Origin of the sequence: Streptomyces sp. AM8-1-1 (genome assembly GCF_032229325.1) — a bacterium.
GTDB classification, from domain to species: domain Bacteria; phylum Actinomycetota; class Actinomycetes; order Streptomycetales; family Streptomycetaceae; genus Streptomyces; species Streptomyces achmelvichensis.
Genome location: NZ_CP135086.1, coordinates 2568456 through 2683246, shown reverse-complemented (window position 1 = coordinate 2683246; position 114791 = coordinate 2568456). Strand labels below are relative to the sequence as shown.

108 protein-coding genes and 1 tRNA gene (2 of these 109 cut by a window edge) are annotated in these 114791 nt (G+C 69.8%); 67 read left to right on the top strand and 42 right to left on the bottom strand.

Annotated features, from left to right (window positions below; translation table 11 throughout):
• From RPQ07_RS11975 to RPQ07_RS11965, 3 genes are all read right to left on the bottom strand, one after another.
• On the bottom strand, positions 1-550 hold the 5' portion of the coding sequence (locus RPQ07_RS11975) for an ATP-binding protein (RefSeq protein WP_313944102.1). The gene continues 926 nt to the left of window position 1, outside the view; the window shows 550 of its 1476 coding nt (coding positions 1-550); it begins with the start codon at positions 548-550; its stop codon lies beyond the left edge, outside the window.
• Positions 551-1115: 565 nt separating this feature from the next.
• On the bottom strand, positions 1116-3395 hold the full coding sequence (locus RPQ07_RS11970; RefSeq protein WP_313944101.1) for a tetratricopeptide repeat protein: 2280 nt from the start codon (positions 3393-3395) through the stop codon (positions 1116-1118).
• 1272 nt (positions 3396-4667) lie between these two features.
• Positions 4668-5768 carry a DUF1152 domain-containing protein gene (locus RPQ07_RS11965; protein WP_313944100.1) on the bottom strand — a complete coding sequence of 367 codons (1101 nt, stop codon included), beginning with the start codon at positions 5766-5768 and terminating at the stop codon, positions 4668-4670.
• 99 nt (positions 5769-5867) lie between these two features.
• On the opposite strand from RPQ07_RS11965, the gene RPQ07_RS11960 reads away from it, so the two are divergent.
• The 13 genes from RPQ07_RS11960 (at position 5868) to RPQ07_RS11900 (ending at position 14633) form a co-directional block, all read left to right on the top strand.
• Positions 5868-6608: a GntR family transcriptional regulator gene (locus tag RPQ07_RS11960; protein ID WP_313944099.1), complete on the top strand. Its 741-nt coding sequence runs from the start codon at positions 5868-5870 to the stop codon at positions 6606-6608.
• Between the two features lie 280 nt (positions 6609-6888).
• Positions 6889-7329 carry an ATP-binding protein gene (locus RPQ07_RS11955; protein WP_313944098.1) on the top strand — a complete coding sequence of 147 codons (441 nt, stop codon included), beginning with the start codon at positions 6889-6891 and terminating at the stop codon, positions 7327-7329.
• Between the two features lie 92 nt (positions 7330-7421).
• Complete coding sequence (locus RPQ07_RS11950) at positions 7422-8150, top strand: GntR family transcriptional regulator (protein ID WP_313944097.1); 729 nt, start codon at positions 7422-7424, stop codon at positions 8148-8150.
• A gap of 132 nt (positions 8151-8282) precedes the next feature.
• Entirely contained in the window at positions 8283-8633 is a 351-nt protein-coding gene (locus tag RPQ07_RS11945; protein ID WP_313944096.1) for a hypothetical protein, read from the top strand.
• Between the two features lie 5 nt (positions 8634-8638).
• Positions 8639-10012: an FtsK/SpoIIIE domain-containing protein gene (locus tag RPQ07_RS11940; RefSeq protein ID WP_313944095.1), complete on the top strand. Its 1374-nt coding sequence runs from the start codon at positions 8639-8641 to the stop codon at positions 10010-10012.
• An 81-nt stretch (positions 10013-10093) separates the two neighbouring features.
• Complete coding sequence (locus tag RPQ07_RS11935; RefSeq protein ID WP_313944094.1) at positions 10094-10750, top strand: DUF2637 domain-containing protein; 657 nt, start codon at positions 10094-10096, stop codon at positions 10748-10750.
• 18 nt (positions 10751-10768) lie between these two features.
• Positions 10769-10960, top strand: coding sequence for a hypothetical protein (locus tag RPQ07_RS11930; RefSeq protein WP_313944093.1), 192 nt, complete (start codon positions 10769-10771; stop codon positions 10958-10960).
• On the top strand, positions 10960-11151 hold the full coding sequence (locus RPQ07_RS11925; RefSeq protein WP_313944092.1) for a mobile element transfer protein: 192 nt from the start codon (positions 10960-10962) through the stop codon (positions 11149-11151). The genes RPQ07_RS11930 and RPQ07_RS11925 overlap by 1 nt, the downstream gene beginning before the upstream one ends.
• Positions 11152-11160: 9 nt before the next feature.
• Positions 11161-11355: a hypothetical protein gene (locus RPQ07_RS11920; RefSeq protein WP_313944091.1), complete on the top strand. Its 195-nt coding sequence runs from the start codon at positions 11161-11163 to the stop codon at positions 11353-11355.
• A gap of 26 nt (positions 11356-11381) precedes the next feature.
• Positions 11382-11639 (top strand): SpdD protein, encoded by a 258-nt coding sequence (locus RPQ07_RS11915; protein WP_313944090.1) that lies wholly within the window; start codon positions 11382-11384, stop codon positions 11637-11639.
• Between the two features lie 131 nt (positions 11640-11770).
• Positions 11771-13093: a replication initiator gene (locus RPQ07_RS11910; protein WP_313944089.1), complete on the top strand. Its 1323-nt coding sequence runs from the start codon at positions 11771-11773 to the stop codon at positions 13091-13093.
• Positions 13069-13263 (top strand): helix-turn-helix transcriptional regulator, encoded by a 195-nt coding sequence (locus tag RPQ07_RS11905; protein WP_313944088.1) that lies wholly within the window; start codon positions 13069-13071, stop codon positions 13261-13263. Before RPQ07_RS11910 ends, RPQ07_RS11905 begins: the two co-directional genes overlap by 25 nt.
• Entirely contained in the window at positions 13260-14633 is a 1374-nt protein-coding gene (locus RPQ07_RS11900; RefSeq protein WP_313944087.1) for a tyrosine-type recombinase/integrase, read from the top strand. The genes RPQ07_RS11905 and RPQ07_RS11900 overlap by 4 nt, the downstream gene beginning before the upstream one ends.
• A gap of 966 nt (positions 14634-15599) precedes the next feature.
• Here the strand turns inward: RPQ07_RS11900 and RPQ07_RS11895 are convergent.
• Positions 15600-16349: a hypothetical protein gene (locus tag RPQ07_RS11895; RefSeq protein WP_313944086.1), complete on the bottom strand. Its 750-nt coding sequence runs from the start codon at positions 16347-16349 to the stop codon at positions 15600-15602.
• A gap of 227 nt (positions 16350-16576) precedes the next feature.
• Positions 16577-16648: transfer RNA gene (locus RPQ07_RS11890), tRNA-Arg, on the bottom strand.
• A gap of 355 nt (positions 16649-17003) precedes the next feature.
• On the opposite strand from RPQ07_RS11890, the gene RPQ07_RS11885 reads away from it, so the two are divergent.
• The 26 genes from RPQ07_RS11885 (at position 17004) to RPQ07_RS11760 (ending at position 44886) form a co-directional block, all read left to right on the top strand.
• Positions 17004-17438, top strand: a complete 435-nt coding sequence (locus tag RPQ07_RS11885) for a response regulator (RefSeq protein ID WP_313944085.1) — start codon at positions 17004-17006, stop codon at positions 17436-17438.
• A 55-nt stretch (positions 17439-17493) separates the two neighbouring features.
• The gene (gene nrtL, locus RPQ07_RS11880; RefSeq protein ID WP_313944084.1) at positions 17494-18468 is read left to right on the top strand and encodes an ArgS-related anticodon-binding protein NrtL; all 975 of its coding nucleotides are present in this window, start codon (positions 17494-17496) and stop codon (positions 18466-18468) included.
• Positions 18469-18475: 7 nt separating this feature from the next.
• Positions 18476-19867, top strand: a complete 1392-nt coding sequence (lysA, locus tag RPQ07_RS11875) for a diaminopimelate decarboxylase (protein ID WP_313944083.1) — start codon at positions 18476-18478, stop codon at positions 19865-19867.
• A 100-nt stretch (positions 19868-19967) separates the two neighbouring features.
• Positions 19968-21266 (top strand): homoserine dehydrogenase, encoded by a 1299-nt coding sequence (locus RPQ07_RS11870; RefSeq protein ID WP_313948866.1) that lies wholly within the window; start codon positions 19968-19970, stop codon positions 21264-21266.
• A gap of 7 nt (positions 21267-21273) precedes the next feature.
• Positions 21274-22392, top strand: a complete 1119-nt coding sequence (gene thrC, locus RPQ07_RS11865) for a threonine synthase (protein WP_313944082.1) — start codon at positions 21274-21276, stop codon at positions 22390-22392.
• 320 nt (positions 22393-22712) lie between these two features.
• Positions 22713-23630 (top strand): homoserine kinase, encoded by a 918-nt coding sequence (gene thrB, locus RPQ07_RS11860; protein ID WP_313944081.1) that lies wholly within the window; start codon positions 22713-22715, stop codon positions 23628-23630.
• A gap of 392 nt (positions 23631-24022) precedes the next feature.
• Positions 24023-26092 (top strand): transcription termination factor Rho, encoded by a 2070-nt coding sequence (gene rho / locus RPQ07_RS11855; RefSeq protein WP_313944080.1) that lies wholly within the window; start codon positions 24023-24025, stop codon positions 26090-26092.
• 312 nt (positions 26093-26404) lie between these two features.
• Positions 26405-28162 carry a trypsin-like serine protease gene (locus RPQ07_RS11850; RefSeq protein WP_313944079.1) on the top strand — a complete coding sequence of 586 codons (1758 nt, stop codon included), beginning with the start codon at positions 26405-26407 and terminating at the stop codon, positions 28160-28162.
• A 299-nt stretch (positions 28163-28461) separates the two neighbouring features.
• Positions 28462-29571 (top strand): LCP family protein, encoded by a 1110-nt coding sequence (locus RPQ07_RS11845; RefSeq protein ID WP_313944078.1) that lies wholly within the window; start codon positions 28462-28464, stop codon positions 29569-29571.
• Positions 29572-29741: 170 nt separating this feature from the next.
• A complete protein-coding gene (gene rpmE / locus RPQ07_RS11840; RefSeq protein ID WP_313944077.1) occupies positions 29742-29963 on the top strand; it encodes a 50S ribosomal protein L31 in 222 nt (73 codons plus the stop codon).
• Positions 29964-30072: 109 nt separating this feature from the next.
• Positions 30073-31152, top strand: coding sequence for a peptide chain release factor 1 (gene prfA / locus RPQ07_RS11835; RefSeq protein ID WP_313944076.1), 1080 nt, complete (start codon positions 30073-30075; stop codon positions 31150-31152).
• Positions 31153-31180: 28 nt separating this feature from the next.
• Complete coding sequence (prmC, locus tag RPQ07_RS11830; RefSeq protein ID WP_313944075.1) at positions 31181-32026, top strand: peptide chain release factor N(5)-glutamine methyltransferase; 846 nt, start codon at positions 31181-31183, stop codon at positions 32024-32026.
• Positions 32027-32093: 67 nt separating this feature from the next.
• Positions 32094-32741 (top strand): L-threonylcarbamoyladenylate synthase, encoded by a 648-nt coding sequence (locus tag RPQ07_RS11825; RefSeq protein WP_313944074.1) that lies wholly within the window; start codon positions 32094-32096, stop codon positions 32739-32741.
• Positions 32738-33385 (top strand): protein-tyrosine-phosphatase, encoded by a 648-nt coding sequence (locus RPQ07_RS11820; protein WP_313944073.1) that lies wholly within the window; start codon positions 32738-32740, stop codon positions 33383-33385. Before RPQ07_RS11825 ends, RPQ07_RS11820 begins: the two co-directional genes overlap by 4 nt.
• Before the next feature lie 104 nt (positions 33386-33489).
• Complete coding sequence (gene glyA, locus RPQ07_RS11815; RefSeq protein WP_313944072.1) at positions 33490-34761, top strand: serine hydroxymethyltransferase; 1272 nt, start codon at positions 33490-33492, stop codon at positions 34759-34761.
• A 106-nt stretch (positions 34762-34867) separates the two neighbouring features.
• Positions 34868-36232: an undecaprenyl/decaprenyl-phosphate alpha-N-acetylglucosaminyl 1-phosphate transferase gene (locus RPQ07_RS11810; protein WP_313944071.1), complete on the top strand. Its 1365-nt coding sequence runs from the start codon at positions 34868-34870 to the stop codon at positions 36230-36232.
• Positions 36233-36493: 261 nt separating this feature from the next.
• Positions 36494-36931 (top strand): hypothetical protein, encoded by a 438-nt coding sequence (locus RPQ07_RS11805; protein ID WP_313944070.1) that lies wholly within the window; start codon positions 36494-36496, stop codon positions 36929-36931.
• 273 nt (positions 36932-37204) lie between these two features.
• The gene (gene atpB / locus RPQ07_RS11800) at positions 37205-37975 is read left to right on the top strand and encodes a F0F1 ATP synthase subunit A (RefSeq protein WP_313948865.1); all 771 of its coding nucleotides are present in this window, start codon (positions 37205-37207) and stop codon (positions 37973-37975) included.
• A gap of 74 nt (positions 37976-38049) precedes the next feature.
• The gene (gene atpE, locus RPQ07_RS11795; protein ID WP_313944069.1) at positions 38050-38286 is read left to right on the top strand and encodes an ATP synthase F0 subunit C; all 237 of its coding nucleotides are present in this window, start codon (positions 38050-38052) and stop codon (positions 38284-38286) included.
• Positions 38287-38325: 39 nt separating this feature from the next.
• Positions 38326-38874 carry a F0F1 ATP synthase subunit B gene (locus RPQ07_RS11790; RefSeq protein ID WP_313944068.1) on the top strand — a complete coding sequence of 183 codons (549 nt, stop codon included), beginning with the start codon at positions 38326-38328 and terminating at the stop codon, positions 38872-38874.
• Positions 38871-39686, top strand: coding sequence for a F0F1 ATP synthase subunit delta (locus RPQ07_RS11785; protein ID WP_313944067.1), 816 nt, complete (start codon positions 38871-38873; stop codon positions 39684-39686). The genes RPQ07_RS11790 and RPQ07_RS11785 overlap by 4 nt, the downstream gene beginning before the upstream one ends.
• 143 nt (positions 39687-39829) lie before the next feature.
• Complete coding sequence (atpA, locus tag RPQ07_RS11780; protein ID WP_313944066.1) at positions 39830-41422, top strand: F0F1 ATP synthase subunit alpha; 1593 nt, start codon at positions 39830-39832, stop codon at positions 41420-41422.
• Positions 41423-41442: 20 nt separating this feature from the next.
• Complete coding sequence (locus tag RPQ07_RS11775) at positions 41443-42360, top strand: F0F1 ATP synthase subunit gamma (protein WP_313944065.1); 918 nt, start codon at positions 41443-41445, stop codon at positions 42358-42360.
• The gene (atpD, locus tag RPQ07_RS11770; protein WP_313944064.1) at positions 42360-43802 is read left to right on the top strand and encodes a F0F1 ATP synthase subunit beta; all 1443 of its coding nucleotides are present in this window, start codon (positions 42360-42362) and stop codon (positions 43800-43802) included. Before RPQ07_RS11775 ends, atpD begins: the two co-directional genes overlap by 1 nt.
• 111 nt (positions 43803-43913) lie before the next feature.
• Positions 43914-44297, top strand: coding sequence for a F0F1 ATP synthase subunit epsilon (locus RPQ07_RS11765; RefSeq protein ID WP_313944063.1), 384 nt, complete (start codon positions 43914-43916; stop codon positions 44295-44297).
• Between the two features lie 139 nt (positions 44298-44436).
• Complete coding sequence (locus tag RPQ07_RS11760) at positions 44437-44886, top strand: DUF2550 domain-containing protein (protein WP_313944062.1); 450 nt, start codon at positions 44437-44439, stop codon at positions 44884-44886.
• 76 nt (positions 44887-44962) lie between these two features.
• Here RPQ07_RS11760 and RPQ07_RS11755 read toward each other — a convergent pair whose 3' ends face one another.
• The 3 genes from RPQ07_RS11755 to RPQ07_RS11745 all read right to left on the bottom strand — a co-directional run bounded on the left by RPQ07_RS11755 (position 44963) and on the right by RPQ07_RS11745 (position 48863).
• A complete protein-coding gene (locus RPQ07_RS11755; protein WP_313944061.1) occupies positions 44963-46810 on the bottom strand; it encodes a glycoside hydrolase family 18 chitinase in 1848 nt (615 codons plus the stop codon).
• 158 nt (positions 46811-46968) lie between these two features.
• Positions 46969-47634 (bottom strand): response regulator transcription factor, encoded by a 666-nt coding sequence (locus tag RPQ07_RS11750; RefSeq protein WP_313944060.1) that lies wholly within the window; start codon positions 47632-47634, stop codon positions 46969-46971.
• A complete protein-coding gene (locus RPQ07_RS11745) occupies positions 47631-48863 on the bottom strand; it encodes a sensor histidine kinase (protein ID WP_313944059.1) in 1233 nt (410 codons plus the stop codon). The genes RPQ07_RS11750 and RPQ07_RS11745 overlap by 4 nt, the downstream gene beginning before the upstream one ends.
• A gap of 123 nt (positions 48864-48986) precedes the next feature.
• Between RPQ07_RS11745 and RPQ07_RS11740 the strand changes: the two genes are divergently transcribed.
• Positions 48987-49568, top strand: a complete 582-nt coding sequence (locus RPQ07_RS11740) for a hypothetical protein (RefSeq protein ID WP_313944058.1) — start codon at positions 48987-48989, stop codon at positions 49566-49568.
• 36 nt (positions 49569-49604) lie between these two features.
• Here RPQ07_RS11740 and RPQ07_RS11735 read toward each other — a convergent pair whose 3' ends face one another.
• The 3 genes from RPQ07_RS11735 to RPQ07_RS11725 are packed head-to-tail and all read right to left on the bottom strand — an operon-like array spanning position 49605 to position 51749.
• Positions 49605-50177: a cob(I)yrinic acid a,c-diamide adenosyltransferase gene (locus tag RPQ07_RS11735; RefSeq protein ID WP_313944057.1), complete on the bottom strand. Its 573-nt coding sequence runs from the start codon at positions 50175-50177 to the stop codon at positions 49605-49607.
• Between the two features lie 13 nt (positions 50178-50190).
• Positions 50191-50946 (bottom strand): ABC transporter permease, encoded by a 756-nt coding sequence (locus RPQ07_RS11730; RefSeq protein ID WP_313944056.1) that lies wholly within the window; start codon positions 50944-50946, stop codon positions 50191-50193.
• 20 nt (positions 50947-50966) lie between these two features.
• On the bottom strand, positions 50967-51749 hold the full coding sequence (locus RPQ07_RS11725; protein ID WP_313944055.1) for an ABC transporter ATP-binding protein: 783 nt from the start codon (positions 51747-51749) through the stop codon (positions 50967-50969).
• Between the two features lie 80 nt (positions 51750-51829).
• Between RPQ07_RS11725 and RPQ07_RS11720 the strand changes: the two genes are divergently transcribed.
• The 4 genes from RPQ07_RS11720 to RPQ07_RS11705 all read left to right on the top strand — a co-directional run bounded on the left by RPQ07_RS11720 (position 51830) and on the right by RPQ07_RS11705 (position 56760).
• Positions 51830-52471: a TetR/AcrR family transcriptional regulator gene (locus RPQ07_RS11720; RefSeq protein WP_313944054.1), complete on the top strand. Its 642-nt coding sequence runs from the start codon at positions 51830-51832 to the stop codon at positions 52469-52471.
• A gap of 125 nt (positions 52472-52596) precedes the next feature.
• Complete coding sequence (locus tag RPQ07_RS11715; protein ID WP_313944053.1) at positions 52597-53445, top strand: 3-hydroxyacyl-CoA dehydrogenase family protein; 849 nt, start codon at positions 52597-52599, stop codon at positions 53443-53445.
• A 166-nt stretch (positions 53446-53611) separates the two neighbouring features.
• Complete coding sequence (locus RPQ07_RS11710) at positions 53612-53935, top strand: STAS domain-containing protein (RefSeq protein ID WP_100109176.1); 324 nt, start codon at positions 53612-53614, stop codon at positions 53933-53935.
• 332 nt (positions 53936-54267) lie between these two features.
• Positions 54268-56760: an ATP-binding protein gene (locus tag RPQ07_RS11705; RefSeq protein ID WP_313944052.1), complete on the top strand. Its 2493-nt coding sequence runs from the start codon at positions 54268-54270 to the stop codon at positions 56758-56760.
• A 327-nt stretch (positions 56761-57087) separates the two neighbouring features.
• Here the strand turns inward: RPQ07_RS11705 and nucS are convergent, their stop codons facing one another.
• Positions 57088-57759 carry an endonuclease NucS gene (gene nucS / locus RPQ07_RS11700; protein WP_313944051.1) on the bottom strand — a complete coding sequence of 224 codons (672 nt, stop codon included), beginning with the start codon at positions 57757-57759 and terminating at the stop codon, positions 57088-57090.
• Positions 57760-57998: 239 nt separating this feature from the next.
• On the opposite strand from nucS, the gene RPQ07_RS11695 reads away from it, so the two are divergent.
• Positions 57999-58391, top strand: a complete 393-nt coding sequence (locus RPQ07_RS11695) for an SCO5389 family protein (RefSeq protein ID WP_266487491.1) — start codon at positions 57999-58001, stop codon at positions 58389-58391.
• Between the two features lie 84 nt (positions 58392-58475).
• On the opposite strand, the gene RPQ07_RS11690 is transcribed toward RPQ07_RS11695, so the two are convergent.
• On the bottom strand, positions 58476-59507 hold the full coding sequence (locus RPQ07_RS11690; protein ID WP_313944050.1) for an LLM class flavin-dependent oxidoreductase: 1032 nt from the start codon (positions 59505-59507) through the stop codon (positions 58476-58478).
• A 213-nt stretch (positions 59508-59720) separates the two neighbouring features.
• Here RPQ07_RS11690 and RPQ07_RS11685 point away from each other — a divergent pair, with 213 nt between their 5' ends.
• Positions 59721-60050, top strand: a complete 330-nt coding sequence (locus RPQ07_RS11685; RefSeq protein ID WP_313944049.1) for an ATP/GTP-binding protein — start codon at positions 59721-59723, stop codon at positions 60048-60050.
• Between the two features lie 37 nt (positions 60051-60087).
• On the opposite strand, the gene RPQ07_RS11680 is transcribed toward RPQ07_RS11685, so the two are convergent.
• From RPQ07_RS11680 to RPQ07_RS11670, 3 genes are all read right to left on the bottom strand, one after another.
• Positions 60088-60924 carry an ABC transporter permease gene (locus RPQ07_RS11680; protein ID WP_313944048.1) on the bottom strand — a complete coding sequence of 279 codons (837 nt, stop codon included), beginning with the start codon at positions 60922-60924 and terminating at the stop codon, positions 60088-60090.
• A complete protein-coding gene (locus tag RPQ07_RS11675) occupies positions 60921-62099 on the bottom strand; it encodes an ABC transporter ATP-binding protein (RefSeq protein ID WP_313944047.1) in 1179 nt (392 codons plus the stop codon). Before RPQ07_RS11675 ends, RPQ07_RS11680 begins: the two co-directional genes overlap by 4 nt.
• Before the next feature lie 115 nt (positions 62100-62214).
• Positions 62215-63090 (bottom strand): hypothetical protein, encoded by an 876-nt coding sequence (locus RPQ07_RS11670; RefSeq protein ID WP_313944046.1) that lies wholly within the window; start codon positions 63088-63090, stop codon positions 62215-62217.
• Positions 63091-63359: 269 nt separating this feature from the next.
• Between RPQ07_RS11670 and RPQ07_RS11665 the strand changes: the two genes are divergently transcribed.
• Entirely contained in the window at positions 63360-64286 is a 927-nt protein-coding gene (locus RPQ07_RS11665; protein WP_313944045.1) for a hypothetical protein, read from the top strand.
• Here the strand turns inward: RPQ07_RS11665 and RPQ07_RS11660 are convergent.
• The 5 genes from RPQ07_RS11660 to mce all read right to left on the bottom strand — a co-directional run bounded on the left by RPQ07_RS11660 (position 64219) and on the right by mce (position 71637).
• Positions 64219-64998 carry an ABC transporter permease gene (locus tag RPQ07_RS11660; RefSeq protein WP_313944044.1) on the bottom strand — a complete coding sequence of 260 codons (780 nt, stop codon included), beginning with the start codon at positions 64996-64998 and terminating at the stop codon, positions 64219-64221. The genes RPQ07_RS11665 and RPQ07_RS11660 overlap by 68 nt on opposite strands.
• 3 nt (positions 64999-65001) lie before the next feature.
• Complete coding sequence (locus RPQ07_RS11655) at positions 65002-65985, bottom strand: ABC transporter ATP-binding protein (RefSeq protein WP_313944043.1); 984 nt, start codon at positions 65983-65985, stop codon at positions 65002-65004.
• A 170-nt stretch (positions 65986-66155) separates the two neighbouring features.
• Positions 66156-67094, bottom strand: coding sequence for a cellulose-binding protein (locus RPQ07_RS11650; RefSeq protein WP_313944042.1), 939 nt, complete (start codon positions 67092-67094; stop codon positions 66156-66158).
• A 114-nt stretch (positions 67095-67208) separates the two neighbouring features.
• Positions 67209-71042: a polarized growth protein Scy gene (gene scy, locus RPQ07_RS11645; RefSeq protein WP_313944041.1), complete on the bottom strand. Its 3834-nt coding sequence runs from the start codon at positions 71040-71042 to the stop codon at positions 67209-67211.
• A gap of 166 nt (positions 71043-71208) precedes the next feature.
• A complete protein-coding gene (gene mce, locus RPQ07_RS11640) occupies positions 71209-71637 on the bottom strand; it encodes a methylmalonyl-CoA epimerase (RefSeq protein WP_313944040.1) in 429 nt (142 codons plus the stop codon).
• Between the two features lie 146 nt (positions 71638-71783).
• Between mce and RPQ07_RS11635 the strand changes: the two genes are divergently transcribed.
• Both RPQ07_RS11635 and meaB read left to right on the top strand, forming a co-directional pair.
• Positions 71784-72986: an acetyl-CoA C-acetyltransferase gene (locus RPQ07_RS11635; protein ID WP_313944039.1), complete on the top strand. Its 1203-nt coding sequence runs from the start codon at positions 71784-71786 to the stop codon at positions 72984-72986.
• Between the two features lie 30 nt (positions 72987-73016).
• The gene (gene meaB / locus RPQ07_RS11630) at positions 73017-73973 is read left to right on the top strand and encodes a methylmalonyl Co-A mutase-associated GTPase MeaB (RefSeq protein WP_313944038.1); all 957 of its coding nucleotides are present in this window, start codon (positions 73017-73019) and stop codon (positions 73971-73973) included.
• 105 nt (positions 73974-74078) lie between these two features.
• Here meaB and RPQ07_RS11625 read toward each other — a convergent pair whose 3' ends face one another.
• A complete protein-coding gene (locus RPQ07_RS11625; RefSeq protein ID WP_313944037.1) occupies positions 74079-74729 on the bottom strand; it encodes a PepSY domain-containing protein in 651 nt (216 codons plus the stop codon).
• 115 nt (positions 74730-74844) lie between these two features.
• Between RPQ07_RS11625 and RPQ07_RS11620 the strand changes: the two genes are divergently transcribed.
• Both RPQ07_RS11620 and RPQ07_RS11615 read left to right on the top strand, forming a co-directional pair.
• Positions 74845-75510 (top strand): response regulator transcription factor, encoded by a 666-nt coding sequence (locus RPQ07_RS11620; RefSeq protein WP_313944036.1) that lies wholly within the window; start codon positions 74845-74847, stop codon positions 75508-75510.
• Positions 75507-76925: a HAMP domain-containing sensor histidine kinase gene (locus tag RPQ07_RS11615; RefSeq protein ID WP_313944035.1), complete on the top strand. Its 1419-nt coding sequence runs from the start codon at positions 75507-75509 to the stop codon at positions 76923-76925. The genes RPQ07_RS11620 and RPQ07_RS11615 overlap by 4 nt, the downstream gene beginning before the upstream one ends.
• A gap of 8 nt (positions 76926-76933) precedes the next feature.
• On the opposite strand, the gene RPQ07_RS11610 is transcribed toward RPQ07_RS11615, so the two are convergent.
• From RPQ07_RS11610 to RPQ07_RS11595, 4 genes are all read right to left on the bottom strand, one after another.
• On the bottom strand, positions 76934-77410 hold the full coding sequence (locus RPQ07_RS11610) for a MarR family winged helix-turn-helix transcriptional regulator (RefSeq protein ID WP_313944034.1): 477 nt from the start codon (positions 77408-77410) through the stop codon (positions 76934-76936).
• A gap of 128 nt (positions 77411-77538) precedes the next feature.
• Positions 77539-78318, bottom strand: a complete 780-nt coding sequence (locus tag RPQ07_RS11605) for an AIM24 family protein (protein WP_313944033.1) — start codon at positions 78316-78318, stop codon at positions 77539-77541.
• Complete coding sequence (locus RPQ07_RS11600; RefSeq protein ID WP_313944032.1) at positions 78315-78965, bottom strand: AIM24 family protein; 651 nt, start codon at positions 78963-78965, stop codon at positions 78315-78317. Before RPQ07_RS11600 ends, RPQ07_RS11605 begins: the two co-directional genes overlap by 4 nt.
• Positions 78965-79597 carry an AIM24 family protein gene (locus RPQ07_RS11595; RefSeq protein WP_313948864.1) on the bottom strand — a complete coding sequence of 211 codons (633 nt, stop codon included), beginning with the start codon at positions 79595-79597 and terminating at the stop codon, positions 78965-78967. The genes RPQ07_RS11600 and RPQ07_RS11595 overlap by 1 nt, the downstream gene beginning before the upstream one ends.
• A 175-nt stretch (positions 79598-79772) precedes the next feature.
• Between RPQ07_RS11595 and RPQ07_RS11590 the strand changes: the two genes are divergently transcribed.
• The 5 genes from RPQ07_RS11590 (at position 79773) to RPQ07_RS11570 (ending at position 82612) form a co-directional block, all read left to right on the top strand.
• On the top strand, positions 79773-80117 hold the full coding sequence (locus RPQ07_RS11590; protein WP_313944031.1) for a DUF3817 domain-containing protein: 345 nt from the start codon (positions 79773-79775) through the stop codon (positions 80115-80117).
• Complete coding sequence (locus RPQ07_RS11585; protein ID WP_313944030.1) at positions 80114-80407, top strand: MTH1187 family thiamine-binding protein; 294 nt, start codon at positions 80114-80116, stop codon at positions 80405-80407. Before RPQ07_RS11590 ends, RPQ07_RS11585 begins: the two co-directional genes overlap by 4 nt.
• Positions 80408-80601: 194 nt before the next feature.
• On the top strand, positions 80602-81306 hold the full coding sequence (locus RPQ07_RS11580; RefSeq protein ID WP_313944029.1) for a hypothetical protein: 705 nt from the start codon (positions 80602-80604) through the stop codon (positions 81304-81306).
• Positions 81303-81983, top strand: coding sequence for a DUF4166 domain-containing protein (locus RPQ07_RS11575; RefSeq protein ID WP_313944028.1), 681 nt, complete (start codon positions 81303-81305; stop codon positions 81981-81983). The genes RPQ07_RS11580 and RPQ07_RS11575 overlap by 4 nt, the downstream gene beginning before the upstream one ends.
• Complete coding sequence (locus RPQ07_RS11570) at positions 81980-82612, top strand: TetR/AcrR family transcriptional regulator (RefSeq protein WP_313944027.1); 633 nt, start codon at positions 81980-81982, stop codon at positions 82610-82612. Before RPQ07_RS11575 ends, RPQ07_RS11570 begins: the two co-directional genes overlap by 4 nt.
• 13 nt (positions 82613-82625) lie before the next feature.
• Here the strand turns inward: RPQ07_RS11570 and RPQ07_RS11565 are convergent, their stop codons facing one another.
• Positions 82626-83615, bottom strand: a complete 990-nt coding sequence (locus RPQ07_RS11565) for an ArsR/SmtB family transcription factor (RefSeq protein WP_313944026.1) — start codon at positions 83613-83615, stop codon at positions 82626-82628.
• 34 nt (positions 83616-83649) lie between these two features.
• On the bottom strand, positions 83650-84216 hold the full coding sequence (locus RPQ07_RS11560; RefSeq protein WP_313944025.1) for a hypothetical protein: 567 nt from the start codon (positions 84214-84216) through the stop codon (positions 83650-83652).
• Here RPQ07_RS11560 and RPQ07_RS11555 point away from each other — a divergent pair.
• From RPQ07_RS11555 to RPQ07_RS11540, 4 genes are all read left to right on the top strand, one after another.
• On the top strand, positions 84181-85488 hold the full coding sequence (locus RPQ07_RS11555; protein WP_313944024.1) for an MFS transporter: 1308 nt from the start codon (positions 84181-84183) through the stop codon (positions 85486-85488). The two genes, RPQ07_RS11560 and RPQ07_RS11555, sit on opposite strands and share 36 nt — an antisense overlap.
• A gap of 10 nt (positions 85489-85498) precedes the next feature.
• Positions 85499-86008 (top strand): MarR family transcriptional regulator, encoded by a 510-nt coding sequence (locus RPQ07_RS11550; RefSeq protein ID WP_313944023.1) that lies wholly within the window; start codon positions 85499-85501, stop codon positions 86006-86008.
• 121 nt (positions 86009-86129) lie between these two features.
• Positions 86130-86456, top strand: a complete 327-nt coding sequence (locus tag RPQ07_RS11545; protein ID WP_313944022.1) for a DUF3817 domain-containing protein — start codon at positions 86130-86132, stop codon at positions 86454-86456.
• An 87-nt stretch (positions 86457-86543) separates the two neighbouring features.
• Positions 86544-88244 (top strand): methylmalonyl-CoA mutase family protein, encoded by a 1701-nt coding sequence (locus RPQ07_RS11540; RefSeq protein ID WP_313944021.1) that lies wholly within the window; start codon positions 86544-86546, stop codon positions 88242-88244.
• Positions 88245-88410: 166 nt separating this feature from the next.
• Here the strand turns inward: RPQ07_RS11540 and RPQ07_RS11535 are convergent, their stop codons facing one another.
• Positions 88411-89046, bottom strand: a complete 636-nt coding sequence (locus RPQ07_RS11535; RefSeq protein ID WP_313944020.1) for a TetR/AcrR family transcriptional regulator — start codon at positions 89044-89046, stop codon at positions 88411-88413.
• Between the two features lie 238 nt (positions 89047-89284).
• Here RPQ07_RS11535 and RPQ07_RS11530 point away from each other — a divergent pair, with 238 nt between their 5' ends.
• From RPQ07_RS11530 to RPQ07_RS11510, 5 genes are all read left to right on the top strand, one after another.
• Positions 89285-90256 (top strand): tetratricopeptide repeat protein, encoded by a 972-nt coding sequence (locus RPQ07_RS11530; RefSeq protein ID WP_313944019.1) that lies wholly within the window; start codon positions 89285-89287, stop codon positions 90254-90256.
• A gap of 654 nt (positions 90257-90910) precedes the next feature.
• Positions 90911-91567, top strand: coding sequence for a DUF6230 family protein (locus RPQ07_RS11525; RefSeq protein WP_313944018.1), 657 nt, complete (start codon positions 90911-90913; stop codon positions 91565-91567).
• A 97-nt stretch (positions 91568-91664) separates the two neighbouring features.
• The gene (locus RPQ07_RS11520; protein WP_313944017.1) at positions 91665-92219 is read left to right on the top strand and encodes a DUF6114 domain-containing protein; all 555 of its coding nucleotides are present in this window, start codon (positions 91665-91667) and stop codon (positions 92217-92219) included.
• Positions 92209-93546 (top strand): hypothetical protein, encoded by a 1338-nt coding sequence (locus tag RPQ07_RS11515; protein WP_313944016.1) that lies wholly within the window; start codon positions 92209-92211, stop codon positions 93544-93546. The genes RPQ07_RS11520 and RPQ07_RS11515 overlap by 11 nt, the downstream gene beginning before the upstream one ends.
• Positions 93547-93657: 111 nt before the next feature.
• Entirely contained in the window at positions 93658-94191 is a 534-nt protein-coding gene (locus RPQ07_RS11510; protein WP_313944015.1) for a hypothetical protein, read from the top strand.
• Between the two features lie 129 nt (positions 94192-94320).
• Here the strand turns inward: RPQ07_RS11510 and RPQ07_RS11505 are convergent, their stop codons facing one another.
• The 5 genes from RPQ07_RS11505 to pta all read right to left on the bottom strand — a co-directional run bounded on the left by RPQ07_RS11505 (position 94321) and on the right by pta (position 103585).
• Positions 94321-97644 (bottom strand): hypothetical protein, encoded by a 3324-nt coding sequence (locus RPQ07_RS11505; RefSeq protein WP_313944014.1) that lies wholly within the window; start codon positions 97642-97644, stop codon positions 94321-94323.
• On the bottom strand, positions 97563-98057 hold the full coding sequence (locus RPQ07_RS11500) for a hypothetical protein (protein ID WP_313948863.1): 495 nt from the start codon (positions 98055-98057) through the stop codon (positions 97563-97565). Before RPQ07_RS11500 ends, RPQ07_RS11505 begins: the two co-directional genes overlap by 82 nt.
• Before the next feature lie 591 nt (positions 98058-98648).
• Positions 98649-100079, bottom strand: a complete 1431-nt coding sequence (gene pyk / locus RPQ07_RS11495; protein ID WP_313944013.1) for a pyruvate kinase — start codon at positions 100077-100079, stop codon at positions 98649-98651.
• 96 nt (positions 100080-100175) lie between these two features.
• Positions 100176-101432: an acetate kinase gene (locus tag RPQ07_RS11490; RefSeq protein WP_313944012.1), complete on the bottom strand. Its 1257-nt coding sequence runs from the start codon at positions 101430-101432 to the stop codon at positions 100176-100178.
• Complete coding sequence (gene pta, locus RPQ07_RS11485; RefSeq protein ID WP_313944011.1) at positions 101429-103585, bottom strand: phosphate acetyltransferase; 2157 nt, start codon at positions 103583-103585, stop codon at positions 101429-101431. Before pta ends, RPQ07_RS11490 begins: the two co-directional genes overlap by 4 nt.
• A gap of 272 nt (positions 103586-103857) precedes the next feature.
• On the opposite strand from pta, the gene RPQ07_RS11480 reads away from it, so the two are divergent.
• Positions 103858-104883: an ATP-dependent 6-phosphofructokinase gene (locus RPQ07_RS11480; RefSeq protein ID WP_313944010.1), complete on the top strand. Its 1026-nt coding sequence runs from the start codon at positions 103858-103860 to the stop codon at positions 104881-104883.
• Between the two features lie 95 nt (positions 104884-104978).
• Here RPQ07_RS11480 and RPQ07_RS11475 read toward each other — a convergent pair whose 3' ends face one another.
• The 7 genes from RPQ07_RS11475 to RPQ07_RS11445 all read right to left on the bottom strand — a co-directional run bounded on the left by RPQ07_RS11475 (position 104979) and on the right by RPQ07_RS11445 (position 112816).
• The gene (locus tag RPQ07_RS11475) at positions 104979-105590 is read right to left on the bottom strand and encodes a helix-turn-helix domain-containing protein (RefSeq protein WP_413777833.1); all 612 of its coding nucleotides are present in this window, start codon (positions 105588-105590) and stop codon (positions 104979-104981) included.
• A 206-nt stretch (positions 105591-105796) separates the two neighbouring features.
• Entirely contained in the window at positions 105797-106621 is an 825-nt protein-coding gene (locus RPQ07_RS11470; protein WP_313944008.1) for a carbohydrate ABC transporter permease, read from the bottom strand.
• Positions 106621-107487: a sugar ABC transporter permease gene (locus RPQ07_RS11465; RefSeq protein WP_313944007.1), complete on the bottom strand. Its 867-nt coding sequence runs from the start codon at positions 107485-107487 to the stop codon at positions 106621-106623. The genes RPQ07_RS11470 and RPQ07_RS11465 overlap by 1 nt, the downstream gene beginning before the upstream one ends.
• The gene (locus RPQ07_RS11460; RefSeq protein WP_413777728.1) at positions 107484-108851 is read right to left on the bottom strand and encodes an extracellular solute-binding protein; all 1368 of its coding nucleotides are present in this window, start codon (positions 108849-108851) and stop codon (positions 107484-107486) included. Before RPQ07_RS11460 ends, RPQ07_RS11465 begins: the two co-directional genes overlap by 4 nt.
• A gap of 185 nt (positions 108852-109036) precedes the next feature.
• On the bottom strand, positions 109037-110224 hold the full coding sequence (locus RPQ07_RS11455) for an epoxide hydrolase (protein WP_313944005.1): 1188 nt from the start codon (positions 110222-110224) through the stop codon (positions 109037-109039).
• Between the two features lie 274 nt (positions 110225-110498).
• Positions 110499-111185: a response regulator gene (locus RPQ07_RS11450; RefSeq protein ID WP_313944004.1), complete on the bottom strand. Its 687-nt coding sequence runs from the start codon at positions 111183-111185 to the stop codon at positions 110499-110501.
• Positions 111182-112816 carry an ATP-binding protein gene (locus RPQ07_RS11445; RefSeq protein ID WP_313944003.1) on the bottom strand — a complete coding sequence of 545 codons (1635 nt, stop codon included), beginning with the start codon at positions 112814-112816 and terminating at the stop codon, positions 111182-111184. Before RPQ07_RS11445 ends, RPQ07_RS11450 begins: the two co-directional genes overlap by 4 nt.
• A gap of 122 nt (positions 112817-112938) precedes the next feature.
• On the opposite strand from RPQ07_RS11445, the gene RPQ07_RS11440 reads away from it, so the two are divergent.
• Positions 112939-114351, top strand: a complete 1413-nt coding sequence (locus RPQ07_RS11440) for a cation:dicarboxylate symporter family transporter (protein ID WP_313944002.1) — start codon at positions 112939-112941, stop codon at positions 114349-114351.
• A gap of 144 nt (positions 114352-114495) precedes the next feature.
• On the opposite strand, the gene RPQ07_RS11435 is transcribed toward RPQ07_RS11440, so the two are convergent.
• Positions 114496-114791, bottom strand: the final stretch of a protein-coding gene (locus RPQ07_RS11435; protein ID WP_313944001.1) for a DUF1996 domain-containing protein. 676 nt of this gene lie beyond the right edge of the window; 296 of the gene's 972 nt are visible here — the last part of the coding sequence; its start codon lies off the right edge, out of view; its stop codon occupies positions 114496-114498.

The following is a 114791-nucleotide window of genomic DNA, read 5'->3' as shown; positions in this document are numbered from 1 at the left end:
GCGCCTGCGTCTTTTCGTCGTCCCTGGTCACGGCTGTGTTGTGGTAGCCAGAGAGCTGCTCCCACAGGACGACGGTCCCGTGCTGCATGCTTCCCGCGATCTGACGCAGGAGGGTAGTGGTCCTGTCGCCGGGGTCGCGGAGGAGCCGCCACTCCTTGTAGTGCTCCACGACGCCGAGGTCCCACGTCCGGATGTGCCAAGTCCCGTCCTTGACTGTGGCGACGGTGAGTTTGCGGCACTGGGAGAAGGAAGCGGACTTCAACCCCACACCGAAACGTCCGAGATCGGTGGCACTCCGCTCTGCGGACGGGCCGCGGGCCGCCACCGTCATGGCGGTCACCAGCTCGGGCTCCGTCATCCCCTTGCCATCGTCCATCACTGCGATCCAGGAACTCTGCCCGTCCCACGTGAAATCGACGTCGATGTTCTTGGCCTCTGCGGAGACACTGTTGTCCACGAGGTCTGCGACGGCGGCGGGAAGCGAGTAGCCGAGCGAACTGAGCGACGCCACCATGCCAGCAGGGTCGGGAGCGGCGACCTCGAAGTCCATCTTCACGCTCCGTACCCGGTGAGTCCTGTGCGGTCGATTCGTCTGTGTGCTCCGCGGAGCGGCATGTGGCAGGACCTCTCGGGCCTTGTGTGGTGGGTGTGTTGCTGCTTGTCCCACACCAGCCGAAATCCCCCGTTCGGAGCATGCTACCGAAGGGACTTCTCTGGCGTAAGTGATCTCCGTGAGCGCTCAGGACTCGGACGCAACAAGACCTCCCGTGCTGACCACAGCCGGGCCGGACTGATGAGAGCGGCCGCTTCCATGAAGCCTCCAGGCGTGATGGCTGACGGCCGCAGGGTACTGGTCAACGCCGACAGGGCACCCCTGGCCTGCACAGATGTGTGGACATCAGCTTGGGAAGCTGCGGTCATATGCGCTTCGGTGGGCCGCTGAACTGCATGAACGGTCTTGGCGTCGCCTGTCAGGCTCGACGTCTTTCACCGCGATTCCCCAGGGTTCCCCATCTGATCTGGTGCGCTTGTGGTGCAGCCATGTTGCGCCGCCACGGCCGTCACACCTTCTGATGCGAGGCTCTACAGAGATCGGTCGGTGACGGTCATACCGGTTACTCGGGAGTGGCTGAGGGAGGTTGTTGGTCGGGGGCGGTTGATGGGGTTGCGGTATCTGATTGCTGTACAGCTGCCGCAGCATTGCGGACGGTGAGGGTGTCGGGGTGGTCCGGGCCCAAAACCCGCTCGTAGTCGGCCAAGACCCGCTCGCGCAGGTGGAGGGCGTCCTGGACCCGCCCGGCATCGCGGTAGGAGACGGCGAGGTTGTGGCGAGCGCCGAGGGCGTCGGGGTGATCCGGGCCCAAAACCCGTTCCCGGTCGGCCAAGACCCGCTCGCGCAGGTGGAGGGCTTCATGGAGCCGCCCGGAAGCGCGGTACGAGCTGGCGAGGGTGTGGCGAGCGCCGAGGGTGTCGGGGTGGTCCGGGCCCAAAACCCGCTCGTAGTCGGCCAAGACCCGCTTGCTGAGGTCAAGGGCGTCCTGGACCCGCCCGGCATAGCTGTACGAGACGGCAAGGTTGTTGCGGGCGGTGAGGGTGTCGGGGTGGTCCGGGCCCAGTACCCGTTCCCGGTCGGCCAAGACCCGCTCGCGCAGGTGGAGGGCTTCCTGGACCCGCCCGGCAGCGCGGTAGGAGACGGCGAGGTTGTGGCGAGCGCCGAGGGTGTCGGGGTGGTCCGGGCCCAGTACCCGTTCCCGGTCGGCCAGAACCCGCTCGCGCAGGTGGAGGGCTTCCTGGAGCCGCCCGGCAGCGCGGTACGAGCTGGCGAGGTTGTGGCGGGCGGTGAGGGTGTCGGGGTGGTCCGGGCCCAAAACCCGCTCCGAGTCGGCCAAGACTCGCTCGCTGAGGTCAAGGGCGTCCTGGACCCGCCCGGCATAGCTGTAAGAGACGGCGAGGTTGTGACGGGCGGTGAGGGTGTCGGCATGGTCTCGGCCGTGGATACTGCTGCTGAGGTGGACGGCCGTTTCGTCGTACTCGATCGCCTGGTGGTACAGGCCCGCTTCGGTGAGGCTGTTGCTGGCCGCGTAGAGGCATTGGTGGGTTGCGGGCTGCCACAGGGCTGGGCGGGTGAGCTTGTCGAGGTGAACCACGTTGGCGCGCAGCAGGGCGGCCAGTTCCCGTTCTTCGTGGTCGTGGCGGGGCCACAGGCTGGTGATGGCGTCTGCGGCGGCGCGGGCGGTGGCGGGCAGTGTGCCGGGCGGGATGGTCTCCCGCACGGCGCGGGCAGTCAGGGCGTGCATACGCAGGGGGGAGGCGGCGGTGTCCTGGGTGATCAAGGCGTAAGTGCGCAGGCATTCCAGTGCGTTGTGCACCTCTGTTTCGGTGACGGGATGGTGGTGCTTGCGCAGTCGGCGGCGTTGCGGCGGGCGTGCGGTACGCAGGTGGTTGAGCGATTCGGGTGTGATCCATGCGGTGACGGGGTGGCCGAAGGGGTCCATGAGGGAGGCGAGGTACAGCAGGGGTCGGGCCAGCCGGCTGGTGTCGGCTTCTTCGACCGCGTCGAGGGAGAGCAGCAGTGAGGCGGCGACGGGCCGTCCGTAGCCTTCGGTGTCCGCGCTCGCCGGTAGCAGGTCGCCCAGCCGGTTGCTGGTGTCGCGGAGCAGGGTGAGGTAGTTGGCCATCGTGGGCCGCTTGTTGATGAGATACGCGGCAGCGTGCCCGAGCGCGAGCGGGAGGTGCCCGAGCTCGAGGGCGATCCCGCCTGTCTGCGCGGGGTCGTGCAAGTGGGCGTGACCGGCATCGGTGAGCCGGCGCTTCAGGTAGGCGCGGGCCTCGGAATCCGTGTAGAGGCCGATCCGAATGAGGGTGCGACCCTGGCCGCTGAGTTGGGCGTCCTCACGTCGGCTGGTGGCCAGGACCCAGCCGCGGCCAACCCCGCTGTCGGGCCACCACTCCCGAACGGCGGCCGGGTCAGTGACATCGTCCAGCACCACCAGCCACCGCCGCTCGGTCGCTGCCAGCCACCGCAGAAACCGCCGCGCCGCACCGTCCTCGTCGTCCGGGGACACTCCGGGAAGCTGCAACTGCCCGGCCGCGTTCGCATACGCGCTGATGACCTGGTCGACGCCGGTGGCACGCACCCACACCAGCACATCCAGCGCTGCCCTACCGGAGCGCTTCTGATCCCGAAGCTCCCGCGCCAACAACGCTGCGAGTTGACTCTTGCCCACCCCGCCAGGACCGGACAGCACCACGTCGCTGCCCCCGCCACGCGCAGCCTTCACCTGCTTGCGCGCCGGTACGCGGGGTTGGAAAGCCGCAGCAGGACGCGGCACATCCCCGACCCATATCGGCCACTCGACCAACGAAACCTGCACCGACGCAGGGTGCACATGCATGTCCCCCGCCACTTGAGTCACATCCCCGCACGCACTTGCTTGCTGACGCGAACGGCGCTGTCCCGATCCCTCCATCACCATCCCGGCCACCTTGCCTTAGGCCCGATTCCCGCCGACCTGATCGATGTCGCCCGTGCCGTCGGAACGCGCCTTCTGCCACACGTCCTCACGTACCGCAGCTCTAGGCGCTCCGGCACCCGCGCCTGTACTACCGCCGGTCTGCGTAATTCGGCCCCCGCCGCGTGCTGACTGCCGCACCCGACCCGTCCCGGCCCCGCCAGCCTGCGACGCCCACCAGCCCAGCGCGGCCAGCACCCCGGCCGCCACCACACCAGCCACCGGGCCGATCACATCCCACGGATCGTCACCTCCTCTCGACAGAACCGCCCACGGCACCGCCACCCCAGCGAACGCCAGAGCTGAACCCGCCACCGCCACCAGCCACCGCAGAGCAGCCTGCACAACCCACCCCCGAGAACAGTCAGGCACCAGCCTTCGGACCGACCATGCTGGCACGCCGACACCCTCACCCACCGCACGAACTCACAATCCCCCACCAGCCGAATCGCCCCGTGCCACCGCGGACGGCGGGGCCTCTATGGGCGAGGCATGAGCTGTCTCCTTGCCCTGGGTCTTGTCGGGGATCTTGGTGAGCTGGGTTTTTGCTGTTCCGGAGCGGCGGGCCCGTGCGCCCGGTGGTGGTCGTCGGTCGTCCTTAGGTAGTACCTCGGACGAACCAGGGGATGTTGTCGAGCCACACAATGCCGTCGCCCTGGTCGACGTGTGCATCGCTACACCCCTACCGGCCTCAACCACGCTGCCGTCGTGTGTCGTCGACCAGAGGTGTCTCTCTGGCGCTAGATTTGATACGCCTATAGAGGGTTCCCTCTGTGGGGCAAGTGGATGCGCGAGTAGATCTTGAGCCCGACATCGCGGTCGGTGGAGCGGCTTTGGGGTGGCGCTGCTTTGGCGCGAGTGATCATGGCCCCGTAAGCTTCCGGCGCGTCGGGCGGTCTGTGGACCTGCCCGGTAAAGCACGACGTTGGGGCCATGATCTTCGAGGCTCGCGCCAAAGTGGCTCCGTAAAGCCGTGGAGCCGACCGCCCCAGCCACGACGTATCCCTTCTCTGGCGTCAGGCGGCTGATCGCCATGAGCGCGGCACGGGCGTCGGCCGGGCTGGAGCGGGGCGGAGACAGGAGCGCAGGCCCGGCCGGGGGCCGGGCCGCGCGCGGTGAGCGGAGCGAGCCGCCTTGAACCCGTGAAGAAGGTTGTTACTCAGGAGCCTCTGTAATGCGCCAGAGTGGGGCTGCGTACTGCTCCGGTCGGCTACTGATGAGCAGCTGGCGCAGGGCCTCGCGCTGGGTGCCGTCGAGGTTCAGTGCCTCTGTGAGTCGGCGGAACGTCGTGTGGGTGACTCCGCGGCTTCGTGCCTCTGCCTCGAACTGGTCGAGTTGGGGTAGCACCGCATCGGCGTCAAGCTGCACCTGCCGCTGTTCCTTGAGCCACAGCGCCTTGTTGCGCTCGTAGTCGATCTCTGAGAAACCGCATACCTCGCGGCTCAGGGCCTCGACCTCGTCCAACGTGGCCGTCGTCATGATCGCGCGGGCCAACTGGTTGCGGCTCAGCGCCTCGTCCAGGTCGACTTCGTGGATCGTCGGGCCCTCGTCGGTCAGGGGGATGGGAAGTCCCGCATCCCTGACCTCGCATGTGCCCCGTACTCCCCGGGCCGTCGCTGCGAGCATCCCGGTCGCCTCGGAAGGGTGCCACTCCAGAACCGGGTTGACCGGCTCCACGTCCCTGGCCGTGAATGTGTGGACTACCGGGCCGAGTAGGCGGCGCATGTCGTCGAGTGGGAGTTCCCCGTCCAGTCCCGGGCCTGCGATCAACAGTCGGATAGGTGCGTTCACCTGGCAGCACGCCGCAAGTGTCACGGCGTCCGCGAGCGGGCTCTTCAGCGTCGGCTCGTCGCCCTGTGCCAGGACGTCGCCGCCCACGTCCAGGAGGTCGATCGACTCGGGCTGGAAGTGCTCTACGAGCTCTTCGAGTTGGCGAGTGACGCCTTCAGCACCGTGGCTCGGGTCGATCAGTGCGAAAGTGTGCGGGAGCTCTGCTGCGAGCCGGGGGAGGGTGGAGCCTGCCGGGGCGACTGGGCGGGCGTCCGCCGGCACCTTCCAGACGGCTGGAGTGATGGGCTCGAGACCGGTGAAGTTCTCGGGGCCACGCGGGCCCGGGACCGGGTCGATCAGCAGGCGGTCCCACGCGTAGGTGAGGATCACCGCCCGGCCGTTGTCGTCGCCGTATAGGGCGGCGTCAAGCATTGCGGCGGCGACTGCGTCGCCCCCTCCTCCTGCTGCGACGATCAACCGCGTCATGGGGGCAAGAGTACGGGGTCCGATATTGACCACTCACCCTATAGTGGCTAGAGGCCATAGCCACTTGGCCGCCAGTGCGGCACAGAACGAGGAGGGCGCGTGCCCAAGATCGAGGAGGCTCAGCCGAAGTATCTCCAGATCGCGCACTACATCCGCGATCAGATCCTTCGGGGCGACTTGCGGCCGGGGGACGAGGTTCCCTCCGAGCGGCAACTGGCGGCGGTCTGGAAGGTGTCCAGGCCGACGGCGGCCCGTTCGCTGGAAGCGCTGAGCCATCAGGGGCTTGTCGAGAAGCGGCAGGGGTCGGGCACGTATGTGCGCAGCCTCGAAGTCAACCGCCGTGCACGTGAGTTGTACGGCCGTGCTCGGCAAACAGGGAAGATCTACACGCCTGGCGAGTACGCGGTCATCACGTCGGCCGGCTGGCTGGAGGCGCCGGACCACGTCGCAGAGGGGCTGGGCCTGGTGAAGGACCGGCGGGCTGTTCATCGGCGTCGGGTGACCAACAACCAGGACGGGCCCATCACCTTGTCCACCTCCTGGTTCGCACCGGATGTCGCGGAGCGCGCGCCCAAGCTGCTGGAGCCGGAGCGGATCCAAGAAGGCACCCTGATGTACGTCGAGAAAATGACTGGGCGGCAAGGCAGTTACGCCGAAGATCGCATGTGCGCCCGGGCAGCGACGGGCGAGGAAGCCGCTGACCTGCAACTCGACGCCGACTCGGCCGTCTTGGTCGTGCATCACGTCGTCTTCGATCTCCAGGACCGCCCGCTGGAGTTCGCCGAAGCCACCTACCCGCCGCACCGTTGGGCGTTCGAGCAGGGCTACCCGCTCTCCTGACAGATAGCCAGCCAGTTGACGCGAACCGCTTGCGTCGACGAAGTGGCCAATGCCACTATCCAGGAAGTGGCTAAGGCCACTTTATCGGAAGGGGCATGGTGTGACGAGTCAGCGGCCGGACCAGGGCACGCACTTACCTTGCCGGGGTTGCCGAGGACGCGGATGGAAGCGCGTTGGCTCGCGTACGACCCTGGCTCTTGCCGCCGTCGCCGACCGCACCCGTGCCACATCGAAGCGGCGCTGCCCCGACTGCGACGGCAGCGGCAAGGAGTGAGCACGGATGGCCAACTACGAGATCGACCGCTATCCCTCCGAGGACTCACCGCGACTCGGGGCGATGACCTTGCACCCTGTCGCGGAGTCCGTACCTCGGGCCCGGCGCTGGTTCCGGAAGTTCATCGCTCCCTACAACCCGGCCTGCTCGCTCGACGACTGCGCTCTCATGATCTCGGAGTTGGTCACCAACGCCATCTCCTACGGTCGCGCCGACGACCCCTGGGTCGTCCGGGTCGAGTGGTTCCGCGAGGGTGCTTCCCTCCGGGTAGAGGTGCACAACCCAGGATTCCCGGCGAGTGTCCGGCTGCGGCGTCCCGACGCCGATGACGCGCACGGCCGCGGGCTGCTCCTGGTCGACTCCATCGCCGACGCCTGGCATCACGGGCCCAGTCGCTTCGGTGGAACGGTGGTCTCCTTCGAGATGGCCGATGCCTGGCCGTCATAAGCGGAATACGCTCCGCTGGTACTGCGCTGGCGGAATCGTCGCTAGTCTGGTTGACCAGTTGACTTGGCCAATCTCGACAGGCGGCGGCATTCATGGCGTATGAAGTGGAGGCACCGAAGTACGTTCGCCTCGCTCAGACCCTTCAGCGTCGCATCGAGGACGGCACGTACCCGCCCGGAAGTCGCGTGCCCAGCGAGAATCAGCTGGTGCAGAGCTTCGGGATGTCGCGCCCGACTGTCGTCCGGGCGCTGGAACTGCTGAAGCGTGACGGCTGGCTGGAGTCACGGCAGGGGTACGGCACGATCGTGCGGGGCCGCCCGGCCGTCGTGGAGCAGAAGGATCGCCGGGGGGTTGAAGCGCTCGCGCGCGACGAGTCGCAAGCTCCAGGCCGATTGGTCGAGGTTGGCCACGTCCCTGTTCCGGCACGGGTCGCCTCTGTGCTCGGGCTGCCCAAGCGGACCAAAGTCCTCATGCGTCGCTTCCTGGTCGTGGATGACGGAGAACCGGTTGAGCTGGTCTCGTCGTACTTCCCCGCCGGCCTGGTCGAGGGAACCGCACTGGAGAGTGCCGAAGTGCTGGCTGGCAGTACGCGTGCGCATCTGGAGGGACGGAAAAAGGTCCGCTTCGACCATGTGACGGAACGGGTCTCGGCCCGACTGCCCGAGCGTGCAGAAGTCGAGCTGCTGGACCTCCCGGACGGGGTTCCGGTCCTCAGCGTCCTGGTCGTCGCGCGCGACGCTTCCGGCCAAGCGCTGCAAGTCTCTGACGTGCTGCTTCCGGCTGACCGGCAAGAACTGGAAGACACCTACCGCCTGAACTGAGGCCGTTGCCCACGAAGTTGACCTCGACTTGCTCTTCGTTCTCACTTGACAAGTCAACTTGGCATCCCTAACTTCGAACTTGCTAAGTCAACCTGTCAGGTGATGGGTTGATCGACTCAGAAGGAGAAATCTGTGCGTGTGATCCGCGTTGACGCCTCGACCGCGACGATCCTGCTCACCGAAGCCCCGGCGCCGAAGGTGCGCGACCGGCAGACCGGTGAGATCGCCAAGGACGCCGTGAGCGGCGAGGCACTGATGACCGTCGGCGTCGTCTTCATCGACGAGGGGGAGTCGTCGCTGATCCAGGTCACCATCCCTGAGAGCGGTGTGACGGACGGCCTGACCGTGGGTGCCCCGGTCTCGCTGCCCGGTCTCGTCGCCCGCCCCTGGGAGAGCGTGTTCAACGGCCAGCAGCGGCACGGCATCGCCTACCGCGCCACCGCCGTTGCTTCCGGCGCCTTCTCGATGGACCAGGCGGGCTGACAGTCGTGGCTGACCTGGTGACATGGGCCGAGCTGGGCGGGTCGCTCGCTGCGATAGGCGGCGCGGCCTACGCCCGGCACGCCCACCCGGCGGCGTACTGGTCCACGGTCGGGCTGCCGGTCTCGGTGGCCCGGGTGCTGGCCTCGTACTCCTCGACCATGGACGCGTGCGGCCTGACGGTCGAGCCGTCCCGGTGGCGAGCCCTGGCCGTGAAGGCGACCACTCGCCGTGAGGTCCGGCCGGTGCCTCCTCGGCGGGGTTTGATCCGGCCCACCTCGACCGGGCTGCGGCTCCGGCTGCGGCTGGCGCCTGGGCAGGAACCCGCCGACGTGGCGGCGTCGGCCGAACGGCTGCGGCACGCCTGGGGCGTTCACGCCGTGTACGTCCGGGACGTCAAGCCCGGAGTCGTGGAACTGCGCCTCGTCGGGTACGACGTGCTGCGGAAGGTGCGGATGCCTCGCCGGACCGACGCCGGGCCGTTCCGCGTGCCGGTGGCCCTGCGGGAGGACGCGACCGCCTTCGTGCGGGACTACCGGGCCGTACCTCATGAACTCGTGCTCGGCGCCACGCTTTCCGGCAAGTCCATGTACCTGCGAAACCTGCTCACGGGCCTGGCCGGTCAGCCGGTCGTGCTCGTGGGAATCGACTGCAAGCGCGGTGTGGAGCTGGCGCCGTTCGCGCCCCGGCTCTCCGCCCTGGCCACCGACCCGGAGCAGGCGGCGGAACTGCTGCCTGTGCTCGTCACGGAGATGGAGGACCGATACGACCTGATCAAGGCCCGTCAGGGCATCGCGCCGGGAGCTCCGGCAGAAGAGATCACTTCGGATGTCTGGGGCCTGCCTGAGGACGAACGCCCATCTCCCATCGTGCTGTTCATCGACGAGGTGGCCGAACTCTTTCTCGTCGCCACGAAGAAGGAGGAGGAGCGGCGGGACGAGATGGTCACCCAGCTCATCCGTCTCGCTCAGCTCGGCCGTGCGGCCGGCATCTATCTGGAGGTCTGCGGCCAGCGGTTCGGGGCCGAGCTGGGCAAGGGCGCGACCATGCTCCGGGCCCAGTTGACCGGCCGGGTCTGCCACCGCGTGAACGACGAAGCCTCCGCCAAGATGGCGCTCGGAGACATCGCCCCGGAGGCGGTTTCTGCCGCTTGTGCCATCGCCCCCGAGCTGCCCGGCCTCGCCGTCGTCGGTGACACGTCCGGTGGCTGGTCCCGCATCCGTACTCCGCATCTGTCCCTCGCTGATGCTGCGGCCACCTGCCGTGACACGGCGCACCTCGCTCCGGACGTTCCGGGGCTGGCGCCGTTCCGGCCGTACGTCCCGCCCGTGCGGCTGGAGGAGTCCGGGCCTGTGGCCGCTCCTCAGCCGGTCACCGAGTAGCCCACCCCGCCCCAACGGTCGGCGCGGCCGTCCCGCGCCAAGTCCCTACCCCACCCATGCCTGGAACTGGAAGGAGTGGCTGTGCGTACCCTGCCCGTCCGCGTGGACGCCGTGCTCGTCCAAGCGCTCATCGCCGCCGCGCTGTCCTTCGCTCACCTGCATGACCTGGCGTTGGCCGCCGGACAGGACGGCTGGAAGGCGTGGGCCTACCCGGTCTCCGTCGACCTGCTGATGGTCGCGGCCTGGCGGCGGCTCCGCTCCGGTGAGGCGAAGGCGGCCGGGTGGTGCTGGTTCCTCGTCGCACTTACCGCTTCCCTCGGCGCCAACGTCGCCACCGCCGGGCTGCTTGACCTGGACGAGGTACCGGCCTGGCTGCGGATCCTCGTCGCGGGCTGGCCCGCGGTCGCCTTCCTCGGCGGCACCCTGCTCGCCCACGGGGGGCCGCAGCCGATCGACGCTCCGGCTGCGGCATCCGCACCGTCCTCGACGGTCACAGCGCCGGAACCCACCGTTGCGGAAGTCGAACCGTCCTCGCCGACGGCCGAACTGCCCGCCGCTGAACCGGCGTCGTCTCCGGACTCGCCTTCCCCGGTGCCACCCGCCCTCGTCGCCATGGCCCGGAGGGTCGCCGACGAACACCACACCCGGACCGGAACGCCCATCGACACCCCAACGCTTCGCGCACGGCTCGGCGTCCCGATGCCGCTCGCCGAAGCCATCGCCACCCAACTCACCTGACCCGGAGGACTTGCCACCGTGCGCCCGTCCACGCTCCGCGCGCTGAAACGCGCTGCCGAGCTGACACGACAGAACCGCCTCACCGAAGCCGTCCTGATCGCCGAGCCGGTGATCCTCGCCGCCGACAGCTACGAGGGCGACGAGATCTTGCGCTGGCTCGCCGACCACGTCACCGACTTCACCGGCGAAGACGAACAGGAGATGCCCTGATGTCCGCCAACCCACGCTTCCGACGCGTCGCCCGCATCGGTCCCGTCCAGGTCGCCACCTACTACGACGGCCGGGGCCGCGAGAAGCACACGGCCGCCTGCACGGCACCGCGCTGCGGCTTCTCCACCGACTACGACAGCCGCGCCGCCGCCGAGCTGGCGGCCCGGACCCACCGCTGCTCTGTGCGCTGAGGAGTCCCCGTGACCGTCTCTCTGCCGCTCGTCTTCGTCCTGGGTGTCATCGCCTGGGCCTCGATCAAGTTCCTCGGCGTCCGCCTCTGGGTCGCCGTTGTGATCGCCCTGTTCGGCTTCTGGCTCTCCCAGACCTTCCTCGCCCCCGCCATCGAGTCCGGCACCCGCTCCGGAGTCGACGTCGTCAACGGCACCCGCGAATGACCACCCGACCGACAAGGAGTCCAGCCATGTTCCGCCCCAAGCTGCCCGACATCCCGCACGTCCCGAGCATCACCACCCACATCCCGCAGAACCACGCCCCGGCCCCCTCCGCCGGCCGCCCGGTCGCCCCGTTCGTCGGGATCGGAGTCGGCGCGGTCGCCGCCGTGGTCGTCGTCGGCGTCGTCCTCACGGCGCTCCTCACGGCGGTCGCCGTATCGGCCGTGTCCGTGGCCATCGCCGCCGTGGTGCTGCGCTCCCTCGTCAACGGCGCGAACAAGCGCTGACCGGCCGCCGGGGCGGCAACAAGCCGCCAAGCATCCCGCCGCCCCGGGGCCGACCCTCCCGACCGCCGAAACAGCCGAAAGGAAGACCCATCATCACCCGGCAGACTCCGCCCCCGCTGGCGGAACTCTCCATGCTTGCCTCCCTCGGCACCATGCCCGAGCTGGCCCGCCAACTCTCCACGCTGGGCGGCTGCACCCGCCCAGTACGCCTCGACGGCCACCGCACCGAATACGCGGTCGACACCACGACCGGTGAGATCGGCGGGGTCCTGCACCACCTCGACTCCACCGCCCTCCCCGCCGGACAACTCCTCGTCCGCTGCAACAACCGCCGGGCCACACGCTGTGCGGCCTGCGCCGAGACCTACCGCCGCGACACCTACCACCTGATCACCGCCGGACTGCACGGAGGCAAGGGCACGCCCGAGCAGGTCGCCGTCCATCCTCGTGTGTTCGCCACGTTCACGGCTCCGAGCTTCGGCCCGGTCCACAACCGTCCTTCCAGCGGACGGCCCTGCCGCTGCGGTGACCGGCACGACGAGCAGGATGCAGCCCTGGGCACACCGCTCGATCCCGACGCGTACGACTACGAAGCGGCCGTGCTGTGGAACGCGCACGCCGGGGCCCTCTGGCGGCGCTTCTCCATCTACCTGCGTCGGGAGGTCGCCAAGCGTGCCGGTCTCACTCAGCGTGCCTTCCGCGACCACGCGCGCATCTCGTTCGCCAAGGTGGCCGAGTACCAGAAGCGGGGCGCCGTCCACTTCCACGCGGTCATCCGCCTCGACGGCCCCGAGGGCGGCGACACGGCTCCTCCGGTCTGGGCAACGGCGGAACTGCTGACAGACGCCATTCGCGCTGCCGCATCCGCCGCACGAGTCACTGGACCGGAGGTCGACGGCCGGGCCCACTCGTTCAGGTTCGGTCGTCAGCTCGACGTCCGCACCATCCGCAGTGTCCACTTCAACGACGGCCAGGAGCTGACCGAGCGGGCAGTAGCCGCGTACATCGCGAAGTACGCCACCAAGGGTGCCGAGACAGCGACCGGCACGCTCGACCGGCCGATCCGCTTCCTCGCCGAGCTGGCCGGGGCCCGGATCACCGACCACGCCCGGCGCATGATCCGCACTGTCTGGACTCTTGGCGCCCGCAAGGACCTCGAACACCTCCGCCTGCGCGCCTGGGCCCACATGCTCGGTTTCCGCGGTCACTTCTCCACCAAGTCCCGCCGCTACTCCACCACCCTCGGCGCCCTCCGTGACGCCCGTGCCGAATGGCGCCGCGCCCAAGCGGCTGCCGCGCTGCCTGAACGCGAGCCGGAGACGACGTACGTCCTGGCTCACTGGGTTTTCGCCGGAACAGGCCTCTCGGCCGCCGAAGCCTGGCTGTCCGCGTCGCTCGAACCCGCCCCTGGTACGGAAGGAGAACCGACATGGAATCGCGTCACGACGAGCTGATGACCGTTCGCCAAGTCTTGGATGAGCTGGGTGGGGTCTCCCGACGGACGTTCTACCGCTGGCGTGAGCTGGGTTACGGGCCGGCCGCATTCAAGCTGCCCAACGGCGAGCTACGGGTGTGGCGGAGCGACTTCACCACGTGGCTACGGCAGCTGGAGGCCGCCGCATGAAGTCTCTCGACGTGAAGGTCTGGGCCGTGCGAAAGCGCGATACGAAAACGCCCTCATACGGTGTCCGGTGGTCTGTCGCGGGAAACGTCTTCTCTGACTCCTTCCGCACGAAGGCCCTCGCCGATCACTATCGCGCGAAACTTATGCGGGCGATGCGAGACGGAGAGGAGTTTGACAAGACATCTGGCCTCCCGGCCTCGATGGAACAGAAGAAGTCGGCCATGTCGTGGTACGAGTTCGCCCTCAGGTACCTCGCGATGAAGTGGCCGCATGCTGCCCCCAATACGCGTGACGGCATCAACGAATCGCTCACCAGCGTGACTATGGAGCTCCTCGACGAGCGCGCTGGACGGCCGTCCGACCAGGCCATCCGCAAAGCGCTTCGCAACTGGGCCTTCGTGTTGCCCGGGCCCGATGACCGGGACCTCCCGGACGATGTTCGGAACGTTCTTCACTGGGTGTCGAAGGCATCGCGGCCGCTTGCCGATCTCGCGGAACCGGCCACGGCTCGCGCGGTGCTGGACTCGCTGAAACTCAAGCTCGACGGCACGGCCGCAGCGGCTGAAACCGTGCGGCGTAAGCGGCGGACTCTCGTCAACGCTGCCAACTATGCGGTCGACCTGGGGGAGCTGCGTGAAAACCCGATCACGGCTGTTCGCTGGCAGAAGCCGAAGGTCTCCAACCAGGTTGACCCTCGCGTTGTCGCGAACCCCGAGCAGGCTCGGAATCTTTTGGCGGCCGTCTCCTACGTAGGCGGCTACCAGCGGGCCCGTGGGCGACGCCTGGTGGGTCTCTTCGCCGCCATGTACTTCGGCGGTCTCCGGCCTGCTGAAGCGGTCGGCCTCGTCGGGACGGACCTGAACCTTCCCAGGCAGGGCTGGGGATCGGCGCTGCTGCACCGGACTCGTCCGTCGGTCGGCAAGCAGTGGACCGACTCGGGGGAGACCCACGACGACCGCGGACTGAAGAACCGACCGACGGAGGACGTCAGACGCGTGCCCATTCCGCCTCACCTCGTCGCCGTGCTCCGTGAGCATCTCGCCACCTTCGGGACTGCCGACGACGGGCGGTTGTTCTTCAGCGAGAAGGGCTCGGTCGTCCCCTCGTCGACGTACTACCGCGTTTGGCAGGAAGCCCGGCTCCTCGCGCTGCCGCCCGCCGTCGCGGCTTCACCCCTCGCGAGTCGGCCGTACGACCTCCGTCACTCGGCGCTATCGACGTGGCTCAACGCGGGTGTCGACCCGACTGAGGTGGCCGAGCGCGCCGGCAACAGCGTTGAGGTCCTGCTGACCCGCTACGCGAAGTGCCTTGACGGACGGCAGGACGTCGCCAACCGGCGTATCGAAGACTTACTTCGCGAATACGAGTGACACGGCCTGCCCAGAGATCGAAGCCCCTGGAGTCTCGTCCAGGGGCTTCGCTGTTCCTGGGCCGTCTCAATCGTCAGGAGCACTGCCGGTCCGTCGAAGCCCGTCTCCAGCTGCGCGACACCCCTGCAACTGCTCTCGCTGAAACGTACGGCATTGGCCGACCGAGGCGCTGAAACTTCAAAGGTCCGCACATGCCTCGCCACCACATGCCACGAAGAGACCGGTGGTCGTCATACTGTCGTCAGTCGCTCGATGCTGGGGGAGAAGCGTGTTCCGAATCCTGTTCTACGTTGCTTCATGCACTGCCACTGGCGGCGGTCTCGCAGTCCTAATAGCCAGGGCATCAGGAGCGGCTAACCCGGAAGATACCCCCGCCAGCATCGGGATGGCTGTTGGCTTCCTCGCTGGCCTGGCTTATCTGAAGTTCCGCAACTCGCCGACAGCCACGCTAGCTCGCGCCATGCGCGATGGGGACGGGGCCGCATTTTTGGCCCGCGCACTTGACAGGGGCGCCACCCAACTGGTTCCAATGCGGCTCTCCCAACCTTGTGGGCATGGCTCGGACCGCGTCCTGGTTACGACGCGGCTGCTGACGGAGATGCACGACGGGGACATAGCCGTGCAGTCACAGCGGCTGGAGGCTCTGCTGCGGGACGCTGCAAAGGCGGCTCGTGCTGAGAAGGGCTTTGGCGGCTCCACCAGCGGGGTGTTCATCTCGCTAGGCTCGTCGGTGACCGTGCCGCTTCGGATCGCCAGCTGGGATGGCTTGGCTGAGGGTCCTGGCGTGGTCATCGGGCACGACATGCACTGACGTCTAAGGCCATCTCAACCGAGCAACACCACTGTTGCGGGCACCCAGAGTCTCCCCAGCCGTGCTACCAGCACAAAGACCTTCTTGCCGGGCTATCCAATAGACTCCCACACTGGCGGCACAACCTGTGGCAGCGATTGGCGGGCGTAGTGTCCTCAGCCCCACCGGGAGACGATGGCTTCCTCGACGCTGAAGACGGCATCGCACTCGGCGCACTGCGCGTCACCGAAGACGTAGGTCAATTTACGCGCGATGTCCGACTGACCGTCGGCGAGTGCGCGGGAGTGAAGCCTTTGGGCCAGCCCCTCCAAAGCTGCGGGCGCCTGCGGTCGCAGCGGCACCTGCCTCGCCGTGGTGGAGGGCTCCATGTACATGCTGTCGGTGGTCGAGAAGAAGCCGTACTTGCCGAAGGCTATGAAGTTCTCCGCACTGCACGAGAGACAGGGCACCTCGTACTCCTCGTCGTTCAGCCCATCGAGCTGCTCGCCCCAGATCTCGACCCCTTGGAAACTCAGCAGTGTGCCCAGCAAGTCGACGTAATTCGTGGGGTCGTCGGCAAGTCCCGGGTCCTGCAGAGCTTCCTCGGTGAGTTGTGCCAGGTCGGATATCTGGGAGGCGTAGGTCACTTGGGGATCCTCATCGCCATGCGGCTGATCTGTACCAGCCACAATGGAGCCGGCCAGGTAGAGGGGCGCCTTCCGGTCCATCGCTGACCACTGACGCGCCATTTCCGTCAGAGCGGGCAAGGCCGCGTAGCTCGCCGAGTAGACGGTGCCCTGATGACACAGCCGGGACCAGAGCTTGTCCCAGCCGGGGTCCTGCGCGTCCGGGCCCAATGCGTCAAGCAGGCCGGGGATGTCGTCTGCCGTGCCGTAGGCGTGGTGGAGCCGAGACCAGTCCGTCATGCCGATGATCTAAGCAGCCGAGCGCGGCACGATGCCGGGGAGGTCGCCTTCGGCGGCCGTCTCTGGAATCCGACAGTGACCTGCAGTGATGTGCCAAGATCCCGTCCACGCCTCGTCCACGGACCCCGACATACGGCCGCATCGGACTGCATCCGCCTGCACATACGCGAAGACCCCGGCCTCAGCGTTTCCGCTGGTGACGGGGTCTTTGGGCACCTCATACAGGGTGCCCCCGGCAGGATTCGAACCTGCGCACACGGCTCCGGAGGCCGTTGCTCTATCCCCTGAGCTACGGGGGCGTACATCCCGCTTGCGCGGTGACGGGTAGAACCCTACCAGCTCACAGAGGGTCCCCGTGAACAGGTATTCAGGGGCTCCGACCTGCCCGCGAGCCGGCCCTCAGGCGCGCCACCCCGAGCCGCACCACATCCCGTTCAGCCGCCCCCAGCCGTCACCTGGCAGGCCACCTCGCCTCCCGCCGGCCACCACCCCCAACCCTCGCCGCGCCCCGCGCCCCGCGGCCCTCCCCCCGGCCGGCCACCACCCCCATCCCTGTCGCCCCATCACCCCCTCCACCCCCACCCCCCGTCCCCCCACAGAGTGGAAGTCCGCAAAACCCGGACGCGGCCCCGCCCCGCGACCTACTCTCGAGTTGTGTCAGGGGCGTCCGGCCGTGTGCTCGTTGTCGACGACAATCGGGTCATCCGGCAGTTGATCAGGGTCAACCTCGAGCTGGAGGGCTTCGAGGTCGTGACCGCGGCCGATGGTGCCGAGTGTCTGGAAGTCGTGCAGCAGGTGCGGCCCGATGTCGTCACCCTCGATGTGGTCATGCCTCGGCTGGACGGGCTGCGCACCGCCGCCCTCCTGCGGGCCGATCCGCGCACCAGCCATCTGCCCGTCGCCATCATCAGCGCGTGTACGCAGTACGAGGTGGAGAGCGGCATCGCCGCCGGAGTGGACGCCTTCCTCGCCAAGCCCTTCGAGCCGGCCGAGCTCGTCCGTCTCGTACGGCAGTTGATGCACCGGGAGGGTCCGCCGTCCGTAGACGGCAGGCATGGGGCCGGGCGAGCGGGAAGCACGCGCGGCTGACCGCATCGCGAAACCGGTTCGCGAAGCGCCCCCCTTCCTCCCATACGCTTGTCCCGTGACGCCCGCCGATCTCTCTCGTACCGTGCTGCACGCCGTGCGCCGCGCGGTGGCGGACGGTGCGCTGGACGCGCCGGTGCCCGAGAGTGTCAGCGTCGAACGTCCCAGGCCCGGAGGGTGCGGCGACTACGCCACCAATGTCGCCCTCCGGCTCGCCGGGCCCGCCCATCAGCCGCCCCGTGCCGTCGCCGAGGCTCTACGCGACCGGATCGCCGGCCAGCCCGGGATCGCCTCCATCGAGATCACCGGACCCGGCTTCCTCAACATCACCCTGCACAGCCGTGCGCAGCAGGAGCTGGTGGAGACAGTGCGGCAGCAGGGCGCGGCGTACGGGCACAGCCGGCAGCTCGCCGGGGTTGCCGTGCGGTTCGAGGCGGGCGAGGAGCTGCGCGCCCGGGTGTGGGCCGACGTGCTCGGCCGGCTGCTCCGGTCCCAGGGAGCCGAGACCGAGGACGGGGAAGTCGAGCGTCCTCACGTCGTACCCGCCACGGACCAGACCCAGGACCCCGCCGCCGACGCCACCCGGTGGGCCCTGCTCTCCGCCGCCGCGCACGACCGGCCCCGCAGCGGGGCACATCTCCTCGTGCAGCACGAGTCCAACCCCCTCTTCACGGTCCGCTACGCCTACGCCCGCAGCCGCGCCCTCAGTCGTAACGCCGGCCTGCTCGGCATCACCAGGGACCAGCCCGCCGCCGAGCAGCCGACCGTCGACGCCCCCGCGCTGACCGGCGCCATCGGCGATCACCCCGCCGTCCTCGCCTCCGCCGCCCGCCTCCGCGCGCCCGACCGGCTCGTCCGGCATCTGGAAGCGACCGCCGACGCGCTCCTCTCCTTCCAGCACACCGTGCTGCCCCTCGGTGACGAGAAACCCTCGGCCGCCCACCGTTCCCGCCTCGCGCTCGCCGAAGCCGCCGGGACGGTGCTCGCCGGTGGCCTGTCCCTGCTCGGCATCAGCGCCCCTGACTACCTGTGAGAGAAGAATGAGCCGTTCCGCACACCCCGCCGGGCCCCGTCACGCCGATGTCTACCCCGAGGGCCACTACAGCGCCCCTCCCGCCGACCTCAACGGTCTCGACGAGAAGGTCTGGGCGAAGACCGTCACCCGTAACGACGCCGGTGTCACCACCGTCGGCGGGATCGAAGTGACGCGGCTGGCCGAGGAGTTCGGCACCCCCGCCTACTTCCTCGACGAGGCCGACTTCCGCGCCCGCTGCCGTGCCTGGGCCGACGCGTTCGGCAAGGACGCGGACGTCTTCTACGCCGGGAAGGCGTTCCTCTCGCGGGCCGTGGTGAAGTGGCTCCACGAGGAGGGCCTCAACCTCGACGTCTGCTCCGGCGGTGAGCTCACCACCGCGCTCGACGCCGGGATGCCCGCCGACCGCATCGCCTTCCACGGGAACAACAAGTCCCCGGAAGAGATCGAGCGGGCCGTGCGCGTCGGTGTCGGGCGGATCGTGCTCGACTCGTTCCAGGAGATCGTGCGCGTCGCCCACATCGCCCAGAGCCTCGGCAAGCGCCAGCGCGTGCAGATCCGGGTCACGGTCGGCGTGGAGGCCCATACGCACGAGTTCATCGCGACGGCCCACGAGGACCAGAAGTTCGGCATCCCGCTCGCCGGCGGCCAGGCGGCCGAGGCGGTGCGCCGTGCGCTCCAGCTCGACGGGCTGGAGGTCATCGGCATCCACTCGCACATCGGCTCGCAGATCTTCGACACCTCGGGCTTCGAGGTCGCGGCGCACCGCGTCGTGGGACTGCTCAAGCAGATCCGCGACGAACACGGCGTCGAGCTGCCCGAGATCGACCTCGGCGGCGGTCTCGGCATCGCGTACACGCCGGACGACGACCCCCGCGAGCCGCACGACATCGCCAAGGCGCTCAACGAGATCGTCACCCGTGAGTGTGAGGCCGCCCGGCTGCGGACGCCGCGTATCTCCGTCGAGCCGGGGCGCGCCATCGTCGGCCCCACCGCCTTCACGCTGTACGAGGTCGGCACCATCAAGCCGCTGGAAGGCCTGCGGACGTACGTCAGTGTCGACGGCGGCATGTCCGACAACATTCGCACCGCGCTCTACGACGCCGAGTACAGCGTCGCGCTGGTCTCCCGCAGGTCCGACGCCGAGCCGATGCTCTCCCGCGTCGTCGGCAAGCACTGCGAGAGCGGCGACATCGTCGTGAAGGACGCGTTCCTGCCCGCCGACCTGGCGCCCGGCGACCTCATCGCCGTGCCCGCGACCGGCGCCTACTGCCGCTCGATGGCCAGTAACTACAACCACGCACTCCGTCCGCCCGTCGTCGCCGTCGCGGACGGCGAGGCTCGGGTGATCGTGCGACGGGAGACGGAGGAAGATCTCCTGCGTCTCGACGTCGGATAGTTGAGATAGATGTCTCGTATGCCGGACGGGGGATAGAAACTTCCGTCCGGTGCGTGAGACTGGTCCACACCGTAGAAGTGATGAGAAGCGAGGTCGGATGATGCGTACGCGTCCGCTGAAGGTGGCGCTGCTGGGCTGTGGAGTGGTCGGCTCAGAGGTGGCGCGCATCATGACGACGCACGCCGACGACCTCGCCGCCCGCATCGGCGCCCCGGTGGAACTGGCCGGCGTCGCCGTGCGGCGGCCCGGCAAGGTGCGTGAGGGGATCTCCGAGGACCTCGTCACCACGGATGCCACCGCCCTCGTCAAACGCGGCGACATCGACGTCGTCATCGAGGTCATCGGCGGCATCGAGCCGGCCCGCACGCTCATCACCACCGCCTTCGAACACGGCGCCTCGGTCGTCTCCGCCAACAAGGCGCTGCTCGCCGAGGACGGCGCCACGCTCTACGCGGCGGCCGAGCAGCACGGCCGCGACCTCTACTTCGAGGCCGCCGTCGCCGGTGCGATCCCGCTGATCCGGCCGCTGCGCGAGTCGCTCGCCGGTGACAAGGTCAACCGCGTCCTCGGCATCGTCAACGGCACGACCAACTTCATTCTCGACAAAATGGACGGCTCGGGCGCCGGTTACTCCGAGGCGCTCGACGAGGCCACCGCCCTCGGGTACGCGGAGGCCGACCCCACCGCCGACGTCGAGGGCTTCGACGCCGCCGCCAAGGCCGCCATCCTCGCCGGGATCGCCTTCCACACGCGCGTGCGGCTCGACGACGTCTACCGCGAGGGCCTCACGGAGGTCACCGCCGCCGACATCGTCTCCGCGCAGCGCATGGGCTGCACCGTCAAACTCCTCGCCATCTGCGAGCGGGCGGCCGACGGCAACTCCGTCACCGCCCGCGTCCATCCGGCGATGATCCCGCTCAGCCATCCGCTCGCGTCCGTCCGCGAGGCGTACAACGCCGTCTTCGTCGAGGCGGAGGCGGCCGGGCAGCTGATGTTCTACGGCCCCGGCGCGGGCGGCGCTCCCACCGCGTCCGCCGTGCTCGGCGATCTCGTCGCCGTCTGCCGCAACAAGCTCGCCGAGGCCACGGGGCCGGGCGAATCCGCGTACACGCAACTGCCCGTGAGCCCCATGGGCGACGTCGTGACGCGGTACCACATCAGCCTCGACGTGGCCGACAAGCCTGGCGTACTCGCCCAGGTCGCGACGGTCTTCGCCGAGCACGGCGTGTCGATCGACACGGTCCGCCAGCAGGGCCGACCGGAAGCAGACGGCGAGGCATCACTCGTCGTCGTCACCCACCGCGCGCCCGACGCAGCCCTTTCCGGGACCGTCGAGGCGCTGCGCAAGCTCGACACCGTGCGCGGTGTCGCCAGCATCATGCGTGTTGAAGGGGAGTAAGGGACCCATGACGACCAACGGCACCCACCAGTGGCGCGGCATCATCGAGGAGTACCGGGACCGCCTTCCGGTGACGGACACGACGCCCGTCGTCACGCTCCGTGAGGGTGGTACGCCGCTCGTCCCGGCGCGCGTTCTGTCCGAGCGCACGGGCTGCGAGGTGCATCTCAAGGTCGAGGGCGCCAACCCCACCGGGTCCTTCAAGGACCGCGGCATGACCATGGCCATCACCCGCGCCAAGGAGGAGGGTGCGCAGGCGGTCATCTGCGCCTCCACCGGCAACACCTCGGCGTCCGCCGCCGCGTATGCCGTACGGGCCGGCATGGTCTGCGCCGTGCTCGTCCCGCAGGGCAAGATCGCGCTCGGCAAGATGGGTCAGGCGCTCGTCTACGGTTCGCAGATCCTTCAGGTCGACGGAAACTTCGACGACTGCCTCAACCTGGCCCGCCGGCTCTCCGAGAACTACCCGGTGGCGCTGGTCAATTCGGTCAATCCGTACCGCATCGAGGGGCAGAAGACTGCCGCGTTCGAGATCGTCGACGCGCTCGGCGACGCCCCCGACATCCATGTGCTGCCCGTGGGCAACGCCGGCAACATCACGGCGTACTGGAAGGGGTACAAGGAGTACTCCCAGCCGTCGCCCGCGAGCACTCTGGCCGGCGGGGCGGACCGCCCGGCGCTGCCCGCTCTCTCCACGCGCAGGCCGCGGATGTGGGGCTTCCAGGCCTCCGGTTCCGCGCCCATCGTCCGCGGTGAGATCGTCAAGGACCCGTCGACGATCGCCACCGCGATCCGGATCGGCAACCCGGCGTCGTGGCAGTTCGCGCTCGAAGCACGGGACGAGTCCGGTGGCTTCATCGACGAGGTGACGGACCGTGAAATCCTGCGCGCCTACCGGCTGTTGGCCTCCCAGGAGGGTGTCTTCGTGGAGCCCGCGTCGGCCGCTTCGGTCGCCGGTCTGCTGAAGGCGGCCGAGCAGGGCAAGGTCGACCCGGGCCAGCGGATCGTCTGCACGGTCACCGGCAACGGCCTGAAGGACCCGGACTGGGCCGTCGCCGGTGCGCCGCAGCCCGTCACCGTCCCGGTGGACGCCGTGGCGGCGGCGGAGCGTCTCGGTCTCGCCTGAGAGTCCCGCTTCCGGGGGTCGTGGCCGGGCGAGCTCGCCGGAAATGGCCGGCCGCCCCGTTGTGGTCCGGGAGCGCGTCCTACTGCGTTCCCGGACGATGGACAAGCACGGCAAGCCGGGCAACGGCGTACGTAGGGGCACAGGAGGCTTGCGACACGCATCGTGCGCCTCCCGTGCGCCCTATGTCGCCACAGAACCTTCCTTCGATAAGCTGTACCGAACCCGCCCCGCCGCATATGCCGCGGTGTTGCTGCCGTTACGGCCCACGGGTCCTCACCTCTCGAATCCCACAGCTCAGAACCAAGGAGAGTCATCGAGCGATGGCCGGTCCAGCGTTCCGCGCCGCCGCCGTCCGGGTGCGCGTTCCCGCCACCAGCGCCAACCTCGGCCCGGGCTTCGACGCCTTCGGGTTGTCCCTGGCGCTGTACGACGACGTCGTGGTGCGGGTCGCCGATGCCGGTCTGCACATCGACATCGCGGGTGAGGGTGCCTCCACGCTGCCCCGCGACGAGAGCCATCTGCTCGTCCGTGCCCTGCGGACGACCTTCGACCTGCTCGGCGGGCAGCCGCGCGGCCTCGAGGTCGTCTGTGCCAACCGGATCCCGCACGGCCGCGGGCTGGGCTCGTCGTCGGCCGCCATCTGCGCCGGCATCGTCGCCGCCCGCGCGGTGACGATAGGCGGCGACGCCAAGCTCGACGACGCGGCTCTGCTGGAGCTCGCCACGGAGATCGAGGGGCACCCCGACAATGTCGCCGCCTGTCTGCTCGGCGGGTTCACTCTCGCCTGGACCGACGGGGGAGCGGCACGCGCCATCAGGATGGACCCGGCCGATTCCGTCGTTCCGGTGGTTTTCGTCCCCGGCAAGGCGGTGCTCACGGAGACCGCGCGCGGCCTTCTGCCGCGCAGCGTCCCCCATGTGGACGCAAGTGCCAACGCCGGTCGTGCGGCCCTCCTCGTCGAGGCGCTGACCAGGCGTCCCGACCTGCTGCTGCCTGCGACGGAGGACCGTCTCCACCAGGAGTACCGGGCCCCGGCGATGCCGCAGAGCATCGACCTTGTCAACCGACTGCGTGCCAACGGCGTCCCCGCAGTCATCTCCGGTGCGGGCCCCACGGTGCTCGCACTGGCCGAGGACAGTGCGGCCGACAAGGTCGCACGACTGGCGGGTGAGGGATGGGCGGCCAACCGGCTCACCTTCGACGCCACGGGCGCGAGCGTCCTGCCGCTCAGCTCGTAGTGACACGAGATTGCCGGTGATGGAGAGGGGGAATGTTTGTTGGAGCCGGTAGTGTTAACCTCAAGTCTGCAACCGATGCCTTTGTGGCTCGGAGCTTCGTGTCCCCCTTAGGGACCGCCATTCTTCCGGGAGCCTCCCCAACTGCCTGAGCAGCCTGCCTGAGCAGTTTCGAGCACGCTCCGGAACCGGCACGACACCCCTCGCTTCTCCAGGAGTGGGCCGAGCAGGGGGACCTCGGGCCGGACTTTGCACGTATTTCTCTCCGCCGTCATCACCGGCGGGACCACCGCCCCGGCAGCGTTCTGCGACATCCAACGTCACAGGCCGTCGCCGGACAGCACAACCGGTCGCCGAGCCAGAAGGCCGACGTCCGCTCCAGGGAAGGACCCTTCGTGAGCGACACCACCGATCTGATGGGCGTGACTGCCGACAACAACGTCGACACCTCCGCGCCCGCCGGAGGTGCTGCCTCCTCCGGCACCACCTCACGGCGCCGCCGCTCCGGCACCGGCCTCGAGGGCATGGTCCTGGCCGAGCTGCAGCAGGTCGCGTCCGGCCTCGGCATCAGGGGCACCGCGCGTATGCGCAAGAGCCAGCTGATCGAGGTCATCAAGGAGGCGCAGTCCGGCAGTGGGGCCCCGGCCAAGGCGTCCGCGCCCAAGAGCGCCGACGCCGGCGCCGGTGAGGCCGAGACCAAGCCGAAGCGCCGTGCCACCTCCAAGGCGCGTACGGGCGACTCCGCCGCCGCTGCCGAGAGCAAGGCCGAGAAGGCCACCGCCCAGCAGCAGATCGACATCCCCGGACAGCCGGCTGGGGGCACCGCCCAGGCCGCAGGCTCTGGGGGAGACGACCAGCCTGCCGGAGAGCGCCGCCGTCGCCGTGCCACCGCCCAGGCGGGCAGCCCGGAGACCCAGGGCGACGCCCGGGCCGAGAGCAAGGGCGACACGGCCGTCGACGTCAAGACGGACGCACAGCCGGACGCCAAGGCCGAGACCGCCGTCGGCGCGTCCTCGCAGCAGGACGGCGAAGGCCGCCGCGACCGCCAGGAGCGCGGCCAGCGCGGTGAGCGTGGCGACCGCGGTGACCGCCGTGACCGTCAGCGCGACCGCCGCGGCAAGGGCGACGACCAGCAGCAGGGCGGCCAGCGCCAGCAGCAGGGCGGTGGCGGCCAGCAGCAGCGCCAGGGCGGCCAGCAGCAGGACGACGGCTACGACGACGAGGCGGGCGGCCGTCGCGGTCGCCGGGGCCGTTACCGCGACCGCCGTGGGCGCCGTGGTGGCCGCGAGGAGTTCGGCAACGAGCCGCAGGTCTCCGAGGACGACGTCCTGATCCCCGTCGCGGGCATCCTGGACATCCTCGACAACTACGCGTTCATCCGGACCTCCGGCTACCTGCCGGGCCCGAACGACGTGTACGTCTCCCTCGCCCAGGTCCGCAAGAACGGCCTGCGCAAGGGTGACCACGTCACCGGTGCCGTCCGTCAGCCCAAGGAGGGCGAGCGCCGCGAGAAGTTCAACGCGCTCGTGCGCCTGGACTCGGCGAACGGCATGGCGGCCGAATCCGGCCGCGGGCGCCCGGAGTTCCAGAAGCTGACCCCGCTGTACCCGCAGGACCGGCTGCGCCTCGAGACCGACCCGGGCATCCTGACGACCCGGATCATCGACCTCGTCGCGCCGATCGGCAAGGGCCAGCGAGGCCTGATCGTGGCCCCGCCGAAGACCGGCAAGACCATGATCCTCCAGGCGATCGCCAACGCGATCACGGTCAACAGCCCCGAGTGCCACCTGATGGTCGTCCTCGTCGACGAGCGTCCGGAAGAGGTCACCGACATGCAGCGGTCGGTGAAGGGCGAGGTCATCTCCTCGACCTTCGACCGCCCGGCCGAGGACCACACCACGGTCGCCGAGCTGGCCATCGAGCGCGCGAAGCGTCTCGTCGAGCTGGGTCACGACGTGGTCGTCCTGCTGGACTCCATCACCCGTCTGGGCCGTGCGTACAACCTCGCGGCTCCCGCCTCCGGACGCATCCTGTCCGGTGGTGTCGACTCGACCGCGCTGTACCCGCCGAAGCGCTTCTTCGGTGCCGCGCGCAACATCGAGGACGGCGGCTCGCTGACCATCCTGGCCACCGCGCTGGTCGAGACCGGCTCGCGGATGGACGAGGTGATCTTCGAGGAGTTCAAGGGCACCGGCAACATGGAGCTCAAGCTCGACCGGAAGCTCTCCGACAAGCGCATCTTCCCCGCGGTGGACGTCGACGCGTCCAGCACCCGTAAGGAAGAGATCCTGCTCGGCAGCGACGAGCTCGCCGTCGTCTGGAAGCTGCGCCGGGTGCTGCACGCGCTCGACCAGCAGCAGGCGATCGAGCTGCTGCTGGACAAGATGAAGCAGACGAAGTCGAACGCCGAGTTCCTGCTCCAGATCCAGAAGACGACCCCGTCGGTCGGCAACGGCAACGACTGACGCCGTTCCCGTACGCCACAGGACCGCCCCGTCGCCCCCAGAGGTGACGGGGCGGTCTCGTTTTCTCCCAAGTCCCCTCCGGCGCTGGTCAATCCCTCGTGCCCGCACATATGATCGGGCCTTCGTGGTGGGGGATTCCAGGGGGGAATCGCGCAGCGCCAGGAGAGGCCGGGGGGCCTCGGACCAGGGCTGCCCAGACGTTCTTCACGCCCCACCGATTCGGTTTCCCGGTGGGGTTTCGCGCTTCCCGGGACAAGTCCAAGGGGATACCGCGTGCAGATTCGCACCCGTGGTGGTCGGCACAAGCGCCGCATGAGACTGGCGATACCGGTGGCGGCCGTGGTGGCCGCGCTGATCGGGTCGGGCATCGCCCTGTCCGGGTCGCAGTCCGCGGAGGCGGGGGAGGTGCCGCGCCTGAGTGACACGGCGCAGAAGCCCCCGAAGCCGTCCCAGGCCGAGCTCCGCAAGAGGATCGCCGGGGTGATGAAGGCCGACGAGAAGAGCAAGCGCACCCTGGTCAGCCAGCCCGACGGCGCCAAGTCCGCGCCGAGCGGCCGCATCATCGGCGGCAAGGAGACCACCATCTCCGCGGCGCCGTGGATGGCGCAGCTCCACTTCAGCGACAGCACCGGTGCCGGCTACTTCTGCGGCGGTGTCGTGATCGCCCCGACGAAGGTCGCCACGGCGGCGCACTGCGTCAAGGGCATCAAGTGGTACCAGGACGGCGGAGTCGTCGTCGGCACCGACAAGCTGCCGACGCAGACCGGTGAGACGGACCCGGACGGCAACCCGGTGTGGGACTTCCACGGCGGTGAGATCGTGGGCGCGTACCGCCAGTGGAACCACCCGTCGTACAGCGCCGTCTCGCTCGACAACGACGTCGCGGTCCTCACGCTCGACAGGGCCGTCTCCGTCAAGCCGCTGCCGCTCGCGCAGCCGACCGACGGCGCGCTGTACCAGGCGGGCCTGGACGGCAAGGTCTACGGCTGGGGCCGCACCAGCTCCACGGAGCCGGACAGCGCCTCGCAGACGCTGAAGGTCGCCGACGCGGACACCGTCTCGGACACCTCCTGCGCCGGTGCGTACGGCGCGGACTTCATCAAGGGCCACATGCTGTGCGCGGGTGCCCCGCCCACCGGCGAGGACGCCACCAGCGAGACCACCTGCAACGGTGACTCCGGCGGCCCGCTGGTCGTCGGCGGCAAGCTCGTCGGTCTGGTCTCGTGGGGCGACATCGACTGCTCCGCCGTCGGGAAGTACGGCGTGTACGCGAAGGTCTCCACCTACTCCGCGCCCATCCAGTCCCGTGTCGACGACGCGAACTGGAACAACGACCACACCGCCGACGTGCTGGCCCGCCGCACCTCGGACAGCACGCTGTTCGGCTGGACCTCCAAGGTCACCTCGTTCGCCCGCACGCTGAACCACGGCAACTTCTCCGGCGTCAACCTGGCGATCCAGGGCGACCTCAACCGTGACGACTGGGAAGACCTCGTCTACCGCACGAGCAACGGCTACACCTACTGGATGTACAGCGGCACCGAGGACCCGAAGCTGCTGTCCACCGGCTGGGCCAAGAACAAGCAGATCCTGATCCCCGGTGACCTCACCGGCGACGAGCTGCCCGACCTGCTCACCGTGAACTCCACCGGCAACCTGGTCCTCTACCCGGGCAAGGGCAACGGCGGCTTCTCCGCCCCCGTCCAGGTCGGTGGCGGCTGGGGCCAGTACGGAGTCGTCCGCGGTCACGGTGACTTCACCAGCGACGGCAAGCCCGACGTCCTGGCCCGTGGCGCCGACGGTTCCACGTACCTCTACCGGGGCACCGGCAAGGCCGCGACCCCGTTCGAGGCCCGCCGTCTGGTCGGCAAGTTCACCCTCAGCAGCTTCACCGCGCTGGTCACTGTCGGTGACGTGAACAGCGACGGTCACGCCGACCTCCTGGTCCGTGACTCGGCCGGCAAGCTGTGGCTCTACCCGGGCAACGGCAACAGCGCGGCGACCGGTGGCATCTTCGGTGCACGCAAGGACTTCGGCACCGGCTGGCAGGCCTACAACCTCTTCGGCTGAGGCCTGACGCCTGCTGAGGCGGGCGGTGCCGGTGGGACCTTCACCACACCCGCCGGCGCCCCCACCCCACCCCGCTCCACCGTCCCGTCCGGGAAAACCCCTGATGGGACAGGCTCTGCGCCCGTCGTGCCCCGCACGGCGGGCGCAGCCGCGTTCTCACCCGGTTCTCACGCCCGCGTGCAACCCTTTCCGTCGCCGCGCCGTCTCACCAGTGGCGGAGCAAAAATTGACAGGGTCAGACAAACCGCACCTGGTTCGGCGCGCAGGGGGTAGCGGCAGACGGCGGAACAGGGGAGATCATGGCCGAGCAGAGCAGCAGTGGCAGCCGAATACGCGGCAGCCGCGGCAAGCGCCGCAAGCAGCCCTCCACGGGCCGCCGTGCCATGACCGTCGCCGCCTGGACCACGGCGGGCCTCGTCCTCATCGGTGGCTCCGGCCTCGGCTACGTCTACTTCAAGCTCAACGGCAACATCACCGGCGTCGACATCAACAGCCAGCTCGGCACCGACCGGCCCGACGACGTCGACAACGGCTCCATGGACATCCTCGTCCTCGGCTCGGACTCCCGCGCCGGAGCCAATGCCGAGTACGGCCCCGACGAGGGCGGCGCCCGCTCGGACACCGCGATGATCGTGCACGTCTACGAGGGCCACAAGACGGCGAGCGTGGTCTCCGTGCCCCGCGACACCCTCGTGCAGCGCCCCGACTGCACCGACAGCGACGGCAGGACCGTCTCCGGCTCCCGGCGCGCGATGTTCAACACGGCGTACGAGTCCGGCGGCCCGGCCTGTGCGGTGAAGACCGTCGAAAAGATGTCGGGGATCCGCATGGACCACTACATCGAGGTCGACTTCACCGGCTTCAAGAAGCTCATCGACAAGCTGGGCGGAGTGAAGATCACCACCGCCAAGCCCATCAACGACTCCAAGAGCCATCTGAACCTGGCGCCGGGCACGCACACCCTCGACGGGGAGCAGTCGCTCGGTCTGGTCCGCACCCGCAAGAGCATCGGCGACGGCAGCGACCTGGGCCGGATCCAGCTCCAGCAGGCCTTCATGAAGGCCTTCATCGACCAGGTCAAGAGCGTCGGCGTGCTGACCAACCCGAAGAAGCTGCTGGACGTCGCCGACACCGCGACCAAGGCCATCACCCCGGACTCCGAGCTCGACTCCGTGTCGGAGCTGATGAGTTTCGCCAGGGGGCTCGGCGGCCTGGACGCCCAGGACGTGCAGATGATCACGATGCCGGTCGAGTACGACCCGGTCGACCCGAACCGGGTGATCCCGATCAAGTCCGCCGGTCAGCAGGTGTGGACGGCGCTCAAGCAGGACAAGCCCATCCCGGCCTCCGCGGTCAAGGATTCGGCGGGCGACAAGGGCGACGCCGGCACCGTCGTCCGGGCGCACTAGCCCGCATCCGTCCGGGCGCGGCGGACGCTGCGCAACCGCGCGGAATAGTTCTGACAGCACCCCGGTTTTGGGAGATACGGCCGGTCCTGGCAGACTGGTACGTCGGCCCCGGTTCACGCACCCGTATCCCGCGCGTGCGACCCGGCGCCCTCCCGAAACTAGGAGACACCTTGAAGCGCGACATCCACCCCGAGTACGTCGAGACCCAGGTCAGCTGTACCTGTGGCGCGTCGTTCACCACTCGCAGCACCATCGACAGCGGCGCCATCCGTGCCGAGGTCTGCTCCGAGTGCCACCCGTTCTACACGGGCAAGCAGAAGATCCTCGACACCGGTGGCCGCGTGGCCCGCTTCGAGGCCCGCTTCGGCAAGGCCGGCTCCGCCAAGAAGTAGCGAGCCAACTGCGCCGGTCCTCGGCCACCCCCGCGCGGGGCGGCTGGGACCGGCGCTTTGCCGTCCCGTAGGTCTCGTTCAGTAATCGTCACCCCCCAGGAGCCCCCGAATGTTCGAGGCGGTCGAGGAACTGATCGGCGAGCACGCCGATCTGGAGAAGAAGCTCGCCGACCCTTCGGTCCACGCCGACCAGGCGAACGCGCGCAAGCTGGGCAAGCGTTATGCCGAGCTGACGCCGATCGTCGGCACGTACCGCTCCTGGAAGCAGACCGGGGACGACATCCTGACCGCGCGCGAACTCGCCGCCGACGACCCGGACTTCATCGCCGAGGTCAAGGAGCTGGAGCAGCAGCGCGAGGACCTCACCGAGAAGCTGCGGCTGCTCCTGGTGCCGCGCGACCCCAGCGACGACAAGGACGTCCTCCTCGAGGTCAAGGCCGGCGCGGGCGGCGACGAGTCCGCCCTGTTCGCCGGCGACCTGCTGCGGATGTATCTGCGCTACGCCGAGCGCGTCGGCTGGAAGACCGAGATCATCGACGCCACCGAGTCCGAGCTGGGCGGCTACAAGGACGTCCAGGTCGCCGTGAAGACCAAGGGCGGCCAGGGCGCCACCGAGCCCGGACAGGGCGTCTGGGCGCGGCTGAAGTACGAGGGCGGGGTGCACCGCGTGCAGCGCGTGCCCGCCACCGAGTCCCAGGGCCGTATCCACACCTCCGCGGCCGGCGTGCTGGTCACGCCCGAGGCGGAGGAGATCGACGTCGAGGTCCACGCCAACGACCTGCGCATCGACGTCTACCGCTCGTCGGGACCGGGCGGCCAGTCCGTCAACACCACCGACTCCGCGGTCCGCATCACGCACCTGCCGACCGGCATCGTGGCCTCCTGCCAGAACGAGAAGAGCCAGCTCCAGAACAAGGAGCAGGCGATGCGTATCCTGCGCTCCAGGCTGCTGGCCGCGGCGCAGGAGGAGGCCGAGAAGGAGGCCGCGGACGCGCGCCGCAGCCAGGTCCGCACGGTGGACCGCTCCGAGAAGATCCGCACGTACAACTTCCCGGAGAACCGCATCTCGGACCACCGTGTCGGCTTCAAGGCGTACAACTTGGACCAGGTGCTCGACGGTGACCTGGACGCAGTCATCCAGGCCTGTGTCGACGCCGACTCCGCCGCAAAGCTCGCGGCCGCCCAGTAACACCTCGTACGGAACGGGTGGAGGACCAGTGAACCTGCTGCTCGCCGAGGTGGCCCAGGCCACCCAGCGGCTGGCCGACGCCGGCGTGCCCTCGCCGCGCTTCGACGCGGAGGAGCTCGCCGCCTTCGTCCACGGTGTGAAGCGGGGAGAGCTGCACAACGTCAAGGACGCGGACTTCGACGCCCGTTACTGGGAGACCATCGCCCGCCGCGAGGCCCGTGAACCGCTCCAGCACATCACCGGACGGGCCTTCTTCCGCTATCTGGAGCTCCAGGTCGGCCCCGGAGTCTTCGTGCCGCGCCCCGAGACCGAGTCCGTCGTCGGCTGGGCCATAGACGCCGTACGGGCCATGGACGTCGTCGAGCCGCTCATCGTCGACCTGTGCACCGGATCGGGCGCCATCGCGCTGGCGATGGCGCAGGAGGTCCCGCGCTCGCGCGTGCACGCCGTCGAGCTCTCCGACGACGCCCTCAACTGGGCCCGGAAGAACGCCGAGGGCTCCCGCGTCACCATCCACCAGGGCAACGCGCTCACCGCGCTGCCCGAACTGGACGGCCAGGTCGACCTCGTCATCTCCAACCCGCCGTACATCCCGCTCACCGAGTGGGAGTACGTCGCCCCCGAGGCCCGCGACCACGACCCGGAGATGGCCCTGTTCTCCGGCGAGGACGGCCTGGACACCATCCGCGGCATCGAGCGCACCGCGCACCGTCTGCTGCGCCCCGGCGGTCTCGTGGTCATCGAGCACGCGGACACCCAGGGCGGCCAGGTGCCGTGGATCTTCAACGAGGAGTCCGGCTGGGCGGACGCGGCCGACCACCCCGACCTGAACAAGCGGCCGCGTTTCGCCACCGCCCGCAAGGCGATGCCGTGATCAGCTCCGCGACCGCGCAGACGACACAGACGACGAAGATCTTGTACGTGTACGAGGAGGCCCACTGATGGCACGGCGATACGACTGCAACGACGCGACCGACCGCACGACCGGCCTGCGCGAGGCCGCGTCCGCCGTCCGCCGCGGTGAGCTCGTCGTGCTGCCCACCGACACCGTGTACGGGATCGGCGCCGACGCCTTCAGCTCCGAGGGCGTCGCGGACCTCCTGGCGGCGAAGGGGCGTGGCCGCAACATGCCCACCCCTGTCCTCATCGGGTCCCCGAACACCCTCCACGGCCTGGTCACCGACTTCTCCGAGCAGGCCTGGGAGCTCGTCGACGCTTTTTGGCCCGGAGCGCTCACTCTCGTCGCCAAGCACCAGCCGTCGCTCCAGTGGGACCTCGGGGACACCCGTGGCACCGTCGCGATCCGGATGCCGCTGCACCCCGTCGCGATCGAACTGCTCACCGAGACCGGCCCGATGGCCGTGTCGTCCGCCAACCTCACCGGTCACCCGGCGCCCGAGGACTGCGACGCGGCGCAGGACATGCTCGGCGACTCCGTCTCCGTCTACCTCGACGGCGGTCCGACGCCGGGCATCGTGCCGTCCTCGATCGTCGACGTCACGGGCAAGGTGCCGGTTCTGCTGCGGGCGGGGGCGCTCGACGCGGACGAGCTCCGCAAAGTCGTACCCGACCTCGAGGTGGCCAATTGACCGCCCCTGAGGGGCGTGGCATAGGTGCGGCGACCGCTGTCGACACCTTCAGAATCCTCCACGTCAGCACCGGCAACGTGTGCCGCTCGCCGATCACCGAGCGGCTGACGCGGCATGCCCTCAGCGTGCGCCTCGGTGATCCGCTGACCCGCGGACTGATTGTGGAGAGCGCCGGCACCTGGGGCCACGAGGGCGCACCCATGGAGGCCAACGCCGAGGTGGTCCTCGCCGACTTCGGCGCGGACGCGACCGGGTTCGTGGGACGCGAACTGCTGGACGAGCACGTCATCCGTGCGGACCTGGTCCTCACGGCGACCCGCGACCACCGGGCGCAGGTCATCTCGATGGGGCACTCGGCGGGCCTGCGGACGTTCACGCTGAAGGAGTTCACCCGGCTCGTACGGGCGATAGACCCGGCCACGCTGCCGGACACCCGGGACGAGGGCGTCGTCGAGCGGGCGAGGGCACTCGTCAGGGCCGCGGCGGCGCTGCGCGGCTGGCTGCTGGCGCCGAGCCCCGACGCTGACGAGGTGTACGACCCCTACGGCGCACCCATCACGTTCTTCCGTTCGATCGGCGACGAGATCAACCAGGCCCTGGACCCGGTCGTCACCGCGCTGACGGGCATTCCCGCCCGGCGCTGAGGGCACCGACCGCCACCGGCCACCCGGACGGCGCGATCGCCGCGCATCGCGCGGCCCACCGGCCTACATTGGACTTCACGGCCAGCCCACGCCTGGAGCCACAGATGCCGGTCACCGCAGCACCTGACACCGCCCGCATCAGCCATCACGGTGGGGACTTCGACGCCCTGCGCCGTCAGGACCCCGAGATCGCCGAGGTGATCCTGGGGGAGGAGCAACGGCAGAGCGACAGCCTCCAGCTCATCGCGGCGGAGAACTTCACCTCGCCCGCCGTCCTCGCCGCTCTCGGCTCTCCGCTGGCCAACAAGTACGCCGAGGGCTATCCCGGCGCCCGTCACCACGGCGGCTGCGAACTCGTCGACACCGCCGAGCGCATCGCCGTCCAGCGCGCCACCGCCCTGTTCGGCGCGGAGCACGCCAATGTGCAGTCCCACTCCGGCTCCTCCGCGATCCTCGCGGCCTACGCCGCGCTGCTGCGGCCCGGCGACACCGTGCTCGCCATGGGACTGCCGTACGGCGGACACCTCACCCACGGCTCACCCGCGAACTTCTCGGGCCGCTGGTTCGACTTCGTCGGCTACGGCGTCGAGGCCGAGACCGGCGTCATCGACTACGACCAGGTGCGCTCCCTGGCCCGGCAGCACCGGCCCAAGGCAGTGGTCTGCGGCTCCATCTCCTATCCGCGTCACCCCGACTACGCGTTGTTCCGCGAGATCGCGGACGAGGTCGGCGCGTATCTGATCGCGGACGCCGCCCATCCGATGGGGCTGATCGCCGGTGGCGCGGCGCCCAATCCCGTCCCGTACGCCGATGTGGTGTGCGCCACCACGCACAAGGTGCTGCGCGGACCGCGCGGCGGCATGATCCTGTGCGGTTCGGAGCTCGCGGAGCGCATCGACCGGGCGGTGTTCCCCTTCACCCAGGGCGGCGCGCAGATGCACACGATCGCGGCCAAGGCGGTGGCCTTCGGGGAGGCGGCGACGCCGGCGTTCACGACCTACGCCCATCGGGTCGTCGCGAACGCCCGCGTGCTGGCCGAGGAGCTCGCGGACGAGGGCTTCGCGGTTCTCACCGGCGGCACCGACACCCATCTGATCAGCGCGGACCCCGCGCCCCTGGGGGTGGACGGCCGGATCGCGCGCGGTCGTCTGGCCGCCGCCGGACTGGTCCTCGACACCTGTGCGCTGCCGTACGGGGACGGTCGCGGCATCCGGCTCGGGACCGCGGCCGTCACCACCCAGGGCATGGGCGAGACCGAGATGAGCCGGATCGCGTCGTTGTTCACCGCGGCGATTCGTGAAGAGGGCGAGGAGGCGAGGAAGATCCGTACGGACGTGCGTGAGATGGCCGGTAGATTTCCGCCGTACCAGAGGTAGCCGGAAGCATCTGCAACCATCTCCGGCGCCTGTATGTCCTCAACCATGGGGCGACCAGAGCTAGGGTGTGGGGCTGAGATGGCCAGCGATTCCTGTGGGGCAGCCCGTGCGTGATTACCTGCTGACGCTCTGTGTCACGGCTGCGGTGACCTATCTGCTGACCGGTCCGGTGCGGAAGTTCGCCATCGCGACCGGCGCGATGCCGGAGATCCGTGCCCGCGACGTACACCGAGAGCCGACGCCGAGACTCGGCGGCATCGCCATGTTCTTCGGCCTGTGCGCCGGTCTGCTGGTCGCCGACCATCTGCAGAACCTGAACAGCGTCTTCGAGCTGTCCAACGAACCGCGTGCGCTGCTCTCCGGAGCCGCCCTGATCTGGATCATCGGCGTCCTGGACGACAAGTTCGAGATCGACGCCCTGATCAAGCTCGGCGGACAGATGATCGCCGCGGGTGTGATGGTGATGCAGGGTCTGACGATCCTGTGGATCCCCGTGCCCGGTGTGGGAACGGTCTCGCTGACCTCCTGGCAGGGCACCCTGCTGACCGTGGCGCTCGTCGTCATCACGATCAACGCCGTGAACTTCGTCGACGGCCTGGACGGACTGGCCGCCGGCATGGTGTGCATCGCCGCCGCGGCCTTCTTCCTCTACGCCTACCGCATCTGGTTCAGCTACGGGATCGAGGCGGCGGCCCCCGCCAGCCTGTTCACCGCCATCCTGATGGGCATGTGCCTCGGCTTCCTGCCGCACAACATGCACCCGGCGCGCATCTTCATGGGCGACTCGGGATCGATGCTGATCGGTCTGGTGCTGGCGGCGGCCGCGATCTCGGTGACCGGCCAGGTGGACCCCGACGCTCTCAAGATCTTCGAGGGCAGCACCCGTGAGGCCACGCACGCGGCACTGCCGGTCTTCATCCCGCTGCTGCTGCCGCTGACGATCATCGCGATCCCGGTCGCGGACCTGGTGCTGGCGATCGTCCGACGCACCTGGAACGGCCAGTCGCCGTTCGCCGCGGACCGCGGGCACCTCCACCACCGGCTGCTGGAGATCGGGCACTCGCACAGCCGCGCGGTCCTGATCATGTACTTCTGGTCGGCGCTGATCGCCTTCGGCGTGGTCGCGTACTCCGTGCACTCGGCGTCCATGTGGATCGTGATGCTCGTCGTCGCGCTGAGCGCCGTCGGCCTGGTGCTTCTGCTGCTGCCGCGCTTCACCCCGCGGGCACCGCGCTGGGCCGAGGCGTTCGTTCCGCCCCGCTACCGCCGTCGTGCGGTGCGGCCGCACCTCGCCCCGGCCTCGTCGGCGCACGATGCGCAGGGCGAGCCGGCCGCGTCCGGTACCGCGGAGTCCGAGGCGGCCGCGGAGCCCCAGGAGCGGACGCCGATTCCGGCGGGCGTCAACGGAGCGACAGCGATCGGCGCTCGTTCGCGCCTCCCTGACCGGCGGAAGGCCGGCACGCGCGGCTGACGGTTTCCGGTATGTCGCCTATTACCAGACATAGCGACGGCTTGTCGTGCACACACGGGCGCGTTCACTCTCATGTGTGAGAGTTGGCACACCTTCGGGTAAAGACCTCATCAAATAGTTTGTGATACCGTTCACGAGACCCGGAGACAGCGCCGAAGGACCGTAGTGCGACGGTTGGTTGGCCCCGAGACCCATCTCGGACCGGGACTACGCTCGTCCATGACGACACCACTGCCCCCACCAGCAAGCGGAGCTGCCGCCATGCCGTCCAACGACGCACGCTCACTCCTTCACACCGCCGTCCCCACCGCCGCGGCCGGCGCCATCGCCGCTGCGATCAGTGGAGTGGTCGCCGGTGGAAAAGGGGCGCTCGGCGCGGCGGTCGGCGCACTGGTGGTCATCGTCTTCATGGGGATCGGCATCGTGGTCCTCCAGCGGACCGCCAAGCAGTTCCCGCAGCTCTTCCAGGCCATGGGCCTGATGCTGTACACGACGCAGCTGCTGGTGCTCTTCATCTTCGTCGCGGCGTTCAAGGACACGACGCTGTTCAACCCCAAGGCGTTCGCCGCGACATTGGTCGCCGCCACGCTCGTCTGGGTGTCTGCGCAGGCCCGTGCCCACATGAAGGCGAAGATGCTCTACGTCGAACCCGAACCGTCTGCTCCCCGTCAGGGCGAAACGACGGGGTCCACGACGTGACAGGTAGGGCCGGTATAAATGCCCGTTCGAGACCCTGCTATCGTCCGGTGCCAACTGCGGCACTGCGGGCGCGGGCATCCGAGCTGACGCCTGCTCGACGCGAGGCTTCGATGCCTGACCGCCGCCCCCACATCCGAAACACCACTCCGGTGCCGACTCGCGGCTGCGCGCCGCTCCGACACAACGAGGTTGCCGAACCCATGCGTCACGCCGAAGGAGCCCGCGGTGAGTGCTGAACAGACCACGCTCGCCTTTGACTGGAGCTGCCGCATCATGGCCGACAACGGCTGTGGCTTTCCGGCACCGGGCCTGCACTCCTTCCTTTTCCAGCCGATCTTCACCGTCGGAGGCTTCGAGTTCAACAAGGTGATGCTGCTCGCGCTGCTCACCACGTTGGTCGTCGTCACCTTCTTCACGCTGGCTTTCGGGAAGGCAAAGGTCGTCCCCGGCAAGCTCCAGATGATCGGTGAAGCCGGCTACGACTTCGTACGCCGCGGCATCGTCTACGAGACCCTCGGCAAGCGGGACGGCGAGAAGTACGTCCCGCTGATGGTCTCCATCTTCTTCTTCGTCTGGATCATGAACATCTGGTCCGTGATCCCGCTGGCACAGTTCCCCGTGTCATCGATCATCGCGTACCCGATCGTGCTGGCACTGATCGTCTACGTGATCTGGGTGTCGCTGACGTTCAAGCGCCACGGATTCGTCGGCGGCTGGAAGAACATCACGGGCTACGACAACTCGCTCGGCCCGATCAAGTGGCTGGTCTCGTTCATCGAGTTCTTCTCGAACCTGCTGGTCCGGCCGTTCACGCACGCCGTGCGACTCTTCGCCAACATGTTCGCCGGTCACCTGATGCTGGTGATGTTCACCGTCGCCTCCTGGTACCTGCTGAACAGCTGGCTGATCCCGGCCGCCGGTGTCTCGTTCGTGATGACGATCGCCATGATCGGCTTCGAGCTCTTCGTGCAGGCCGTCCAGGCATACGTCTTCGTCCTCCTGGCCTGCACCTACATTCAGGGCGCTCTCGCCGAGCACCACTGAGCCCTCGCCCGCACCACCAAGAAGCGTCCGGTGGCCAACCCCCACCGGTCCGTTAATGAAAAGGAAGAATCAGCATGGCTGCCACTGAGACCCTCGCCGCCGTCACCGGTTCGCTCGGCTCCATCGGCTACGGCCTCGCCGCGATCGGCCCCGGCATCGGCGTCGGCATTGTCTTCGGTAACGGCACCCAGGCTCTTGCCCGTCAGCCCGAGGCTGCCGGCCTGATCCGTGCCAACCAGATCCTTGGTTTCGCCTTCTGTGAGGCGCTCGCCCTCATCGGCATCGTTCTGCCGTTCGTTTACGGTCAGTGATCCTCGTTTCGCTGACCACTTTCGACGAAAGGCATTGATGTGATCGCCAACATCGTTCAGCTGGCGGCCGGGGAAGAGCAGAACCCGCTCATTCCTCCGGGCCCCGAGCTGCTTGTCGGCCTGATCGCCTTCGCCATCGTCTTCTTCTTCTTCGCGAAGAAGCTCCTCCCGAACATCAACAAGGTTCTGGAAGAGCGTCGCGAGGCCATCGAAGGCGGCATGGAGAAGGCCGATGCGGCCAAGATCGAGGCCGAGAGCGTCCTTGAGCAGTACAAGGCTCAGCTTGCCGAGGCCCGTCATGAAGCCGCTCGTATGCGCCAGGAGGCGAACGAGCAGGGCACCGCGATCATCCAGGAGATGAAGGCGGAAGGCCAGCGGCAGCGTGAGGAGATCATCGCGGCCGGCCACGCCCAGATCGAGGCCGACCGCAAGGCTGCGGCTGCCGCGCTGCGTCAGGACGTGGGCACGCTCGCGACCGAGCTGGCGGGCAAGCTCGTGGGTGAGTCCCTCGAGGACGTCGCCCGGCAGAGCCGGACCATCGACCGCTTCCTCGACGACCTCGAGGAGAAGGCCGAGGCGGCGCGATGAACGGAGCGAGCCGCGAGGCACTGGCTGCCGCACGCGAGTCCCTCGACGCGCTGACGGACAACACGTCCGTCGACGCGGCGAAGCTCGCCGAGGAGCTGGCCGCCGTCACCGCGCTGCTCGACCGCGAGGTGTCGCTGCGTCGGGTCCTGACCGACCCGGCGCAGGCCGGCGAGGCGAAGGCCGAGCTGGCGGCGCGCCTGCTGAGCGGTCAGGTCGGTGGCGAGACCGCCGATCTGGTCTCCGGCATGGTCCGCTCCCGCTGGTCGAGGTCGCGCGACCTGGTCGACGCGATCGAGGAGCTGGCGGCCACCGCCGAGCTCATCGCCGCGCAGCGCAGGGGCGTGCTCGACAACGTCGAGGACGAGCTGTTCCGGTTCAGCCGGATCGTCGCGTCCAACACCGAGCTCCGGGCCGCGCTGACCGACAAGTCGGTGTCGCCGTCCCGCAAGGCGGAGCTGCTGCGCAGCCTGCTGGGCGGCAAGGCGGATCCGGCCACCGAGCGACTGGTCGTGAGTCTTGTGACCGCGCCCCGGGGACGTAGCCTGGAGCAGGGACTCGACTCCCTGTCCAAGCTCGCTGCCGGGCGCAGGGAGCGGACGGTCGCGGTCGTCACCTCGGCGGTCCCGCTCACCGACCGGCAGAAGCAGCGCCTCGGTGCCGCTCTGGCGAAGCTGTACGGCCGCGACATGCACCTGAACCTGGACGTGGACCCCGAGGTCCTCGGCGGGATCTCGGTGCGGGTCGGCGACGAGGTCATCAACGGCACCATCGCGGACCGCCTCGACGAGGTGGCCCGTCGTATGGCCGGCTGACCCGGCCGCCACTAACTGAACACGACAGACGAGCAGTACCAGCGGCCCGGTTGGGCCGTGCAGAAATTGCAGAAGATTCCTGGGGGTCGGCCCCCAGACCCCCTAAGAAACTTCGGGCCCAACAAGGAGAGCAGGGAACCCAGATGGCGGAGCTCACGATCCGGCCGGAGGAGATCCGGGACGCGCTGGAGAACTTTGTCCAGTCGTACAAGCCGGACGCGGCCTCGCGCGAGGAGGTCGGGACGGTCAGCGTTGCCGGCGACGGCATCGCGAAGGTCGAGGGTCTGCCCTCGGCCATGGCGAACGAGCTGCTGAAGTTCGAGGACGGAACCCTCGGTCTCGCCCTCAACCTCGAGGAGCGCGAGATCGGTGCGGTCGTCCTCGGCGAGTTCAGCGGTATCGAGGAGGGACAGCCGGTGCGCCGCACCGGAGAGGTCCTCTCCGTCGGCGTCGGCGAGGGCTACCTCGGCCGTGTCGTCGACCCGCTCGGCAACCCGATCGACGGCCTCGGCGAGATCGAGACCGACGGACGCCGCGCCCTGGAGCTGCAGGCCCCTGGCGTCATGATCCGTAAGTCGGTGCACGAGCCGATGCAGACCGGCTACAAGGCCGTCGACGCCATGGTGCCGATCGGCCGCGGTCAGCGTCAGCTGATCATTGGTGACCGTCAGACCGGCAAGACCGCTCTGGCCGTCGACACGATCATCAACCAGCGCGACAACTGGCGCTCGGGCGACGTGAACAAGCAGGTGCGCTGCATCTACGTCGCCATCGGCCAGAAGGGCTCCACCATCGCGTCCGTGCGCGGTGCCCTGGAGGAGGCCGGCGCCCTGGAGTACACGACCATCGTCGCCGCCCCGGCGTCCGACCCGGCCGGCTTCAAGTACCTGGCGCCGTACACGGGCTCGGCCATCGGCCAGCACTGGATGTACGCCGGCAAGCACGTCCTGATCATCTTCGACGACCTGTCGAAGCAGGCCGACGCCTACCGCGCCGTGTCGCTGCTGCTGCGCCGTCCGCCGGGCCGTGAGGCGTACCCCGGTGACGTCTTCTACCTGCACTCGCGTCTGCTGGAGCGCTGCGCCAAGCTCTCCGACGACATGGGCGCCGGTTCGATGACCGGTCTGCCGATCGTCGAGACCAAGGCGAACGACGTGTCGGCGTTCATCCCGACCAACGTCATCTCCATCACCGACGGCCAGTGCTTCCTGGAGTCCGACCTGTTCAACGCGGGCCAGCGCCCGGCGCTGAACGTCGGTATCTCGGTCTCCCGTGTCGGTGGCTCCGCCCAGCACAAGGCCATGAAGCAGGTCTCCGGCCGTCTTCGCGTGGACCTCGCCCAGTACCGCGAGCTGGAGGCGTTCGCCGCCTTCGGTTCCGACCTGGACGCGGCCTCCAAGGCGCAGATGGAGCGCGGTAAGCGCATGGTCGAGCTGCTGAAGCAGGGCCAGTACCAGCCGATGCCCGTCGAGGAGCAGGTCGTCTCCGTCTGGGCCGGTACCACCGGCAAGATGGACGACGTCCCGGTCCAGGACATCCGGCGCTTCGAGGCCGAGCTGCTCGAGTACCTGCGCCGCGAGCGCAAGGAGCTGCTGACCAGCATCGCCGAGGGCGGCAAGATGTCGGACGACACCCTGCAGTCCATCGCCGACGCGATCACCGCCTTCAAGCGGCAGTTCGAGACCGCGGACGGCCAGCTTCTGGGCGACGACGCTCCGGTCAGCACGAGCAAGTGACGACGGAAGGGACCTGACTCATGGGAGCCCAGCTCCGGGTCTACAAGCGTCGCATCAAATCCGTCACCGCGACCAAGAAGATCACCAAGGCGATGGAGATGATCGCCGCCTCGCGCATCGTCAAGGCGCAGCGCCAGGTGTCGGCCTCCACCCCGTACGCGACCGAGCTCACCCGCGCGGTGACCGCGGTGGCCACGGGGTCGAACACCCAGCACCCCCTCACCACCGAGGTGGAGTCCCCGGTCCGCGCCGCGGTTCTGCTCATCACGAGCGACCGCGGTCTGGCCGGCGGCTACTCCGCCAACGCCATCAAGGCGGCGGACCAGCTCACCGAGCGGCTCCAGGGCGAGGGCAAGGAGGTCGTCAGCTACATCGTCGGCCGCAAGGGTGTCTCGTACTACGGCTTCCGTGAGCGCACGGTCACGGAGTCGTGGACCGGATTCACCGACAACCCGACGTACGCGGACGCCAAGAAGGTCGCCGCACCGCTGATCGAAGCAGTCCAGCAGGACACGGCCGAGGGCGGCGTGGACGAGCTCCACATCGTCTTCACCGAGTTCGTCTCGATGCTGACGCAGACGCCGGTGCAGAACCGGCTGCTGCCGCTCAGCATCGAGCAGGCGGCGGAGGAGAGCGGCACCAAGGGGGAGATTCTGCCCCTGTTCGACTTCGAGCCGTCGGCGGAGGACGTCCTCGACGCCCTGCTGCCGCGCTACGTCGAGAGCCGGATCTACAACGCGCTGCTCCAGGCCGCTGCTTCCAAGCACGCTGCCACCCGCCGCGCGATGAAGTCGGCGACCGACAACGCCGGGGAGCTCATCAAGAGCCTCTCCCGGCTTGCCAACGCGGCCCGCCAGGCCGAAATCACCCAGGAAATCAGCGAGATCGTCGGTGGCGCCAGCGCCCTGGCCGACGCGACCGCGGGGAGTGACAAGTAATGACGACGACAGTTGAGACGGCCGTTGCCACGGGCCGCGTCGCCCGGGTCATCGGCCCGGTCGTCGACGTGGAGTTCCCCGTCGACGCGATGCCGGAGATCTACAACGCGCTCACCGTCGAGGTGGCCGACCCGGCCGAGGACGGCAAGCTCAAGACGCTGACCCTCGAGGTCGCCCAGCACCTCGGCGAGGGCCTGGTCCGCGCGATCTCGATGCAGCCCACCGACGGTCTGGTCCGCCAGGCCACGGTGACGAACACCGGTGCGGGCATCACCGTCCCGGTCGGCGATTTCACCAAGGGCAAGGTGTTCAACACCCTCGGTGAGGTGCTGAACGTCCCCGAGGCGAACAGCGAGACCACCGAGCGCTGGCCGATCCACCGCAAGGCGCCCAGCTTCGACCAGCTCGAGTCCAAGACCGAGATGTTCGAGACCGGCATCAAGGTCATCGACCTTCTCACCCCGTACGTCAAGGGTGGAAAGATCGGTCTGTTCGGTGGTGCCGGTGTCGGCAAGACCGTTCTGATCCAGGAAATGATCTACCGCGTCGCCAACAACCACGACGGTGTGTCGGTGTTCGCGGGCGTCGGTGAGCGTACTCGTGAGGGCAACGACCTCATCGAGGAAATGACCGAGTCCGGCGTCATCGACAAGACGGCGCTTGTCTTCGGTCAGATGGACGAGCCCCCGGGCACGCGTCTTCGCGTCGCGCTGGCCGGCCTGACCATGGCGGAGTACTTCCGCGATGTGCAGAAGCAGGACGTGCTCTTCTTCATCGACAACATCTTCCGGTACACCCAGGCCGGCTCCGAGGTGTCCACCCTGCTCGGCCGTATGCCGTCCGCGGTGGGTTACCAGCCGAACCTGGCCGACGAGATGGGTCTGCTGCAGGAGCGCATCACCTCGACGCGTGGTCACTCGATCACGTCGATGCAGGCGATCTACGTCCCCGCGGACGACCTGACCGACCCGGCCCCGGCCACCACCTTCGCCCACCTCGACGCGACGACGGTTCTCTCCCGTCCGATCTCCGAGAAGGGCATCTACCCGGCCGTGGACCCGCTGGACTCCACGTCCCGCATCCTGGACCCGCGCTACATCACGCAGGAGCACTACGACACGGCGACCCGTGTCAAGGGTGTCCTGCAGAAGTACAAGGACCTCCAGGACATCATCGCGATTCTCGGTATCGACGAGCTGGGCGAGGAGGACAAGCTCGTTGTCCACCGTGCCCGTCGCGTGGAGCGCTTCCTGTCCCAGAACACCCACGTCGCCAAGCAGTTCACCGGCGTGGACGGCTCGGACGTGCCGCTCGACGAGTCGATCACCGCGTTCAACGCGATCTGCGACGGAGAGTACGACCACTTCCCCGAGCAGGCGTTCTTCATGTGCGGTGGCATTGAGGACCTCAAGGCCAACGCCAAGGAGCTCGGCGTCTCCTGAGTCCCGTGACTCGTGAAAGGGGGCGGGGTCCGTCCCGCCCCCTTTCGTACGCCCCGTAGAATTGACCCAACACCCGGCAGAACCGCCGGGTGGTGACCCGAGGAGCCACCCTTGGCTGCTGAGCTGCACGTCGAGCTGGTCGCCGCTGACCGGCAGGTATGGTCCGGCGAGGCCACCCTGGTCGTCGCGCGCACCACGTCCGGCGACATCGGCGTCATGCCCGGTCACCAGCCGCTGCTCGGTGTGCTGGAGTCGGGCCCGGTGACCATCCGTACAAGCTCTGAAGGCGGAGCCGGGACTGTCGTCGCCGCTGTGCACGGCGGTTTCATCTCCTTCGCCGACAACAAGCTCTCGCTGCTGGCGGAGATTGCCGAGCTGGCGGACGAGATCGATGCCCAGCGCGCCGAGCGTGCGCTGGAGCGCGCAAAGTCCGACGACGACGCCGCCGCAGAGCGCCGTGCCGACGTCCGACTGCGTGCGGTGGCGGTGCGCTGAGCACCCCGCCGACAGTTGTCGCCCTCAGCCGCGGCCCGGACTGGACACCTCCAGACCGTGTCGCGGCTGAGGCAATGCAGGCGCACATGGGAACACCGGTGCGGACCATGACGAGATCGATGCGAGGAGGTCGGTGGAGATGTTCCTCGCTCTGCTTGTGAGCGGTCTGGTCTTCGTTGTGCTGGTGGGGATCGGGCTGTTCGTCTTCGGTCTGCGCCGTCGCCTGATCCAGCGTTCCGGCGGCACCTTCGACTGCAGCCTGCGCTGGAACGTCCTGGACGAGTCGGATGTCTCCGGCAAGGGCTGGGTGTACGGCGTCGCGCGGTACAGCGGCGACCGGATCATGTGGTTCCGCGTCTTCTCCTACTCTCCGCGTCCCCGCCGGGTCCTGGAGCGCTCCGCCATCGAGGTCGTGGCCCGCCGCACTCCGGAGGGCGAGGAGGAGCTGGCGCTGCTGTCCGACGCGATCGTGCTGGGCTGTGTCCACCGGGGTACGCGTCTGGAGCTCGCGATGAGCGAGGACGCGCTGACCGGTTTCCTCGCCTGGCTGGAGGCGGCGCCTCCCGGGCAGAGGGTGAACGTTGCGTAGGGCACCGGGCGTGCGTCGGACATGAAGAAGCCGGGGTGGACGGGGACGGACCCGTTCCACCCCGGCTTCGGTCCGTCTACCGCAGTCCGGTGTGGACCGCGTTGGCGAGTTCACCGTTGGCGGTGTCGCCGCTGAACTCCCAGTAGAAGGCGCCCTTGAGGCCCTGGCTCTTCACCCAGGACATCTTGGTGCCGATCGTGGCGGGGGTGTCGTAGCTCCACCAGTTGCTGCCGCACTTGGCGTAGGCGGTGCCGGCGATGGTGCCGGTGGACGGGCACGTCACCTTGAGGACCTTGTAGTCCTCGTTGCCCGGCTCGTAGGTGCCGGGGGCCGGGCCGGTGGCGGTGCCGCCGGGGGTGGCCTGGGTGACGCCGGTCCACCCGCGGCCGTAGAAGCCGATGCCGAGGTTCAGCTTGCTGCCGCTGATGCCCTTGCCCTTGAGCTTGGTGATGGCGGCCTCGGAGGTGAAGCCCTCCTGCGGGATGCCCGCGTACGAGGTGAGCGGGGAGTGCGGGGCCGTCGGACCCTGGGCGGCCCAGGTGCCGAAGAAGTCGTACGTCATGACGTTGTAGAAGTCGACGTACTGGGCGGCGCCCGCGTAGTCGGCCGCGTCCAGCTTGCCGCCGTTGGTGCCGTCGGCGGAGATGGCGGCGGTGACGAGGTTGCCCGAGCCGAACCGGGCGCGCATGGCCTGCATGACGTTCTTGAGCGACGCGGGGCCGGAGGTGTCGCAGGTCAGACCGCAGGCGTTCGGGTACTCCCAGTCCAGGTCGATCCCGTCGAAGACATCGGCCCAGCGCGGGTCCTCCACCAGCTGGTAGCAGGACTCGGCGAACGCGGCCGGATTGGCCGCGGCCTGGCCGAAGCCGCCGGACCAGGTCCAGCCGCCGAAGGACCACAGGACCTTGATGTTCGGGTACTGGGCCTTGAGCTTGCGCAGCTGGTTGAAGTTGCCGCGCAGCGGCTGGTCCCAGGTGTCGGCCTTGCCGTCGACGCTCTGGTCGGCGGTGTAGGCCTTGTCGTAGTCGGCGAAGGCGTCACCGATGGTGCAACGGCCGCCCTGGACGTTGCCGAAGGCGTAGTTGATGTGGGTGATCTTGGCCGCGGTGCCGGAGCTCACCAGGTTCTTCACGTGGTAGTTGCGCTGGTAGACGCCCCAGTTGGTGAAGTAGCCGAGCTTGACCTTGTCGCCCGGTCCGGGGTCGGTCCCGCCGCCGGTGGTCCGCACCGCGCGGGAGCCGCTGACCGGTCCCGTCTGGTCGGCGCTGTCGCGTGCCTGGATGGCGTACGAGTAGTCCGTGCCGGCGGTGAGTCCGGTGTTGGTGTACGTGAGTCCGGTGACCGTGGCGACCCGGGTGCCGTCGCGGAGCACGTCGTAGTTCTTGATGCCCTTGTCGTCGGTCGCCGCCGCCCAGCTGAGGGTCACCGCGGTGTTGGTGATGCTGGAGGCGGAGGGGGTGCCGGGTGCGGAGGGCGGGTTGTCGCCCGGGAGGCTGCCGCCGTCGCAGGAGGCGCCGTTGAGCTTGCAGCCGGAGGGGGAGCCGCTGCCGGTGCCGTTGAAGCCGAAGGAGACGGAGGCGCCGGGGGCGAGGGAGCCGTTCCAGGCCTTGTTCTTGGCGGTCCAGTGGGTGCCGGAGCTGGTGACGTCCGCGTCCCACGCGGAGGTGACCGCGGTGCCGGCGGGGAAGTCCCACTCGACGGTCCAGGAGCTCAGCGAGGTGGTTCCGGTGTTCTTCACCGTCCACTTGCCTTCGAACCCGGAGCCCCAGTCGGAGGTCTTGGCGTAGGTGGCGGTTGCCGAGGGTGCGGCCTCGGCCGGGGAGGCGAGGCCGACCATGGCGGCCAGGGGGAGCAGGAGGGCGGTGAGTCCCGCCGTCGCTCTGGATCTGAATCTTCCACCGGTGCGGGAGGTGCTCGTTCTCAAGGGGTGCTCCTCGAGTTGCGGACGGACAGGACGGGTCGGTCCGAGCAGGCACGCGAGCGGGGCTCACCGCAGCGTGCTGTGCGGTGAGAGTAGGAAGGTCTGGACCAATCGTCAATAGGTCCAGACCAAAGGCGGGGCAACTCCGGGCGGAATCCCGCTCAGACGCCCAACTCCTGCGCGAGAACCGCTGCTTGGACCCGGCTGCGCAGTTCCAGCTTCCCCAGCAGCCTGCTGACATGGGTCTTCACGGTCGCCTCCGCCATCAGAAGGCGGGTCGCGATCTCGGCGTTCGACAGTCCCTCGCCCAGACAGCCGAGGACCTCACGTTCCCGGCGGGTGAGCACGTCGAGGATCGCCGGGTCGGGTGCGTCGGGGGAGCGTACGGGCCGGGGGGCGGCGAACTCCGCGATCAGCCGCCGGGTCACGGCCGGCGCGATCAGTCCCTCGCCGCGGGCCACCGTGCGCACCGCCTCCAGCAGATCGTGGGCGTCCGTGTTCTTCAGCAGAAACCCCGCCGCCCCCGCCCGCAGGGCCCCGAAGACGTACTCGTCCAGATCGAAGGTCGTCAGCACCAGCACATCCGCGAGCTTCTCCTCGACGACCTGACGCGTTGCCGCAACGCCGTCCAGCCGCGGCATCTGCACATCCATCAGCACCAGATCGGGCCGCAGCTCGCGCGCCAGACGCACCGCCTCCTCGCCGTTGGCCGCCTCACCGACGACCTCGATGTCCGGCGCACTGCCGAGGATGAGCACCAGCCCCGCCCGCACCGCGCTCTGGTCCTCCGCGACGAGCACGCGTACGCGCCCTGCTCCCTGCGTCATGCCGACGGCTCTCCTTCGTCCCGTACGGGCAGCACCGCCCGTACGCACCAGATCTTCTCCGGACCCTGCGGCGGCCCTTCGGCGGGTCCTGCCTCGAACTCCCCGTCCAGCAGGGCCACCCGCTCCCGCATACCGACCAGGCCCGCTCCCGAACCCGGCGCGCGCGGACCGGGCCGGCGGCCGAAGGGGCTGGTCACCGTGACGGTGAGGGCCCGGCCCGACGCATGGGCCAGGGCGATGCGGACCTGCCCCGACTCCGCGTGCTTGAGGGCGTTCGTCAGCGACTCCTGCACGATCCGGTACGCCGCCAGTTCCACCGGCGCGGGCAGCCTGACGCCGTTCTCGCGCCGGTCGTCGAGCGCGAAGTCGAACCCGCTGCCCGAGCCGTTCGTACGGGCCTGCTCGACCAGCGACTCCAGTCCGTCGAGCGTCGGCGCGGCGGCCGGCTCCTTGTCGTCGCTGCTGTCCCGCAGCAGACCGATCAGCCGGCGCATCTCCGCGAGCCCCTGGACGCTGTTCTCGCGGATCACCTCCAGCGCGCCCTGGGTGGTCTTCGGATCGTCGAGCGAGAGCGCGGCGGTGGAGTGGATGGCGATGGCGGAGAGGTGGTTGGCGACCATGTCGTGCAGTTCCCGCGCCATCCGGGCGCGCTCGGCGGTCACGGCCTGGACCCGGTCCATCTCGGCGAGCAGAGCGGTCTGCTCGGCCCGCAGCTTCGCCGCCTCGGCGGCCTCGCGGTGATTGCGGATGATCGCGCCGGTGGTGGCCGGGGCGAAGCTGACCAGACCGGTGACCACGCCCAGCAGCAGCCCGGCCGGGTCGCGGAACCAGGCGAGGAAGGTGATGGTCGAGGCGACCGTGATCAGTCCGGTGATCACCGGGACCCGGCGGGCGGTGCCGGGTGATCCGTACACCACCGACGCGTAGACGAGGTCCGTGAACATCAGCACGGTGAAGAGGTTCCCGACCGTGAACTGGTCGGCCACCACCATCACCGTCCCGGCCAGCAGGCAGGTGCGCGGCATGGTCCTGCGCAGCAGCTCCAGGAACGCCGTCACGCCGAGCGGCACCAGGGCCGCCCACGGGGGCAGGAGGTCCCGGTTCTCCGTGATGTGCAGCCCGAACGACCACAGCACGACACCGCCGAAGAGCATGGCCACGGCCAGGAGCACATCGTCGCGGTGAGGGCGGGGGAAGGTCACCACCCCATGAAACACGGCGGCGGACATCTGCCGCCTCCCCGTGCGGGGTGAGCCGCGGCTACATCGAAGGATGCAGCGCCACTTCCTCACTGCCGACGACGCCCGGCAGCCGGGCGGCCGGGACGCTGGAAGCAACGAAGGGAGAGTGCCGTGATCGTCACGCTGATCGTGATCTGCGAGGTCGGCTTCTGGGTGCTGCTGGCCGCAGGGCTCGCCACGCGCTATCTGCTGAAGATGCCGCGTGCGGGTATGGCCCTGCTGCTGTGCGAACCGCTGCTGGAGGTCGTCCTGCTGGTCGTGACCGCACTCGACCTGAAGAACGGGGGAGAGCCGAGCTGGAAGCACGGACTGGCCGCGCTCTACATCGGCTACACGGTCGGACACGGCCACCGCACCATCACCTGGCTCGACGGCCACGCCGCCCACCGCTTCGGCGGCGCCCCGCCGCCGGTGAAGCCGCCGCGCCACGGCATAGCGCGGGCGAAGCACGAGGCCAAGGTGTGGACCGGCACGCTGATCGCGGCCGTCGTCGCCACGGCACTGCTCCAGCTCGCCGTCTGGTACGTGGACGACCCGAGCCGGACCGGTCCGCTGCAGAGCTGGATGTACGTCGCCTGGCGCACCGCGGGCATCCACGGCCTGATCGCTCTCACATACGCGATCTGGCCCAAGAAGGCCCCGGCGGCCGAGGCGGCGTCCGACCGCGAACCGGTCCGGGTGGAGCGCCGGTGACTGTCCCGGGGAGCCGGCCCCGGTGGGGGGAGCCGGTCAGCGCTCCCCGCCCGGGACCCACAGCACGTCGCCGGTCTCCTTGTTCGCCGTCCTCGCGAGGATGAACAGCAGATCGGAGAGGCGGTTGAGGTAGGTCGCGGTGAGCGGGTTCATGGTCTCGCCGTGCACCTCCAGCGCCGCCCACGTCGAGCGCTCCGCACGCCGGACGACCGTGCAGGCGTGGTGCAGCAGGGCCGCCCCGGGGGTCCCGCCCGGCAGGATGAAGCTGCGCAGCTTCTCCAGCTCGTCGTTGAACCGGTCGCAGTCCGCTTCGAGACGGTCGATGTAGAACTGCTCGACCCGCAGCGGCGGGTACTCGGGGTCGGCCACCACCGGGGTCGACAGGTCGGCGCCCACGTCGAAGAGATCGTTCTGGACCCGGACCAGGACCGCGACGACCTCGTCCGGAAGCTGCCCCAGCGCGACCGCGGTGCCGAGAACGGCGTTGGCCTCGTTGGCGTCCGCGTACGCCGAGATCCGCAGATCGGTCTTGGCGGTCCTGCTCATGTCGCCGAGAGCCGTCGTGCCCTGGTCGCCGGTACGGGTGTAGATGCGCGTCAGATTGACCATGTGGCCAGCCTAGTTACGCACCGGCCCGGCGGAAGACACGTGTGCCGACCGTCACGGCGGCACCGGTGAGTGAGAGGGCGACGAGCGCTCCGTAGAGCATGGAGGCCGTGGCGTACTGGCCGACGTACGCGTCCCGCATCGCGTCCACCAGATAGCGGAACGGCATCAGATGCGAGAGCACGTCCAGCCACCCCGGCGCCAGGGTCATCGGCAGCATCAGCCCGGAGAGCAGCATCGACGGCATGGCGAGCGCGTTGATCACCGGCCCGAACTCCTGCGGGGTGCGGACCTTCAGTGCCAGCGCGTACGACAGCGAGGCGAGCGAGAGCGTCAGCAGGCCGACGAAGGCGAAACCGATGAGGGCTCCGGCGAGCGGTACGCGCAGTCCCATGACCAGAGCGGCCAGCACCAGCAGGACGCCCTGGAAGACGAAGAGCACGGCGTCGCGCAGGACCCGGCCGAGCAGCAGCGCCAGCCGGCTGACGGGGGTGACGCGCATCCGCTCCACCACGCCGTGGTTCTTCTCGATGATGACCGCGAATCCGGCGAAGGAGGCGCCGAACAGTCCGAGCTGAAGCAGCAGCCCCGGCACCAGGACCTGCCAGGAACTGCCGTTTGAGGACAGCGGCACGCCGGTGAGCAGAGGGCCGAAGAAGAGCAGGTAGAGCAGCGGCATCAGTACGCCGAAGAGGATCTGGAAGGGGGAGCGCAGGGTCTGCCGGGCGTACCGCCCGAAGATCAGCGCGGTGTCGGAGACGAGTGCAGACATGAGGAGTCCTGGAGGGGGGTTCAGACAGCTACGGGGGTGGCGTCGACGGGCGCGGGTCCGCGCCCGGTGATCGCGAGGAAGGCGTCCTGGAGCGTGGCCTCGGGCGAGCCCGCGTACCGCGCCTTCAGCGCCGCCGGGGTGCCCTCGGCGGCGACGACGCCGTGGTCGACGACGACGATCCTGTCCGCGAGCGCGTCGGCCTCGTCGAGGTAGTGGGTCGTCAGGACGACCGTCGTGCCGTGGTTGTCGCGCAGGCGGCGTACGAGATCCCACAGGTCGTTGCGGCTGCCGGGGTCGAGTCCGGTGGTCGGCTCGTCCAGGAACAGCACCGCGGGCCGGTGCACGAGGCCCATCGCGATGTCGAGCCGGCGGCGCTGGCCGCCGGACAGGGCGGCGGTCCTGCGGTCGAGGAGTCCGCGGAAGCCGAGCTCGTCCGCCAGTTCCTCCGCCCGCGCGGCGGCCACCTCCTTGGACAGCCGGTAGAGCCGCCCCTGGGTGACCAGCTCCTCCCGGACGTCGACCTGGGGGTCGAGGCCGCCGGACTGGGCGACGTAGCCGGCCTTGCGGCGGACGCCCGCCGGATCGCGGACCAGGTCGCAGCCGGCGACGGTGGCCGCTCCGCCGGTGGGCGGGAGCAGCGTGGTGAGCATCCGCAGGGTGGTGGTCTTCCCCGCGCCGTTCGGCCCGAGGAAGCCGAGGATCTCGCCGCTCCGGACGGTGAGGTCGATGCCGCGCACCGCCTCCACGGGTCCGTTCTTCGTGCGGAAGGTCCGGGAGAGCCCGGCCGTACTGATGATTGCCATGGGGCACAGAAAAACAGAGTCTCTTAAATTTTGCAATGACACCAAGTTTTGGTTGTGGCCAAGAAAGCTACGATGACGCCATGGCCGAGGGACTGAGAGAGCGCAAGAAGCGGCAGACCAGACAGCACATCTCGGACGTCGCGACCGGTCTGTTCCTCCAGCGCGGGTTCGACGCGGTGACCATCGCCGAGATCGCCGAGGCCGCCGATGTGTCGGTCAACACCGTCTACAACTACTTCCCGGCCAAGGAGGAGCTCTTCCTCGACCGCAGCCGCGGCGTCGTCGACCGGCTCTCCCGGTGGGTGCGCGGCAGACGTGCCGGAGAGTCGGCGGCCGACGCCGTCCTGCGCGAACTGCGCGAGGCCGTCGAGGGTGTTTCGCCCACCGTCGGACTTTTCGACGGCTACGCGGACTTCATGAACGTCATCACCGAGGCGCACACCCTGCGTTCGCGGCTGTGGGCCATCCAGCAGGAGAGCCTCCTCGATCTGGAGGCCACGATGCGACAGGAGGCTGACCCCGCGGACGGCGACCTGCTGCCCTCCCTGGTCGCCGGTCAGCTCTCCTGGCTGCACAGCACGGTGCTCGGCTGGATCGGTACGGAGATGGTCAAGCGGCGTCCGGCCGCCGAGGTGTCCCGTGAAGCCCTCGTCCTCCTGGACGAGATGGAGGAGCTGCTGGGTGAGCGGGTCCTTCGCTACGCGGTCCGCACCGCGGAATGACGCGTACCAGTGTGATGTCCGTCATCTGAGACGTGACGCGCATCTCTTCGCCGCCACACGGCACCTCACGAACGCTAACCTCCGCCGGAGAGGCGAAATGTAAACAGGTGTTAAGGGGTGTCGCAGTGGCCAGGAAGCTCGCCGTCATCGGGGCCGGACTCATGGGGTCCGGTATCGCGCAGGTCTCTGCCCAGGCGGGCTGGGACGTGGTTCTGCGTGATGTCACCGACGAGGCGCTGACCCGCGGCAAGGACGGCATCAAGGCCTCGTACGAGAAGTTCGTCTCCAAGGGCAAGCTCGAAGCGTCCGACGCGGAAGCCGCGTTGGCGCGCATCACCACCACGACCGACCTGGACGCCGTCGCCGACGCCGACATCGTCGTGGAGGCGGTCTTCGAGAAGCTCGAGGTCAAGCACGAGATCTTCCGTGCGCTGGACAAGCTCGTACGCGACGACGCTGTGCTGGCCTCCAACACGTCCGCCATCCCGATCACCAAGATCGCGGCCGTGACGGAGCGTCCGGAACGCGTCGTGGGCGCCCACTTCTTCTCTCCCGTCCCGATGATGCAGCTGTGCGAACTCGTGCGCGGCTACAAGACCAGCGACGAAACCCTCGCCGCCACACGGGAGTTCGCCGAGTCCGTCGGGAAGACCTGCATCGTCGTCAACCGCGACGTCGCCGGCTTCGTGACCACCCGTCTCATCTCGGCGCTCGTGGTCGAGGCCGCGAAGCTCTACGAGTCGGGCGTCGCCTCCGCGGAGGACATCGACATCGCCTGCAAGCTGGGCTTCGGCCACGCCATGGGGCCGCTCGCGACCGCCGACCTGACGGGCGTGGACATCCTGCTGCACGCGACGAGCAACATCTACACCGAGTCCCAGGACGAGAAGTTCGCGCCGCCGGAGCTGATGCGCCGGATGGTGGACGCCGGTGACATCGGCCGCAAGAGCGGGCAGGGCTTCTACAAGCACTGATCCTCCAGAACCGATGTGGCATCACCCCATGGGGTGAATTCAGTATCGGTTCGCTTACAAGCAGCAACCACTCGGCCCACGCGGCAGTCAGTTGTTGCAAGACAGAAGAGCAGCCAGAGCAGACAGAGTCAGTCACAGGGCACTGAAGCACTCTCGGGGAGCGCATATGCACATCAGGGGCGACCACGCCGAGCTGGTCGTCGGGGGCCGCCTCGACGTCCGCAGCGCGGCGGACGCCCGTACGGTCCTGCACTCGGCCGTCGACGACGGAGTCGGCGACCTGGTGCTCGACCTGACCGACCTCGACTCCTGGGACGCCACCGGGCTCGGGGTCATCATGGGCGCCCACCGGCGTGCCGGCCGATGCGGGCGAAGACTGGTTCTGCGCGGAGTGCCGCCGCAGATGCAGCGCCTGCTGGTGGCCACCCGACTGCACCGCATCCTCGCGATCGAGGGCGGCCTCGCCGCCGAGTCGCTGCCGCGGGTCTGACGCCCCGGACGGAGTTGCCCGGGTTGGGGCGGAATCGCTCCTTCCGGGGATGAACGTTCCGCCGGGTGCGCACCGTGCGGCACCTCGCAATCCTCACGAGAATGTGACGTCCCGGGCGGGGCGGCACCCCCCTGGTTCGGCGTTACCCTGCAACCGTCTAGGGTTCGGTCGCCCGCCGTTTTGACGAACCCACGCGGCGGGCACCGGACCCGAAGCGACAGCGGGGCGTGCAGAGTGGCCGGGAGGGACATCGGCACGTGGCTCCGCCACAGAGTCAACAGAATCTTGGCGGGGACGAACCTATGCGAAGCCGCATCTGGGGGGCTTGAACCATGGACAAGGACAGTTTCGGCGAGGGCGCGGGCCAGCCGCGCCCGCCGCGCGACCCCGGCACGCCCGACTTCGGACAGCACGTGCCCGCGCTCGCGCGCACCGTTCGGATCGTCGCGGGCGACTTCCTGCTCACCGTCAATCCCGTCGACGGCAGCGAGATAGAACCCTGCCCGCCGGGAGAGGCGCCGGTCGCGCCGGTCCGCCACACCGCCGAGGAACGGGCCGAGCTCCAGCGCGCCGCGCAGCCGCCCGTGCCGCCCGGCCCGCCCGCGCCGCGGCTCCCGCTGCTGGAGCGCGACGAGGAACGCGAGCGGCTGGTGCGGCTGCTGGGCCGAGGACGCTCCGTACGCCTGTCGGGGCCCTCGGGCTCCGGGCGCAGCGCTCTGCTCGACACCGTCGCCGAGGACTGCGCCACGCTCGCACCCGACGGCGTCGTACGCCTGAACGGACTGCACCGCACCCCGACGGATCTGCTGCACGAACTGTTCGCGGCCGTGTACAAGGCGCCGCAGCGGCGGCCCGACCGTGCGAGCCTGCTGACGCACATCCGGGAGATAGGCGCGATCGTCGTCCTCGACGATCTCGACTTCGGCGGCGCGTCGCTCACCGAACTGCTCGACGCGGCCCCCGAGTGTGCCTTCCTCCTCGCCGCCACCCCCGACGTCCCGGCGCCCGGCGCCGACGCGCACCTCGAAGAGGTCGGCCTCACGGGCCTCGGCCGCGCCGCCTCGCTGGACCTCCTCCAGCGCACGGTCGAACGGCCGCTGACCGAGGACGAGACGAACTGGGCGGGCGACCTCTGGTTCGAGTCCGAGGGCCTTCCGCTCCGCTTCGTGCAGGCGGGCGCGCTGCTGCGGCAGTGCGACGAACTGCGCGCCGACCCGGAGGCCTTCGAGGCGTACGCGCCGTACGACGCGGCCGAGGGCAACGACGTACCCCTGCCCAGCCTGGGCGAGGGCGCGGCGCCCGCCGCGCTGCTGGCCTCCCGGCTGAGCGACTCCGCCCGGGAGACCCTGCGCTTCGCGGTCGCACTCGGCGGCGAGGTGCCGCACCAGGCCCACCTCCCCGCGCTCGTGGGGGACACCCACGCGGACGCCGCACTCGGCGAACTGATGAGCTGCGGCCTGCTCTCGCCGGTCGGCGGACGCTACCGGCTGGCCGCCGGTGTGCCGGCCCAGCTCACGGAGAAGGGGTACGCGGAGGACGCGGCGGCCCACGCGCACACGGCGGCCCAGCACTACGCCTGGTGGGCCGGACACCCGTCCGTCACCCCCGAGCGGGCCGTGGCCGAGTCGGACGCCCTGCTGTCCGCCCTCGCGGCACTGGTGCCGGGCACGGAGGCGGGCCACCCCAGCGCGGCCGTCCTGCTCGCCCGCAGCGCCGCACCCGCCTTTGCGGCCGGGATGCACTGGGGCGCGTGGGAACGTGTCCTGCGGGTGGGATCCGAAGCCGCTCGAATAGCGGGCGAAGTGGCTGAAGAGGCCTACTTCCACCACGAATTGGGCATCCTGGCGCTCTGCACGGACAGCCTGGACCGGGCGCGCGCCGAGCTGGAGGCGTCGATCGCCCTGCGCGGCGCACTCGCCGACAAGAGCGGAACCGTCGCAGGACGGCGGGCGCTCGCGCTCGTCACGGACCGCGAGAACGGGCTCGTGCCGAGTGTTCCCGCCACTGCCGTACCGGCGGGGCAGGAAGTGGTCCCGGTGCGCAAGAAGGAGCCGTCCTCGCCCGCGAAGGGTGCGCCGGCGAACCTGCCCGTGCCGCTCGCGGGCCTCGGGGCGTCGCGGGCTGCGTCTTCTGCGTCTTCTGCGTCTTACACGTCTTCCACGACCGGCACGACGCCGGAGACGCTGGTCGCGAGCGGTACACCGGTCAACGGCAGCACGAAGAAGCGCCGGCGCCCCGCGGTACTCGGCAGCGGCCGCAACCTCGTCGCCGCGGGTGCGGGCGCGCTGCTCGCCGTCGTGCTCGGCACGGTGGTGACGCTGGGCGCGACCTCGGACAACCAGGACCCGCCGAGCGACAAGGTCGGCAACGGCCGGTCGGCGAACGAGGACGACGGCCAGGACGGCCTCACCGCGGACGAGCCCGAGAACGGCTCGGACGACGGCCCGAGCGACCCGTCCGATGTCCCGGACCCGTCGGGAGCGGTGACTCCGGGGTCGAGTGCGTCGAATGACGGGGAGGAAGAGCCCGGGGGCGGGGTCTCGCCGAGCAGGTCGGAGCCGGGGGGTGGGGCGTCGTCGGGGAAGCCGAAGCCGACGAAGTCGTCGACGACGAGGCCGCCGTCGTCGAGTGAGCCGCCCACGACACCGCCGCCGACGACATCGCCCCCGTCATCGAGTGAGCCGCCGCCCACGACGACGCCGCCCACGACGCCAGGCACGCCGGCCGAGGAGAACACGTCAGCGGGCGGGCCCAGTGAATCGTCGGGTGCGTCGATGACGAGCAGTGCGCCGGTGTCCGAGCCGGCGGGGGAGCCGGTCATCTGACGGGCGCGGGTGCTTGCGGGGCGCTGCCCCGGACCCCGCGCCTCAATCGCCGGCGGGGCTTGATTTTCCAGCCCGTCCGGCGTTTGAGGACACTGCCCGGAGGGCGGTGCCGCCGTCGCGGCGTGAGGTGCGGGTGCTTGCGGGGTGCTGTCCCGGACCCCGCGCCTCAATCGCCGGCGGGGCTTGGTGTGCGGGCTCTTGCCCCTCGACGGCGGGCTTGAAGTGCGGGCCGCTGTCGGGATGTGCGGGCCGTAGAAATCCAGCCCGTCCGGCGATTGAGGACCAGGGGCACTCGGGGGCAGCGCCCCCGAGCATCACCGCCCCCGCTCAGAACAGCCGCAGCTTGTCGTCCTCGATGCCCCGCATCGCGTTGTAGTCCAGCACCACACACCCGATGCCCCGGTCCGTCGCCAGCACCCGTGCCTGCGGCTTGATCTCCTGGGCCGCGAACACGCCCTTCACCGGCGCCAGATGCGGGTCCCTGTTCAGCAGTTCCAGGTAGCGCGTCAGCTGTTCCACGCCGTCGATCTCGCCGCGGCGCTTGATCTCCACCGCGACCGTCGCGCCGTCCGCGTCACGGCACAGGATGTCCACCGGGCCGATGGCCGTGGGGTATTCGCGGCGGATGAGGCTGTAGCCCTCGCCCAGCGTCTCGATGCGGTCGGCGAGGAGTTCCTGCAGATGCGCCTCCACACCGTCCTTGATCAGGCCGGGGTCCACGCCGAGCTCGTGCGAGGAGTCGTGGAGGATTTCCTCCATCGTGATGATCAGTTTCTCGCCCGCTTTGTTGATGACCGTCCACACGCTGTCGTTTTCGTCGGATCCTTCCTTGAGCGTGCAGGGAGGGGACATCCAGTTCAGTGGTTTGTAGGCCCTGTCGTCAGCGTGGATCGAGACGCTGCCGTCCGCCTTGACCAGGATCAGACGGGGTGCAGAGGGCAGGTGGGCGGTGAGCCGGCCCGCGTAGTCCACGGAGCAGCGGGCGATGACAAGACGCATGGTCGGCAACGCTACTCGACGCACGTGGTCGCGCGCGATTCGCCCTACAAGCCCCGTTCGTTAATGGCCGGTTGTGCTCCCAATCTCCTGGTGTCGGCAGGACTGCGCACTTACCGTGGATGCAGGAGGTTGTCGGTTGTGCACTCTGCGTCGTCAGGCGTGGCTCATGTCGTCGCGTCCGGCACCCTCCTTCCCTGCCCGTAAGGCCCCGTCGACCCGGGGTCGCGAGAGGAGAACCCATGTCGCTCGACGTCTCACCGGCGCTTTTGGAACAGGCCGAGCGAGGCGAGGTCGATGAAGCAGCATTCGTCGACTGCGTCCGGACCTCCCTGCCCTTTGCATGGGAGATGATCAGTTCGCTGGTGGCACAGCTGAAGGTCGACGGCGGGGACTTCGCCGACAACCAGACGCCTCCGCCGGACGAGCAGGCACGTGGTCAGCTGCTGCGTGCACTCGCGAGTGATGCCATTCGCGGTGCGCTGCAGCGGCACTTCGGAGTGCGTCTGGCATTCCAGAACTGCCACCGCGTTGCGGTGTTCCCGCTGGATTCATCGGTGGACGAGCGGCTCGCCCGCTTCACTTCTATACGGGGCCAGTTGCTCAACCAGTCGCCCGAACTGCGCGACTGCTGATCTCCTTTGCTGCCGCTCCGCATCGCAGGAGGTGCAACTGGTGCCGGAGCGGCAGCACGCCGGGGACGCGCGGTGCGTCCCGGCTCACGACACCAGGGGCAGGACCTCCTCGCCCAGCCGTCGTACGTTCTCCTCCGTGGCCGCCAGATCGCCCGAGCCCTCGACGAGCAGGGCGAACCGCCGGATTCCGGTGCGCTCGGCGGTGGCCGCGAGCCGGTCCGCGGCGAGCCGGGGCGGGCCCACCGGGTGCAGCTTGCACAGCAGTTCCGTGTACGCGACGGGGTCCCGCATCGAGCGGTGCCTCCCGTCGACCGTGACATGAGCCTCCAGGCCTTGCTTGAGCCAGCCCGGCATCGCCTTGAGCAGCGTCTCCCTGGCCTCCGGGCCGCGGTCCGCGATCTGCGCCACTCCCGCGGACACATGACCGGCCTGAGCGACCTCCTCGGGCGCGTGGCCCGCGGCAAGAGCCAGCCGGCGCCACATGGCGACCATGTCCGCCTTCTCCTCGTCCCCGCAGTGCATTCCGAGCAGCATCGGCAGTCCGCGCTCGGCGGCGAGGGTCACGCTGCTCGGGGACGTACAGGCGACCACCACCTCGGGGCCCTCCGGCGGTCCGCCGAACAGCTCGTCGGGCCGGGGCACCACCGGTACCTCCCGGAAGCTGAACCGGTCCCCGCGGGTGCCGACGCTGGGCTCGCGCAGCCAACGCATCAGCAGATCCAGCGATTCGGGGAAGTCCCTCTCGTACGCGTCGAGGCCCGAGCCGAAGACCTCCAGGTCGATCCAGGGCCCGCCGCGTCCCACACCGAGGGAGAAGCGGCCGCCGCTGGTCAGATGCAGCAGCGCGGCCTGCTCGCCGAGCGCCACGGGGTGCACGCTGGGGAGCACGGTGACCGCCGTGCCCACGCGGATTCTCTCCGTACGACCGAGCAGCAGCGCGGCGAGCGTCACGGCCGAGGGGCACACTCCGTAGGGCACGAAGTGGTGCTCGGCCAGCCAGACGGAATCCAGCCCGGACTCCTCCGCGACCTCGGCGGACCGCACCGCCCGGTGCAGTGCCTCCCCCTGTCCCTGGCCCGGGAATTGGGCCGCCAGAACGAAAGTTCCCACGCGCATCGCCTTGTGCCTCCTTGCGGCCGACGCGTCACTCCCCCCAGTGGCATTAACGTCTGACACGTGCCATAGGCACGGCCAGGAGTGAAGTTGTTGCGATTTTCCGGTAACTGCCCTCCGGTGGCTGCCACCGTCCCACACCGCCGGGACGAGTACCCCGGACTTCGGGCCGTAGGCTGGAGGGGAACTGTCCGGACTTGCCCCGTGAGGTGTCACGTGTCCCCGCGCCGCAACCGCCCCAAGGGCGGCGAGAACCCGTCCGCGCCGCCCGGTGAGCCGGGTGAGAGGTACGGCGGCTTCGGTCGCAGCGAGGAATGGCAGGGCGAGGACTGGTCGGTCCGCCACGTCGCCGGCGCAAGTGCCGCGGGCAAGCGGTACCGGTGTCCGGGCTGCGACCAGGAGATCCCCGCCGCCCTGCCGCATGTGGTCGCCTGGCCGGAGCACGGCGGCGTGGAGGACCGGCGTCACTGGCACAAGGCCTGCTGGAATGCGAAGGACCGCCGCACCTCGCGGGTGCAGCGGTCCCGTAACGCGCCGAAATACTGAGCCGGTTACACGTCAACGCGCCGAAATGCTGAGCCGGTTACACGTCGCGGCTGCGCAGCACGGCGAACGCGCCGGCCATCGCCGCGGTGGTCAGACCGAGCATGATCCACACCGGCTGCCAGCCGGTCGGGCCGTCGCCGTTGCCCGAGGCCGCCTCGCCGTAGATGCCGATGAGCTGGCTCGGGATCGCGTACTGGAGCAGGAAGTCCTGCACGTCGGCGAGCGACGGCGAGAACATGAACATGGCCGCGACCAGCGGCAGCAGCATCACGCCGATCATGATCGTGATCGCGCCCGCGGAGTGCCGGATCATGCCGCCGACGGCCAGCGACAGCAGGCCGATCAGAGCGACGAACAGGCCAACGCCGACGGTGGACCGGAGCCACTCCGCGCCGGTCGCCTCGACCGAATCGATCATCGACGTCTGGATCGCCGCGACGAGCGTGGCGAGGACGGTCGTCAGGGTGAAGACGAGCAGGAAGAACACGATCGCCTTCGCGGCGAGCACCCTGCCCCGGCTGGGGCAGGCCGTCAGCGTCGTACGGATCATGCCGGTGCCGTACTCGGAGGCGATGGTCAGCACACCCAGCGTCATGACGCAGATCGTGCTGAGCAGCACCCCGAAGAAACCGAACCCGAGCGCCGACTGGTCCTCCAGGTCGACCTCGTTGGCGGAGACGATCGCGGCGATACCGAGGCCGATGCCGAGCATCAGCAGGATCATCACGCCCAGCGTCCACAGGGTGGAGCGCACGGAGCGGATCTTCGTCCACTCGGAGGCCAGCGCATCGCCGAGGTGGGCCTTGCGCACGGGGATCGGCGAGACGTACGAGCTCGGGGCGTACGGGGCCTGCTGCTGGTAGGGCGTGGTCATCGGGCGTCCTCGGGCTTGGTCAGGTCGGCGGGAGCGGCGGCCGGGGGAGCGACGTGCGGCGCGGCGGGAGCAGGCTGCCCGGGGGCAGCGGGCGGCGCGGCCGCGTAGGGGTTGTCGCTCACGGGTCCGACGGGGCCGGCCGGCTGGGCACCGGGCGGCGGCGGGGCGTACCAGCCCTGCTGCGGCACGTCCGGGACCTGCTGCGGCGGCGGTGCGTACCCGAACTGCTGCGGCTGCATCAGGCCGGCCTTCTGGTCGTCCGTCGACCGGTAGTCCACCGCGCCCTGCGTCATCCGCATGTACGCCTCCTCCAGCGAGGCCTGGTGCGGCGAGAGCTCCCACAGCCGGACGTCCGAGGAGTGCGCCAGATCGCTGATCCGCGGGAGCGGGAGCCCGGTGACCCGCAGCGCCCCGTCCGGCTCCGAGAGGACGCTGCCGCCCGCCTCGGTGAGCGCGGCCGACAGCTTCTCGCGCTGCTGCGGCTCGGTGTCCGGGGTGCGCACCCGCGCGAAGTCGGCGGAGTTCGCCGAGATGAAGTCCTTGACGCTCATGTCCGAGAGCAGCTGGCCCCGGCCGATCACGATCAGGTGGTCGGCGGTCACCGCCATCTCGCTCATCAGGTGCGAGGAGACGAAGACCGTACGGCCCTCGGCGGCGAGCTGCTTCATCAGGTTGCGGACCCAGAGGATGCCCTCGGGGTCGAGACCGTTGACCGGCTCGTCGAAGAGCAGCACCTGGGGGTCGCCGAGCAGCGCGGCCGCGATGCCGAGCCGCTGGCCCATGCCCAGCGAGAAGCCCTTGGAGCGCCTCTTGGCGACCTCCTGGAGGCCGACAACGCCGAGGACCTCGTCCACGCGGCGGGCCGGGATGCCGGACAGCTGGGCCAGGGACAGCAGGTGGTTGCGCGCGCTGCGCCCGCCGTGCACGGCCTTGGCGTCCAGCAGGGCACCGACCTGCCGGGGCGCGTTCGGCACCTGCCGGAAGGGGGCGCCGCAGACCGTGACGGTGCCGGCGGTCGGGTTGTCGAGCCCGAGGATCATCCGCATCGTCGTCGACTTGCCGGCACCGTTGGGCCCGAGGAACCCGGTGACGGCGCCGGGCCGTACCTGGAAGGAAAGGTTGTACACGGCCGTCTTGGCGCCGTAGCGCTTCGTCAGGCCGACTGCCTCGATCATTCTCCAGCCCCATCGACTTTCGGTCGTCGGGCATAGGCCGCCAGGCCGCACGCCCCCGTAAGAGTTAGGAGGATATCCGTGCCTTGACGGTTCCGGCCACGTCGTAACGCTCCGGCTACGACGGCAGGGAGTCGCCGAGCGGTGGCAGATCGTCGTAGAGCCGCACCTCTGCGGAGTCGTCGAGGTAGGGCAGGAAGTCGGTCTGCGGCAGCACCCAGCCCTCCGACCCGAAGATCCGGGTCCCTTCCTCGCGCAGCGCCGGGTCGGCGCCGGCCTTCTTCACCCAGGTCGCCGGGTCGGGCCCGAGCAGCTCCCGCAGCCGGTCCGACTGCGCGAGAAGCCCGGCGAGCAGCTCGGACTGGTCGCCCCCACCGGGCCGGGGGGTGCCGTCGGGCCCCGCGAGGACGCCGTGCGCGCTGAAGTAGATGTAGGCGCCGCTCAGACGCTCGCCGGACGGCATGGTCATGGGGAACTCGTCGCCGGGGAGTATGGCCCGCCGGTAGTCGGGGAACTCCGTGTCGTCGACGGCCTTCAGCTGGGTGGAATCCAGCCAGGCGACGACGAGGACGGCGGAGGCGTCGCGGGCCACGTACGGCGTGCCCGCCACATAACCGGCCGGACTGATGTGCCCCGAGCAGCCGACCCCGATGCCGCCGACCCGCACCGGCACCATGGGCACCGTCGCCGGGATGCCGAGCCGGGTGAGCTTGTGACTGACCTGCCCCGGCGAGGCGTTGGACCCCACCGCGATCACCGGGTGGCGGCGGCCGGTCACCACCTGGCCGAGGTCGGACAGCGCCTGGTCGAGACGGTGCTGCTGTGCCTGCTCCTCCACGTACCACTCACCGAGCCGCAGCGGCCGGACATCCAGCTGGAGCAGTTTGTCGCCGCTGAGCAGGGACGGCTCGGGGGTGGGGCGGCCCGGGTACGTCAGCGGTTCCCTGGCCGGCACGCCGTCCAGGCCCAGCGCTTCGAGGCTTCGGTCCTTCACGGGAGACGCCCTTCGCGATTGATCACGTGTACGGAGCAGAGCCTTCCACGGCACATCTACCCCGGCCGAGCCTACGGGACGCCCCGTCGTGCCACGGTTGACCCGAAGAGGAAGCGGGCAGATAGCTTGGTCCCGTTGCTGAACTGGACACCGGGGGGCGTGAGTTGAACATGTTGCGGGTGTGGCCGAGGAGCCGCCGACCGCATCCGCGGTATCGGACGTCGGTTCGCTGGTGGATCGCCGGGCGTACCGTCCACGCGCTGTTCCTGATGACGCTGGGCGCCCTGACGCTCCTCGCCGCCGCCATCGCCGTCGTGTGGACACTGACCGAGAAGTCCCCCCGCAGCGTTTCCGAGCGGCTGAGCGACGGGGAAGGGCTGCTCAACCTCGGGCTGGAGGCGCTGCGGGCCTGTGCGGGGACGGACAGCCTCAGCCCCGAACACGACAGCTCGGCGCATCAGTTGCTGGCGACGCTCGCCTCGTTGACCGGGGCGCTGGCGCCCGCGGTGGTGCTCGGCATCGTGCTGATCAAGCTGTTCGCCCTGCGGCCGTTCGTCTGGCGGCGGCGGGCGAGCGTCTCGCACGCCTGGGCCGCGGACTTCCCCGGGTACGCGCGGATGCATGCGGAGAGCGAGGACGCCATCATCGCGGTCCGCTTCTACAACCATCTCGACAACCTCTCGGTCGTCGACCTGAAGGCCCGGGTCCATCTGCGCTATCTGGAGCGGTCGCCGCACGACGGCAGTCTGGTGATCTACAAGAAGTGGCTCCGGGTGCTGGACGAGAAGGGGGAGCCGGCCGACGAGCGCTCCTGGCTCGCGGTGGAGCGCGGAGCGCCGTTCACGGTGTGGATCCCGGTCGACGCTCCCGTGCCGCAGCTGCCCGTCTCCGAGATCCAGGGCAAGGACCTCTCCCGGTCCCACGGGGCGAAGCTCCTCGTGCGGCTGACCGCCAGGACCGTCGGCATGGGAACCGAAGTCGTCGACGAGCGCTGGTTCGACCTCGACGGCGACGACTTCGAGACCGGCCGCTTCGTGCCGCTGGAGCCGAACCTCGAGAAGGACGTCTGGACCTGGCGCGGCTGGCGCGACTTCGACCGGCTGCTGCCCGAGGGGGACGATCCGCCCGTCAGGCGTCCCTCTTCTTCAGTACCAGATAGCCGCCGATCAGCGCCGCCACCACCCAGAGCACCATGATCCCGAGCCCCGCCCACGGGCCGTACGGAGCCTTGTCGCTGCCCATCGCGTCCGGGACCACCTGCATGATCTTGGAGCCGGCCTGGTCGGGGAAGTAGCGGGCGACGTCCTTCGCCTTGGGGACCGACGCGAGGATCTGCGAGACCAGGAAGAAGAACGGCATCAGGATGCCGAGCGAGAGCATCGAGCTGCGCAGCATCGTCGCGACCGCCATCGAGAACAGCGCGATGAGGCCCATGTAGAGACCGCCGCCGACGACCGCGCGCAGGACGTTGTCCGCGCCGAGCGTCGTGCGGTGCTCGCCCAGCAGCGCCTGGCCGAGGAAGAAGGCCACGAAGCTCGTCGCGAGGCCCACGACGAGCGCCAGCACCGTGGCCACCGCCAGCTTGCTGAAGAGGAATGTCGCACGCTGCGGTACGGCGGCGAGCGAGGTGCGGATCATGCCGGAGCTGTACTCCGTGCCGACCACCAGCACACCGAAGACCACCATCGCCAGCTGCCCCAGGATCATTCCGGAGAAGCTGATGAAGGTCGGGTCGAACGTGAGCTGCTCCTCGGGTGACAGATCGTCGAACGTCGAGGCCAGCAGCGCGCTGAGCGCGGCTCCCATCGCGACGGTGACCGCGAACGCGCACACCAGCGTCCAGGTCGTCGACGACACCGTACGGATCTTGGTCCACTCGGACTGAAGGACCGCGGGCACCGAGGCCATGGGTCAGGCTCCCTTGCTGCTCTGGTAGTTCTGGCCCCACTGGGGGCCCGGTGGGGCCGCGGGCGGCTGCGGGCCCTCGGACGTGCCGTGTGCGTGGTACTCCACCGCGCCCGCGGTCATCTGCATGAAGGCTTCCTCCAGCGACGCGCGCTGGGAGCTCAGTTCGTGCAGAACGATCTGGTGCCGGGCGGCCAGTTCACCGAGCTCCTCGGGACCGGTGCCGTCGATCTCCAGTGTGCCGTTTCCCGATTCGACCGCGACGAAACCCGATTCATGGAGCACATCGCGAAGTCGCTCCTGCTGCGGCGAGCGCATCCGCACATAACTCCGGGAGTTCTCCTGGATGAAAGCCGCCATCGATGTGTCGGCCAGCAGCTTGCCCTGCCCGATCACGATCAAGTGATCGGCGGTCAGGGCCATTTCGCTCATCAGATGCGAGGAGACGAAGATCGTGCGACCTTCTGATGCAAGAGTCTTCATCAGATTGCGGATCCAGTGAATTCCCTCGGGGTCCAGACCATTGACCGGTTCGTCGAACATCAGGATCTCTGGATCACCGAGCAGGGCCGACGCGATTCCCAGCCGCTGGCCCATACCGAGCGAGAAGCCCTTCGACTTCTTCTTCGCCACCGCGCTCAGCCCGACGACATCGAGGACCTGCGAGACACGCGCGGCCGGGATGCGGTTCGCCTGGGCCAGGCACAGCAGGTTGTTGTACGCGGTCCGGCCACCGTGCATGGCCTTGGCGTCCAGCAGCGCGCCGATGTACTTCAGGGGCTCGTCGAGATCCCGGTAGTGCTTGCCGTCGATCCGTACGGTGCCGCTCGTCGGATTGTCGAGGTCGAGCATCATCCGCATCGTCGTCGACTTGCCCGCCCCGTTGGGACCGAGGAAGCCGGTCACCATCCCCGGCCTGACCTGAAACGAAAGATGGTCGACGGCGACCTTGCTGCCGAAGCGCTTGGTGAGGCCCTCAAGCTCGATCATGCGGCCACGCTAAGGGCCGGGGATGGCGTGCGCCACCGGGCGGAAGGGACTTTCTCGCGGCCTTCGAGCACACGACGGGCGAACACGCGAGTGCCCGGCACCCATCAGGGCGCCGGGCACTCGGCGATACGGCGTACGTCCCTGAGCGGGGCTCAGGAAACGGGGCTGTGCTAGCGGGACTGCTGCGCCGGGACGCCGCGGGAGATCGGCTCGTCGTCGGCGGGGGTGCCGGCCGCGGCAACGGCGGCACCGGTCAGCGTGGCCAGCATCTCGCGGACGTTGGTCAGCTGCGCGTTGATCGAGTCGCGGCGGTTGGTGAGCGCCGCCAGCTCGCGCTCCGATTCGCTGCGGATCCGGTCGGCCTTGGCGTTCGCGTCGGCCACGATGTCCTCGGCCTGGCGCTGCGCCGTCTCCACCGTCTGACGGGCGCGGCGCTCCGCGTCCGTACGCAGCTTCTCGGCCTCCAGGCGCAGCTGCTCGGCGCGGTGCTCGATCTCCGCCAGACGCTTCTCGGCCTTCGCCTGACGCGAGGCCAGGTCGCGCTCGGACTGCTCGCGGCGCTTGGCCAGGTTCGTCTCGAAGTCCGCGGCGGCCTGGGCGGCCTTGGCGCGCGTCTCCTCGAAGAGAGCGTCGGCCTCCTCGCGCTTGGACTGCGCGTCCTTCTGCGCCTCGCTGCGCAGCGTGGAGGCGTCGCCCTTCGCCTTCTCGACGATCCGGACGCCCTCGTCCTCGGCCTTGGCCTTGCGCTCGGAGGCGAACGACTCGGCGTCGTTGCGCACCTGCTGCGCGGCGGACTCGGCCAGCTCACGGTGCTGTTCGGACGCGCGACGGGCCTCCTCGCGCAGGTCCTTCGCCTCCTCCTCGGCGAGGCGGAGGATCTTCTCGACGCGTGCACCGAGACCGGCGTACGACGGCTCTGCGTCGCTGACCTGGGCCTGGGCGTTCTGCGTCTCGAGGTGGAGCTCCTCGATGCGCTTTTCCAGTGAGGTGATTCGGGCCAGAGCACTATCACGGTCGGCGACGAGCTTGGTAATGCGGTCATCCACCTGACCGCGGTCGTAACCACGCCGCACGAGCTCGAAGCCGAAGGGGGAGGAAGTGTCGCTCATGGGGTTCCTGTCGAATGAGACCGGTGAGGTGATAGGGGGAATCCTAGGGGCCGAGGCGGCGTGTCATCGAGTGGATGCCCGTTTGATCTGGAGAATGTCCAGCCTTTTGAGTGGCTAGCTCTCGTGGGACTTGCCACTCGAACGTGTAACCCCCGCTGTTGCACCCGCTTTGACGCCCCCGTCCTTGCCCCCGCCGGGCGCCTCGAAAGACTCCAACGCCTCGAGTACGTCCTGGACACGCGAAATCTCGGCCTGAATGTCCTCGCGCCGGCGCACCAGCACATCGAGCTCACGCTGGCCCTCGCCGACCAGACGCTCGGCCTCGGCCTCCGCGTCCGCCTTGATCCGCTCCGCCTCACGGGTCAGCTCGGCCTTCTTCTGCTCGGCCTCCTTCAGGAGGCCCTCGGCCTTCTTCACCGCGGCGATACGGACCTTGCCGGCCTCCGAATTGGCCTCGGACACCAGCTCCTTGGCCTTCGCCTCGGCCTCGGCCTGCTGCTCCGTGGCCGCCTTCACCAGCTGGTCGACGCGCTCGCCCGCCGTCTTCATCTGCTCGGACGTCTCCCGCCGCGCCCGCTCGTGCAGCTCGTCGATCTCGGCCTCGATGCGGGTGCGCAGCTCCTCGGCGCGCTCCCTTATGGCGGCGGCGTCCCGGCGTGCGCCGACGAGCAGTTCGTCGGCGTCCGTCCGGGCCTTCTCCACCCGGGAGTTGCCCTCGACGGTCGCCTCGGCGACCAGCCGGTCGGCCTCGGTGCGGGCCGCGCCGACCATCGCGTCGGCCTGCTCCTCGGCCTCCAGCGCGGCGCGCAGCGCCTCTTCCTGGGCCTTGTTGATGAGCTGGTCGGCCTGTTCGGCGGCGTCCGCCCGGCGCTTCGCCGAAGCCTCGCGTGCCTCGTCGACGGTCCGGTCGGCCTCGTCGCGGGCCTCGCTGCGCATGCGCTCGGCCTCGGCCTCGGCCTCCGCCTTGAGGTTCTGCGCCTCGGCCCGGATGCGCTCGGCCGCCTGCTGGGCCGAGCCCACCGTCTCCGCCGCCTCGGCGCGCAACCGCTCCGCCTCGCCGGCCGCCTCGTTGATGAGCTGGTCGGCCTGCTCGGCGGCGTCCGCCCGGCGCTTGTCGGCGGCCTGCCGTGCCTCGTCGAGGATGCCGTCGCTCTCGGAACGTACCCGCTCCGACTCGCTCGTCGCCTCGCCGATCAGACGGTCCGCCTGGGCGGCCGCCTCGGAACGGATGCGGTTGGCGTCCTCGCGCGCCTCGGCGCGGGCGCGGGCCGCGTCCTGCTCGGCGGAGGCGACGGCGTCCGACGCCTCCGTCCGCATCCGCTGGACGTACTCCTGGGTGTCGGCCCGCAGCCGGTCCGACTCGGTGATCGCTTCGGTGACGGTCCGTTCGGCGAGCGAGTTCGCCGCGTCGGTCTCCTCCTGGGCCCGTGTCCGCAGCCGGGCCGCGTCCTCGGCCGCGCGCTCGCGCTCGGCGTGCGCGTCGGTGCGGACACGGTCCGCCTCGTCCTGCGCCTCGGACCTGGTGCGCTCCGCCGCGTGCTCGGCGGCCGACCGCAGGCCGGTGATCTCCTGCTCGGCCTGCTCGTGCAGCCCCTGGACGGAGTCGCGTACCTGCTTGGCGGTCTGCTCGGCCGCGGCGACCATCTCGGTCGCACGGCGGTCGGCCTCCTCGACGAGCCGGTGCGCCTCGGTCTGCGCCTCCTCGACGCGCTTGCGGGCGGACGCGAGGAGTTCCTCGCTCTGCTCGCGGGCGCGCTCGCGCTCCCGGTCCGCCTCGCCGCGCGCGGACTCGAGGATCTCCTCGGCCTCACGACGGCGGCGTACGGCCTCCTCCTGGGCCGCGCCGAGTGCCTCGGCGGCCTCGGCGCCCACCCGGTCGGCGGCGGCGGCCGCCTCGGCACGCAGCCGGTCGGCGGTGTCCTGCGCCTCGTTCTTGAGCCGCTCGGCCTCGCTCGCGGCGTCGCTGCGCAGCCGTACGGCGATGTTCTCGGCCTCGGCACGGGTCGTGGAGGCGTCGGCCGCGGCTTCGGTGCGCAGCCGCTCGGCCTCCTGCTCGGCCTGGGCCTGGAGGGTGCGGATCCGCTCGGCGGCCTCGGTGCGCAGCCGCTCGGTCTCCTCGGCGGCCTCGCGGCGGATGCGCTCGCCCTCGGCACGCGAGTCGGTCAGATTCTGCTCGGCGGAAGCCAGGCGGGACTCAGCCTCGGTGTGCAGACGCCGCAGTTCGTCGGCGGCCTCCTCCTGACGGGCCGCGACCCCCCGCTCGGTCTCCTCGCGCACGGCCTCGGCGGCCTGCTCGGCCGCGGCCCGGACGGAGTCCGCCTGCTCCTCCGCCTCCACCCGCAGCCGCTCGGCCTCGGCGCGGGTGCGCTCCAGGGTCTCCTCGGCCTGCCGGCGCAGCGTCGTCGCGCGCTCGATGGCCTCGGTGCGTACGCGCTCGCTGTCGCTGCTCGCGCCGGAGCGCAGTTCGTCGGCGTCCGCGCGGGCCTTGGTGAGCAGATCCTCGGCGGTACTGGCCCCCTCCTCGATCTGCTGCACGGCCTCCCGGCGGGCCTCGCCGCGGATGCGCTCGCCCTCGGCGACGGCTTCGGCGCGCAGCTGCTCGGCCTCGCCGCGCAGCCGGCGCGCCTCCTCCTGGAGCTCGACGGTCTTGGCGCGGTACTCCTTGGTGTCGTCCTTGGCCGCGCCCTTGAGCTGGTCGGCCTGCTCGGCGGCCTCGCCGCGCAGCCGGTCCGCCTCGGCCTCGGCCTCGCGGCGGATCCGCTCGGCCTCCTCGCCCGCCTTGCGGGTGGTCTCCCGGGCGTCGTCGGAGGCCTTGGTCAGGACCTCCTCGGCGGTACGCGCCGCCTTCGCGAGCTGGGCGGCGGAGTCCTCCGCCACGGATGTGCGGGCCTTCTCCGCGGCGGCGGCGACGACCTTCTCGGCCTCCGCGCGGGCGTCGGCGAGTGCCTGCTCGGCGTCCGCCTTGAGCGCCTCGGACTCGGTGGTGGCCTCGGCGACCAGCCGGGCGATCTCGGCCTTGGCCGTACGGGTGCGCTGCTCGTTGACCGAATCGGCGGACGCCAGCTGCTTCGCCGCCGCGTCCTTGGCCTCGGCGACCAGCTTCTCGGCCTCCGCGCGGGACTCGCGCAGCTTCTCCTCGGCCTCCTGTATCCGCTGTTCCGCGGAGCGGCTCAGCTCGGCGGCCTGCTGGCGAGCCTGGTCGGACTCGGCGGTGGTGGAGGTCCGCAGCTGCTCGGCGTGGCTGGTGGCCTCCTGCGCCTGGTTGGACGCGGCGTTCAGCAGCCGTTCGGCGTCCTTGCGGGCGCGCAGCAGGATCGCCTCGGCCTCCGAGCGGGCCGACTCGGCCTCGGATCCGAGGCGCCGGCCGGCCTCCTCGGCGACCCGGGCGGCCTCCGCGCGGGCGGCGGCCAGCGACTTCTCGGCCTCGGCGCGGGACTCCTCGAGGAGCCGGCGGGCCTGGGCCTCGGTGCGGGCGCGCAGCTGCTCGGCCCAGGCGACGTTCTCGTTGACGTGCGCCTCGACGGTCTGACGGCGCTCGGCAAGCTCCTGGTCCAGGCGCTGCCGGCGCTGGTTCGCCTCGGTGTGCAGCTCGGCCTGGAGACGGGCCTGGTGCTCGGCGTGCTCCTGGAGGATGCGCTGCGTCTGGGCGCGGACGTCGCGCAGTTCGCGCTCGGCGTCCGTCCTGAGCTGATCCGCCTGGATCTGCGCGTTCCGGAGCAACTGCTCGGCCTGGTAGCCGATGTCCGCATTGTCGTACGCCGGACGGGAGGCGAGACTGCGTCGCGCCTCGTGGAGCTTGGCGCGCAACACCTCGACCTGGTAGCCGAGGTCTTCGGCGTGCTGGACGGCCTTCTCCCGCTCGGTCTTCAGCCGGTCCATCTCGGCTTCGAACCGCGAGAGGTGGTCGTCGTCAGCTCGGTGGCTCTCCTGGCGTTCGTAGCCCCGCACTGCGCGGTCCCATCCGTCCCCTGGTCGCAACTCTCTCCAAACGAGCACCGTTCGCCGGCGAACGGCCCCCCGGGGAATGGTGACAGATCAACGGAGGGAACGCGGCGCGGCCCCGACCCGGCCCCGGCCCGGAATCGCCCACTCTACCGGGCCGGGAATCCAGCGGTCAGTGCTCCGTTGCAGAGGTGACGAGTTCGGTCAGCACGCCGTGGCAGTCCTTGGGGTGGAGAAAAGTGATACGGGAGCCCATGGAGCCGATACGCGGCTCGTCGTAGAGAACACGCACACCCTTGTCGCGGACGGCCTGGGCGTCCCCGTCGACGTCGGCGGTGCCGAAGGCGATGTGGTGCACCCCCTCACCGTTCTTGGCCAGCCACTTTCCCACCGCGGAGTCCTCCCGGGTGGGCTCCAGGAGCTGGAGGTAGGAGGCGCCGCCGTCGGACGTCTCGTTGATCTTGAGCATGGCTTCCCGTACGCCCTGCTCCTCGTTGACCTCCGTGTGGAAGACCTCGAAGCCGTAGGTGGCCCGGTAGAACTCGACGGTCTTGTCGAGGTCGAAGCAGGCAATCCCGATGTGGTCGATTCGCGTCAGCATTCCCCCAGTGCAGCGTCAGGTGCGGTGGTTACGCAACGTGCGCGCGATCACACCGGTCGGCCGATGACCCGGAGCAGTACCGCTCAGTACATTGAGGTAAACCCTCGTTCACTCCTCAGCCCCGTGCTGAAAGGGGATCCTGTCTCATGTCTGGAACGACCGGTACCACCTCGGTGATCGTCGCGGGCGCCCGTACGCCCATGGGGCGTCTGCTCGGCTCACTCAAGTCCTTCTCCGGTGCCGACCTCGGCGGCTTCGCCATCAAGGCGGCGCTGGACCGCGCGGGCATCGGCGGTGACCAGGTGCAGTACGTGATCATGGGCCAGGTGCTGCAGGCCGGCGCGGGGCAGATCCCGGCACGCCAGGCCGCGGTCAAGGCCGGCATCCCGATGAGCGTTCCCGCGCTCACCATCAACAAGGTCTGTCTCTCCGGCCTCGACGCCATCGCGCTGGCGGACCAGCTGATCCGCGCCGGCGAGTTCGACGTCGTCGTCGCCGGCGGCCAGGAGTCCATGACCAACGCGCCGCATCTGCTGCCGAAGTCCCGCGAGGGCTACAAGTACGGCGCCGTCGAGATGCTCGACGCCATGGCGTACGACGGGCTGACCGACTCCTTCGAGAACGTCGCCATGGGTGAGTCGACCGAGAAGCACAACACCCGCCTCGGTATCGAGCGCCCGGCGCAGGACGAGATCGCGGCGCTGTCCCACCAGCGTGCCGCCGCCGCGCAGAAGAACGGCATTTTCGAGGCGGAGATCACGCCCGTCGAGATCCCGCAGCGCAAGGGCGAGCCGGTCGTCTTCGCCAAGGACGAGGGCATCCGCGGCGAGACGACGGTGGAGTCGCTGAGCAAGCTGCGCCCCGCCTTCGCCAAGGACGGCACGATCACGGCCGGCACCTCCTCGCAGATCTCCGACGGTGCGGCGGCGGTCGTCGTGATGAGCAAGGCCAAGGCCGAGGAGCTCGGCCTGGAGTGGATCGCGGAGATCGGCGCCCACGGCAACGTGGCCGGGCCGGACAACTCCCTCCAGTCGCAGCCCGCCAACGCGATCGCGCACGCCCTGAAGAAGGACGGTCTCGAGGTCTCCGACCTGGACCTCATCGAGATCAACGAGGCGTTCGCCGCGGTCGCCGTGCAGTCAATGAAGGATCTTGGGGTATCCCCGGAAAAGGTGAACGTCAACGGCGGTGCGATCGCCCTCGGCCACCCCATCGGCATGTCCGGCGCGCGCGTGGTGCTCCACCTGGCGCTGGAGCTGCGGCGGCGGGGCGGCGGCGTGGGTGCGGCCGCGCTGTGCGGCGGCGGCGGACAGGGTGACGCGCTGATCGTCCGCGTGCCGTCGAAGTAGGCCGGGCAAGTCGAGAGAAGGAGCACGGCAATGGTGGACGTCCCCCAGCTCGTCGCCCAGGCGAGGGAGGGCCGGCCGAGGGCGGTGGCCCGGCTGATCTCGCTGGTGGAGGGGGCGTCCCCGCAGTTGCGCGAGGTGATGGCGGCGCTGGCACCGCTGGCCGGCGGTGCGTATGTCGTCGGCCTGACGGGCTCGCCCGGCGTCGGCAAGTCCACCTCCACCTCCGCGCTGGTGACCGCCTACCGGCGGGCGGGGAAGCGGGTCGGCGTGCTGGCGGTCGACCCCTCCTCGCCCTTCTCCGGCGGTGCGCTGCTCGGTGACCGGGTCCGGATGTCGGACCACGCCTCCGACCCCGGTGTCTACATCCGTTCGATGGCCACCCGCGGCCACCTCGGCGGGCTGGCCTGGGCGGCGCCGCAGGCGATCCGGGTGCTGGACGCCGCCGGCTGCGACGTGATCCTGGTGGAGACCGTCGGTGTGGGCCAGTCCGAGGTCGAGATCGCCTCGCAGGCCGACACCTCGGTGGTGCTGCTCGCGCCCGGGATGGGCGACGGCATCCAGGCGGCGAAGGCGGGCATCCTGGAGATCGGCGACGTCTACGTCGTCAACAAGGCGGACCGGGACGGCGCGGACGCGACGGCCCGCGAGCTCAACCACATGCTGGGACTCGGTGAGGCCCGGGGGCCGGGCGACTGGCGCCCGCCGATCGTGAAGACGGTCGCGGCCCGGGGCGAAGGCATGGACGAGGTCGTCGAGGCGCTGGAGAAGCACCGCGCCTGGATGGAGGAGCACGGGGTCCTGACCGAGCGCAGGGCCCGCCGTGCGGCGGGCGAGGTCGAGACGATCGCGGTCACCCGCCTGCGCGAGCGGATCGGTGATCTGCACGGTGACCGCCGGCTGGGGGCGCTGGCGGAGCGGATCGTGGCGGGTGAACTGGACCCGTACACGGCGGCGGACGAACTGGTCGCGGGTCTCACGGAGTCCTGACGGGTCGATGTGCGGGGCCGTGGGACGACGTGCCTCGGCCGCCGGCGGGGCCCCCGCGCTCAAGCCCCGCCGGCGACCGAGGAAACGACCGGAGGCCGTACCGGGTCAGTCGTCCGAGCCGTCGTCGGCCTTGTCCTTCGAACTGCCGTCGTACGACGCGCTGTTGGCCTTGTCGTCCTTGTCGTCCTTGTCGTTCTTGGAGTCGGCGTCGTCGGTGTCCTTGGCGTCGTCGCCCTGCGAAGCGGACGCCTTGCCCGTCGTCGCGTCCACCGTCACGTCCTGCGACGCCCCGTCCTTGCCGCGGACGTCGACCTCCCAGTGACCGTCGTCGAACTCGACCTCCGTGACCGTGCCCGGGCGGAACTCCAGCGCCGCCGTGCTCGCCTGCTCGGCATCGACCTTCGCGGCACTCAGGGCCTTGCGCTCGGCCGCGTCGTCGGACCCGCTGTCGTCGGACCGGTCGTCGTCGTCCTTGTCGTCCTGGGCCGCGGACGCCTTGCCCGACGCGTCCACCGTCACCTCGCGGTCGTCGCCGTTCTTGCCCTGCACGTCGACCTCCCAGACGCCCGCGTCGTCGTCCGTGCCGGCCGACTCCACCGTGCCCGGGGCCTTCTGCAGCGCCGCGTCCACCGCTTCGGAGACGGTGACCTTCGACGTGGGCGCGGCGTCGTCGGCCGACGCGGCGACCGCGGTGTAGGTGCCGCCGCCGACCAGGGCGGCCACGGCCACTGCGGAAATCAGGATCTTGCGCTTCATGGGGTGTCCTCAGGGATCGGTTGGTTGCGACGGGGACCAATCTCCTCGGGTGATGCTGAACCCGAGCTGAAGCCACCTGAAGGGTTCTTCAGCTTCGGTGCGCGACCCTGGGGACATGCGTTTGCTGATCGTGGAGGACGAGAAGCGGCTCGCTCTGTCCCTGGCCAGGGGACTGACGGCCGAGGGCTATGCCGTGGACGTGGTCCACGACGGTCTGGAGGGGCTCCACCGGGCCTCGGAGGGCGACTACGACCTCGTCGTCCTCGACATCATGCTGCCCGGCATGAACGGCTACCGCGTCTGCGGGGCGCTGCGCGCCGCGGGCCACGACGTCCCGATCCTGATGCTCACGGCCAAGGACGGTGAGTACGACGAGGCCGAGGGACTCGACACCGGTGCCGACGACTACCTGACCAAGCCCTTCTCGTACGTGGTCCTCGTCGCGAGGATCAAGGCCCTGCTCCGCCGCCGCGGTCCGGCCGCCGGTTCGCCCGTCCTGAGCGTCGGCGATCTGCGGGTGGAGACAGCGGCCCGCCGGGTCTTCCGCGGTACGGAGGAAGCCTCGCTCACCGCCAAGGAGTTCGCCGTTCTGGAGCAGCTCGCCGTGCGCGCGGGGGATGTGGTGAGCAAGGCGCAGATCCTGGAGCACGTCTGGGACTTCGCCTACGAGGGCGATCCCAACATCATCGAGGTCTACATCAGTTCGCTGCGCCGCAAGCTCGGTGCCGAGCGCATCCAGACCGTGCGCGGCGCGGGCTACCGTCTGGTGGCCACGACATGAGGTCGGTGCGGGCGCGGGCCGCTCTGGGCGCCACGCTGGTCGTCGCGGTCGCCCTGATCGCCGCCGGAGTCTCCGTCCTCCTCGTGCTGCGGACCAACCTCATCGACCAGACGGATCTCCAGGCCGAGGTCGCGGCCCGCGAGACGGCGTCCCAGGTCGCGCTCGGAACGGCGCTCGACCGGCTCGACCTGCCCGACGGTGACGAGCGGCCGGTGCAGATCGTCGACGAGAAGGGCCGGGTACGGGCGGTGAGCGAAGGGCTGGAGAGCATCTCCGGCACCGCGACCGGCCAGGTGAAGCCCCAGGGTGCCGTCCAGCCGCCCCCCGGCGAGGACGATGACGACGGGCAGGAGCAGGACGACGATCCGCGCCCGGGAGAGGTGTCGAGCGCCGAGCCGCGGTTCAGCACGGGCAGCGCCACGGTGGACGGCGAGAGCGCCGAGTACCGGTTCGCCGCCGTCGAGGCGGCGAACGGCGACGGTCTCACGCTCACCGTCTACGCGGGCGCACCGCTGGCTCCCGAGCAGGACGCCGTGAACACCGTGCGCGAAGCCATGCTGGTCGGGCTGCCGTTGCTGCTGGTCGTCGTCGGCGGGGTGACCTGGCTGGTGACCCGTCGCGCCCTTCAGCCGGTCGAGGGCATCCGGAGCGAGATGGCGGCCATCACGGCGTCCGAGGATCTCTCCCGGCGCGTGCCGGAGCCCGGCTCGCGGGACGAGGTCGCCCGGCTGGCCCGGACGACCAACGAGACGCTGGCCGCGCTGGAAGCCTCCGTCCGGCGGCAGCGGGCTTTCGTCGCGGACGCCTCGCACGAGCTGCGCAGCCCCATCGCCTCGCTGCGCACGCAGCTCGAAGTGGGCGTGGCGCACCCGGAGTTGCTGGATGTGCCGGGCGCGGTGGAGGACACCGTACGGCTTCAGCAGCTCGCCGCCGATCTGCTGCTGCTGGCCCGGCTGGACGCGGGGGAGCGGCCCGGGAACACCCGGCTGGACCTGGCCGCGCTGGTGCGCGAGGAGACGTCACAGCGGACGGGTGACCGGGTCGCGGTGGTGGTGGAGGCCGGCGAGGGGCTCGAAGTGACCGGATCGCGCGGCCAGTTGGCGCGGGTGCTGGGCAATCTTCTGGACAACGCCCAGCGGCACGCGCGTACTTCGGTCAGCGCCTCGGTGACCCGGCAGGGGCGTCAGGTGGTGCTCAGTGTCGCGGACGACGGTGACGGGGTCCCCGACAGCGAACGGGAGCGGATCTTCGAGCGGTTCGTGCGCCTCGACGACGCCCGCAGCAGGGACGAGGGCGGCGCGGGCCTCGGGCTCGCCATCGCGCGCGATGTGGCGGTGCGCCACGGCGGAACGCTGGAGCTGGGCCGGGCCGCGGCGGGCGGCGCGCTCTTCGAGCTCCGCCTGCCCGCCGCGTAGTACCCCGCTTACGCCTTGCCGCGCCGGCCGCGCAGGTGGTCGGCCACCGGCGAGAGGGACGCCCGCAGCTCCGCGAGCGCCTCCGGTGTCAGCAGATCGATGAAGTGCTTGCGTACGGACGCGACATGGTGCGGCGCGACCTTCTGCATGGTCTCGGTGCCCTGGTCGGTGAGCACCGCGTACAGCCCGCGGCGGTCGGACTCGCAGTTCTCCCGGCGGACCAGGCCCGCGCTCTCCATACGCGTGATCTGGTGGGAGAGGCGGCTCTTGGACTGGAGCGTGGCAGCCGCCAGATCGCTCATCCGCATACGCCTGTCCGGTGACTCGGAGAGGTTGACCAGGATCTCGTAGTCGTTGTTGGTCAGGCCGAACGGCTGGAGGTCCTTCTCGAGCTGGTGCATCAGCAGTCGGCTGACGTCCAGGTGCGTGCGCCAGGCGCACTGCTCGTCATCGGTCAGCCAGCGGGTGGCCGTCTCGGTCTCCATATATGGATTCTACCTAAGAAGTTGAAAGACGGACGAATTGTGGAGCTGTGACGCCGGGCACCCGGTACACGAAAGGCGCAGCGCACGGTGGGTGCAGACGTTCGACGTCACACTCCGCAGACTACCGCTCACAGGCCGAAGCGACGCTGGAGATCCCCCAGCTGACCGGGGAGACGGGGGGTGGCCCCCGGTTGACCTGGGGTCCCTCCGCCGTGGCCGCCCGGCACCCCCGCCTGGTGCGGCACGGCACCGGTCGCCGTCTCCGCCATCAGCATCTCGGTCGACTGGAGCAGTACCGTGCCCGCCCCGATGAACTCGAACTGGTGCTCCTCACCGGAGGCGCCGCCGATCCCGGTCATCGCGCGCAGGCCTCCCATCACGCCGGTCATATAGCCGTGGTCGTAGTGGTGGCAGGGGGAGGGGCAGTCGGCCCAGCCCACCAGCGCCTGCGGGTCCACCCGGAGCGGAGGCTCCATGAAGACCACGGGCCCGTTGGATGCGGCGACGAACTTCCCGGTTCCGATCAGCGTCAGGAAGCCCGGCACGATCGACTGCTTCAGTGCCAGCGTCGGCTCGTAGGCGAGCAGATTGCCGGACCGGATCGTCAGATTGCCGTTGTCCAGGTCGAAGGAGTTCACGTCGAAGGCGCGGTCGGCGAGCAGCATCTTTCCGCTGCCCTCGGCCACCACCCAGTCGCTCGCGTGCAGCGGCGAGTGGAACGAGGTCCGCATCAGCCGGTCGAGCCGGCCGTGACCGATGCCGTTGAAGTCGATGCGCCCGTAGTAGGCGATCATCTTCCCCTTCTGCAGGAACCACTGGCTGCCCTTGAGCTCCACGCAGAACGTGTACGCGTTGACGTTGTCGTCGCTCGGCAGCGTCATCGGGTCGAAAACCACCGGGGTGCTCACAGCTTCTCCTCCGACGCCTGGACGTACACCGCGCCACTGCCGCTCAGTTCCAGCTGGAACGCCTCGCCCGAGCCGCGCCCCACCATGTCGCGCCAGCCCAGCGCGGTGGAGAGTTTGTTGCGTACGTCGCCGTGGTGAGCCACGTACGCCTGCGGGTCCACATGGACCGCCCGCCCGGGGATGATCGGCAGCTCGATCACGCCGCCGTGCGCCATCACCGCGACGGCGCCGTGGCCCTTGAGTGTCGTGGTGAACAGACCCTGACCGCTCACCTGGCCGCGGACCATGCCCATGACCCCGCCCTGTGAGCCCATGAACATCGTGCCCTGCTGGAGGGTGCCGTCGAACGCGAGCAGCCGGTCGGCCTCGACGTAGAGAGTGTCGCCGGTGAGCTGGATGACCTGGATGTGATGGCCGCCGTGGCCGAACATCACGGTGCCGTTGCCCTCGACCGTCATCAGCGGCGTCGCCTCGTTGGCCACGCGCCGGCCGATCATCGACATCAGGCCGCCCTGGCCGCCCTGCATGTTCGGCGTGAAGCTGACCTCGCCGCGGTACGCGAGCATCGCGCCGCGCTGGCTGAACATCTTCTGGCCCGGGGCGAGAGTCGCCTCGACCATCTTGGAGTTGATCTCACGGAACGGCATCAGACGTCGCCCCCGATGGTGTTCCGCTCGCTGGGCTGGACGTAGACGAGTCCGTCGCCCTCGAAGCGGATCTGGAAGGCCTCGCCGCCGCCCTCGCCGAGAAAGGTGCGGAAGGTCACACCCGACTGGAAGTTCTGCTGGAGGTTGCCCTGGTGGGCGATGTACGCGCCGGGGTCGACCGCGAGCGGGTACTGCGGTGTCACCCGCAGGACCACCGCCGGGCCGTCCGACATGATCGCGGCCTGGCCGGTGCCCTCGACGGTGGTGGTGAACAGGCCGTTGCCCGTCGCCCCGCCGCGCAGACCGGTGAAGCTGGTCCCGGTGCGCAGGCCCCCGTCCGTGCAGAGCAGATTGCTCGACTCGACGAAGAGCTTGTCGCCGTGCAGGTTCACGAGGTTGATCTCGGACGCGCGGTCGGCGAAGTAGCAGGTGCCCTGGCCCCTCACCTCCATCACGACCATCTGTTCGCCGGTGAGGCGGCGGGTGACCATCCCGCGTATGCCCTCACCGCCGCCGGACATCTTCTTGAACGCCATCTGGCCGTCGTAGGCGACCATCGAGCCGTTCTTCGCTTTGACGGCGTCGCCGGTCATGTCGACCGCGAGCACTTTGCTCCCTTGGAGCCGGAACATTGCCACGGAGCGACGTTAACCGGACGTGGGCTGGACGAACAGGGCCCGAGGGAAGATCCCGGACTCCTGGACGGACCCCCGGACAAAGCCTTGGCAAAGTGAGCTGCCACAATGGTGCAGCGCTTGTGAGCGCGTTCACAAGATCACTGCCGCCCCTCCCATCGAAGGTGCCCCCGTGGACATCAAGACCGCCTCGTCACTCCACCGTCTCCGCCTGGTCTCCGCGCCGGAGGCCGTCTCCTTCCTCCTGCTGCTCGTCTGCTCTGTTCTCAAGCGCACGACGGAGTTCAACGCGGTCCCGGTCATGGGCGCGATCCACGGTGTGCTCTTCATCCTCTACGTGCTCTTCTGGCTGGACGCCTGGAACCGCACCAAGTGGGACCTGAAGACGGCGGCCCTCTACTTCGTCCTCTCCGTATTGCCCTTCGGCGGCTTCTACGCCGAGCGCAAGCTGCGGCGCGCGGCCGACGACGCCGTCATCGCCTCCCGCGCCCGCCGCGAGGACGGGGTCAGCGCATGATCGTCGCGTTCTCCGTCACGCCGCTGGGCGTGGGTGAGGACGTCGGGGAGTACGTCGCCGACGCCGTGCGGGTGGTCCGCGCATCGGGCCTGCCCCACCGCACGGACGCCATGTTCACCTCGGTGGAAGGTGAGTGGGACGAGGTGATGGACGTGGTCAAGCGCGCCGTCGCCGCCGTCGAGGCCCGTGCGCCGCGCGTCTCCCTGGTCCTCAAGGCCGACATCCGGCCCGGCGTCGAGGACGGTCTCACCTCCAAGGTCGCGACGGTGGAACGGCATCTGTCCGCCTGATCCCCGCCCTCCCTCTCTCTTTGCGTCATCTCTTCTTCGCGTCAGCCCCCGGCTCCTAGCCGGGGGCTTTCTCGTGCCCGGGGCGGGTTCCCGTGCGGGTCTCGTGACCGAGGGAGGGTTGAGCGACTGCTCAAATCCTTGCTACCTTCCTTTTGAGCGATCGCTCAAAAGGGTCGGCGGTGCGGGGGTTCGGCATGAGGCTGTACATCGAGACGTGCATACGCGTGGAGCTGGAGACGCTCTGGGAGCGCACCCAGGAGCCCGCGCAACACCAGCGGTGGGACCTGCGCTTCACCGAGATCGACCATCTGCCGCGCCGTCCGGGAGAGCCGCAGCGCTTCCGGTACGCGACCCGCGTCCTGCCCTGGCTGACCGTCGCCGGCACCGGTGTCTCCGCGGGGGAGCGCCACCGGGCCGGCGACCGCGTCTCCGCACTCCGGTTCGCCTCGCCGCACCCCCTCTCGCTGCTGAAGGAGGGGAGCGGCTACTGGCGTTACGTCCCGACGGCCGACGGCGTGCGCTTCCTCACCGGCTACGACTACCGCCCGCGCTGGGGCCGGTTGGGCCGCGTCGCGGACCGCCTCGTCTTCCGTCCGCTCATGGGATGGGCGACCGCCTGGTCCTTCGACCGGCTGCGGCTGTGGTGCGAGCGGGGCATCACCCCCGAACGCGCACTGGTACACGCACTCGCCGAACTCGGCGTCCGGGGGCTCGCCGCCGGGATAGCCCTGTCGCTGGACCCCCTCGCGGGAATCGCGGCCGCCGTCACGGCAGTCGTCCTGCCGCCCTCGCCCAGCACTCCGGCAGCCCGCCGCTGTCTGCGCACCCCGCCGGTACCGGCGGCCGTGCCCGCCCTCCTCGGCTCCCTGGAGCGGACGAACACCCTGGAGCACGCATGAGCTCGATCTTCCGCACCGTCATGGGCGACGACTTCGGCCGGCTCCACCCGCAGCTCCAGCGCCGCTTCTCCGTCGGACTCGCGTCCGGTGAAGCGTGCGTCGGACGGGGGGTGATGGACCGTATCTGGCACGGCCGCGGCTTCGTCAAACCGTTCCTGTCCCTGGGCGGCAGCCGCAACATCCTGGTGCCGCGCACGGGTCGCGGCGTCCCCTTCACCATCGAGAACTTCCCGTACGCCGACAGCTACGGCCGGGAGACCGTCACCTTCGTCCGGACCTTCGCCCTGCCCGGCGGACCGCGCCGCTTCGACGCGACGATGATCGCCGCCCCGTCGGGCGACCGCATCGTCGACTATCTCGGCACGCACCAGCATCTCGCCAGCGATCTGCGCCTCTTCGCCGAGCCCGACGGCTCACTGCTCATCCGCTCCGGCGAACACCGCTTCCGCGAGGGGCCGGTGGACCTGCGGGTTCCCGAACTGATCGGCGGCGACGCGGAAGTGCGCGAGTCCTACGACGACGCCACCGGCCGCTTCCGTATCCGGGTGCGGGTGACCAACCGCCGCTTCGGGCCGCTCTTCGGCTACGAGGGCTCGTTCACGGCCGAGTACGTCGACGTACGCTCGCACGGGGTGCGCGCCGGGCTGCGCCCGGTACGCGAGGAGATACGGGCGTGAGCCAGGAGACCAAGGAGAAGCTGCTGGAGGGCGCGCTGCGCACGCTCACCGAGCAGGGCATCGCCAAGACCTCCGCCCGCTCCATCGCCGCCGCCGCCGGAGTCAACCAGGCGCTCGTCTTCTACCACTTCGGCTCTGTCGACGACCTGCTTGCCGCGGCCTGCCGTCACGGCGCGGAGCAGCGGGTGTCCCGCTACCGCGAACGGCTCGGTGAGATCGGCACGCTGACCGAACTCCTCGTGTTCGGGCGCGAGATGCACGCCGAGGAACGGTCCGGAGGCCATGTCGCGGTCCTCGGCCAGCTGCTCGCCGGCGCACAGACCCAGCCGCGCCTCGCGCCCGCCACCGCCGCGGGCCTGGAGCTGTGGATCGCCGAGATCGAGCAGGTACTGGTCAGGGTCCTCGCGGCATCTCCGCTCGGGGAGTTCGCCGACCCGGTGGGCCTCGCGCGCGCGGTCGCCGCGTCGTTCGTGGGTCTCGAACTGTACGAGGGCGTCGACCCGGGCGGCGCGGAGCGCGCGCTGGCCGCCCTGGAGCAGCTCACGGTCCTGGCGGCCGCCCTCGACGAGCTCGGTCCGGTGGCCCAGCGCGCCGTCCGGCACAAGCTGCGGCGCTCCACCCGCCGTTGAGCACGGCCCGGGTTCAGGCGCCGGGCTGCGTGGCCGTCAGGGCGATGCCGAGCGGGGTCCGCTCGTAGAGGACCTGGTGGCCGTAGCGGCGTGAGGTCAGCAGGCCCGCGTCCCGCAGCACCGACAGATGCGCGGACACGGACGAGGGCGCGAGACCCAGCCGGTGCGCGAGTGCACTCGTCCCGGCGGGCTCGTCCAGGGCCACGAGCACGGACGCCCGCTTGGGGCCGAGCAGCCGGGCCAGCGCGTCCGGTGTGCTCGCCGCGGGCTCCGTCCACAGGGCGCCGATCCCGCGTGCCGGGTAGGCGACGGTCGGCTGCCAGGGCGGTTCGAAGCCGGTCACGACGTCCGGCCAGCAGAAGACGCTGGGCAGCAGCATCAGTCCCTGGCCGTCGAGATGGCGCACATGGTCCGAGCTCTTCTCCAGCGTCAGCGTGCCGTCCGCCCACCGCAGCCGGGGGTGCAGATCGGCGAACAGGCCCTCGATGCCGGTGTCGGCGAGCCGGCGCGAGTGGAAGGCCACATCGGCCTCCAGCAGCGTGCGCAGCCGGGGCCACTCGGGCTCGACCAGGACGTGCCACGCCTCCTCCAGGCGGTCGGCGAGCTCGTGGACCGCTCGGGCGGGATCGGCGAGCAGCGCCCGGCCCGCGGGCGACTCGGCTGCGCCGGGGGTGCAGGCCAGCGACCACGCCATGTCCTGGCGGGCGGACTCGGGATCCGCGGCCCGTACGGCGGCGATCTCCTCGCCGAAGGACGCGGCGGAGCCGATGGGCGGCGGCCCGAGGAAGTCGGGGGCGTGTCCGCGACGGGGCATCAGCAGCCACAGGGCGGAGAGATCGAGCCGTGCGGCGTCCCGCCGGATCCTGGCGAGCCAGGGCAGGTGGTAGCCGTGCCGGTCGGGGCGCTTGAGGGTGCGTACGGCCTCGTGCGTCTCCCAGAGCGGTGACACGGCGAACCGGATACGCAGGAGGTCCGCCTCCCGGAAGTGCATGGCGGACGGCATGACGGCTCCTGAAGATTCGGCTGATGCCGAAAGTCTAGGGCCGGGCGCAGAGGGTCGGCAGGCTGCGCCCATGACTCGTCCCTCTCTCCCGCCGCCCTCCGCACCCGGCGGCGCGAACGTGCCCGCGGACACGCGGTCCGGCGGTCCCGCGGGTGCCGAAGCCGTCGGCGCGCGCCCTGCGGGTGCGGCAGCCGGCGGTGCGCACGACGTCGATACAGGTCCGGCGACGGTGGAGGCCGGCGGTGCGCGGTCCGTCGGAACGAGCCGCGCGGCCGAGGCGGCGGTCGAGGCGCACCTCGCGACCGCCGCAGCTGTCGGTGCGGACCCCGGCCTCGCCGACGATGCCGGTGCGGACCCCGGCCTCGCGGAGACAGCAGGTGCGCCCCCTGGCCTCGCGGACGATGCGGGTGCGGACCCTGGCCTCGCGGCCGATGCGGCGGTCGAGGCGCACCTCGCGACCGCCGCAGCTGTCGGTGCGGACCCTGGCCTCGCGGCCGAGGCGGGTGCGGATCCCGGCCTTGCGGACGATGCGGGTGCGGATCTCGGCCTTGCGGACGATGCCGGTGTGGACCCTGGCCTCGCGGAGACAGCAGGTGCGCACCCCGCCGGTGGTGCCCCGCCATCCGTACCCGCGCCGCCGGCCACCGGAGCCCCGCACGGCTACGGCGCCGTCTTCCGTGTCCGCGAGTTCCGCGCCGTGTTCGTCGCCCACCTCATGTCCCTGCTCGGCGTCGTCGTCTGCGAGATCTCCCTCACCGTCCTGATCTACCGGCTCACGGGCTCGCCCCTGCTGAGCGCCCTCACCTTCGCGCTCGGCTTCCTGCCGTACCTCGTCGGCGGGACGCTGCTCGCCGGCGTCGCCGACAAGTACCCCGCGCGACGGGTGCTCGTGCTGTGCGATCTCGTGTGCGCCGGATGCGCCGCGGCGATGGTGCTGCCCGTCACCCCCGTCGCCGTCCTGCTCGCCCTCCGCTGCGCCATCGCCGCCGTCTCACCGGTGTTCAACGGGACGCGGACCGCCACCCTCGCCGACATCCTGGGCGACGGCGACCTCTTCGTCCTCGGCCGGTCGCTGCTGCGGATCGTGTCCCAGAGCGCCGTGCTGACCGGCTTCGGGCTCGGCGGTCTGCTGCTCGCCGTGGTGCCGCCGCGCGGCGCCCTCGCCGTCACCTGCTGCACCTTTCTCGGTTCCGCGCTCCTGCTCCGGTTCGGTACGAAGCGCCGCCCCGCCCGGGACGGCGACAGCGGCGCCCTGCTGCGCTCGTCGCTCACCGGAGCACGCCAGGTCTTCGCCGACCGCAGGCTGCGGGTGCTGATGCTGCTGTTCTGGGTGCCGCCCATGTTCAGCGTCGCGCCGGAGGTCCTCGCCACCCCCTACGCCGACGCCACCGGCATCGGGTCGGCCGGTCTCGGGCTGCTGATGTGCGCCCTTCCCGCGGGCACGATCGCGGGGGAGCTGTACGCCGGTTCCGCGCTGGGCCCGGGCACCCGCGCCCGTATCGCCCTCCCGCTCGCCGCCGTCTCCCTGCTGCCGCTCGTCGCGTTCGCGCTGACCCCCGGCCTCGCTCTCGCCCTGCTCGTCCTCGTCGTCGCCGGCGCCACGAACGCGTACACCCTCGGCGTGGACCGGTGGTTCATCGAGGCGGTGCCCGACGAGCTGCGCGGCCGGGCCATGACCCTGATGACGGCCGGGCTGATGACGATCCAGGGTGTGGGCATGGCTCTCGCGGGTCTCGCGGCGGAGTTCTACGCGGTCAGCACGGTCGTGACGGGCGCCGGAGTCATCGGCACCGTCTGCTGTCTGCTGCTGGTCGCCGAAGCCCGGCGGACCGAAGGGCGAGACGGGGCTGACCGCCATATGACCTGTCGGTAGGGTCGGTGCCGTGCCGAAGCCCCTCAGCCTCCCCTTCGACCCCATCGCGCGCGCCGACGAGCTGTGGCAGCAGCGCTGGGGTCCCGTCCCCTCGATGGCGGCCATCACCTCGATCATGCGCGCGCAGCAGATCCTGCTCGCCGAGGTCGACTCCGTCGTCAAGCCGTACGGGCTGACCTTCGCGCGGTACGAGGCGCTGGTGCTGCTGACCTTCTCCAAGGCCGGCGAGCTGCCCATGTCCAAGATCGGCGAGCGTCTGATGGTCCACCCCACCTCGGTGACCAACACCGTCGACCGCCTGGTCAGGTCTGGTCTGGTCGACAAGCGCCCCAACCCCAACGACGGCCGCGGCACCCTCGCCTCCATCACGGAGAAGGGGCGCGAGGTCGTGGAAGCGGCCACGCGCGATCTGATGGAGATGGACTTCGGGCTCGGGGCGTACGACTCCGAGGAGTGCGGGGAGATCTTCGCGATGCTGCGTCCTCTGCGGCTGTCGGCGCACGACTTCGACGACGCGTAGCCCGGCGTCCTCGGCGGGACGCGGCCGGTCGTCCCGAGTGCGCCGGCCGGCGCCGGGGCCTGGCCCTCTGCCGCCCCACCCGCCCGAAGATCGCCCCTTGCGCCCGGTTACGCTCGGTGCCATGAAAGCGAATGTGCTGACCCGCTACCGGGTGATGGCCTACATCACCGCCGTGTGGCTCCTCGTGTTCACCGGCGCGATCATCCTGAAGTACGGGTTCGACACCGGCGACACCATGCTGATCTCCCAGATCCACGGTGTGCTGTTCATCATCTACGTGATTTTCGCGTTCGATCTCGGCTCCAAGGCGAAGTGGCCGTTCGGCAAGCTGCTGTGGGTGCTGGCCGCCGGCTGCATCCCTGTGGCCAGCTTCTTCGTGGAACCGAAGATCACCCGCGAGGTCCGTCCGCTGATCACGGACGGCTCCACCGCGGCAGTCAAGGCCTAGCTCTCACCCCGGCCTCACCCCCGTGCGCGCAGGCTCGCGGGGGCTTCCCATCGACATTTACTAGGACGTCCTAGTAAATTCGAGGGTATGGACGCTGACGCCATCGAGGAAGGCCGCCGACGCTGGCAGGCCCGTTACGACAAGGCCCGCAAGCGGGACGCGGACTTCACCACGCTCTCCGGGGATCCGGTGGAGCCCGTCTACGGGCCCCGGCCCGGAGACAACTACGACGGCTTCGAGCGCATCGGCTGGCCGGGGGAGTACCCCTTCACCCGAGGGCTCTACCCGACCGGCTACCGCGGCCGGACCTGGACCATCCGCCAGTTCGCGGGCTTCGGCAACGCCGAGCAGACGAACGAGCGCTACAAGATGATCCTCGCCAACGGCGGCGGCGGACTCTCCGTGGCCTTCGACATGCCCACCCTGATGGGCCGCGACTCCGACGACCCCCGCTCACTCGGTGAGGTCGGCCACTGCGGTGTCGCCATCGACTCCGCCGCCGACATGGAGGTCCTGTTCAAGGACATCCCGCTCGGCGACGTCACCACCTCCATGACGATCAGCGGGCCCGCCGTGCCCGCCTTCTGCATGTACCTCGTCGCCGCCGAGCGCCAGGGCATCGACCCGGCCGTGCTCAACGGCACGCTCCAGACGGACATCTTCAAGGAGTACATCGCCCAGAAGGAGTGGCTCTTCCAGCCCGAGCCCCATCTGCGGCTGATCGGCGACCTGATGGAGCACTGCGCGCAGGGCATCCCCGCGTACAAGCCGCTCTCCGTCTCCGGCTACCACATCCGCGAGGCGGGTGCGACCGCCGCGCAGGAGCTCGCGTACACCCTTGCCGACGGCTTCGGCTACGTCGAACTCGGGCTCAGCCGGGGCCTCGACGTCGACACCTTCGCGCCCGGTCTCTCCTTCTTCTTCGACGCGCACCTCGACTTCTTCGAGGAGATCGCCAAGTTCCGCGCGGCGCGCAGGATCTGGGCGCGCTGGATGAAGGAGGAGTACGGGGCGAAGACCGACAAGGCGCAGTGGCTGCGGTTCCACACCCAGACCGCCGGCGTCTCGCTCACCGCCCAGCAGCCCTACAACAACGTCGTACGCACCGCGGTCGAGGCGCTCTCCGCCGTCCTCGGCGGCACCAACTCCCTGCACACCAACGCCCTGGACGAGACCCTCGCGCTCCCCAGCGAGCAGGCGGCCGAGATCGCGCTGCGCACCCAGCAGGTGCTGATGGAGGAGACCGGCGTCGCCAACGTCGCCGACCCGCTGGGCGGTTCGTGGTACGTCGAGCAGCTCACCGACCGCATCGAGGCGGACGCCGAGAAGATCTTCGACCAGATCAAGGAGCGCGGCCGCCGGGCACACCCCGACGGGCAGCACCCCATCGGTCCCATCACCTCCGGCATCCTGCGCGGTATCGAGGACGGCTGGTTCACCGGCGAGATCGCCGAGTCGGCCTTCCAGTACCAGCAGTCGCTGGAGAAGGGCGACAAGAGGGTCGTCGGCGTCAACGTCCACCACGGCTCGGTCACCGGCGACCTGGAGATCCTGCGGGTCAGCCACGAGGTCGAGCGTGAGCAGGTGCGCATCCTGGCGGACCGCAAGGCGCACCGCGACGACGCCCTCGTCCGGTCCTCGCTGGAGAAGATGCTGGCCGCGGCCAGGGACGGCTCCAACATGATCGGACCGATGCTCGACGCGGTCCGCGCGGAGGCGACGCTGGGCGAGATCTGCGACGCGCTGCGGGACGAGTGGGGCACGTACACCGAACCGCCGGGCTTCTGAACACCACGGTTTCGGCCGGTTGCTGACACGGGCACGGGCGGCGGGATTCTTCCCGCCGCCCGTGCCCGTGTGCTCTGTGCCCGTGTGCTCTGTGCCCGTGTGCTCTGTGCCCGCGTGCTCTGTACCTGCCGTGCTCTGTGCCCCCGTGCTCCGTGGCTGCCCGGTGTCAGTTCTGCAGGGAGGCCAGGCCCGACAACAGCAGGCGGGTGAAGCCGGCCGCCCAGGTCTCGTCCACCGGCTCCGCGCTGACCAGCAGCCGGTGGACCACCGCGCCCGCAATCACATCGAAGATCAGGTCCGCGTTGCGCGCCGCCGTCTCCTCGTCCGCTTCGTACGGCAGCTCCCCGCGCGCCTGTGCCCGCGCCCGCCCCTCCAGGACCAACAGCTTCTGGCGCTCGACGATCGCCGTACGGATACGGCCCCGCAGCGCCTCGTCCCGGGTGGACTCCGCGACCACGGCCATCAGCGCGGTCCGCGCCTCCGGCCGCTCCAGCAGCGCCGCGAACTGGAGCACCACGCCCCGTACATCGGCCTCCAGGCTGCCGAGGTCGGGAAGTTCGAGTTCGTCGAAGAGCACGGCGACGGCATCGACCACGAGCTCGCTCTTGTTCGTCCAGCGGCGGTAGAGAGTCGTCTTGGCGACCCCCGCGCGGGTGGCCACATCGCCCATCGTCAGCTTCGACCAGCCCAGTTCGACGAGCGCGGCCCGGGTCGCGTCCAGGATCGCGGAGTCGGCCTCGGCGCTGCGGGGGCGGCCCGTACGCCCGGTACGTACGGGTTTGGGGGAAGTGTGGCGGCACATGTCGGCGACCATACCGGCCGGTAGGCGTTTCGTTGTGAGGCAGTTCACCGGAAAAATCTCACACGCGGCCGGGCTGGTGCAGTTACGCTACGACCCGTAGCGAAAGCTGTGACCGGCTCCGCGACAACCACACTGGCGCACGGGTGGGGACCCCGCGCCGCGTTCTTCGAGCAGTACCCGTACGACGGTCCTGTGACCGTGTTTTCCCATGCGTGCGCGGAGGGGGGAGGATGTACTCATGCAGCCTAGGAACATGTCCATGAGCGGCGTCGTCGACCTCGCCGCGGTGAAGGCGGCCGGAGAGGCCAAGGCCAAGGCGGAGCAGGCCCGTGCCGAGTCCGCCCGCACCGGCGGCGGCGGTGCCGTAGCCCCCTCCAGCCTGGTGATCGACGTCGACGAGGCGGGCTTCGAGCGCGACGTCCTCCAGCGTTCCGCCGAGGTCCCGGTCGTCATCGACTTCTGGGCCGAGTGGTGCGAGCCCTGCAAGCAGCTGAGCCCGCTGCTGGAGCGGCTGACGCAGGAGTACAACGGCCGTTTCCTCCTCGCCAAGATCGACGTCGACGCCAACCAGATGCTGATGCAGCAGTTCGGGATCCAGGGCATCCCGGCCGTGTTCGCCGTCGTCGCCGGGCAGGCGCTCCCCCTCTTCCAGGGAGCGGCCCCCGAGGCGCAGATCCGTCAGACGCTGGACCAGCTGGTGCAGGTCGCCGAGGAGCGCTTCGGCCTCACCGGTATCGCGGTCGACGCGGCGGCACAGGGCGAGGAGACGGCCCCGGCGCCCGTGCCCGCCGGCCCCTACGACGCTCTGCTGGAAGCGGCCGTACAGGCTCTTGACGCGGGCGACTTCGGCGGTGCCGTCCAGGCGTACAAGAACGTGCTGTCCGACGACCCGGGCAACACGGAGGCGAAGCTCGGCCTCGCCCAGGCCGAACTGCTGGGCCGTGTCCAGGACATGGATCCGCAGCAGGTGCGCCAGGAGGCCGCCGAGAAGCCGGCCGACGTGAATGCGCAGATCGCCGCGGCCGACCTGGACCTGGTGGGCGGCCATGTGGAGGACGCCTTCGGCCGGCTCGTCGAGGCCGTGCGCCGTACGACCGCCGAGGACCGCGACGCGGCCCGGCTGCGTCTTCTCGAACTCTTCGAGGTCGTCGGCCCCGACGACCCCCGCGTGACGGCGGCGCGTTCCGCGCTCGCCCGGGTGCTGTTCTGAGCCATGTTTGAAGCTGCCTGAGCCGAACGTTCCGTTCCGCCAGGTCTATGGGGTTTGCGGCGGTGGCGCTGGTGAGGCGCCACCGCCGTTTTGGCGACAAGGTGACAGAACGCGGCCGCTCTTTACCAAAACTTGGTAATTCAGCGAGCTGTTACTCGTAGTAAATCAACCGGCTTGTTCTGTCCGCTTATTGGCGGCAATCCACCTTTCTGGCCGGACGGCCTCCTGCACCCTGCGTGGCCGGTCGGCATCAGCCCGTCGTGGCGTGGTTATCAGGCCGTTACTAGCGAGTAACGAACCCCCTTGTGTCGCGGCCGGTAATGGACCACGATCGGCGACGCTCGGTCCAATACCGCACCAGCCCGGCCCCCAGCCGTGCTGTGGTCGTTGGGTCCCCACCGGGTGGACCGGCGGCAGTGGCGCCGGTCGCGGACAGGGGGGTTCCTGCCGAACGGCGGGGCCTGTCCGACAGGTTGTGCGTGATGCGTGTCAGGCGCGACCAGTGGTTGTCGCTCGGGGGTGATCGCCGGTGTTTCGGACGCGGATGCGCCTGAAAGTACGGGCGCTCTCCTTCCCGAGGACGTAGCACTTCTCCCATCCCAGGACGGACCCACGGTCCGGACCGGAGATGTACGTCCGAGAAGGAGGAAAGTCATGGAGTCAGTGACTCGGGGTGGAACCAGATGGAAGCGGTTCGCCCTTGTCATGGTGCCCAGCGTGGCCGCAACGGCTGCGATAGGCGTCGGTCTGGCACAGGGCGCGCTCGCCGCGTCGTTCGCTGTGTCCGGCCAGGAGTTCAAGGTCACCGCCGGCTATCTTGACGGCACTGGGTTCGCCCAGTACGGCGGCGTCGACATGGGGTACAAGGACCTCAAGGGCGACGAGAAGACGGCCCACCCGGTCGCCATCTCGACCTTCAAGAACGCGTCGATCACCAAGATGTGTCAGTCGGTCGTCACCGACGTGCCCTTCGTGGGCAAGATCACGCTGAAGCTGAAGGCGGGCGACAAGGGCACCCCGGTCCAGGCGAAGAACCTGTACCTGGACGTGTCGTCGCTGGACGCGAACGCCAAGTTCACGAACATCGACATCGGCGTCGCGGCCAAGGACACGGACAACCCCGGGACCGGCAAGGGCCCCGCGGTCAAGGACGAGTCGATCCTGCCCAACGGGTTCGCCCAGCAGGCGGAGCGTGCCGAGCTCACCAACGTCGAGCAGAAGGCCTGGGCGACCACCGCCGGCACCTTCGAGCTCAGCGGCCTGAGCATGCGTCTGCTCAAGGGCTCCGGCGACGGGGTCGAGTGCTACTGACGGTCATCCCGTCCGGGCGGGCGGGTAGAGCTCTCACGGCTGCGCCCGCCCGCCCAACTCTTCACACAGCAATGCCAGTTCCAGGGAGCTGTTTTCCATGAGCGCCGAGTCTGCAGTGTCACCGGGACGGGACGAGCACTTCCTCCGCGTCCTTCGGCGAAACTTCCGCACGTGGCGGGGCCAGCGGCCTTTCTGGGCCGGACTGTTCACCCTGCTCGGCGGCATCCCCATCGCCTATTTCCCGTACGCGACGTTCAAGCTCGGGCACATGACGCTCTCCATGGCGACGACCGCGGGGGCGGGCTCGCTGATCATCGGCGTCCTGCTGGTCACGCTGGGCCTGACGATGTGGTTCCACAGCATCGTCCGTGTCTTCGCGGGAATCGCCTCGATCCTGCTCGCGTTGATCTCGATCCCGATCGCCAATCTGGGCGGCTTCATCATCGGGTTCCTGCTGTCGATGCTGGGCGGCGCGCTGGCGATCGCCTGGGCACCGGCGAAGTCCGAGCCCGAGCCGGCCGAGGACAAGACCGCCGCATCCGCACCGGCCGAGCCGGCGGGTGGCGCCGATCCGGAGCCCTGGGGCCCCTACGGCGCGAACACGCACGACACCACCATCGAAGCCAACGGCGGGAGGAACAGTGCAGGGTGATGTCACACCGCTGACCACGGCTGGGGGCGATGGAGCACAGGTCAGAAAGGGTCCGCGGCACGCGGCCCCGAGGAAGTCGCTGCTGACCAAGCTCCAGAGGCCTGCGGGCAAGGCGATGGCCCTGGCCGCGATGCCCACCGCCGTCTTCGTCGGCATGGGCCTCACCCCCAAGCTGGCGCTCGCCGATGACAAGGACATTCCCTTCGCTCCCGGTCCGTGTGTGACACGTTCGGACGAGCCGGCGGAGTCCGAGTCGCCCAAGCCCTCCGAGTCGGCCAAGCCGTCCGACGAGGCGTCCGAGACGCCCGACCCGTCCTCGACGGCCCCGGCCGACGAGAACGACGGCAAGGACGACAACGCCGAGCCCAAGCCGGACACCACGCCGTCCGCCTCCGACCCGGGGCGCGCCGACGAGGAGAAGCCGGACGAGGCGAAGCCGACGCCCACCCCGACGCCCACCGAGTCGGAGACCAGGAACCCGCTGGATCCGCTGGGTGTGGGTGACGCGCTGAAGGACCTGTTCGACGGCCCCGACAAGCCGACGGCCACGCCGGCGCCGACTCCCAGCGAGACGGCGAAGCCGAGCGAGAAGCCGGCCGACGAGCCGAGCGAGAAGCCGACGGCGAAGCCCGCGGAGCCGCAGGACGAGAAGCCGTCGTCCAAGCCCGCCGACAAGGCCGATGAGGCGGACGACAAGACCGACAAGGTCAAGGACGCCATCAAGGACGCGGCGGACAAGGCCGGGGCGACGACCGAGGAGCTCGAAGCCGCGGTCAAGAGCCTCGACCCCAAGAGCGACACGGACATCCCCGAGGGCGCCAAGCCGCGCTTCCCATGCCCCGAGGCCGACCCCAAGGCGCTGGCCGCGGCCGACCTGGAGCCGGGCATCCCGCTGCTCCCGGACGAGCCCTGGGTGCTGGAGAGTTCGCTGCTCACCCTGACGGGCCTGGACTACAAGGGCATCGTCGAGGTCAAGACCGGCAGCGGCAAGATCAAGAAGGTGCTGAAGTTCACGGCCTCGGGCGTGGACATCAAGGACCTGCACCAGCTGGTGGACGGCCCGAACGGGTCGACCGCGCATGTCGAGGCGGACAAGGGCTCCACCTCGACCATCCGCAGCGGCACGGTGACGATGTACACGGAAGAGCTGAAGGGCAACCTCTTCGGCCTCATCCCGATCACCTTCAGCCCGACGAGCCCGCCGCCGCTGAACGTGCCGTTCGCATTCTTCACCAACGCCAAGGTGAAGCAGGCTGGCCAGTTCGGCGGGACGCTGACGGTGCCGGGTCTGAACAACTACTTCACCGGTGGGAACACCGGGAACTGAGTCCTCCGGGAGCCGCGAGAAGACTGTGGGCCGTACCCCTTCAAGGGGTACGGCCCACAGTCGTCCCTCGTGCTGATCCGACGGTGACCGGCCTTTGAGATCATCACCGGTATGAACATCATGGATGTGCTGACGGACATGGCGCTGACGGGCGGGCTGGGTGCCCTGAAGCCCGGAGCGTCACTGGACGAGGTGTCCGGCGTCCTCGGGGCTCCGGCCGTGGCGGACCACGTGCCGGGCGCTGCACCGTCCTGGCCGCGGACGTTCGCGTACGGGGACGTACGCCTGGAGGTCTGCCGCTGCGGCCTGATCCACCGGGTCGCCCTCAGCACCTGGACGGATTCCGTCGACATCCCCGCCGCGTGCACCGGCACCCGCACCGACACGGGCACGAAGACGGGCGCGGGCACGGTCAGTATGTCGCCGACCGTCACGTTCGCGCAGCTGCGTGCCGCGCTCGATCTCGCCCGTGTGGCCTGGGAGTCGGACCTGGAGCTCGCGAGCCAGTTCTCCGTCGTCGTGGACCGTGAGCCGGTCCTGGTTCGCTTCACCTTCGCCACCGAGGCGGGGGCAGGCGCGGCCGGCAGGAGCGACGCAACGCTGCACAGCGCCATCGCCCGGGACACCGAGCACATGTGCCCCTGAGGCGACCGGGAGCCTCGCGTACGGGAACAGTCCGACGCCGAACGGGCTGCCGAACGGGAACGGGCCGGACCGCTGTTGCGGTCCGGCCCGTTCCGCCGGCTTCTCGCCCGGCTGCTCACGGAAGAGGGGTCAGCCGGCGGCCTTCTGCGCGCTGATCGCCTTCAGCGCCTGCACCAGACGGGCCAGCTTCGGCGCGAAGTTCGTCGCACAGCCGAACTTCAGGGACTTCCGCTTCTGGCCCGGCTCCAGGTTCTCGTTGTACTTCCTGGCCTGCTCGTCCTGGTTGAAGATGTGCATCGCATCGGTCGTCTTCGAGATGAGGTCCTCCCGAAGAGCGTCGTCGTCGATGATCGCCTGGACGGTGGCCCTGATCTCGGCGTCGGTCGGGAACTGGCCGTTGGCGGAACGGATCGGGGTACCCATGATCCCGCCCTTGACGTTCGTGGTGGTGATGCCCACCTCGGCGCCGTTCAGCAGGTTGATGTGCGCACCCCTCTTGCTGCACCAGTCGTCGTCCACGGGGGAGGCGTGCTTGATGCCGCAGAAGCGCTTCTTCTTGCCGCTCGCCTTGGCACTGGCACTGGCGCCGCCCTTGCCCGGAGCGGCCTTCGCGCTCCTGGCGCCGGGGCTCTGAGCGACGTCCGAGAACAGGTCGGCCGCGTCGAGGACACACTCACCGAGGTCGCCCTTGCGGTACTTCTCGATGATCTCCCTGAGGGACTTCAGCACCTTCTTGCCCCAGCGGGCCTTCTCGAAGAACTTGGCGACACCGCTGACCACGGACACGATCGCCTTCGTCACCGCCGGGAGCTTGCCGACGACCAGCACCAGGCTGCCCACGTCGACGAGCGACCAGAGGCAGCTCTCGATGTCTCCTTCGCCGAAGCAGCGCTTGACGTTGTTGACGCCGAGCACCTCGAGCAGGATCTCTCCGCCGTTCTCCCGCACCCAGTCGATGACGGACTTGTTGGCCGCCGCGAGAGCCTCGCGGAACTGGTCGACGCACTGCTGACTGCACTGCGCCCGCAGAATCGCCTCGTCGTCCGCGCTCAGACCCGGTTCGGTGGGGCCATCGGCCCCGGTGTCACCGGTCTCCATCGCGGCCTTGCGGGCCTCTTCGAGGCGCTTGCGCTCATCGGCCTCGGCCCGGTCGGCCGCCGAGTCGGCGTCCTTGGCCGCGCCGTCCGCGTTCTTCGCCGCGGTCTCGGCCGCGGTGGCGTCCTTCTCGGCCTTGGTGGCCGTGGCATCGGCGCTCGCCGCGTCCTTCTCCGCCGCACCGGCCGAGGCGCGGGCGCTCGCGGCGTCCCGCTCGGCGTCGGTGGCCTCGCGGTCGGCGGCGGCAGCCTCCGACTCGGCGTCCGTGGCGGCGAATCCCGCGTAGACGGCGTCGGTGCCTGCCTCCTGGTCGTACTTCTGGGCGGCGAGGTCGGCCTTCTTCGCGGCGGCGGCGTACTTCTCCGCCTCCGCTGCCGAGGCACGGGCGGCCGCGACGGACGCCAGCGCCTTGGCGGCGTCGGCAGCCGCCGCCGCGGCAGCCTGCGCCGCGATCTTGGCGTCACCGGCGGCCTTGTCGGCCAGGGCCTTCGCCGTGGCGGCCGCCCTGGCGGCCTCGTCCGACTTGGCCTTGGCCGCTGCCGCCTGCTGCTCGGCCATCGTCTTCGAGGTCTGCCCGACGAGTACCGCGAACGCCGCGGACGTGTCGGTCTCCTGATACGGCGTGCCGATCGTGATGGCCTCGTTCGCCGCCTTGGTGACCGCAGTCGCCGCGTCACGCGCGGCGGTGGCGGCCTGACCGGCGGCGAACGCGAACCCGGCCGTCTTGACGGCCCAGGCGGCCGTCTTGTCCGCCTCAGCCTTGGCCGCTGTCGCCTCCTTGCGCGCCTTGACCGCCGCTGCCTGGGCCTTCTTGGCCTCGGCCTCCGCGTTCTTGGCGTTGGTCCGGGCGGCGGCCGCGGCGTCGATGGCTTCCGCGGCCGCGGCGTGCGCGGTCGCGGCGGCCGCGTGCGTGGTCATGTATGCCGACCAGGCGTTGTCCGCCGCGGCCCGCGAGCGGGACGCCGCTCCCTGGGCCCGGGTGGCGGCCGCGCGTGCGTTCACCGCCGCGGTCGAGGCCTCGTTGGCCGCGGCCCGCGCGCGCGTGGCGGCCCCGGCCGCGTCGTTCGCCGCCCTGCGAGCCTCGGTCGCCGCCTCGCGGGCCTCTCCCGCTGCGGCCGTGCCTTCCGCTGCCGCGGCGGCCGCTTCCAGCGCCGCGGCGCGTGAGGCGGTCGCCTTCTTCTCGCGCTCGGCCTCGACAGCGGCGTCGCGAGCCAAGTAGGCCTCGGCCTCCGCCTCCTCGGCCTGATCACGCTTGGCCGCCGCGGTCGTACCCGCCGACTCGGCTGCCGTACGGGCCCGTCCCGCGGCTTCCCGTTCGCTCCCGGCCCGCTGCTCCGCGGCGGCCGCCTTCTCCCGCTCCTTCGTCGCGTTGGCGCGCTCCGCCGCCGCGATCCCCTTCTCCTTCTCGGCGATCCCGCGCTGCTTCTTCGCCTCCGCGGCACCCGCCTTGGCCGTCTGCTCCGCGGCCTCGGCCGTGCCCTGCGCGGTCTTCGCCTTCGCCGCGTTCGCCGCGGCTTCCTTGGCCTGCGCGTCCGCGGCCGCGGCGGCGGACTTGGCCTGGGCTGCGGCCTCCAGGGCCGCGGCCTTGCGGAATTCCGTGTTCAGCGCGTGCGACTGCGTCTTGGCGAGCGCCAGCAGCGCCTGGCTGTCGGCCACGGTCGCCTTGGCCGCGTTGGACGCGGTCAGCGCCGTCTTCGCCGCCGCCTGGGTCGCCGCGTACGAGGCCTTGGTGACCTGCACCGACTGCTGGGCGTACATCAGCCCGCGGCCGCGCGGCGTCTTGGCCGCGTCCGCGATGGCCCACGCCGCGCTCTGCGACGCGGTCGCCTTGTCGGCCGCGGCCTTGGCGGTGGCGACAGCCTTGTCGGCGATCGGGACCTGCGCCGCAGCGGCCTTGCGGGCGGCGGTCAGGTCGGCCGCGGCCTTGGTGAAGACCGCGGGCTTGGGACGCAGGATGCTGTCCTTGGGCTGACCCGCCCAGTACTTCTGGAAGTACAGGATCTGGTCCGCCTGCCACGCCTGCCGGATGGACTCCAGCATCGCCTCGGTGGCGACCCGGACCTCCTTGGACGTGGTGAGCTCGGCGGCGGCGATCTCCTGGCGCTGCTTGGTCTGCCCGGCGTACTCCGCCTCCCACTCGGAGTACGCGTCCACCACCACGCCCGTGAGCGCGCGGTAGTGGTCGACGGGGTTGTCACTGTCGCAGCCGGCCCAGGCCACCTTCAGGGACTCGACCTCCGCCCGGTGCTCCAGAGAGCCGGGTTCGGGCGCGGTCTTCAGGAAGCCGCCGAAGCGGAGCACACTCGCGACGTCGTTGGCCGAACCGGGACGTCCGCTCTCACCGTTGTTGAGTCCCACCACCGCGTCGCGGGCGAGCGGCTTGTAGTTCGTCTCCCAGGTGTCACCGGAGGTGTCGAAGGCGGCGATGACCTCCTTGGCCTTGTCCAGGGGAGCCTTGCCCGGCTTGGGCGTCGGGTCCTCGCCCGTCTTGTAGGAGAACTCCCGCTCCTTCGTGGCGAAGGCGAGGATGTCCCCGCCGAACTCCGGTGCGTGGTAGTCCCGCCCGCCGACGCTGTTGTCGTGCGCGTACGGCTTGTTCGTCTCGTTGAGCTCTCCTGACGAACGCGGAAGGCGTCACGGCGGGCTCTGGCCGCGTCCTCGTCGGCCGTCTGTGCCTCACCGAGAGGACCGAAGCCGAAGTGCCAGTCCTTCCAGGCGGCCTTGACGTCGGCGTCGGTGCCCGACAGCGCCGCGTTCGCCACGGCCTTCATCTCGGGACCGCCGTAGTGGACGGCCCGGGCCACCTGGCAGCGGTCCTTCCGGGCGTCCGCGCCCAGGCTGATCCGCAGCGTCCTCAGCCACGGGTCGGTCGGATTGTCCCCCGGTTCGTCCGCCTGGGCGGGTACGGCGTACACCAGGCCCATGAGGACCGAGGACGCGGTGACCAGAGCGGTCCCCGCGAACCCCTTCGTCCAGGCGCGTCTCGCGCGCCCGGGTTTGGGCAGCATGCTTCTTCGCACTTCTTCTCAGCCTGTCTTTTCGGCAAAAGGTCGGCCCAGGAAGGAAGTACGGACGGGAAACGGGCGGGAAGGCGGCGCCACCCCCCCGTGCCGACGACTGATCAGGCACGGTCGAACACGGTCAACATGCCCTCTGCGCAACCCTGTTGGGCGCTCGATCCCCCAGCCTTCCCCCCGAAGGCCAGGAGATCATTGCATATCGAACACAGCAGCGGAAGGACCCTCCGTATACGGGGGAGGGCGGGGCTTTCGGTGAAGGGGACGTGAACGAGCGAGGGCGGCGCGCCGGTTCCCGTGAACCGGCGCGCCGCCCTCGCTCGTGCCCGACGTGCGGGAAGGACCTCAGGCCTTCGACTCCCCGCCCAGGTGGTGCACCCGCACCATGTTCGTCGTGCCCGGCACGCCCGGAGGTGAGCCGGCGGTGATGATCATGATGTCGCCCTCGTTGTACCGCTGGAGCTTCAGCAGCTCCGCGTCCACCAGGTCCACCATCGCGTCGGTGTTGTCGACGTGCGGTGCGACATAGGACTCCACGCCCCAGCTCAGCGCGAGTTGGTTGCGCGTCGACTCGTCCGTCGTGAACGCCACGATCGGCTGCTCCGCGCGGTAGCGGGAGAGACGGCGGGCCGTGTCGCCGGACTTGGTGAAGGCGACCAGGGCCTTGCCGCCCAGGAAGTCCGCGATCTCGCAGGCCGCGCGGGCCACCGAGCCGCCCTGGGTGCGCGGCTTCTTGCCCGGGACCAGCGGCTGGAGGCCCTTGGAGATCAGTTCCTCCTCCGCGGCGACCACGATCTTCGACATCGTCTTGACCGTCTCGATCGGGTACGCGCCGACCGAGGACTCGGCGGAGAGCATCACCGCGTCCGCGCCGTCCAGGATCGCGTTCGCCACGTCGGACGCCTCGGCGCGCGTCGGGCGGGAGTTGGTGATCATCGACTCCATCATCTGGGTCGCCACGATCACCGGCTTGGCGTTGCGGCGGCACAGCTCGATGAGCCGCTTCTGCACCATCGGGACCCGCTCCAGCGGGTACTCGACGGCCAGGTCGCCGCGCGCGACCATCACGCCGTCGAACGCCATGACGACGTCCGCCATGTTCTCGACGGCCTGCGGCTTCTCCACCTTGGCGATGACGGGGACCCGTCGGCCCTCCTCGTCCATCACCTTGTGGACGTCCTTGACGTCGCTCGCGTCGCGGACGAAGGAGAGCGCGACCATGTCGCAGCCCATCCGCAGCGCGAAGCGCAGGTCCTCGATGTCCTTCTCGGACAGGGCCGGGACATTGACCGCCGCGCCGGGGAGGTTGATGCCCTTGTGGTCGGAGATGACACCGCCCTCGACGACGATGCTCTTCACCCGCGGGCCGGACACCTCGACCACGCGCAGTTCGACGTTGCCGTCGTTGATGAGGATCGGGTCGCCCTTGGAGACGTCGCCCGGCAGGCCCTTGTACGTGGTGCCGCAGATGGACTTGTCGCCGGCCACGTCCTCGGTGGTGATGACGAATTCGTCACCGCGGACCAGCTCGACCGGTCCCTCGGCGAAGGTCTCCAGACGGATCTTGGGGCCCTGGAGGTCGGCGAGCACGCCGACGGCGCGGCCGGTGTCCTCCGCGGCCTTGCGGACGCGGTGGTACCGCTCCTCGTGCTCGGAGTGGGTCCCGTGGCTCATGTTGAATCGGGCCACGTTCATACCGGCCTCGATGAGCAATTTCAGCTGCTCGTACGAGTCGACGGCGGGGCCCAGCGTGCAGACGATTTTGGAACGGCGCATAAGGCGGATCCTATCGGTTTGTTTCGACTCGGAATATTCCGTCTGGTGGAAAGTACAAATGGGCGGGACTCCGCTCAGGCGATACCTGGCGGGGAATCAGGGATTTCCCGTCCGGGAACCGCTCGTGACCAGGGCGAATGTCTGCTGCGCGATCTCCAGCTCCTCATCCGTCGGGACCACGGCCACCGCGACCCGCCCCTCGGACGCCGAAATAATCCGTGCCTCGTCGGAACGGACGGCGTTCCGCTCACGGTCGAGCGTCAGACCGAATCCCTCCATACCTGCCATGGCAGCCTCCCGCACCGGCGCCGCGTTCTCCCCGACCCCCGCCGTGAACGCGATCGCGTCCACCCGGCCGAGCACCGCGAAGTACGCGCCGATGTACTTCCTCAGACGATGGATGTAGATGTCGAAGGCGAGTTGCGCCCGCTCGTCCCCCTCGTCGATCCGGCGGCGGATCTCCCGCATGTCGTTGTCACCGCAGAGCCCCACCAGACCGCTCTTCTTGTTGAGCAGCTCGTCGATCTCGTCCGCCGACATCTCGGCGACCCGCATCAGATGGAAGGTGACCGCGGGGTCGATGTCACCGGAGCGGGTGCCCATGACCAGCCCTTCCAAAGGCGTCAGCCCCATCGAGGTGTCCACGCACCGGCCGCCGGCGACCGCCGAGGCGGACGCGCCGTTGCCCAGATGCAGCACGATGACGTTCACCTCGGACGGCTCCTTGCCCAGCAGCTCCGCCGTCCTGCGCGAGACGTACGCGTGGGAGGTGCCGTGGAAGCCGTAGCGGCGGATGCGATGGGCGTCCGCCGTCTCCACGTCGATGGCGTAGCGGGCCGCCGCCTCCGGCATCGTGGTGTGGAAGGCCGTGTCGAAGACCGCCACCTGCGGCAGGTCGGGACGCAGTGCCTGTGCCGTACGGATGCCGATGATGTTCGCCGGATTGTGCAGCGGCGCCACCGGAATGAGCCGCTCCACCTCCGCCAGCACGTTGTCGTCGATCACCGTCGGCTCGGTGAACCGCAGACCGCCGTGCACCACGCGGTGGCCGATCGCCGCCAGCTCGGGGGAGTCGAGCCCGAGACCGTCGGACGCCAGCTCGTCGGCGACCGCCTTCAGCGCCGCGCCGTGATCCGCGATGGGACCGGTGCGCTCGCGCTTCTCGCCGCCGACGAGCGGGGTGTGGACGAGCCGGGACGTCTCCTCGCCGATCCGTTCCACCAGTCCGGCGGCCAGCCGCGAACCGTCGTGCATGTCGAGCAGCTGGTACTTCACCGACGACGAGCCGGAGTTGAGGACGAGGACGCGGGTCGCGGTCACAGTCACGGAGCCTTCTGTGCGGGGGGCGGTCATACGGATGCGGGCCGGCCGGCCGGCGTGTCCGGCCCGCTCGGGGCAGGCTGCGCGGACGGCACGGGCTGGGCCGGCTGCCCGGACGGCACGGGCTGGGCCTGGATGGCCGTGATGGCCACCGTGTTCACGATGTCGCTGACAAGCGCGCCCCGCGACAGGTCGTTGACGGGCTTGCGCAGACCCTGGAGCACCGGTCCGACGGCCACGGCGCCGGCCGAACGCTGCACGGCCTTGTAGGTGTTGTTGCCCGTGTTGAGGTCCGGGAAGATCAGCACCGTCGCCTGGCCCGCCACCTCGGAGTCCGGCAGCTTCGTCGCCGCGACGGACGGCTCGACGGCCGCGTCGTACTGGATCGGGCCCTCGATCCTCAGCTCGGGCCGGCGTTCCCGCACCAGCTTGGTCGCCTCGCGCACCTTGTCCACGTCCGCCCCGGAGCCGGAGGTGCCCGTCGAGTACGACAGCATCGCGATCCGCGGGTCGACGCCGAAACGGGCCGCCGTCGCCGCCGACTGGACCGCGATGTCCGCGAGCTGTTCGGCGTCCGGGTCCGGGTTGACCGCGCAGTCCCCGTACACGAGCACCCGGTCGGCGAGGCACATGAAGAAGACGGACGAGACGATCGACGCTTCGGGCTTCGTCTTGATGATCTCGAAGGCCGGGCGGATGGTGGCGGCGGTGGAGTGCACCGAGCCCGAGACCATGCCGTCGGCCAGGCCCTCCTGCACCATCAGCGTGCCGAAGTAGTTCACGTCCGCGACGACGTCGTGCGCCAGCTCCACCGTCACGCCGCGGTGGGCACGCAGTTCGGCGTACCGCTCGGCGAAGGGCTGGCGGAGCTCGGAGGTGACCGGGTCGATCAGCTGGGTCGAGCTGAGGTCGATGCCCAGGTCGGCGGCCTTCTTGCGGATCACCTCCGTGTCACCGAGGAGGGTCAGGTCGCAGACGTCCCGGCGGATCAGGACGTCGGCCGCGCGCAGCACGCGCTCCTCGGCGCCCTCCGGCAGCACCACCCGGCGGCGGTCCGCGCGCGCCTGCTCCAGCAGTTCGTGCTCGAACATCATCGGCGTGACATGGCCGCTGCGCGCCACCGCGAGCCGGGCCAGCAGTTCGCCGGTGTCGACATGACGCTCGAACAGGCCGAGTGCCGTCTCCGCCTTGCGGGGCGTGGAGGCGTTCAACTTGCCTTCCAGCGCGAACAGTTCTGCGGCGGTGGGGAAACTGTTGCCGGCGACCGACACCACCGGGGTGCCGGGCGCGAGCCGGGAGGCGAGGGTGAGGACCGCGTCGCTGGGCCGCTCGTTGAGGGTGAGCAGCAGGCCGGCGATGGGCGGGGTACCGGCGGAGTGGGCGGCCAGCGCGCCCACCACCAGATCGGCACGGTCTCCGGGGGTCACCACCATGCAGCCGGGCGTCAGGGCGTTCAGGAAGTTCGGCAGCATCGCGCCGCCGAAGACGAAGTCGAGTGCGTCGCGCGCGAGCCCCGCGTCGTCGCCGAGCAGCACCGTGCCGCCGAGCGCGGAGGTGATCTGGGCGACGGTCGGCGCGGCGAGCGCCGGTTCGTCGGGCAGGACGTAGCAGGGGACGGGCAGGCGGGCCGCCAGTCGTTCGGCGATCTCCGCGCGCTCTTCCGGGGCGACCCGGTTGACGGCGACGGCGAGGACGTCGCAGCCCAGGGCCTCGTACGCGCGGTGGGCATTGCGCGTCTCGGCCCGTACGGACTCGGCGCTCTGGCCCTTGCCGCCGACGACCGCGATCACCGAGGCGCCGAACTCGTTGGCGAGCCGTGCGTTGATGGCGAGCTCGTCGGGGAGCTGGGTGGCCGCGAAGTCGGTGCCGAGGACGAGGACGACCTCGTACTCCCGCGCGACCCGGTGGAAGCGCTCGACGAGCTCGGAGACCAGCTCGTCGGTACCCCGCTCGGCCTGGAGGGCGGAGGCCTCGTGATAGTCCATGCCGTACACGGTCGCCGGGTCCTGCGACAGCCGGTAACGGGCCCGCAGCAGGTCGAACAGCCGGTCCGGGCCGTCGTGCAGCAGCGGGCGGAATACACCCACCCGGTCCACCTGGCGGGTGAGGAGTTCCATGACTCCCAGCTCGACGACCTGCCGGCCGTCCCCGCGGTCGATCCCGGTCACGTACACGCTGCGCGTCACGCGTGCTCTCCCGTCCATGCTCTCTGGGGTGCGAAAAAGGTCGGTACGAAGAAGGTGGTACGTACAAAAAAACCGCTGAGGGCGGCCTTTCCCTCTTGACAATACCTCCGTGGATGGTTAGGGCGCCCGGCGGACCGGGGGCGGTCGGAGGCGTCCTCGGCGAGGGCCGTACGCCGTGCCTCGGAGCAGCCGGGAGCGCGGGTTCTCCCCTGTCCGTGGAACAATCGAACGTGGGCTCACCTGTACCACTGACGAGCAGGAGACACAGCACGATGCGCATCGGAGTGCTCACCGCAGGGGGCGACTGCCCCGGACTGAACGCTGTGATCCGGTCGGTCGTGCACCGTGCCCTCACCTTCCACGGCGACGAAGTCATCGGCTTCGAGGACGGATTCAAGGGGCTCCTGGACGGCCACTACCGGCCGCTCGACCTCAACGCGGTCAGCGGCATCCTCGCCAGAGGCGGCACGATCCTCGGCTCCGCCCGTCTGGAGCGCGGCCGGCTCGCCGAAGCCTGCGAGAACGCACCGGAGTTGGCCCGGCAGCACGGCATCGACGCGCTCATCCCGATCGGCGGCGAAGGCACGCTCACCGCGTCCCGGATGCTCGCCGACGGCGGTATGCCCGTCGTCGGTGTGCCGAAGACGATCGACAACGACATCTCCGCCACCGACCGCACGTTCGGCTTCGACACCGCCGTGATGGTCGCCACCGAGGCCATCGACCGCCTCAAGACGACCGCCGAGTCGCACCAGCGGGTGATGGTCGTCGAGGTGATGGGCCGGCACGCCGGCTGGATCGCCCTGGAATCGGGCATGGCGGGCGGCGCCCACGGCATCTGCCTGCCGGAGCGGCCGTTCCAGATCGAGGACCTGGTGAAGATGGTCGAGGAGCGGTTCTCGCGGGGGAAGAAGTTCGCGGTCATCTGCGTCGCCGAAGGAGCGCACCCGGCCGAGGGCTCGATGGCCTACGGCAAGGGCGAGATCGACCAGTACGGCCACGAGCGCTTCCAGGGCATCGGCAACCGCCTCGCCGCGGAGCTGGAGCACCGGCTCGGCAAGGAGGCCAAGCCGGTCATCCTGGGCCACGTTCAGCGCGGCGGAACCCCGACGGCGTACGACCGGGTGCTCGCGACCCGCTTCGGCTGGCACGCGGTGGAGGCGGCACATCGCGGCGAGTACGGCATGATGACGGCGCTGCGCGGCACCGAGGTGAAGATGGTCCCACTGGCGGAGGCGGTGACCCGCCTCAAGACGGTCCCGGCGAACCGGATGCACGAGGCGGAGTCGGTGTTCTGACCGGCGGGGTGTCGGTCGTTGCGGTGGCGGGCGGGACCCCGCTCCCGGGCGCTTCCCTCCGGACGACCGGACGACCGGACGGCCGGGTGCACGGCTCAGCTCCGCGCCAGGTCCCAGAAGTGGTCGGCTATCCGGTCCAGGAACTCGCGGCCCGCGCTGCCCGTGTCCTCCGTCGTCGAGCCCCAGCTGAGCGTCGCCACCATCCGCGACTGGTAGGCGGCGTGGAGCTCCTCCAGTACCGCTTCGAGCTGGGGCCGTTCCAGCGGGACCAGTTTGGAGACCGGGCGGACATACGCCTGCCAGCGTGCCGCGACCGCGCTGCGCAGCAGCTCCGCGAGGTCCTCCTCGCGGCCGGTCGCGATCAGCAGTTCACGCGGGCCGAGTTGCAGGGCATCGGCGAGCGCGGCCGTCTGGCGTTCGGTGCCGCGCCAGCGGCCCGACTCCTCCATGCGCAGATAGCTGTCCGCGTCCACGCCGAGGCGTCGCGCCAGATCGGCCGGTGCGTACCCGTGCGCCAGCCGGTGCTCGCGCAGGCTGGAGGCCTCGGTGAGCAGGTCGTGCGGTGCGCACCACAACACCCCTGCCAGCGCGCCCAGTTCGCGGGCATCCGGGGCGAGCAGTCCGCGCTCCCAGGAGACCACCGTGTCCGGTGAGACCTGGAGCCCGTACTGGGCGCGGAGGCCGTACGCGACATGGCCGGGGGCCATGCCGAGGGCTTCGCGCAGCCGTCGGGCGGCGGGGGCGTTGAACGGGGGCGTGGGAGCGTGGTGCACGCGGCAACGCTAGAGGCCGGTGGGGCGTCGCGACTACGGTGCGTTCACCCAACGCCACCTGTCGTAGGAACGTCCGAGCTGATCGCTACCACTTGGTAACGTGCAGTGATCGTCGCCGGCGAAGACGGCTGGGGCGGCGGTCAGCCCTTGACCGCGCCGCCCAGTGCGAAGCCGCCTCCGAGCCGGCGCGAGATCAGGACGTACAGCACCAGCACCGGTGCCGAGTACAGGATCGAGAACGCCGCCAGCTGGCCGTAGATCACCGAGCCGTAGTTGCCGAAGAAGGTGAAGATCGAGACCGAGGCCGGCATCTGATCAGGCGTCAGGATCAGCATGAACGGAACGAAGAAGTTTCCCCAGAGCTGGATGAAGGTGTAGATCGTCACCACGGTCAGGCCCGGCCCCATCAGGGGCAGGACGACCCGGGACAGTGTCTGGAGGTTCGAGGCGCCGTCCGTCCACGCGGCCTCCTCCAGGACCATCGGGACACCGTCCATGAAGTTCTTCATCAGCCAGATGGAGAAGGGCAGTTGGGACGTGGCGAGGAACAGCCCCGTGCCGTACATCGTGTCGATCAGATTGACCTGCACGAACAGGCCGTAGACCGGCACCATCACCGCGGTGATCGGCAGACACGTGGTGAACAGGATCGTCAGCAGGAACGGGCGGTTGAAGCGCGAGCGGTGCCGGGAGAGCGGATACGCCGCGAGCGCCGCGCACACCACCGTCAGCAGCGTCGCCCCGCCGCACAGCAGCAGACTGTTCAGCATCGGCGTGAACGTGATCTCGTCGGTGAGCACCGCGTCGAAGTTGTCCCCGGTGAGCGACGACGGAACCCGCACCCGCAGGTCCGCGTTCGCGTCCACGGACGACAGCAGGAGCCACACCAGCGGGAGGGCGAACGCGGCAGCGGTCACCAGCAGTGCGGCGTTGGCGGCGAGCCGGGCGCGGGTGGACCGGCGCATCACACCTCCACCTTCATCAGACGCAGATAAACGATCGAGAACAGCGAGCCCACCAGCAGAAGCAGCAGGGCCACCGCGGTGCCGTAGCCGATCAGGCTCTTGAGGAAGGCCTGGTCGTACATGAACACCGGCAGCGTCTGGCTCCGGTTGCCCGGCCCGCCCCGGGTCATCGCCCAGATCAGCCCGAAGACGGAGAGCGTCGAGAGTGTGTTCAGCATCAGATTGGTGCCGATGGAACGGCGGATCATCGGCAGGGTGATGTGCCAGACCCGCCGCGGCCCGCTCGCCCCGTCGACCTCGGCGGCCTCGACGACGTCCCGCGGGATCTCGGAGAGCGCCGCCGAGTAGATCAGCATCGAGAACGCGGTGCCGCGCCAGACGTTGGCGAAGGACACGGCGAGGATGGGCAGGGTGAACAGCCAGTTCTGGGACGGCAGATGGCGCCAGTCGAGCAGGGCGTTCAGCGTCCCCTCCCGGCGGAAGAACGTGTACAGCAGGAACGCGGCGACGATCTCCGGCAGCACCCAGGCGGTGATCACCAGCGTGCCGGTGACGGTTCTGACCGGGCGCGACGCGGCCCGCATCAGGCCGGCCAGCGCCAGACCCAGGGTGTTCTGCCCCACCACCGCCGAGACGAAGGTGAAGACCAGGGTGAGCCAGACGGCGTTGCGGAAGTCGTCGTCCGCGAAGGCCCGGCGGAAGTTGTCCAGGCCCACGAAGTCGGCACCCGAGGCACCGGTCAACTGGGTGTCGGTGAAGGCGATCCAGACGCAGTAGCCGATGGGACCGGCCAGGAAGAGCAGCAGCAGGAGGGTGGCGGGGGCGATGGGCAGCCACCGCCACACCCCTCCTCTCGTCGTGCTCACCTGCTGATGACCGCGCCGTCGACGGCGGTCTTCAGCTGCTCGTCGTACGCCTTCGCCGCCTCCGCGGCCGAGGCGTCACCCGTCGTCACCTTCTCCATGGCCTCACCGATGGCGGTGGAGACCTGCGGATAGACGGGCAGCGCGGGACGGTAGTGCGTGTACTGCACGAGCCCGGTGAAGAACTCGATGCCCGGCATGGACTTCAGATACTTCGGGTCGGCCGCCACGTCCTTGCGTACGGCGATCTGCGCGGCCACCACGCACCACTGCGTCGCGTTCTCGGCCGTCTGGAGCGTCTTGATGAACTCGAAGGCCAGATCGGCGTTGTCCGCCTTCTGCGGGATCGACCATGCCCAGCCGCCGGACATGGACACCTTGCCGGGCGCCTGTCCGTTCTGGGTGGGCATCGGGGTCTGGGCGAGGTCCTTGCTCCAGTCCGGCCACTCCTTGGGTCCCTTGTTGATCCAGTTCTGGCCCATCCAGGAGCCGTCGAGCGAGATCGCGAGCTTGCCCTCGGGGAACCACTCGGTGGCGACCCGCGTGCCGACGTTGGGGTCGAGCGCGTCGGAGACGTCGGGGCCGAGCTTCTCCGCGTAGACCGTGCGGACGAAGTCGAGCGAGTCCCGGAAGCCCTTGGTGCCGGTGACCCACTTCTTGGCCGATTCGTCGTAGAGCGGATCGGCCCCGGTGCCGTACAGCAGCATCTCGAAGCCCTGCATCACGGCCGCCTCACCGGGCCCCTTGCCGGTGTACACGTTCAGCGGGATGACGCCGGGGACCTTCTGCTTGACGGTGCGGGCCGCGTCCAGGACCTCGGCCCAGTTCTTCGGCTGCCAGTCGGCCGGCAGACCCGCCTTGGCGAAGATCGCCTTGTTGAACCAGAGGCCGCGGGTGTCGGTGCCGTCCGGGATGCCGTACGTCTTGCCGTCCTCGGCCTTGGCCGCCGCCTTCGCCGTGTCGACGAACTGGCCCCACTGGTCCCACTGAGGCAGATAGGAGTCCAGCGGCTTCAAGTACCCGGCCTTGATGTCCGAGTTGATGCGAAAGGTGTCCTCGTAGACCAGGTCGGGCGCGGTCTTGGGGGAACGCATCATCTGCTGCGCCTTGGTGGCGTAGTCGTTGTCCGGGGCCTGGATCGGGACGAGTTCGACCTTCTTGCCCGGGTGCTCCTTCTCGAACTGCTTCTTCGCCGCTTCGAGATGCTGGTCCTTGAAGCGGATCTTGTTGTCCGTCGAGCGGTTGTAGACGACCTTCACGGTGTCGGGGTCGCTGCCCGAACCGTTGCCGCAGGCGGTGAGCGTCGCCGCGGCGAGAGCGGTGACGGCGGTGACGAGGATCAGTGGGGCGTTGGGGCGCACGGGCACGACCTCCTCTGAGCCGGAGTCCGGGCCGAGGGCCCAGGGGGCTGCCGTGACCGTAGGACCGGCTCGCTGACAAGGTCAATGCCCGTGCAGAGCAAGGTCGTTGAACGGGGCAACGATGTGTGCTTTGCGTGGGTACGGCCGCCGTCACCGGGTGGCGGGTCGGGCGGCCGTACGCAACGGCGTCGTCAGCGCAGCGCGCTGAACGCGGCCCGTACCTCCCTGGCGAAGAGCTCCGGCTCCTCCCAGGCGGCGAAGTGGCCGCCCTTGTCGACCTCGTTGAAGTACGCGACGCCCGGGTAGACCGTCTCCACCCAGCTGCGCGGGGCGGCCCAGATCTCGCCGGGGAAGGTCGTGAAGCCGACCGGCACCGTGACCGGGGGAGGAGCCGCACCGCCCGCGATCTCCCGTCCGAACTCCCAGTACCACCGGGCGGATGAGGCACCGGTGCCCGTCAGCCAGTACATCGTGATGTTGTCGACGATGTTCTTGCGGGTCAGATTGCCCACGGGCTCTCGGTCGACGAACGCGCGGGAGATCTTGTAGTAGCTGTCCGTGTCGTGATCGAGCATCCACGCGGCCAGCCCGATGGGTGAATCCAGCAGGGAGTACCCGATCGTCTGCGGCCGGGTGGTCTGCTCCAGGAAGTAGGCGAAGCCGTCCGTCGTGAACGTGTTGAGCGCGTCGAACGCCGTGCGTTCCTGCTCGGACTCCACCGGCAGGTGATCCTTGATGCCGAGCGCTCCGGCGAGCAGGTTCACATGGATGCCGAGCAGTCCCGCGGGGCCCTGGCGGCCCATCGCGTCGGTGACCGCGGCGCCGACATCTCCTCCCTGGGCGACGTAGCGCGTGTAGCCGAGGCGGTTCATGAGTTCCGCCCACGCCTGCGCCATGCGCCCGTTGCCCCAGCCGAGTTCGCCCGGCTCGCCCGAGAAGCCGTAGCCGGGCAGGGACGGCAGCACCAGATGGAACGCGTCCTCCGGGGAGCCGCCGTGCGCGGTCGGGTCGGTCAGCGGACCGATGGTGTCCAGCAGTTCGACGACGGAGCCGGGCCAGCCGTGCGTCATGATCAGCGGCAGCGCGTTCTCGTGCGGCGACCTGACGTGGAGGAAGTGGATCTCGACCCCGTCGATCTCCGTCATGAACTGCGGCAGCGAGTCCAGCCTCGCCTCGCACTTGCGCCAGTCGTACTCGGTCATCCAGTAGCGGGCGAGCGCCTGAACCGTCGCCAGCTGCACTCCCTGTGACCGGTCGGTGACGAGCTCTTTCGAAGGCCAGCGCGTCGCCTCGATCCGGCGTCGCAGCTCGGTGATCTGGTTCTCCGGAACCTCGATCCGGAAGGGGTGGATGTCGGTTGATTCGGCCGTGAGTGACATGACGGCGCTCCTCGGTGTGCTGACGTTGGAAATCCTCGACCCTCACGTCAGCGCGTCGCGCCCGTGCCACCCCGGTTCACTCCCTGGTCTGCGCGTACTCGCGCCGACCCTCGTCAGGCTACTCCTGCGGGGGGTCCGGGACGAATCGTGCGAACGGCGCGGATCGGACCTGGGATGCTCCGCGCGTGGCGCGCCGCGCGCCGGTCTACGGGGTGTACCGGCACGGTCGTTGACCGGCGCACCGGCCTGCGCCGTGCGGTGCCACGAGCCGCCGTCAGTGAGTCGCGGGGAGCCAGCGGTACTGGAGTTCCGGCCGGCCGATCTGCCCGTACTGCGGGCTGCGCGCCGCCCGTCCCGCGGTGACCAGATGTTCCAGGTAGCGACGCGCGGTGATCCGGGAGATGCCGACGGCCGTGCCCGCCTCGGCGGCCGTCAGCCCCTCCGGCGCGTCACGCAGCGACCGGGTGACCGCCTCCAGCGTCGGGCCGCTCAGCCCTTTGGGCAGTCCACCGCCCTGCGGGGCGCGCAGCGCGCCGAGAGCGCGGTCCACCTCGTCCTGGCCGCTCGCCTCACCGGCCGCCGCGCGGAACTCCGCGTACCGGCCGAGGCGGTCGCGCAGGGTCGCGAAGGTGAACGGCTTCAGGACGTACTGGACCACCCCGAGGGACACGCCCTCCCGCACCATCGCGAGGTCGCGGGCCGATGTCACCGCGATGACGTCCGCGGAGTGACCCGCGGCGCGCAGCGACCGTACGAGCTGGAGGCCGTGTCCGTCGGGCAGATAGAGGTCGAGCAGCAGCAGATCGACCTCGGTCCGCTCCAGCGCCCGGACCGCCTCCGCGCGCGAGTGCGCCACGCCCGACACCGTGAAACCGGCGACGCGGCCCACATAGAGGGCATGCGCGTCGGCGGCCACCGGGTCGTCCTCGACGACCAGCACTCTGATGGGATCCCCGCTCACGCCGGCACCCCCGCGCCCTCCAGCGGCAGCCGTACGGTGAAGTCGGCTCCTCCGTCCGGGCCCTTCGCCAGGACCACCGTGCCCCGGCTGCGGTGCACCGTCTGCCGGACGATCGCGAGACCCAGTCCCCGTCCCGATCCGTGGGTGGACCAGCCGCTGCGGAACACCTCGTCCGCGGACGCCGGGTCGATTCCCGCGCCCGTGTCGTGCACACGGATGAGCAGCTCGTCCCGGTCGGCCCGGGCGACGACGGTGACGCGGGCCCGCCCCGGATGACCGGCGGGCTGCGGTCCGCCCTCGCGGCCGGCGGCTGCCTCGGACGCCGCGTCCACCGCGTTGTCGATCAGATTGCCGAGGATCGTCACCAGGTCGCGGGAGGGCAGCGAGGGCGGCAGGACGCCGTCGTCGATGCGGCTGTCCTGGGCCAGCACCAGCTCCACGCCCCGCTCGTTCGCCTGCGCCGCCTTGCCCAGGAGAAGCGCGGCCAGCACCGGTTCGCCGACCGCGCCGACCACGCGGTCGGTGAGCACTTGGGCCAGTTCCAGTTCGGCGGTGGCGAAGTCGACGGCGTCGTCGACCCGGCCGAGTTCGATGAGCGAGACGACGGTGTGCAGCCGGTTGGCCGCCTCGTGCGCCTGGGAGCGCAGGGCCTGGGTGAAGCCGCGCTCGGAGTCCAACTCGCCGGCCAGGGCCTGGAGCTCGGTGTGGTCGCGCAGGGTGACCACCGTGCCGCGCTGTTCGCCGCCGACGACCGGGCTGGTGTTCACCACGACGACCCGGTCGCCCGTCAGATGCACCTCGTCGACGCGGGGCTCGGACGCCAGCAGCGCGCCGGTGAGCGGAGTCGGCAGGCCCAGCTCGGCGACCGGCCGGCCCACCGCGTTCTCGTCGAGGCCGAGCAGTTCCCGGGCCCCGTCGTTGCACAGGGCGATCCGGCGCTGCCCGTCGAGCATCAGCAGCCCCTCACGCACCGCGTGCAGCGCGGCCTCGTGGTAGTCGTGCATCCGGCTCAGCTCGGCCGCGTTCATCCCGTGCGTGTGCCGCCGCAGCCGGGTGGTGATCACATACGTCCCCAGACCGCCGAGCGCCAGTGCCCCGCCCGCCATGGCCAGCAGCGCCACGACCTGCTTGCTGACCTGCTCGCTGATCTTCTGGATGGTGATGCCGGCGCTGACGAGCCCGACGATCTCCCCGCGGTCGATGACGGGCACCACGGTCCGTATCGAGGAGCCGAGCACACCCACGTACCGCTCGCTGTGGATCTCGCCCCGCAGCGCCTGCTCGGTGTGGCCGAGATACGTCCTGCCGATCTCGCCCGGCTCGGGGTGCGTCCACCGCGTGCCGTTCGGAGCCATGATCACGATGAAGTCCACACCGGCGTCGCGGCGCAGGCCCTCCGCGTACGGCTGGAGCGTCGCCGACGGGTTCGCGGACCGCGCGGCCGCGATGACCGACGGCGATTCCGCCACCGCGGCCGCCGTGGCCCTCGACTGGAGGCGCGCGGTCTCCTCGGCCTGGGAGCTGTCCTTGAGGTAGGTGAACAGGGCGCAGCCGGCCACGATCGCGGCCACCAGGACGACCTGCATCGCGAAGAGCTGGCCCGCGAGGCTGCGCGGGCGGGGTATGCGCATGGGCCCATATTGCCTGGCCGGATTTGTATGAACGAAACGAACGCAAGGGTGACCGGCATCACAGGGTGGTGGATGCTCACGGCAATCCATAGGGACATGGACCGGTAACAAGGAGGAAACCCGTGGCTGCTGGAGCCGTCAGGCGGGACCGCACGCACTATCTCTACATCGCCGTGATCGTCGCGGTCGTACTCGGTATCGCCGTGGGGTTGGCCGCCCCCGAGTTCGCCACTGAGCTCAAGCCACTCGGTACCGGTTTCGTGAACCTGATCAAGATGATGATTTCGCCGATCATCTTCTGCACGATCGTGCTGGGCATCGGTTCGGTACGCAAAGCCGCCAAGGTCGGTGCCGTCGGCGGCATCGCGCTCGGCTATTTCATGGTCATGTCGCTCGTGGCTCTCGCCATCGGCCTGGTCGTCGGCAACATCCTCAACCCGGGTGACGGGCTGGCGGTGACCGACGCGGTCAAGGAGGCCGGCCAGGGCCAGGTCGGCGAGGAGGCCAAGGACACGGTCGAGTTCCTGCTCGGGATCATCCCGACGACGATCGTCTCCGCCTTCACCTCGGGCGAGGTCCTGCAGACGCTGCTCGTCGCGCTGCTGGCAGGGTTCGCCCTCCAGGCGATGGGCTCGGTCGGTGAGCCGGTGCTGCGCGGTGTCGAGCACATTCAGCGCCTCGTCTTCCGCATCCTCGCCATGGTGATGTGGGCCGCGCCGATCGGCGCCTTCGGTGCGATCGCCGCCGTCACCGGCTCGGCCGGTCTGGACGCCCTGAAGAGCCTCGCCGTGCTGATGCTCGGCTTCTACGTCACCTGTTTCCTGTTCATCTTCGTGGTGCTGGGTGCGCTGCTGCGTGTCGTGGCGGGCCTCAACATCCTCACGCTGCTGAAGTACCTGGGCCGCGAGTTCCTGCTGATCCTCTCCACCTCCTCCTCCGAGTCCGCGCTTCCGCGGCTCATCGCCAAGATGGAGCACCTGGGCATCAGCAAGCCGGTCGTCGGCATCACCGTCCCGACCGGTTACTCCTTCAACCTCGACGGCACCATGATCTACATGACCATGGCGTCGCTCTTCATCGCCGAGACGATGGGCGACCCGATGTCGATCGGGGAGCAGATCCCGCTTCTCCTCTTCCTGTTCGTCGCCTCCAAGGGCGCGGCCGGCGTCAGCGGCGCCGGTCTGGCCACCCTGGCCGGCGGTCTGCAGTCGCACCGGCCGGAGCTGGTCGACGGCGTCGGCCTGATCGTCGGTATCGACCGCTTCATGAGCGAGGCGCGCGCGCTGACCAACTTCGCGGGCAACGCGGTCGCGACGGTGCTCATCGGCACCTGGACGAAGGAGATCGACAAGGTGCGGGTCGACGAGGTGCTCGCCGGACGGATCCCGTTCGACGAGCAGACACTGCTCGACGACGGCCACGGCGCTCCCGCCGACGACGCCGACGGCGTCCGCCTGGTCAAGGGTTCCGCGTCCGGCGCGACGGTCGTCGGCCAGGAACCCCGGGACGGGGAAGGGGCCGTCTCCAAGGTCTAGGGACGCTCCCTCTCTCCCCACGGCGGTACGCCGACTTCCCCGTGATTCCACCTGGCGGCGTACCGCCGGTTCCCCGGGCCCCTGAGGGCGCCCGGGGAACCGTCGTTTCCGCCCGTCACCGGGCTGTCCCTGCTGTCCCTGCTGTCACTGCTGGATCGGATGGCCGTCGGTCCCGCAGATGTAGCCGGCCACGATGCAGTCGGCGACGCGGCGCTTCAGCTCGGAGTCGTTCCACGCGTTGAAGAAGTCCCCGTGGAAGGTGTAACCCGGCTGGTCCGTGACGTTGGTCCCGTTCCTGGTGCCGGCGAGTGTCAGCCCGCCGCCGTTCACCGGCCAGGTGATCAGCAGCTCCAGGCGCGGCACGACGACCGGATGCGAGGCCGGACAGGTCTGTCCGGCCGCGTACGCCATGTGGTCGCGGTGGTTGGTGCTGTCCAGGT

Coding starts and splice junctions, on each gene's coding strand:
- RPQ07_RS11955 (WP_313944098.1), top strand. CDS start 6,889: ATGGCCAACTACGAGATCGACCGCTATCCCTCCGAGGACTCACCGCGA.
- RPQ07_RS11925 (WP_313944092.1), top strand. CDS start 10,960: ATGTCCGCCAACCCACGCTTCCGACGCGTCGCCCGCATCGGTCCCGTC.
- RPQ07_RS11455 (WP_313944005.1), bottom strand. CDS start 110,224: ATGTCACTCACGGCCGAATCAACCGACATCCACCCCTTCCGGATCGAG.
- RPQ07_RS11965 (WP_313944100.1), bottom strand. CDS start 5,768: ATGACGCGGTTGATCGTCGCAGCAGGAGGAGGGGGCGACGCAGTCGCC.
- RPQ07_RS11635 (WP_313944039.1), top strand. CDS start 71,784: ATGTCTGGAACGACCGGTACCACCTCGGTGATCGTCGCGGGCGCCCGT.
- RPQ07_RS11710 (WP_100109176.1), top strand. CDS start 53,612: ATGCACATCAGGGGCGACCACGCCGAGCTGGTCGTCGGGGGCCGCCTC.
- RPQ07_RS11490 (WP_313944012.1), bottom strand. CDS start 101,432: ATGACCGCCCCCCGCACAGAAGGCTCCGTGACTGTGACCGCGACCCGC.
- RPQ07_RS11675 (WP_313944047.1), bottom strand. CDS start 62,099: ATGATCGAGGCAGTCGGCCTGACGAAGCGCTACGGCGCCAAGACGGCC.
- RPQ07_RS11525 (WP_313944018.1), top strand. CDS start 90,911: ATGGAGTCAGTGACTCGGGGTGGAACCAGATGGAAGCGGTTCGCCCTT.
- atpD (WP_313944064.1), top strand. CDS start 42,360: ATGACGACGACAGTTGAGACGGCCGTTGCCACGGGCCGCGTCGCCCGG.
- RPQ07_RS11730 (WP_313944056.1), bottom strand. CDS start 50,946: ATGTCTGCACTCGTCTCCGACACCGCGCTGATCTTCGGGCGGTACGCC.
- RPQ07_RS11585 (WP_313944030.1), top strand. CDS start 80,114: ATGATCGTCGCGTTCTCCGTCACGCCGCTGGGCGTGGGTGAGGACGTC.
- RPQ07_RS11580 (WP_313944029.1), top strand. CDS start 80,602: ATGAGGCTGTACATCGAGACGTGCATACGCGTGGAGCTGGAGACGCTC.
- meaB (WP_313944038.1), top strand. CDS start 73,017: ATGGTGGACGTCCCCCAGCTCGTCGCCCAGGCGAGGGAGGGCCGGCCG.
- RPQ07_RS11805 (WP_313944070.1), top strand. CDS start 36,494: ATGCCGTCCAACGACGCACGCTCACTCCTTCACACCGCCGTCCCCACC.
- RPQ07_RS11650 (WP_313944042.1), bottom strand. CDS start 67,094: ATGAGCGACACTTCCTCCCCCTTCGGCTTCGAGCTCGTGCGGCGTGGT.
- RPQ07_RS11445 (WP_313944003.1), bottom strand. CDS start 112,816: ATGCGCATACCCCGCCCGCGCAGCCTCGCGGGCCAGCTCTTCGCGATG.
- RPQ07_RS11825 (WP_313944074.1), top strand. CDS start 32,094: ATGGCACGGCGATACGACTGCAACGACGCGACCGACCGCACGACCGGC.
- RPQ07_RS11775 (WP_313944065.1), top strand. CDS start 41,443: ATGGGAGCCCAGCTCCGGGTCTACAAGCGTCGCATCAAATCCGTCACC.
- RPQ07_RS11870 (WP_313948866.1), top strand. CDS start 19,968: ATGCGTACGCGTCCGCTGAAGGTGGCGCTGCTGGGCTGTGGAGTGGTC.
- RPQ07_RS11705 (WP_313944052.1), top strand. CDS start 54,268: ATGGACAAGGACAGTTTCGGCGAGGGCGCGGGCCAGCCGCGCCCGCCG.
- RPQ07_RS11600 (WP_313944032.1), bottom strand. CDS start 78,965: ATGCCGTTCCGTGAGATCAACTCCAAGATGGTCGAGGCGACTCTCGCC.
- RPQ07_RS11535 (WP_313944020.1), bottom strand. CDS start 89,046: ATGTGCCGCCACACTTCCCCCAAACCCGTACGTACCGGGCGTACGGGC.
- RPQ07_RS11900 (WP_313944087.1), top strand. CDS start 13,260: ATGAAGTCTCTCGACGTGAAGGTCTGGGCCGTGCGAAAGCGCGATACG.
- thrC (WP_313944082.1), top strand. CDS start 21,274: ATGACGACCAACGGCACCCACCAGTGGCGCGGCATCATCGAGGAGTAC.
- RPQ07_RS11655 (WP_313944043.1), bottom strand. CDS start 65,985: ATGATCGAGCTTGAGGGCCTCACCAAGCGCTTCGGCAGCAAGGTCGCC.
- mce (WP_313944040.1), bottom strand. CDS start 71,637: ATGCTGACGCGAATCGACCACATCGGGATTGCCTGCTTCGACCTCGAC.
- RPQ07_RS11910 (WP_313944089.1), top strand. CDS start 11,771: ATGCTTGCCTCCCTCGGCACCATGCCCGAGCTGGCCCGCCAACTCTCC.
- RPQ07_RS11565 (WP_313944026.1), bottom strand. CDS start 83,615: ATGCCGTCCGCCATGCACTTCCGGGAGGCGGACCTCCTGCGTATCCGG.
- RPQ07_RS11680 (WP_313944048.1), bottom strand. CDS start 60,924: ATGACCACGCCCTACCAGCAGCAGGCCCCGTACGCCCCGAGCTCGTAC.
- RPQ07_RS11750 (WP_313944060.1), bottom strand. CDS start 47,634: ATGACGCAGGGAGCAGGGCGCGTACGCGTGCTCGTCGCGGAGGACCAG.
- RPQ07_RS11915 (WP_313944090.1), top strand. CDS start 11,382: ATGTTCCGCCCCAAGCTGCCCGACATCCCGCACGTCCCGAGCATCACC.
- glyA (WP_313944072.1), top strand. CDS start 33,490: ATGCCGGTCACCGCAGCACCTGACACCGCCCGCATCAGCCATCACGGT.
- RPQ07_RS11850 (WP_313944079.1), top strand. CDS start 26,405: ATGAGACTGGCGATACCGGTGGCGGCCGTGGTGGCCGCGCTGATCGGG.
- RPQ07_RS11470 (WP_313944008.1), bottom strand. CDS start 106,621: ATGCGCCGGTCCACCCGCGCCCGGCTCGCCGCCAACGCCGCACTGCTG.
- RPQ07_RS11610 (WP_313944034.1), bottom strand. CDS start 77,410: ATGGAGACCGAGACGGCCACCCGCTGGCTGACCGATGACGAGCAGTGC.
- RPQ07_RS11540 (WP_313944021.1), top strand. CDS start 86,544: ATGGACGCTGACGCCATCGAGGAAGGCCGCCGACGCTGGCAGGCCCGT.
- RPQ07_RS11845 (WP_313944078.1), top strand. CDS start 28,462: ATGGCCGAGCAGAGCAGCAGTGGCAGCCGAATACGCGGCAGCCGCGGC.
- RPQ07_RS11785 (WP_313944067.1), top strand. CDS start 38,871: ATGAACGGAGCGAGCCGCGAGGCACTGGCTGCCGCACGCGAGTCCCTC.
- RPQ07_RS11695 (WP_266487491.1), top strand. CDS start 57,999: ATGTCGCTCGACGTCTCACCGGCGCTTTTGGAACAGGCCGAGCGAGGC.
- RPQ07_RS11760 (WP_313944062.1), top strand. CDS start 44,437: ATGTTCCTCGCTCTGCTTGTGAGCGGTCTGGTCTTCGTTGTGCTGGTG.
- RPQ07_RS11625 (WP_313944037.1), bottom strand. CDS start 74,729: ATGAAGCGCAAGATCCTGATTTCCGCAGTGGCCGTGGCCGCCCTGGTC.
- prfA (WP_313944076.1), top strand. CDS start 30,073: ATGTTCGAGGCGGTCGAGGAACTGATCGGCGAGCACGCCGATCTGGAG.
- RPQ07_RS11500 (WP_313948863.1), bottom strand. CDS start 98,057: ATGAAGGCCGTGGCGAACGCGGCGCTGTCGGGCACCGACGCCGACGTC.
- lysA (WP_313944083.1), top strand. CDS start 18,476: ATGAGCCGTTCCGCACACCCCGCCGGGCCCCGTCACGCCGATGTCTAC.
- RPQ07_RS11620 (WP_313944036.1), top strand. CDS start 74,845: ATGCGTTTGCTGATCGTGGAGGACGAGAAGCGGCTCGCTCTGTCCCTG.
- RPQ07_RS11905 (WP_313944088.1), top strand. CDS start 13,069: ATGGAATCGCGTCACGACGAGCTGATGACCGTTCGCCAAGTCTTGGAT.
- RPQ07_RS11950 (WP_313944097.1), top strand. CDS start 7,422: ATGGCGTATGAAGTGGAGGCACCGAAGTACGTTCGCCTCGCTCAGACC.
- RPQ07_RS11970 (WP_313944101.1), bottom strand. CDS start 3,395: ATGCATGTGCACCCTGCGTCGGTGCAGGTTTCGTTGGTCGAGTGGCCG.
- RPQ07_RS11895 (WP_313944086.1), bottom strand. CDS start 16,349: ATGACGGACTGGTCTCGGCTCCACCACGCCTACGGCACGGCAGACGAC.
- RPQ07_RS11720 (WP_313944054.1), top strand. CDS start 51,830: ATGGCCGAGGGACTGAGAGAGCGCAAGAAGCGGCAGACCAGACAGCAC.
- RPQ07_RS11545 (WP_313944022.1), top strand. CDS start 86,130: ATGAAAGCGAATGTGCTGACCCGCTACCGGGTGATGGCCTACATCACC.
- pyk (WP_313944013.1), bottom strand. CDS start 100,079: ATGCGCCGTTCCAAAATCGTCTGCACGCTGGGCCCCGCCGTCGACTCG.
- RPQ07_RS11480 (WP_313944010.1), top strand. CDS start 103,858: ATGCGCATCGGAGTGCTCACCGCAGGGGGCGACTGCCCCGGACTGAAC.
- RPQ07_RS11660 (WP_313944044.1), bottom strand. CDS start 64,998: ATGGCCTCGGTGCCCGCGGTCCTTCAGTCCGAGTGGACCAAGATCCGT.
- RPQ07_RS11510 (WP_313944015.1), top strand. CDS start 93,658: ATGAACATCATGGATGTGCTGACGGACATGGCGCTGACGGGCGGGCTG.
- RPQ07_RS11575 (WP_313944028.1), top strand. CDS start 81,303: ATGAGCTCGATCTTCCGCACCGTCATGGGCGACGACTTCGGCCGGCTC.
- nucS (WP_313944051.1), bottom strand. CDS start 57,759: ATGCGTCTTGTCATCGCCCGCTGCTCCGTGGACTACGCGGGCCGGCTC.
- RPQ07_RS11725 (WP_313944055.1), bottom strand. CDS start 51,749: ATGGCAATCATCAGTACGGCCGGGCTCTCCCGGACCTTCCGCACGAAG.
- RPQ07_RS11475 (WP_413777833.1), bottom strand. CDS start 105,590: ATGGCCCCCGGCCATGTCGCGTACGGCCTCCGCGCCCAGTACGGGCTC.
- atpB (WP_313948865.1), top strand. CDS start 37,205: ATGGCCGACAACGGCTGTGGCTTTCCGGCACCGGGCCTGCACTCCTTC.
- RPQ07_RS11615 (WP_313944035.1), top strand. CDS start 75,507: ATGAGGTCGGTGCGGGCGCGGGCCGCTCTGGGCGCCACGCTGGTCGTC.
- RPQ07_RS11745 (WP_313944059.1), bottom strand. CDS start 48,863: ATGTCCGCCGCCGTGTTTCATGGGGTGGTGACCTTCCCCCGCCCTCAC.
- atpE (WP_313944069.1), top strand. CDS start 38,050: ATGGCTGCCACTGAGACCCTCGCCGCCGTCACCGGTTCGCTCGGCTCC.
- atpA (WP_313944066.1), top strand. CDS start 39,830: ATGGCGGAGCTCACGATCCGGCCGGAGGAGATCCGGGACGCGCTGGAG.
- RPQ07_RS11530 (WP_313944019.1), top strand. CDS start 89,285: ATGCAGCCTAGGAACATGTCCATGAGCGGCGTCGTCGACCTCGCCGCG.
- thrB (WP_313944081.1), top strand. CDS start 22,713: ATGGCCGGTCCAGCGTTCCGCGCCGCCGCCGTCCGGGTGCGCGTTCCC.
- RPQ07_RS11665 (WP_313944045.1), top strand. CDS start 63,360: ATGACGCTGGGCGCCCTGACGCTCCTCGCCGCCGCCATCGCCGTCGTG.
- RPQ07_RS11595 (WP_313948864.1), bottom strand. CDS start 79,597: ATGTTCCGGCTCCAAGGGAGCAAAGTGCTCGCGGTCGACATGACCGGC.
- RPQ07_RS11520 (WP_313944017.1), top strand. CDS start 91,665: ATGAGCGCCGAGTCTGCAGTGTCACCGGGACGGGACGAGCACTTCCTC.
- RPQ07_RS11735 (WP_313944057.1), bottom strand. CDS start 50,177: ATGGTCAATCTGACGCGCATCTACACCCGTACCGGCGACCAGGGCACG.
- RPQ07_RS11690 (WP_313944050.1), bottom strand. CDS start 59,507: ATGCGCGTGGGAACTTTCGTTCTGGCGGCCCAATTCCCGGGCCAGGGA.